The 113,711-nt window shown below is 71.6% G+C and carries 104 protein-coding genes (2 of these 104 running past the window's edge); 42 read left to right on the forward strand and 62 right to left on the reverse strand.

Features of this window, described 5'->3' with window-relative positions; all coding sequences use genetic code 11:
- On the forward strand, positions 1-974 hold the 3' portion of the coding sequence (locus AB0C38_RS16130) for a serine hydrolase domain-containing protein (protein WP_360672991.1). Its footprint begins 187 nt before the window's first position; only the last 974 of its 1,161 coding nucleotides appear in the window; its start codon lies beyond the left edge, outside the window; the stop codon is at positions 972-974.
- Between the two features lie 104 nt (positions 975-1,078).
- Here the strand turns inward: AB0C38_RS16130 and AB0C38_RS16135 are convergent, their stop codons facing one another.
- Together AB0C38_RS16135 and AB0C38_RS16140 are read right to left on the reverse strand one after the other, a co-directional pair.
- Positions 1,079-2,950: an ABC transporter ATP-binding protein gene (locus tag AB0C38_RS16135; protein WP_360672993.1), complete on the reverse strand. Its 1,872-nt coding sequence runs from the start codon at positions 2,948-2,950 to the stop codon at positions 1,079-1,081.
- A 98-nt stretch (positions 2,951-3,048) separates the two neighbouring features.
- Positions 3,049-3,489 carry a MarR family transcriptional regulator gene (locus AB0C38_RS16140; protein WP_360672996.1) on the reverse strand — a complete coding sequence of 147 codons (441 nt, stop codon included), beginning with the start codon at positions 3,487-3,489 and terminating at the stop codon, positions 3,049-3,051.
- Positions 3,490-3,561: 72 nt separating this feature from the next.
- Between AB0C38_RS16140 and AB0C38_RS16145 the strand changes: the two genes are divergently transcribed.
- Positions 3,562-4,416: an LLM class flavin-dependent oxidoreductase gene (locus AB0C38_RS16145; protein ID WP_360673000.1), complete on the forward strand. Its 855-nt coding sequence runs from the start codon at positions 3,562-3,564 to the stop codon at positions 4,414-4,416.
- A gap of 120 nt (positions 4,417-4,536) precedes the next feature.
- Complete coding sequence (locus tag AB0C38_RS16150; RefSeq protein WP_360673407.1) at positions 4,537-5,805, forward strand: glycosyltransferase 87 family protein; 1,269 nt, start codon at positions 4,537-4,539, stop codon at positions 5,803-5,805.
- On the opposite strand, the gene AB0C38_RS16155 is transcribed toward AB0C38_RS16150, so the two are convergent.
- From AB0C38_RS16155 to dgt, 5 genes are all read right to left on the reverse strand, one after another.
- Entirely contained in the window at positions 5,806-6,015 is a 210-nt protein-coding gene (locus AB0C38_RS16155; RefSeq protein WP_003071237.1) for a helix-turn-helix domain-containing protein, read from the reverse strand. It lies immediately after the preceding gene.
- Positions 6,016-6,193: 178 nt separating this feature from the next.
- Positions 6,194-7,822 carry an ABC-F family ATP-binding cassette domain-containing protein gene (locus AB0C38_RS16160; protein WP_360673002.1) on the reverse strand — a complete coding sequence of 543 codons (1,629 nt, stop codon included), beginning with the start codon at positions 7,820-7,822 and terminating at the stop codon, positions 6,194-6,196.
- Between the two features lie 146 nt (positions 7,823-7,968).
- Positions 7,969-8,640 carry an acVLRF1 family peptidyl-tRNA hydrolase gene (locus tag AB0C38_RS16165; RefSeq protein WP_360673005.1) on the reverse strand — a complete coding sequence of 224 codons (672 nt, stop codon included), beginning with the start codon at positions 8,638-8,640 and terminating at the stop codon, positions 7,969-7,971.
- Positions 8,641-8,711: 71 nt separating this feature from the next.
- Positions 8,712-11,588, reverse strand: a complete 2,877-nt coding sequence (locus AB0C38_RS16170; protein ID WP_360673008.1) for a S8 family serine peptidase — start codon at positions 11,586-11,588, stop codon at positions 8,712-8,714.
- A gap of 344 nt (positions 11,589-11,932) precedes the next feature.
- Entirely contained in the window at positions 11,933-13,504 is a 1,572-nt protein-coding gene (dgt, locus tag AB0C38_RS16175; RefSeq protein ID WP_360673011.1) for a dGTP triphosphohydrolase, read from the reverse strand.
- A 60-nt stretch (positions 13,505-13,564) separates the two neighbouring features.
- Here dgt and AB0C38_RS16180 point away from each other — a divergent pair, with 60 nt between their 5' ends.
- Positions 13,565-13,930 (forward strand): PASTA domain-containing protein, encoded by a 366-nt coding sequence (locus AB0C38_RS16180; protein WP_360673014.1) that lies wholly within the window; start codon positions 13,565-13,567, stop codon positions 13,928-13,930.
- Between the two features lie 118 nt (positions 13,931-14,048).
- On the opposite strand, the gene AB0C38_RS16185 is transcribed toward AB0C38_RS16180, so the two are convergent.
- Entirely contained in the window at positions 14,049-14,684 is a 636-nt protein-coding gene (locus tag AB0C38_RS16185; RefSeq protein WP_360673017.1) for an SRPBCC family protein, read from the reverse strand.
- The gene (locus AB0C38_RS16190; protein WP_360673020.1) at positions 14,681-15,040 is read right to left on the reverse strand and encodes a metalloregulator ArsR/SmtB family transcription factor; all 360 of its coding nucleotides are present in this window, start codon (positions 15,038-15,040) and stop codon (positions 14,681-14,683) included. Before AB0C38_RS16190 ends, AB0C38_RS16185 begins: the two co-directional genes overlap by 4 nt.
- A 145-nt stretch (positions 15,041-15,185) precedes the next feature.
- Here AB0C38_RS16190 and AB0C38_RS16195 point away from each other — a divergent pair, with 145 nt between their 5' ends.
- Entirely contained in the window at positions 15,186-16,847 is a 1,662-nt protein-coding gene (locus tag AB0C38_RS16195) for a GGDEF domain-containing protein (protein ID WP_360673023.1), read from the forward strand.
- A 124-nt stretch (positions 16,848-16,971) separates the two neighbouring features.
- Here the strand turns inward: AB0C38_RS16195 and AB0C38_RS16200 are convergent, their stop codons facing one another.
- A complete protein-coding gene (locus AB0C38_RS16200) occupies positions 16,972-17,607 on the reverse strand; it encodes a helix-turn-helix domain-containing protein (protein WP_360673026.1) in 636 nt (211 codons plus the stop codon).
- Between the two features lie 41 nt (positions 17,608-17,648).
- Between AB0C38_RS16200 and AB0C38_RS16205 the strand changes: the two genes are divergently transcribed.
- Together AB0C38_RS16205 and AB0C38_RS16210 are read left to right on the forward strand one after the other, a co-directional pair.
- Positions 17,649-18,824 (forward strand): nucleotide disphospho-sugar-binding domain-containing protein, encoded by a 1,176-nt coding sequence (locus tag AB0C38_RS16205; RefSeq protein WP_360673029.1) that lies wholly within the window; start codon positions 17,649-17,651, stop codon positions 18,822-18,824.
- Positions 18,825-18,833: 9 nt separating this feature from the next.
- Complete coding sequence (locus AB0C38_RS16210) at positions 18,834-19,220, forward strand: nuclear transport factor 2 family protein (RefSeq protein ID WP_360673032.1); 387 nt, start codon at positions 18,834-18,836, stop codon at positions 19,218-19,220.
- Here the strand turns inward: AB0C38_RS16210 and AB0C38_RS16215 are convergent.
- The 4 genes from AB0C38_RS16215 to AB0C38_RS16230 are packed head-to-tail and all read right to left on the reverse strand — an operon-like array spanning position 19,214 to position 22,831.
- A complete protein-coding gene (locus AB0C38_RS16215; RefSeq protein ID WP_360673035.1) occupies positions 19,214-20,371 on the reverse strand; it encodes a sulfotransferase in 1,158 nt (385 codons plus the stop codon). The genes AB0C38_RS16210 and AB0C38_RS16215 overlap by 7 nt on opposite strands.
- Before the next feature lie 8 nt (positions 20,372-20,379).
- On the reverse strand, positions 20,380-21,162 hold the full coding sequence (locus AB0C38_RS16220; RefSeq protein ID WP_360673038.1) for an SDR family oxidoreductase: 783 nt from the start codon (positions 21,160-21,162) through the stop codon (positions 20,380-20,382).
- A 2-nt stretch (positions 21,163-21,164) separates the two neighbouring features.
- Positions 21,165-22,355, reverse strand: a complete 1,191-nt coding sequence (locus AB0C38_RS16225) for a hypothetical protein (protein WP_360673041.1) — start codon at positions 22,353-22,355, stop codon at positions 21,165-21,167.
- Positions 22,352-22,831 (reverse strand): nuclear transport factor 2 family protein, encoded by a 480-nt coding sequence (locus AB0C38_RS16230; protein WP_360673044.1) that lies wholly within the window; start codon positions 22,829-22,831, stop codon positions 22,352-22,354. The genes AB0C38_RS16225 and AB0C38_RS16230 overlap by 4 nt, the downstream gene beginning before the upstream one ends.
- Before the next feature lie 39 nt (positions 22,832-22,870).
- Here AB0C38_RS16230 and cysD point away from each other — a divergent pair, with 39 nt between their 5' ends.
- The 3 genes from cysD to AB0C38_RS16245 all read left to right on the forward strand — a co-directional run bounded on the left by cysD (position 22,871) and on the right by AB0C38_RS16245 (position 26,263).
- Entirely contained in the window at positions 22,871-23,803 is a 933-nt protein-coding gene (gene cysD, locus AB0C38_RS16235) for a sulfate adenylyltransferase subunit CysD (RefSeq protein ID WP_360673410.1), read from the forward strand.
- Positions 23,803-25,611 (forward strand): adenylyl-sulfate kinase, encoded by a 1,809-nt coding sequence (gene cysC / locus AB0C38_RS16240; protein WP_360673047.1) that lies wholly within the window; start codon positions 23,803-23,805, stop codon positions 25,609-25,611. Before cysD ends, cysC begins: the two co-directional genes overlap by 1 nt.
- A gap of 103 nt (positions 25,612-25,714) precedes the next feature.
- Positions 25,715-26,263, forward strand: a complete 549-nt coding sequence (locus AB0C38_RS16245; RefSeq protein ID WP_360673050.1) for a hypothetical protein — start codon at positions 25,715-25,717, stop codon at positions 26,261-26,263.
- A gap of 27 nt (positions 26,264-26,290) precedes the next feature.
- Here AB0C38_RS16245 and AB0C38_RS16250 read toward each other — a convergent pair whose 3' ends face one another.
- The 3 genes from AB0C38_RS16250 to AB0C38_RS16260 form a co-directional block, all read right to left on the reverse strand.
- Positions 26,291-26,944 carry a response regulator transcription factor gene (locus AB0C38_RS16250; protein WP_360673053.1) on the reverse strand — a complete coding sequence of 218 codons (654 nt, stop codon included), beginning with the start codon at positions 26,942-26,944 and terminating at the stop codon, positions 26,291-26,293.
- Positions 26,941-28,167, reverse strand: coding sequence for a histidine kinase (locus tag AB0C38_RS16255; RefSeq protein WP_360673056.1), 1,227 nt, complete (start codon positions 28,165-28,167; stop codon positions 26,941-26,943). The genes AB0C38_RS16250 and AB0C38_RS16255 overlap by 4 nt, the downstream gene beginning before the upstream one ends.
- A gap of 126 nt (positions 28,168-28,293) precedes the next feature.
- Positions 28,294-28,830 (reverse strand): snapalysin family zinc-dependent metalloprotease, encoded by a 537-nt coding sequence (locus tag AB0C38_RS16260; protein ID WP_360673059.1) that lies wholly within the window; start codon positions 28,828-28,830, stop codon positions 28,294-28,296.
- A 169-nt stretch (positions 28,831-28,999) separates the two neighbouring features.
- On the opposite strand from AB0C38_RS16260, the gene AB0C38_RS16265 reads away from it, so the two are divergent.
- Positions 29,000-30,934 carry an AarF/UbiB family protein gene (locus AB0C38_RS16265; RefSeq protein ID WP_360673062.1) on the forward strand — a complete coding sequence of 645 codons (1,935 nt, stop codon included), beginning with the start codon at positions 29,000-29,002 and terminating at the stop codon, positions 30,932-30,934.
- On the opposite strand, the gene lepB is transcribed toward AB0C38_RS16265, so the two are convergent.
- Genes lepB through AB0C38_RS16280 form a run of 3 tightly spaced genes read right to left on the reverse strand, consistent with a single transcriptional unit; the run spans position 30,858 to position 34,674 of the window.
- Complete coding sequence (gene lepB / locus AB0C38_RS16270) at positions 30,858-31,622, reverse strand: signal peptidase I (RefSeq protein WP_360673065.1); 765 nt, start codon at positions 31,620-31,622, stop codon at positions 30,858-30,860. The genes AB0C38_RS16265 and lepB overlap by 77 nt on opposite strands.
- Entirely contained in the window at positions 31,619-34,285 is a 2,667-nt protein-coding gene (locus AB0C38_RS16275) for a hypothetical protein (protein ID WP_360673068.1), read from the reverse strand. The genes lepB and AB0C38_RS16275 overlap by 4 nt, the downstream gene beginning before the upstream one ends.
- A 56-nt stretch (positions 34,286-34,341) precedes the next feature.
- The gene (locus AB0C38_RS16280; RefSeq protein WP_360673071.1) at positions 34,342-34,674 is read right to left on the reverse strand and encodes a YnfA family protein; all 333 of its coding nucleotides are present in this window, start codon (positions 34,672-34,674) and stop codon (positions 34,342-34,344) included.
- Positions 34,675-34,691: 17 nt separating this feature from the next.
- Here AB0C38_RS16280 and AB0C38_RS16285 point away from each other — a divergent pair, with 17 nt between their 5' ends.
- Entirely contained in the window at positions 34,692-35,486 is a 795-nt protein-coding gene (locus AB0C38_RS16285; RefSeq protein WP_360673074.1) for a DUF4184 family protein, read from the forward strand.
- Here the strand turns inward: AB0C38_RS16285 and AB0C38_RS16290 are convergent.
- From AB0C38_RS16290 to AB0C38_RS16320, 7 genes are read right to left on the reverse strand one after another with little or no spacing between them, the layout of a single operon-like run.
- Positions 35,476-35,877 (reverse strand): metal-sulfur cluster assembly factor, encoded by a 402-nt coding sequence (locus AB0C38_RS16290; RefSeq protein ID WP_360673076.1) that lies wholly within the window; start codon positions 35,875-35,877, stop codon positions 35,476-35,478. The two genes, AB0C38_RS16285 and AB0C38_RS16290, sit on opposite strands and share 11 nt — an antisense overlap.
- Positions 35,874-36,323, reverse strand: coding sequence for a Fe-S cluster assembly sulfur transfer protein SufU (gene sufU, locus AB0C38_RS16295; protein WP_360673079.1), 450 nt, complete (start codon positions 36,321-36,323; stop codon positions 35,874-35,876). The genes AB0C38_RS16290 and sufU overlap by 4 nt, the downstream gene beginning before the upstream one ends.
- Positions 36,320-37,609, reverse strand: coding sequence for a cysteine desulfurase (locus tag AB0C38_RS16300; protein WP_360673082.1), 1,290 nt, complete (start codon positions 37,607-37,609; stop codon positions 36,320-36,322). The genes sufU and AB0C38_RS16300 overlap by 4 nt, the downstream gene beginning before the upstream one ends.
- Before the next feature lie 45 nt (positions 37,610-37,654).
- The gene (gene sufC, locus AB0C38_RS16305) at positions 37,655-38,425 is read right to left on the reverse strand and encodes a Fe-S cluster assembly ATPase SufC (protein ID WP_360673085.1); all 771 of its coding nucleotides are present in this window, start codon (positions 38,423-38,425) and stop codon (positions 37,655-37,657) included.
- 33 nt (positions 38,426-38,458) lie between these two features.
- Positions 38,459-39,631, reverse strand: coding sequence for a Fe-S cluster assembly protein SufD (gene sufD / locus AB0C38_RS16310; RefSeq protein ID WP_284747203.1), 1,173 nt, complete (start codon positions 39,629-39,631; stop codon positions 38,459-38,461).
- Between the two features lie 2 nt (positions 39,632-39,633).
- Positions 39,634-41,082, reverse strand: coding sequence for a Fe-S cluster assembly protein SufB (gene sufB / locus AB0C38_RS16315; protein WP_360673089.1), 1,449 nt, complete (start codon positions 41,080-41,082; stop codon positions 39,634-39,636).
- Entirely contained in the window at positions 41,079-41,855 is a 777-nt protein-coding gene (locus AB0C38_RS16320; RefSeq protein WP_360673413.1) for a metalloregulator ArsR/SmtB family transcription factor, read from the reverse strand. The genes sufB and AB0C38_RS16320 overlap by 4 nt, the downstream gene beginning before the upstream one ends.
- Before the next feature lie 172 nt (positions 41,856-42,027).
- On the opposite strand from AB0C38_RS16320, the gene mptB reads away from it, so the two are divergent.
- The 6 genes from mptB to AB0C38_RS16350 all read left to right on the forward strand — a co-directional run bounded on the left by mptB (position 42,028) and on the right by AB0C38_RS16350 (position 48,297).
- Positions 42,028-43,659 carry a polyprenol phosphomannose-dependent alpha 1,6 mannosyltransferase MptB gene (mptB, locus tag AB0C38_RS16325; RefSeq protein WP_360673416.1) on the forward strand — a complete coding sequence of 544 codons (1,632 nt, stop codon included), beginning with the start codon at positions 42,028-42,030 and terminating at the stop codon, positions 43,657-43,659.
- Positions 43,660-43,665: 6 nt separating this feature from the next.
- Positions 43,666-44,592, forward strand: a complete 927-nt coding sequence (locus tag AB0C38_RS16330) for an ABC transporter ATP-binding protein (protein ID WP_360673092.1) — start codon at positions 43,666-43,668, stop codon at positions 44,590-44,592.
- Positions 44,589-45,374, forward strand: a complete 786-nt coding sequence (locus AB0C38_RS16335) for an ABC transporter permease (RefSeq protein WP_360673095.1) — start codon at positions 44,589-44,591, stop codon at positions 45,372-45,374. The genes AB0C38_RS16330 and AB0C38_RS16335 overlap by 4 nt, the downstream gene beginning before the upstream one ends.
- Before the next feature lie 41 nt (positions 45,375-45,415).
- Positions 45,416-46,246, forward strand: a complete 831-nt coding sequence (locus tag AB0C38_RS16340; protein WP_360673098.1) for a septum formation family protein — start codon at positions 45,416-45,418, stop codon at positions 46,244-46,246.
- A 107-nt stretch (positions 46,247-46,353) separates the two neighbouring features.
- Positions 46,354-47,325 (forward strand): COX15/CtaA family protein, encoded by a 972-nt coding sequence (locus AB0C38_RS16345; RefSeq protein WP_360673101.1) that lies wholly within the window; start codon positions 46,354-46,356, stop codon positions 47,323-47,325.
- A gap of 48 nt (positions 47,326-47,373) precedes the next feature.
- Positions 47,374-48,297: an acyl-CoA desaturase gene (locus AB0C38_RS16350; protein WP_360673103.1), complete on the forward strand. Its 924-nt coding sequence runs from the start codon at positions 47,374-47,376 to the stop codon at positions 48,295-48,297.
- 1,580 nt (positions 48,298-49,877) lie between these two features.
- Here the strand turns inward: AB0C38_RS16350 and AB0C38_RS16355 are convergent.
- On the reverse strand, positions 49,878-50,738 hold the full coding sequence (locus tag AB0C38_RS16355; protein WP_360673106.1) for a hypothetical protein: 861 nt from the start codon (positions 50,736-50,738) through the stop codon (positions 49,878-49,880).
- Positions 50,735-51,037 carry a hypothetical protein gene (locus AB0C38_RS16360; RefSeq protein WP_360673109.1) on the reverse strand — a complete coding sequence of 101 codons (303 nt, stop codon included), beginning with the start codon at positions 51,035-51,037 and terminating at the stop codon, positions 50,735-50,737. The genes AB0C38_RS16355 and AB0C38_RS16360 overlap by 4 nt, the downstream gene beginning before the upstream one ends.
- 91 nt (positions 51,038-51,128) lie before the next feature.
- Here AB0C38_RS16360 and AB0C38_RS16365 point away from each other — a divergent pair, with 91 nt between their 5' ends.
- Positions 51,129-52,097, forward strand: a complete 969-nt coding sequence (locus AB0C38_RS16365; RefSeq protein ID WP_360673112.1) for a quinone oxidoreductase — start codon at positions 51,129-51,131, stop codon at positions 52,095-52,097.
- Between the two features lie 48 nt (positions 52,098-52,145).
- Here the strand turns inward: AB0C38_RS16365 and AB0C38_RS16370 are convergent, their stop codons facing one another.
- The 5 genes from AB0C38_RS16370 to AB0C38_RS16390 all read right to left on the reverse strand — a co-directional run bounded on the left by AB0C38_RS16370 (position 52,146) and on the right by AB0C38_RS16390 (position 57,102).
- On the reverse strand, positions 52,146-52,703 hold the full coding sequence (locus tag AB0C38_RS16370; RefSeq protein ID WP_360673115.1) for an FKBP-type peptidyl-prolyl cis-trans isomerase: 558 nt from the start codon (positions 52,701-52,703) through the stop codon (positions 52,146-52,148).
- 10 nt (positions 52,704-52,713) lie between these two features.
- A complete protein-coding gene (locus AB0C38_RS16375) occupies positions 52,714-54,957 on the reverse strand; it encodes an ATP-binding domain-containing protein (protein WP_360673118.1) in 2,244 nt (747 codons plus the stop codon).
- Positions 54,958-55,019: 62 nt separating this feature from the next.
- Positions 55,020-55,634 carry a hypothetical protein gene (locus AB0C38_RS16380; RefSeq protein ID WP_360673121.1) on the reverse strand — a complete coding sequence of 205 codons (615 nt, stop codon included), beginning with the start codon at positions 55,632-55,634 and terminating at the stop codon, positions 55,020-55,022.
- Positions 55,634-56,080: a hypothetical protein gene (locus AB0C38_RS16385; RefSeq protein ID WP_360673124.1), complete on the reverse strand. Its 447-nt coding sequence runs from the start codon at positions 56,078-56,080 to the stop codon at positions 55,634-55,636. The genes AB0C38_RS16380 and AB0C38_RS16385 overlap by 1 nt, the downstream gene beginning before the upstream one ends.
- Positions 56,081-56,121: 41 nt before the next feature.
- Positions 56,122-57,102: a heme o synthase gene (locus AB0C38_RS16390; protein WP_360673128.1), complete on the reverse strand. Its 981-nt coding sequence runs from the start codon at positions 57,100-57,102 to the stop codon at positions 56,122-56,124.
- 294 nt (positions 57,103-57,396) lie between these two features.
- On the opposite strand from AB0C38_RS16390, the gene tkt reads away from it, so the two are divergent.
- The 6 genes from tkt to pgl are packed head-to-tail and all read left to right on the forward strand — an operon-like array spanning position 57,397 to position 65,578.
- A complete protein-coding gene (gene tkt / locus AB0C38_RS16395; RefSeq protein WP_360673131.1) occupies positions 57,397-59,496 on the forward strand; it encodes a transketolase in 2,100 nt (699 codons plus the stop codon).
- Between the two features lie 11 nt (positions 59,497-59,507).
- Complete coding sequence (gene tal / locus AB0C38_RS16400) at positions 59,508-60,620, forward strand: transaldolase (RefSeq protein ID WP_360673134.1); 1,113 nt, start codon at positions 59,508-59,510, stop codon at positions 60,618-60,620.
- A gap of 8 nt (positions 60,621-60,628) precedes the next feature.
- Positions 60,629-62,251 carry a glucose-6-phosphate isomerase gene (locus AB0C38_RS16405; protein WP_360673137.1) on the forward strand — a complete coding sequence of 541 codons (1,623 nt, stop codon included), beginning with the start codon at positions 60,629-60,631 and terminating at the stop codon, positions 62,249-62,251.
- Positions 62,248-63,771 carry a glucose-6-phosphate dehydrogenase gene (gene zwf / locus AB0C38_RS16410; protein WP_360673141.1) on the forward strand — a complete coding sequence of 508 codons (1,524 nt, stop codon included), beginning with the start codon at positions 62,248-62,250 and terminating at the stop codon, positions 63,769-63,771. Before AB0C38_RS16405 ends, zwf begins: the two co-directional genes overlap by 4 nt.
- A complete protein-coding gene (gene opcA, locus AB0C38_RS16415) occupies positions 63,768-64,802 on the forward strand; it encodes a glucose-6-phosphate dehydrogenase assembly protein OpcA (RefSeq protein ID WP_360673144.1) in 1,035 nt (344 codons plus the stop codon). Before zwf ends, opcA begins: the two co-directional genes overlap by 4 nt.
- Positions 64,799-65,578, forward strand: a complete 780-nt coding sequence (pgl, locus tag AB0C38_RS16420) for a 6-phosphogluconolactonase (protein ID WP_360673147.1) — start codon at positions 64,799-64,801, stop codon at positions 65,576-65,578. Before opcA ends, pgl begins: the two co-directional genes overlap by 4 nt.
- Before the next feature lie 46 nt (positions 65,579-65,624).
- Here pgl and AB0C38_RS16425 read toward each other — a convergent pair whose 3' ends face one another.
- A complete protein-coding gene (locus AB0C38_RS16425) occupies positions 65,625-66,200 on the reverse strand; it encodes a CGNR zinc finger domain-containing protein (protein ID WP_360673150.1) in 576 nt (191 codons plus the stop codon).
- A gap of 81 nt (positions 66,201-66,281) precedes the next feature.
- Between AB0C38_RS16425 and AB0C38_RS16430 the strand changes: the two genes are divergently transcribed.
- Positions 66,282-67,436, forward strand: coding sequence for an epoxide hydrolase family protein (locus AB0C38_RS16430; protein ID WP_360673153.1), 1,155 nt, complete (start codon positions 66,282-66,284; stop codon positions 67,434-67,436).
- 131 nt (positions 67,437-67,567) lie between these two features.
- Here the strand turns inward: AB0C38_RS16430 and AB0C38_RS16435 are convergent, their stop codons facing one another.
- Entirely contained in the window at positions 67,568-68,131 is a 564-nt protein-coding gene (locus AB0C38_RS16435; protein WP_360673155.1) for a TetR family transcriptional regulator, read from the reverse strand.
- Between the two features lie 125 nt (positions 68,132-68,256).
- Between AB0C38_RS16435 and AB0C38_RS16440 the strand changes: the two genes are divergently transcribed.
- Positions 68,257-69,345: an NAD(P)/FAD-dependent oxidoreductase gene (locus AB0C38_RS16440; RefSeq protein WP_360673158.1), complete on the forward strand. Its 1,089-nt coding sequence runs from the start codon at positions 68,257-68,259 to the stop codon at positions 69,343-69,345.
- A gap of 291 nt (positions 69,346-69,636) precedes the next feature.
- On the forward strand, positions 69,637-70,836 hold the full coding sequence (locus AB0C38_RS16445; RefSeq protein ID WP_360673161.1) for a histidine kinase: 1,200 nt from the start codon (positions 69,637-69,639) through the stop codon (positions 70,834-70,836).
- Between the two features lie 577 nt (positions 70,837-71,413).
- On the opposite strand, the gene AB0C38_RS16450 is transcribed toward AB0C38_RS16445, so the two are convergent.
- From AB0C38_RS16450 to AB0C38_RS16475, 6 genes are all read right to left on the reverse strand, one after another.
- On the reverse strand, positions 71,414-71,758 hold the full coding sequence (locus AB0C38_RS16450) for an RNA polymerase-binding protein RbpA (protein WP_360673164.1): 345 nt from the start codon (positions 71,756-71,758) through the stop codon (positions 71,414-71,416).
- A gap of 107 nt (positions 71,759-71,865) precedes the next feature.
- Complete coding sequence (gene secG / locus AB0C38_RS16455; protein WP_086845181.1) at positions 71,866-72,096, reverse strand: preprotein translocase subunit SecG; 231 nt, start codon at positions 72,094-72,096, stop codon at positions 71,866-71,868.
- A 127-nt stretch (positions 72,097-72,223) separates the two neighbouring features.
- Positions 72,224-73,009 carry a triose-phosphate isomerase gene (gene tpiA / locus AB0C38_RS16460; protein WP_360673167.1) on the reverse strand — a complete coding sequence of 262 codons (786 nt, stop codon included), beginning with the start codon at positions 73,007-73,009 and terminating at the stop codon, positions 72,224-72,226.
- Entirely contained in the window at positions 73,009-74,223 is a 1,215-nt protein-coding gene (locus AB0C38_RS16465) for a phosphoglycerate kinase (protein WP_360673170.1), read from the reverse strand. The genes tpiA and AB0C38_RS16465 overlap by 1 nt, the downstream gene beginning before the upstream one ends.
- A gap of 5 nt (positions 74,224-74,228) precedes the next feature.
- Positions 74,229-75,230, reverse strand: a complete 1,002-nt coding sequence (gap, locus tag AB0C38_RS16470) for a type I glyceraldehyde-3-phosphate dehydrogenase (RefSeq protein ID WP_360673173.1) — start codon at positions 75,228-75,230, stop codon at positions 74,229-74,231.
- A gap of 523 nt (positions 75,231-75,753) precedes the next feature.
- Positions 75,754-76,935 carry a winged helix DNA-binding domain-containing protein gene (locus AB0C38_RS16475; protein ID WP_360673175.1) on the reverse strand — a complete coding sequence of 394 codons (1,182 nt, stop codon included), beginning with the start codon at positions 76,933-76,935 and terminating at the stop codon, positions 75,754-75,756.
- 71 nt (positions 76,936-77,006) lie between these two features.
- On the opposite strand from AB0C38_RS16475, the gene AB0C38_RS16480 reads away from it, so the two are divergent.
- Positions 77,007-77,651 (forward strand): LysE family translocator, encoded by a 645-nt coding sequence (locus tag AB0C38_RS16480; RefSeq protein WP_360673177.1) that lies wholly within the window; start codon positions 77,007-77,009, stop codon positions 77,649-77,651.
- On the opposite strand, the gene AB0C38_RS16485 is transcribed toward AB0C38_RS16480, so the two are convergent.
- The 5 genes from AB0C38_RS16485 to AB0C38_RS16505 are packed head-to-tail and all read right to left on the reverse strand — an operon-like array spanning position 77,632 to position 85,505.
- Positions 77,632-77,955, reverse strand: coding sequence for a helix-turn-helix domain-containing protein (locus tag AB0C38_RS16485; protein WP_360673180.1), 324 nt, complete (start codon positions 77,953-77,955; stop codon positions 77,632-77,634). The two genes, AB0C38_RS16480 and AB0C38_RS16485, sit on opposite strands and share 20 nt — an antisense overlap.
- On the reverse strand, positions 77,952-78,740 hold the full coding sequence (locus AB0C38_RS16490; protein ID WP_360673182.1) for a TIGR03620 family F420-dependent LLM class oxidoreductase: 789 nt from the start codon (positions 78,738-78,740) through the stop codon (positions 77,952-77,954). The genes AB0C38_RS16485 and AB0C38_RS16490 overlap by 4 nt, the downstream gene beginning before the upstream one ends.
- A gap of 37 nt (positions 78,741-78,777) precedes the next feature.
- Positions 78,778-83,235, reverse strand: a complete 4,458-nt coding sequence (locus tag AB0C38_RS16495) for a hypothetical protein (protein WP_360673185.1) — start codon at positions 83,233-83,235, stop codon at positions 78,778-78,780.
- A gap of 10 nt (positions 83,236-83,245) precedes the next feature.
- Complete coding sequence (locus tag AB0C38_RS16500; RefSeq protein ID WP_360673188.1) at positions 83,246-84,046, reverse strand: hypothetical protein; 801 nt, start codon at positions 84,044-84,046, stop codon at positions 83,246-83,248.
- 1 nt (position 84,047) lies between these two features.
- The gene (locus tag AB0C38_RS16505; protein ID WP_360673419.1) at positions 84,048-85,505 is read right to left on the reverse strand and encodes a hypothetical protein; all 1,458 of its coding nucleotides are present in this window, start codon (positions 85,503-85,505) and stop codon (positions 84,048-84,050) included.
- An 86-nt stretch (positions 85,506-85,591) separates the two neighbouring features.
- Between AB0C38_RS16505 and AB0C38_RS16510 the strand changes: the two genes are divergently transcribed.
- From AB0C38_RS16510 to AB0C38_RS16520, 3 genes are all read left to right on the forward strand, one after another.
- Positions 85,592-86,029: a PPOX class F420-dependent oxidoreductase gene (locus tag AB0C38_RS16510; protein WP_360673191.1), complete on the forward strand. Its 438-nt coding sequence runs from the start codon at positions 85,592-85,594 to the stop codon at positions 86,027-86,029.
- Positions 86,030-86,076: 47 nt separating this feature from the next.
- Positions 86,077-86,895, forward strand: a complete 819-nt coding sequence (locus AB0C38_RS16515) for a coproporphyrinogen III oxidase (protein ID WP_360673193.1) — start codon at positions 86,077-86,079, stop codon at positions 86,893-86,895.
- 222 nt (positions 86,896-87,117) lie between these two features.
- On the forward strand, positions 87,118-89,208 hold the full coding sequence (locus tag AB0C38_RS16520) for a PQQ-dependent sugar dehydrogenase (protein WP_360673196.1): 2,091 nt from the start codon (positions 87,118-87,120) through the stop codon (positions 89,206-89,208).
- Positions 89,209-89,261: 53 nt separating this feature from the next.
- Here AB0C38_RS16520 and AB0C38_RS16525 read toward each other — a convergent pair whose 3' ends face one another.
- Positions 89,262-89,630, reverse strand: coding sequence for a hypothetical protein (locus AB0C38_RS16525; protein WP_360673199.1), 369 nt, complete (start codon positions 89,628-89,630; stop codon positions 89,262-89,264).
- A 156-nt stretch (positions 89,631-89,786) separates the two neighbouring features.
- Between AB0C38_RS16525 and AB0C38_RS16530 the strand changes: the two genes are divergently transcribed.
- Positions 89,787-90,899, forward strand: coding sequence for a hypothetical protein (locus AB0C38_RS16530; protein ID WP_360673202.1), 1,113 nt, complete (start codon positions 89,787-89,789; stop codon positions 90,897-90,899).
- 46 nt (positions 90,900-90,945) lie between these two features.
- Here AB0C38_RS16530 and AB0C38_RS16535 read toward each other — a convergent pair whose 3' ends face one another.
- A complete protein-coding gene (locus AB0C38_RS16535) occupies positions 90,946-91,554 on the reverse strand; it encodes a TetR/AcrR family transcriptional regulator (protein ID WP_360673205.1) in 609 nt (202 codons plus the stop codon).
- Positions 91,555-91,624: 70 nt separating this feature from the next.
- Here AB0C38_RS16535 and AB0C38_RS16540 point away from each other — a divergent pair, with 70 nt between their 5' ends.
- On the forward strand, positions 91,625-92,491 hold the full coding sequence (locus AB0C38_RS16540; RefSeq protein ID WP_360673207.1) for a sterol desaturase family protein: 867 nt from the start codon (positions 91,625-91,627) through the stop codon (positions 92,489-92,491).
- 1 nt (position 92,492) lies between these two features.
- On the opposite strand, the gene AB0C38_RS16545 is transcribed toward AB0C38_RS16540, so the two are convergent.
- The 5 genes from AB0C38_RS16545 to uvrC all read right to left on the reverse strand — a co-directional run bounded on the left by AB0C38_RS16545 (position 92,493) and on the right by uvrC (position 98,727).
- Positions 92,493-93,497, reverse strand: coding sequence for a glucosyl-3-phosphoglycerate synthase (locus AB0C38_RS16545; protein WP_360673210.1), 1,005 nt, complete (start codon positions 93,495-93,497; stop codon positions 92,493-92,495).
- Between the two features lie 379 nt (positions 93,498-93,876).
- Positions 93,877-94,872: a DNA-binding protein WhiA gene (gene whiA, locus AB0C38_RS16550; protein WP_360673213.1), complete on the reverse strand. Its 996-nt coding sequence runs from the start codon at positions 94,870-94,872 to the stop codon at positions 93,877-93,879.
- Positions 94,872-95,864 carry a uridine diphosphate-N-acetylglucosamine-binding protein YvcK gene (yvcK, locus tag AB0C38_RS16555; protein ID WP_360673216.1) on the reverse strand — a complete coding sequence of 331 codons (993 nt, stop codon included), beginning with the start codon at positions 95,862-95,864 and terminating at the stop codon, positions 94,872-94,874. The genes whiA and yvcK overlap by 1 nt, the downstream gene beginning before the upstream one ends.
- Before the next feature lies 1 nt (position 95,865).
- A complete protein-coding gene (rapZ, locus tag AB0C38_RS16560) occupies positions 95,866-96,723 on the reverse strand; it encodes an RNase adapter RapZ (RefSeq protein ID WP_003101350.1) in 858 nt (285 codons plus the stop codon).
- 42 nt (positions 96,724-96,765) lie between these two features.
- A complete protein-coding gene (gene uvrC / locus AB0C38_RS16565; RefSeq protein WP_360673219.1) occupies positions 96,766-98,727 on the reverse strand; it encodes an excinuclease ABC subunit UvrC in 1,962 nt (653 codons plus the stop codon).
- Between the two features lie 164 nt (positions 98,728-98,891).
- Here uvrC and AB0C38_RS16570 point away from each other — a divergent pair, with 164 nt between their 5' ends.
- Positions 98,892-99,614, forward strand: a complete 723-nt coding sequence (locus tag AB0C38_RS16570) for a trypsin-like serine protease (RefSeq protein WP_360673222.1) — start codon at positions 98,892-98,894, stop codon at positions 99,612-99,614.
- 71 nt (positions 99,615-99,685) lie between these two features.
- On the forward strand, positions 99,686-100,465 hold the full coding sequence (locus AB0C38_RS16575; protein WP_360673225.1) for an exodeoxyribonuclease III: 780 nt from the start codon (positions 99,686-99,688) through the stop codon (positions 100,463-100,465).
- Between the two features lie 13 nt (positions 100,466-100,478).
- Here the strand turns inward: AB0C38_RS16575 and AB0C38_RS16580 are convergent, their stop codons facing one another.
- From AB0C38_RS16580 to rpe, 5 genes are all read right to left on the reverse strand, one after another.
- A complete protein-coding gene (locus AB0C38_RS16580; protein ID WP_360673423.1) occupies positions 100,479-100,880 on the reverse strand; it encodes a PH domain-containing protein in 402 nt (133 codons plus the stop codon).
- A gap of 47 nt (positions 100,881-100,927) precedes the next feature.
- On the reverse strand, positions 100,928-101,434 hold the full coding sequence (gene ribH / locus AB0C38_RS16585; RefSeq protein ID WP_360673228.1) for a 6,7-dimethyl-8-ribityllumazine synthase: 507 nt from the start codon (positions 101,432-101,434) through the stop codon (positions 100,928-100,930).
- Complete coding sequence (locus AB0C38_RS16590; RefSeq protein ID WP_360673231.1) at positions 101,431-102,759, reverse strand: bifunctional 3,4-dihydroxy-2-butanone-4-phosphate synthase/GTP cyclohydrolase II; 1,329 nt, start codon at positions 102,757-102,759, stop codon at positions 101,431-101,433. Before AB0C38_RS16590 ends, ribH begins: the two co-directional genes overlap by 4 nt.
- Positions 102,756-103,385: a riboflavin synthase gene (locus AB0C38_RS16595; RefSeq protein WP_360673234.1), complete on the reverse strand. Its 630-nt coding sequence runs from the start codon at positions 103,383-103,385 to the stop codon at positions 102,756-102,758. The genes AB0C38_RS16590 and AB0C38_RS16595 overlap by 4 nt, the downstream gene beginning before the upstream one ends.
- A gap of 79 nt (positions 103,386-103,464) precedes the next feature.
- Positions 103,465-104,151, reverse strand: coding sequence for a ribulose-phosphate 3-epimerase (gene rpe / locus AB0C38_RS16600; protein WP_360673237.1), 687 nt, complete (start codon positions 104,149-104,151; stop codon positions 103,465-103,467).
- A 123-nt stretch (positions 104,152-104,274) separates the two neighbouring features.
- Between rpe and AB0C38_RS16605 the strand changes: the two genes are divergently transcribed.
- The 5 genes from AB0C38_RS16605 to AB0C38_RS16625 all read left to right on the forward strand — a co-directional run bounded on the left by AB0C38_RS16605 (position 104,275) and on the right by AB0C38_RS16625 (position 110,061).
- Positions 104,275-105,474 carry a histidine kinase gene (locus AB0C38_RS16605; RefSeq protein ID WP_360673240.1) on the forward strand — a complete coding sequence of 400 codons (1,200 nt, stop codon included), beginning with the start codon at positions 104,275-104,277 and terminating at the stop codon, positions 105,472-105,474.
- Entirely contained in the window at positions 105,471-106,130 is a 660-nt protein-coding gene (locus tag AB0C38_RS16610; protein WP_360673243.1) for a response regulator transcription factor, read from the forward strand. Before AB0C38_RS16605 ends, AB0C38_RS16610 begins: the two co-directional genes overlap by 4 nt.
- A 156-nt stretch (positions 106,131-106,286) precedes the next feature.
- Positions 106,287-107,690: an alkaline phosphatase gene (phoA, locus tag AB0C38_RS16615; protein ID WP_360673246.1), complete on the forward strand. Its 1,404-nt coding sequence runs from the start codon at positions 106,287-106,289 to the stop codon at positions 107,688-107,690.
- Positions 107,691-107,793: 103 nt separating this feature from the next.
- On the forward strand, positions 107,794-108,900 hold the full coding sequence (locus tag AB0C38_RS16620) for a serine hydrolase domain-containing protein (RefSeq protein WP_360673249.1): 1,107 nt from the start codon (positions 107,794-107,796) through the stop codon (positions 108,898-108,900).
- Between the two features lie 33 nt (positions 108,901-108,933).
- On the forward strand, positions 108,934-110,061 hold the full coding sequence (locus AB0C38_RS16625; RefSeq protein ID WP_360673252.1) for a serine hydrolase domain-containing protein: 1,128 nt from the start codon (positions 108,934-108,936) through the stop codon (positions 110,059-110,061).
- A gap of 71 nt (positions 110,062-110,132) precedes the next feature.
- Here the strand turns inward: AB0C38_RS16625 and AB0C38_RS16630 are convergent, their stop codons facing one another.
- From AB0C38_RS16630 to fmt, 3 genes are read right to left on the reverse strand one after another with little or no spacing between them, the layout of a single operon-like run.
- Entirely contained in the window at positions 110,133-110,630 is a 498-nt protein-coding gene (locus AB0C38_RS16630; RefSeq protein ID WP_360673255.1) for a flavoprotein, read from the reverse strand.
- Positions 110,627-112,051, reverse strand: a complete 1,425-nt coding sequence (locus AB0C38_RS16635) for a transcription antitermination factor NusB (protein ID WP_360673258.1) — start codon at positions 112,049-112,051, stop codon at positions 110,627-110,629. Before AB0C38_RS16635 ends, AB0C38_RS16630 begins: the two co-directional genes overlap by 4 nt.
- Positions 112,048-112,974 (reverse strand): methionyl-tRNA formyltransferase, encoded by a 927-nt coding sequence (gene fmt / locus AB0C38_RS16640; protein WP_360673260.1) that lies wholly within the window; start codon positions 112,972-112,974, stop codon positions 112,048-112,050. Before fmt ends, AB0C38_RS16635 begins: the two co-directional genes overlap by 4 nt.
- Before the next feature lie 142 nt (positions 112,975-113,116).
- Between fmt and AB0C38_RS16645 the strand changes: the two genes are divergently transcribed.
- On the forward strand, positions 113,117-113,711 hold the 5' portion of the coding sequence (locus tag AB0C38_RS16645; RefSeq protein WP_360673263.1) for a GNAT family N-acetyltransferase. It continues 365 nt past the right edge of the window; only the first 595 of its 960 coding nucleotides appear in the window; it begins with the start codon at positions 113,117-113,119; its stop codon lies beyond the right edge, outside the window.

Genomic DNA, 113,711 nt, shown 5'->3' on the forward strand with positions numbered 1-113,711 from the left:
AGGCGGACACCCTCGCCAACGTCTGGTCGACGACCAAGGGCATGACCGCGATCTGCGCGCACAAACTCGCCGACGCCGGCGAGCTGGACGTCGACGCGCCGGTCGCGAAGTACTGGCCGGAGTTCGCCGCGGCGGGCAAGGGCGAGGTCCCGGTGCGCTGGCTGCTCTCGCACCGTTCCGGCGTACCCGGGATCGGCCTCGACCGGCCGGTGGCGGTCGAGGAGCTGTACGACTGGGACCTGATGACGTCCCTGCTGGCGGCGCAGGAACCGTTGTACCCGCCGGGTTCCGCGGGCGGGTACCACGCGCTGGCTTACGGCTGGCTCGTCGGCGAGGTCGTGCGGCGGATCGCCGGGCAGGGCATCCGCGAGTTCTTCGCCGAGCAGGTCGCCGGGCCGCTGGACGCGGACTTCTCGATCGGGCTGGGACCCGACGCCGACCTGGACCGCTGCGCGACCCTCGTCGACCCGGTCATGACCGAGGAGATGGCGAACGCGCTGGCCACGGCGTTCGCCGCGGCCGGCCCCGTCGCGCAGGCCGCGTTGACCAACCCGCGGCTCGCGGGCCACCACGCGAACGAGCCGGCCTTCCGCCACGCCGTCATGCCGGCGCTGAACGGCCACGGCACGGCCCGCGCGATCGCGACGATCTACAACGGCCTGGTGGACGGGACGCTGCTCTCCCCCGCTGGGCTGGCCCGGGCGCGGGAGAGCCAGGGCAAGGAGATCGACGCGGTGCTCGGCCTGCCCAACGAGTGGGGCCTGGGCTTCTACCTCGGCAGCGACGCCCGCGGCTTCGGCCCCAACCCGGTGGCCTTCGGCCACGACGGCCTCGGCGGCTCCACCGGCGGAGCCGACCCCGAGAACGGCATCTCGTTCGGCTACACGCTCAACCAGCTGGGCCCCCTGATCCGCGACGACCCCCGCAAGATGGCCCTGGTCCAGTCCCTCTACAAGTCCCTCCCGAACACGTAACCCACGTGATCAGAGCCGTGACTCGCGTGTTTGGGGCCGGAACTCGCGAGTTCCGGCCCCAAACACGCGAGATACGGGCTCGATCACGCGAGTCCCGTGGCTGATCACGCCACGGCGGGCTCTTCTTCGGCGAACTGGGTTGCGTGGAGGGTTGCGTAGCGGCCGTTTGCCGCCAGGAGTTCGTCGTGCGTGCCGCGCTCGACGATCTCGCCGTGCTCCAGGACCAGGATCTGGTCGGCCGCGCGGACCGTCGACAGCCGGTGCGCGATCACCAGGGCCGTGCGGCCGGCCAGCGCGTGGGTCAGGGCTTCGCCGACCGCCGCTTCGGACTCGGAGTCCAGGTGCGCGGTCGCCTCGTCCAGCACGACGACCTTGGGCTGCGCCAGCAGCAGCCGCGCGATCGTCAGCCGCTGGCGTTCGCCGCCGGAGAGGCGGTAGCCGCGCTCCCCCACCGTCGTGTCGAGGCCGTCGGGCAGGGAGTGGGCCAGCTCGCCGAGCCGCGCCCGCTCCAGCGCCGCCCAGATCTCGTCGTCCGTGACGTCCGGACGCGCGTAGGCCAGGTTCGCGCGGATCGTGTCGTGGAACAGGTGCCCGTCCTGCGTGACGACCCCGACGGTTTCCCGCAGTGAAGCGAAACTCAGGTCCCGGACGTCCACATCGGACAGCCGCACCGAACCGGAGTCGACGTCGTAGAGCCGCGGGAGCAGCGACGCGATCGTCGACTTCCCCGCCCCGGACGACCCGACCAGCGCGACCATCTGCCCCGGCTCCGCGCGGAACGAGATCCCGTGCAGCACTTCGTCTCCGCCCCGGTGATCGAGCGTCGCGACGTCTTCCAGCGACGCCAGCGAGTACCGATCCGCCGCGGGGTAGCCGAAGCGGACGTCGGAGAACTCGACGGCGACACCGGAAGAAGGAGGCAGCGTGCGCGCGGCCGGCTTCTCCTCGATCATCGGCTTCAGGTCGAGGACCTCGAAGACCCGCTCGAACGACACCAGCGCGGTCATGACGTCGACGCGGACGTTGGCCAGCGCGGTCAGCGGCGCGTAGAGCCGGGTCAGCAGCAGGGCCAGCGCGACGACGGTGCCCGGCGCCAGCTGGCCCGTCAGCGCGAGATAGCCGCCGAGGCCGTAGACGAGTGCCTGCGCCAGCGCCGAAACCAGGGTCAGGCTGGTCATGAACCAGCGGGTCAGCATCGCGGTCCGGATGCCGATGTCGCGCACGCGCCCCGCCCGCACCCCGAAGTCCCCTGCTTCCTGCGCCGGCCGGCCGAAGAGCTTCACCAAAGTCGCGCCCGGCGCGGAGAAGCGCTCGGTCATCTGCGTGGTCATGCCGGCGTTGAGGTCCGCGGCCTCCCGCTGCAGCCCGGCCATCCGGCGGCCGAGCCGGCGCGCGGGCAGCACGAAGATCGGCAGCAGCACCAGCGCGAGCAGCGTGACCTGCCACGACAGCGTCAGCATGACGGCCAGCGAAAGCGCCAACTGGATCGTGTTGGTGACCAGGCCGGACAGCGTCGCGGTGAACGTCCGCTGCGCGCCGATGACGTCGTTGTTCAGCCGCGAGACCAGTGCCCCGGTGCGGGTGCGCGTGAAGAACGCGATCGGCATCTTCTGCACGTGCTCGAAGACCGCGCGCCGCAGGTCGTAGATGATGCCTTCGCCGATGCGCGCCGACTGCCACCGCTCGACCAGGCCGAAGCCGGCGTCGGCGACCGCGAGCAGGGCGATGACGATCGCGAGCCAGACGACCAGCGGCAGGTCACCGCCGCCGACGATCGCGTCGACCACCTTGCCCGCCAGCACCGGCGTCGACACCGCCAGGACCGCCGAGATCACGGTCAGCCCGAGGAAGGCCAGCAGCCGCCGCCAGTGTGGCCGGGCGAACCGGGCGACGCGTTTGAGCGTGCCGCGCGTCAGCCCCTTCGGTACGTCGTTGGCGCGCATCGCCGAGCTCAGCAACGCCCAGGTGTTGTCCATGAGGAACCCCCAGTGTCAAAAACCTCTACTATAGCTGAGGTTTTTTCCGGATATGACCTGGACAACGTCACCGTTGCCCGTTTGCTTCCCGCCGCCGTTCACTCCCCGCGAACAACGCGGTGCAGCGCGGCACGCAGCCGTTCCGCCTCCCCCTCGGCCAGGGGTGCCAGCAGCGAGGCCTCAGCCTGCCGCGTCACTTCCTCGCCCGCCGCGCGGACCCGCTCGCCTTCGCCGGTCAACGTCACGAGGCGCTTGCGGCGGTCGCCCGGCGCGACCTCGCGCCGGACCAGCCCGCCGGCTTCCAGCTCGTCGACCAGCGCGACCATCGTCGTCCGGTCGATGCCCAGGCGCGCCGCGCCCTCCTGCTGCGACAGCGCCGGCCCGTCCCCGAACAGCGTGAGCAGCGCGAGCTGCCGGCCGCTGACCCCGAGCTGCGCGTACCGCGGCTCGGCCAGCTCGGCGAGCCGCAGCTGGGCGTGCTTGAGCAGGTAACCGAGCCGGCGGGTGACGGCGGGGGGCACCCCGAGGTCGCTGGACATGCGAGGACCTTACCCCTACGCTGATCGTCAGTCTTACTGATGATTTAGACAACTGATAATCAGGAGAGCGGTATGACCACCGTCGGCCTCAAGCCACCCCAGCAGCACCTCGGCATCGGCGCGCTCCGCGAGATCTGGGCCATCGCCGACGACGCCGGCTTCGACGGCTGCTGGGTCTTCGACCACCTCGCCCCGATGGGCCCGGACCGCACCGGCGACGTCTTCGACGGCTGGTCCCTCCTCGCCGCGATGGCCGAAGCGACGAAGCGGGTGCGCATCGGATGCCTGGTCTCCGGCACCACCAACCGCCACCCGGGTACGTTCGCGAAGATCGCCGCGACCGTCGACCACCTCTCCGGCGGCCGGCTCGACGTCGGCCTCGGCGCCGGCGGCGACGCGTTCACCGACGCGATGATGGGTACACCGACGCCGTCACCGGTCGAACGCGTCGAACGGCTCGCCGAAACCTGCGAAATCCTCAGTCTGCTGTGGACTCGCGAAGAAGAAACCGATTACCGTGGCCACCACTACACCTTGACCGCCGCGCGAAGCGATCCGAAGCCCCGGCAGCCGAAGCCGCCGCTGTGGCTGGGCAGTAGCGGCGAAAAGCTCGGCCTGCGCGTCGTCGCCGAACACGCCGACGTCTGGCTGAACGCGGCCCTGCCGGGCACGGAAATCACCGAGCTGCAACGGCTTTCCCGCGTGCTGGACGACCACTGCGCCGCGGCCGGCCGGGACCCGGCGACGATCCGCCGTGCGGTGCAGTTCCGGCTGCCGTCCGATGCGGACAGTGCCGTGCGGCTCGCGCAGAGCTACGTCGAGGCGGGCTTCACCGAGCTGGTCCTGATGCCGACCGGGCACGACGACGTTGTCACCGCATCGGAAGCGGCCGCGAAGCTGCTCCCCCGCCTGCGAGACGTCGGCTGAACCGGGCGCCGGGCCCGTCGGTAGCCTGGCGAAGTGGAAACGGAGGTGGGCCGGGCGCCCGCATGGCGGCGCGCGGCACGGCTCTTCACCGCACCCGCGGCCACCCTCGAACGAGCCCCGCTGCGCTGGGACCTGGGTTTCTACCTCGTCTGCCTGGCCTTCGCGCTGCCGACGGCGCTCAAGTCCGAGTTCTACGGCTACCGCGTCTGGGGCAACTTCGCGACGGTCGCGTACGCCCTCGGCGCGCTGCACAGCGGCTGGCTGCTGCTGTCCGCACGAACCGGCAGTACGCCACGCGGCGTACTCGCCTCACGCTGGTGCGGGATCGCCGCGGTCGCCCTGTTGGCAATGATCCTTCCGTTGCTGCTCCTGGTGATCCGCCGGCTGACCGGAGTGGACTGGCTGATCACGCCGTTCTCGTGGGCCGCGCAGCCCGAGGTCTGGGTGATCGAGCGGTCCGCGGATCTGCTGCTGCACCACGGAACCCCGTACGTCGACGTCACCGCGCTCGGCCGGGCACCGGAGGTCAACGACTACACCCCCTACGGCCCGGTGATGGCGGTCTTCGGCCTGCCCCGGGCGTTGTTCGGCGGCACCCCGCTGGGCGACGCGCTCACCGACGCCCGCTGGATGTTCGCCCTGGCCGCCTGCGCGTGCGTGCTGGGCACGCTGAAGCTGTTGAGGTGGCCCGAGGTCCCGGTCGGCGCGGCCCAGCTCGCGCTGGCCTGCCCGCTCACCGCGCTCACCTGGGCGGTCGCCGGGCCGGACCTGGCGATCGTCGGGTTGCTGGTGCTCGCCTGCGCGCTCGCCGCGACCGGGCGGGCCGCCTGGTCGGGCCTGGTGCTGGCGCTGGTCGTCAGCGCGAAGCTCATCGTCGCGCCCGCGGCCGCGGTCCTGGCCGTGTTCGTGCTGGTACGCCGAAGCTCGGTCAGCCACGAAACCGGGCTCGACTGGCCCGCGGCCGGGCGGTTCGCGTCAGCGCTGGTGGCCACCACGGCCGCGCTGCACCTGCCCGTGTACCTCGTGGACCCGGCGGCGTTCGTGGAGCACGTCTTCCGGTTCCCCCTCGGGATGGGCGCCGTGCGGTCGCCCGCGGCGAGCCCGTTGCCGGGCCACCTGATCGCCGCGATCGGCCCGGTGGGCCAGGTGATCGCGTTCGTGCTCGTCGGCGCCGCGGCCGTGGCCATGGTGCTCTGGCTGGTGCGCCGGCCCCCCGCGAACGGCTCCGGCGCAGTCCTGCGCATCGCCGTCGGACTCGGCGCGTTGATCCTGCTCACCCCGGCCACCCGGTACGGCTACCTGGTGTACCCGCTGGTCCTGCTCGGGGCCCACCTGACGTTCCGCGTGGCCGAACTTCCCACTGCGCGCCCCCCGCGCAGCAGCTCCTGACTACTTCTTCTTGACCCGCGTCGCCCCGCCGCGCCCCCGCAGCTGGACCCCGGACTCCGACAGCACCCGGTGGACGAACCCGTAGGAACGCCCCGTCGACTCCGCGAGCGCCCGGATGCTCGAGCCCTTCTCGTATTTCTTCTTCAGGTCAGCGGCCAGCTTGTCGCGCGTGTTGCCGGTGATCCGCGCGCCTTTCTTGAGATCAGCCACGTCGATCGCCTTCCCGCCGAGAGTGTTCTGGGCCACATATCGACCCCTGCCGGGGCAATGATCGAACACTGAGCGCCGGAATGCCAGACGACAGACGTAAAACAGCCGAAACTGCGATCACATTGGGCCATTCCAGTGCCCGGCCGTAGCGATCTTGCACCCGAATGGACGCATAGAGTCACGCAAGCTGGACAAGTTCCAGATAGTCGGCCGACCAGTGATCCTCGGTGCCGTCGGGCAGCAGGATGACCCGCTCGGGCTCGAGTGCCTCGACCGCGCCGGGGTCGTGCGTGACCAGGACGACGGCGCCGGCGAAGCTGCGCAATGCGTCCAGGACCTGGGCGCGGCTGGCCGGGTCCAGGTTGTTCGTCGGCTCGTCGAGGAGCAAGACGTTGGCAGCACTGGAGACCAGGCTCGCGAGGGCGAGCCGGGTCTTCTCGCCGCCGGAAAGGGTGCCGGCGGGCTGGTCGAGTTGTTCGCCGGTGAAGAGGAACGAGCCGAGCAGGTTCCGCAACTCCTGAGCACCGGTGTCCGGCGAGAGATGTCGGATGTTTTCCCACACCGACGCATCATGATCAAGAGTTTCGTGTTCCTGTGCGTAATAGCCCAAACGCATTCCGTGACCCGGCACGATCTCGCCGGTGTCCGGAGTTTCCATTCCGCCGAGGAGCCGGAGCAAAGTCGTCTTTCCCGCACCGTTCAGCCCGAGTACGACGACCTTCGAACCGCGGTCGATCGCGAGATCGACCCCGGTGAAGATTTCCAGTGAGCCGTACGACTTCGAGAGGCCCTCGGCGGTGAGCGGGGTCCGGCCGCACGGGGCGGGCTCGGGGAACTTGATCCGGGCGACCTTGTCGGCCACCCGGGTCTCGTCGAGCGCGGACAGCATCTGCTCGGCGCGGCGCGCCATGTTCTTGGCCGCCACGGCCTTCGTCGCCTTCGCGCCGAGCTTCGCGGCCTGCTGCTGCAGCGCCGACGCCTTCTTCTCGGCGTTGGCGCGCTCACGGCGGCGGCGCTTCTCGTCGGTCGCGCGCGCGTCGAGGTAGCGCTGCCAGCCCATGTTGTACAGGTCCAGCTCGCCGCGGGTCGCGTCGAGGAACCACACCTTGTTGACGACGTCGGCCAGCAGCTCGACGTCGTGGCTGATCACGACCAGGCCGCCGTCGTGCTGCTTGAGGAACCCGCGCAGCCAGTTGATGGAGTCGGCGTCGAGGTGGTTGGTCGGCTCGTCGAGCAGCAGGATCGTCTCGGACTTGCCGCCGGCACCCGCTTCGGCCGCGGCGAACAGGATCCGCGCCAGCTCGACGCGGCGGCGCTGCCCACCGGACAGCGTCTGCAGCGTCTGCGCCAGGATCCGGTCGGCCAGGCCGAGGTTCGAGCAGATCCGCGCGGCTTCGCTCTCCGCGGCGTACCCGCCGAGCGACGAGAAGCGCTCTTCGAGCCGGGCGTAGCGGTTGATGGCCTTGTCGCGCGCGGCGTCGTCGACGAGCTCGGCCATCGAGGCCTGCGCCTTCTCCATGTCGCGCATCAGCTTGTCGAGGCCGCGCGCGGAGAGCACGCGGTCCTTCGCGCTGATCGAAAGATCACCTTCGCGCGGGTCCTGCGGCAGGTAGCCGAGCTCGCCGGTGCGGCGGACCTCGCCCGCGTGCGGCTCGCCTTCGCCGGCGAGGACCCTCAGCGACGTGGTCTTGCCCGCGCCGTTGCGGCCGACGAGGCCGATGCGGTCGCCGGACTGGATGCGGATGCTGGCGCCGTCGAGCAGGATGCGCGAACCCGCGCGCAGCTCAAGGCCGGTGGCCGTGATCAAGGGAAACTCCCGTGGAAGGGGGTGAATGGAGGACAGCGTCGGGCGGCCGGTCGGTGGTGACCGGCGCCGGCGTCACTCCAGCTGGATATCCACGGAGACCAGTGTACGGGCCGGGGTCCAGCGGATTTCCTCCGACGTGTGCGGTCTCACCCGTCGCGCAGCGTGACCTGCACCGACAGCGCCCGCACGGCCGCTTCTTCGAGCACCGCGCGGCTCGGTTCGCCGACCTCCAGCACGCGCGGCTCCGCCCGGGCGAACACCGGGGCCAGCCGGCGGTCAAGCCGGAGCTCGTCGAGCGCCCGCCGGTCGCCGCCGAGGACCACGGCGTCCACTTCGGACAGCCGCGGCACCAGCACCTCGAAGACGTCCTGCGCCGCGTCCCGCAGCGCGTGCCGCGCCTGACCCGCGCGACGCCGGGCGAAGCGCTGCTGCGACCAGCCGCCCGCGGCGGACCGGCCTTGCACGAGGTGCCGGTCGGTGCGCGAGAGTTCGACCCGGCCCCCACGCGCGACGCCGAGGCTGTGCCCGCCGAGCCGCACCAGCACGAGCGCGATCCGCCGCGGCACCAGCGCGTGCGCCAGGAGCGCGTCGACGACCAGGCCGTCGAACGTCCCGGACGGCACTTCGAGCGGTCCGAAAGGGACGGTCGCGGTCGCGGTGGCCCCGTCGGCGGCCACCACGCGCACCGCGCGCCCCGAGACCTCGGTCGTGTCGGTCCCTTCGTGGCGGGCGGAGAAGCGGTCGAACCAGCCGGCCAGCCGGTCGGGCGGCACCTCCACCGCGCGGCCGCCGCCCGCGACCTGCCGGGGCTTCGCCATGAGGAAACCGTACGGGGCCGCCGCGTCGCCGCGACGGCCCCGTACGGGTGGTTCACTTCACCGGATGCCGGTTACAGCGGGTGCACCGGGCCGTTGTTCGTGTATCCTCGCACGTTCGACGGCGCTCCGGCCGCCGGCGGCTGCACGAACCCGTTGATGTGCAGCGCCACCGAACGGATCGAGCCGGCGTCGCCGCCCGCCGCGTCGACCACGCCGAACGTCCACGTGCCGTCGACCGCCGCGGCGGTCAGGCCGCCGGTCAGCGACTGCGTCGGCCGCCACGTCCCGGTGAACGGCGCGTTCGCCGAAGTCACCGTGCTGAACGCGGTCGCGGCGGTGTCGGCGAAGACGACCTGGCACAGGTTCTTGCCGGAGCCGCCGTTGCGCTGGAACACCGTCGCCTTCGCCCCGGAGGGCGCGGTCAGCGTGCCGACCAGGTCACCGACGTAGGAGTGGTTGAGCCCCACGGTCGTCGACGTCGGGTCCGTGCTGCAGGTGGCACCGTCCACCGAGAACGCCACCTTGGACGCGCGGCCGACCCCGGTGACCGGGATGGTCACCGACGCGCCGACCGGGCTGTTGTCCGGGATCGCCACCGGCGCGCCGGCGTAGGCGAAGTCCTGCGCGACCGACGACGGGGTGCCGACCGGAAGCGAGAACGTCGACGTCGTCGGCGAGTGCGCACCGGCGAAGCTGACGCGGGCGTTCAGCACCACCGGCGCGCCGAGCTGCTGCGTCGCCGGCACGGTGATGGTGAAGTCGTTGACGCCGGTCTGTCCCGGGCTGATGGTGCCGTAGGACTTGGACCGCGGCGCCACCGTGACACCCGGGGTCGGGCTGGTGAGCACGACGCTGGTCGACACCGCGGTGCCGTCACCGTCGTTGGTCACCGGCAGCGTCACCTTGGCCGTGTCGCCCGGGTCGAGCGCCGAGCCGCCGTCGGCCGGGGTGACCGTCGGCTGCTTCGCAACGGCGAGGGGCTGCGGGCTGGCACCGGTGTAGGCGAGCACCTTGTCCGCGAGGATGACGCCGGACCCGGTGAAGTTGTCACGCCCCGGGGTTTCGATGTCGATCGCGGTGTTGATCAGCGCCTCGCGGACCTCGGACGGCGGCAGGCCGGGGTTGCCGGACAGCACCAGCGAGGCGATGGCGGCCGCGTGCGGTGCGGCGGCCGAGGTGCCGAAGAACGGGTTGAAGCCGGTCACGCTGGTCTTCACGCCGTCGGCCGCGGTGATCTCCGGCTTGTTCCGGACCTCACCACCGGTCGAAGACACGTTGCCCGGGGTGATCGGGGTGCCGTCGGCTTCGTAGAACACGCGCCGCGGACCGTCGGAGGTGAACCGCTCGGCCTTCGACGCGCCGCTGAACGCACCCGGGAACGGGCCGGTCGGGTTGGCCGGGTCACCCGGCTCCAGGGGCCGCCCGAACGCCGCCGCCGCCGGGGTGGCCGCGACGCTGAAGGCGTCCCGCGCGGCCGAGTGGCCGACCGTCACACCCGGGGTGTTGTAGGCCTTGAGGCCGTCCGCCGAGTCCTTGAACCGGCCGCGCAGCGCGGACAGCGACAGGTAGCGGGCCTCACCGGAGAACTTCACGACGGCCAGGCGCAGCCCGGTGCCGCCGAAGGCCGGCGTCTGCAGGATCTCGAACGGGTCCTGGGTACCGTCCTGGACGTCCTGGCTGAAGCTGACCACGGCACCCGCGGAGTTGAGCAGGTAGAGGTCGTAGTCGTTCGCCGAGTGCCCGAGCGGGTCGGACCAGTGCAGCGTCACCGGGACGCCGGCCGAAGAGGCGTCCGAGACGGGCTCGTAGATCTGGTTGCCCGCCGCGCCCGCGAAGTTGTGCGCGGTACCGGCGAACTTGCCGACCGACTTGCCGGAGTCGACGAAGTCGCCCTCCCAGTGACCGGCGGTGCCGTCGGCGACGTTGCCCTCGTTGCCCGCCGACGAGAAGTACAGCGCGCCGTCCGCGGTCACGTCGTTCACGGCCTGGGCGATGATCCAGTCCTGGAACGGGGATTCCTTGAAGTAGATGACGTCGTCGACGATGACGTCGCAGTGCGACTCGAAGCGCAGCTTGCGGATGTTGTCCGCGAAGCTGGCGTCGGAGTTGAACGCCGACGCGAAGCCGAGCGCGGCGTTGGGCGCGAGGTCGTGGATGATCTCGAGCATCGCGGTGCCCTCGTCGCCGTCGCCCTCCTGCCCGGCGATGACGTCGACGTTCGGCGGGAGCTCGCCCTTGGCCTGCGAAGCGGCCAGCGAGTCGACGCCGTCCGACAGCGCGCACGCCTTGACGCCGACGCCGGTGACGCCGAACTGCTGGCGCGCGATGTCGGCGTTGTGGGCGCGGTCGCCCTCACTGGTCAGGGTCGCGGCGGCGGCAGCGCTGCGCTGCGACTTGCTCGCAACCGCTTTCTGCAGCTCGCCGGCGATGCGGTCGGCCTTCTGCTGCTTGGTTTCGGTCTTGGCCGGCGTCGTCGCCGGGGTGGCCAGCTCGCGGGCCGTCATGGCCTGGTCGGCCTGCTCGACGCGCTTGACGTCGCCGCGGGCGGCGATCGCGGCGAGCTGGTTCAGCGGCACCTCGGCGCGGACGCTGCCGTACCGGTCGGATATCGCGCGGATACCCGCCCCGGCCTTGGTCAGCCCGGCGATGAGGTCCGGCGAGACCTTGCTCGCGCGGATGTCGACCAGGACTGTCCCGGCCGAGGAAACTTTGGCCCCAGACTGCAGCGCGTTCAGCTGCTTGGTCACGCCCTTCTGGGCGGCGAGCAGGTTGCTGTCCACTTTGGACTCGGCGGCGGTGCGGCCCGCCTTGACCGCCTGGAGGGCGGCGATCTGCTGTTGGGCGACTTCGGTGAAGGCGTCCGGTGTGGACGCGGTGGCGGCGCCCGCGGCGGGCGGCGACACGAGGCCGAGGGCGGCGAGCAGCGCCGCGGCCCCGGCTGTGAGCACGGTGGATCTCGATCTGGTGGAACGGGTACGACGCACGTGCGCCCTCCGATATCTCCAGGCGCGTGCCCCGACTCACGCTGACCGATCGTCGGTGATCACCGACGAGACCCAGTCAAGTACGGTGAGTTCTCCGTAAAAACCCGCCGTTCGAGTGACAAAGGACGGATAATTTCCCGAACCGGCCGGAGGTCGTAGGCCGGTCGGCGCAACGGTGAATTTCCCACGGGACACTGGCAGGACAACCGGCGTGAGGACGCCCGCCGCAAGGCATTCCGAGGGGTGGGATGTCCACTTGAGGCAGTCGAGACCGTGCAACGTGCGGGGTGGGCGTTACCGCCGGGCGCTCAGAGGACGAAGGAGTCCGACCACGGCTGAGCGGCCCGCCCGGACAGCGCGTCCAGCAGGGTCACCGCCTGCTTGTCCGTCAGCGACGCCACGAAGTCCACCACCGCCCGGCCCCGGGCCAGCCCCCGCACCGCGTCCGGCCCGGACACCGGCTCCCCCGTCGCCCCCACGAGCAGCTCCGGCGCCGTGCGCGCCAGCCCCGTGTACTCCGCGTGCGCCAGCTCCACCAGGTCGTGCAGCCGCCGCGGCAGCCGGGAAACCTCGTCGCGGTCGAGCAGCCACGCGTCGAGCGCGTCGACCAGGCTCGACACCACCCCCGCCTGCCCGCGCTGGTGCAGCGCCAGGTCCGGGCGCAGCAGGACGAACCGGCGGTGCACGAACTTCAGCACCTGGACCTCGTGCCACTGGGCGGGGCGCAGCGAGACGTGGCCTGCGCGGGTCGACGGGGACGCCAGCACGAACACGCCGTCGACCAGGCGCGCGGTCCAGTTCGTCGAGAACGCCGCCGTCGCCTGCTCCGCCTCGATCGAACCGTCGAACTCCGCGGCCAGCAGGCCGTCGACCAGCTCCGCGCGGACCCGGGCCACGGCCGCGGCGAACGCGTCGTCGTCGACGATCCACGCGTCCTTGACGTGCATGCGGCGGCGGACGCGCTCGAGCGAACGGCCCGGGCGGCGCAGCTGGACGTGCAGCGTCTCGTCGTCCAGCGCGGCCAGCTCGTCCGCGTGCTCGAGCCACTCCCCCAGCTCCGCGGCCACCGGCGCGTGCTGCAGGACGCCGATGCGGTGGAAGTCCTGCAGGTCGTGGATGGCGTAGGCGATGTCGTCCGCGGTGTCCATCACGGACGCTTCGACCGTCTGCTGCCAGCCTTCGACGCGCCCCGCGAACGCCGCGCGCGCCTGCTCGAAGTCGTCGAGTTCGGTGGCGTAGGCGGAAAACTTGGCCGCGCCGGTGCCGGGCGCCCCGTCCGGCTCGCCCGCGCCGCGCGGCGGCACGGCCATCGCGGACGGGTGCGGGGCCGGGTGGTGCAGCCGCAGCCACGGGTACTTCAGCACGGCCGCGCGCACCGCCGTGGTCAGGTCGAGCCCGATCGCCGACGGCCCGCGCACGTCGGTCGTCGTGATGATGCGGAACGTCTGCGCGTTGCCCTCGAAGCCGTCGGCCAGGCCGAAGCGGTGCCGGGCGATGCGGTCGAGCGTCTGCTCGCCGAGGTGCCCGAACGGCGGGTGCCCGAGGTCGTGGGCGAGCGCGGCGGCCTCGGCGACGTCGGGGTCGCAGCCGCCCAGCTTGTCGACGAGGACGGCGTCGTCCCCGGTGGTGATCCGCTCGGCGATGGCCCGGGCGACCTGTGCGACCTTCAGGCTGTGGGTGAGCCGGTTGTGCAGCAGCCCGGCACCGCCGGCGCTGACCACCTGCGTGACCCCGCCGAGGCGGGCGAAGAACGGCGACGCGGCGATGCGGTCGCGGTCGATCCGGAACGGGCTGGTCGCCAGGTCGGTGAACCCGCCGGCGTTGGCGACCGGGTCCCGCCGCGCCGCCCTCGGGTCGGTCTGCTCGCTGCCCTGATCCATGCGCCCGACTTTATCCGGCTTCACCCGAACGGCGGGCAGGCCCGTGGGTACCTTCAGATCATGTCCCGAGCGAAGGTCACGACGCTGGCAGCACTCGCTTTCGCCCTGGTCGCGTGCGGCGCCCCGCCCGGCGGCCCTGGCACGACGACCTCGACCTCCACGCTGACCTCGACGTCGACCTCGAAGTCCGAGCCGGCCAAGCGGGTCAAGGTCCCGGACGTCTCCGGGATGGACCACCAGGACGCCCAGAACGCGATGCAGAAGGCCGGGCTCTACAACCTGCGCGAGGTCGACGGCACCGGCCAGGGCCGGATGCTGGTGATCGACCACAACTGGGTCCAGACCGGCCAGGACCCGGCCGCCGGCACCGAGGTCGCGGCCGACGCCGTGATCACGCTGACCGCCGTCAAGAAAACCGACCGCTGAGCCGTGTCGACCTCCTGATCACGCGAGTCGACCCTCCAATCACGCGTGAGGCGTGATCGAAGGGGCATCACTCGTGATCAGAGGGTCGACACGCGTGATTGAACGGACGACACGGCGGTCAGGCCTCCGGCGGGGTCGTGTAGGCCTTGAGTGTGCGGTCCGCCGCCGCCTTCGCCTGGGCCGGGTCCGCGCCCGCGGCGACGTCGGCCTCGTACCAGGCCTCGCTCGAGGCCGTCATGAACCGGATGCCCTCGGGCGACATCATCCAGGCCATCGCCGCCTCGGGGTCGACGGCCGTGCCCGGTGCGGACAAGTGCAGGACCAGGCCGACCAGGGTCCCGTCCCAGCCGATGCCGACCGCGCCCGGGCCGAACTCGTCCCAGCGCTCGTCGATGTGCGCGACGTGCTCCAGCTCGAACCGGGTGCCGTCGCCCTCGGGCGTCAGGCGGACCTCGATCCAGCTGACGTTGCCGCCGAACTCCCAGGTGGCGGCGAAGCTCTTCGGCGGCTCGCAGCGCTCGACCGTGCCGCCGGCGTTGCCCTCCAGCTGGTACTTCCCGCCGAGCTTCAGCTCGCCGCTGACCGGCAGGAACCACCGCGGGATGCGTTCGGCGTTCGTGCAGGCGTCCCAGAGGTCGTCGGCGTCGGTGTCGTAGACCTGGCTGATGGTCAGCACGCGGGCCTCCTTCCCTTCGATCACCCGGTCGCCGAGCGTCCGGCGGACGGCGCTGATCTGGTGGCTGACGTCGATCACGAACGTTCTCCTTCGGTCTTTTCCGCGGCCAGGCGCCGTTCGCGCTTGCCGCGGGCGATTTCGGTGGTCAACGCCTCGAGTGGCGGGGTCCAGAACCGGCGGAACCGGTCGAGCCAGGCGTCGACGTCCCGCAACGGCGCGTGCCCGACCGCGTACAGCCGCCGCGTCCCGTCCCGGCGGACGACCGCGAAGCCGTTCTCGCGCAGCACTTTCAGGTGCTGCGACACCGCCGGCTGCGAGATGCCGAACTCGGCCCGGATCACCTCGGTCACCGAGCCGGCGGCCCGCTCGCCGTCGGCCAGCACTTCGAGGATCCGGCGGCGGACCGGATCACCCAGGACGTCGAACGCGTGCACCCGGCCAAGCTACAAGTATCTACTTATATAAGTCAACCATGAACAAGTGGCGGGCGTCACGCTGCGTTACTCCAATGTGGGTAACGCCGATGAACATCAGTCGACATCGGTTCCGCTTCGCCGCCCGACCCGCGACGATCGGGGCGTGAAGTCGCCACGCGCGGTCCGCTTCGCTTTCCAGCCGCTGTACAGCCTCCAAACCGGAGGCGTCGTGGCTCACGAAGCGCTGGCCAGGCCGGGCCACGGCACCGTCCCCGACCTGCTCACGCAGGCGCGCCGCGAGGGCCGCCTCGCCGAGGCCGACCTCGGGCTCGCGATCGCCGCCGTCCGGCAGGACGAGTCGTCGCTCCCGCTGCACCTCAACCTCTCCGCCCGCACGCTCGCCGCGCCGCCGTCGATGTACGACGACCTCCTGGCCGAGCTCGGCGACACCGGACGCCGCACCCGCGACGTCGTCCTCGAGATCGGCCCGCCCTTCGCTCCGCTGCCGGCCGACCGCGCGCTCGCCGGGATGCGGACGCTCACCGAGCTCGGTTTCCGGCTCGCGCTCGACGGCCTCGGCCGCGGCGACCTGCCGCTCGGCCTGCTCGTCGAGGCGCCGGTCGACCTGGTCAAGCTCGACCGCACGGTGCTGCGCGGGCTGCCGGACGACCCGGCGTCGGCCGCCATCGTCGAGGCGCTGCTGCTTTACACCCACCGCACCGGCACCCGGCTCGTCGCGACCGGCGTGGAGACCGACGCCCAGCTCGACGCCGTCCGCGGCATCGGCATCCGGATCGCGCAGGGGAACCTGCTGGCCCCGCCCACCGCGGCCGGGCCGGCCCCGGCGCTGCTCACGCGCCCCCAAGCCACTCGCGCTCCGGGTCCGGCGCAGTGCGTCGGCGACTTCCTCCGCCCGGCCACGACCCTGCCGGACACCGCGACCTGCAACGACGTCCGGGAAGTACTGGCGGCGGCGGACGCGCCGAGCGGCGTCATCGGGGTCGACGAGCTGAACCGGCCGCGCTGGTCGATCGACCGGACGCGGTTCCTCGTCGCGGTCACCGGCCCGTACGGGCACGCGCTGCACGCCAAGCGCCCGGCGGCGCGGCTCGCGGACACCCCGCACACGATCGAGGCCCGCGCGGGTGCGATGGAGTTCCTCGAGCTGGTCACCGACGCCGACTGGGGCCGCACCGGCGACGACGTCGTCGTGGTCGACGAGGTCGGCCGCTGCCTCGGCGTGGTGCTGGTGACCGAGGTGGTGCGCGGCGTGGCCGAGGCGAAGGTCGAGGCCGCGGCGGCGCTCAACCCGCTGACCCGGCTGCCGGGCAGCGACACGGTGGCGCGCGACGTCGCCCGCCGGATCACGATCGGCGAGCCGTTCGTGGCGGCGTGGCTGGACATCGACGCGTTCAAGGCGGTCAACGACACGGCCGGGTTCGCCGCGGGCGACGACCTGATCCGCGAGCTGGGCGGCGCGCTCACGGAGCTGGCCGGCGGCCTGCGCCGGATGCGGGTGAGCCACGTCGGCGGCGACGACTTCCTGGTGGTCTGCGACGTCGACGAGATCGCGACGGTGGCGGGCGCGCTGCTGGACCGCCACTGGACGGCGGACGGCCTGCCGGTGACGGTTTCCCTGGCGACGCTGGTCTGTGCGAGCGGCTCGATCCCGTCGTACCAGGAGGCCTCGCGGCTGCTGGCGCCGTTGAAGAAGCGCGCGAAGGCGGTGCCCGGGTCGAGCTGGGTGCTCGGCCGCCCGGGCGCGGACCGGGTGGAAGTGCTGCGCGGCATCGGGACGCGCGGTCTGCAAGCCGCCGCCGGCTAGCAAGCGTGACCGAAGCCGGAACCGGCGTGACTGGAGCCGGAACTGGCGTGACTGGAGCCGTGACTCGCGATACCGGACCGAATCACGCGAGTTCCGGACCTGAACACGCGAGTTCCGGCGCCGATCACGCGGGTTCTGGCTTCCCCCGCCAGTCGAGAGTGAGCTGGGCCCCGATCGCGGCGGCGGTCCAAGCGACGTAGTCCTCGTGCGGCCAGCCGCACACGGTCGTCAGGTGGTCGTACGCCTCGTGGGAGGTGAGCAGCCCGATCGCGTCCGCCAGCCGAGCCGAAGCAGCGAAGCCCGCCGCTTCCAACCTCGCCACGGTCTCCGTGCGGCGGGCCACCGCCAGCTCCGCGCGGACCGCCGCCACCGCCGGGTCGGCCGCCGCCGCGGTCGTGAACGCGCGCCAGATCGGCAAGGACCCGCGCACCCCTTCGGCCAGCCGCGAGACCACCGCCGGCAGATCCGCCGGTCCGGCCGGCCCCACCAGCGCGTCCAGGTCGACCGCGTCCGGATCGCCCGCGAACCCGGCCCGGAACGCGGCCAGCAGCAGGTCCGCCTTGCGCCCCGCCTGCGTCACCGTCTCCAGGCTCACCCCGGCCGCGGCGGCGATCTGCCGCACGCTCGTGCCCGCGTAGCCGCGCTCGGCGAACAGCCGCCCGGCGGTCGCGACCACGTGTTCCCGGGTGCGGCGGGCGCGGGCCTCGCGCACCGGTGACTCGTAGCGGCGCCGCGCGCCGCCGGATTCCGGTATCGTCATCAATTGGATAGTACAGCGTATCGGTCAACCAAGGGGGAGCCATGGCCCGCGTACTCGTCTGCGTGCAACCCGCTCGCGGCCACGTCGGCCCGACCAAGCCGATCGTCGCGGCCCTGCTCGCCGCCGGGCACGACGTCGCCGTCGTCACCGGGGCGCGCTACCGGGAAACCTTCGAGAAGCTCGGCGCCAGCGTGAATGTCCTGCCGCCGGCGGCCGACTTCGACGAAACCGACCTCGACGGCTCGATCCCCGGCCGCGCCGGTCTCAAGGGACTGAAGCTCGCCCGGTTCGACCTCACGAACTTCGTCAGCGCGATGCCCGCCCAGCTCGGTTCTATGGACCTCGACGTCGACGTCGTCCTGTGCGACCCGCTCTTCATGGCGGGCCTGGCCCTGGTGCGCCGCGAACCCCGGCCGCGCGTGCTCGTGCTGGGCTTCCTGCCGTTCCTGCCCCCGGTGCCGAGCGGCCCGAACAGCGCGGTCCTGAAGACGTTCGCCCGCTGGGTGCTCGGACCGGCGCAGCGGCGAGCCCGCGACCTGCTGGGCGAAGACCCGGGCATGCTGTTCGCGGACTGGCCGCTGCACAGCGACGGCGTCTTGCAGATGACCTGCCCAGGCTTCGAATACCCGCGCACCGGCGCACCGCTGCACTTCATCGGCCCGACGACGGTCAGCGCCGCGACCGAGTACCCGCTGCCGCCGTGGTGGGGCGACCTCGACGGCTCCCGGCCGGTCGTGCACATCACCCAGGGGACGATCGCGAACGACGACCTGAGCCGCCTCGTCGAACCGGCCATCGACGCCCTCGCCGACGAAGACGTGCTGGTCGTCGTGACAACGTGCGGCGGCGAGCTGAGCCGGGGACCGCTGCCCGCCAACGTTCGCGTGGCCGACTTCCTGCCCTACGACGAACTGCTCCCCCGCTGCGCCGCGATGGTCGGCAACGGCGGGTACGGCGGCGTCAACCACGCCCTCCGCCACGGGGTGCCGCTGGTCGTGGTCGGGGCGAGCCAGGACAAGCGCGAAGTGGCGGCCCGGGTCACGTGGTCCGGCGCCGGCATCGGCCGCGCCCGGGCGTCGGTCTCGCCACGAACGATCAAGCGTGACGTCCGCGCCGTCCTGACCGAGCCGCGCTACCGGGACCGGGCGAAGGAGCTGGCCGCCGAGATGGCCGCCGGCCCGTCGATGGCCGAGGTGGTCGAGCTGATCACGGCGTAGGGTTCCGGCATGGACGCCGAGATCCACGCAGCGATCGCCGAGCACTGGACCGCTTCGGAACGCGGAGACGTCGAGCGCGAGCACGCGATCTACGCCGACGACGCGATCCTGGACTACCCGCAGTCCGGCGAACGCTTCCGGGGCCGCGCGAAGATCCAGGCGCAACGCGGCGGCCACCCGGCCGAGCGCCATTTCACGATCCGCCGCATCCAGGGCGGCGGTGACCTCTGGGTCAGCGAGTGCGTGATCACCTACGACGGCGCGCCGACCCGCACGGTGAGCATCATGGAGTTCTCCGGCGATCTCGTCACGCACGAAACGCAGTACTTCGCCGACCCGTTCCCGGCTGCTTCCTCACGAGCGGCGCTGGCGGAGCCGATCCCGGCCGATCAGTAGTACGCGCGCAGGTAGCCCGCGAACCGCTCGTCGACCTCCTCGGGCGTCAGACCGAAGTCCTCCAGGCTGTAGCGGTGGACCGGTTTCCGCTCCCCTGACCGGCTTTCCCCGTGCAGCGCGGTCATCGCCGCCCGCGCGTCCTCGGTGAACGTCAGTCCGAAGTGGTCGTACACAGTGGACACCGTGCCGATCGGGTCGGCGACGAAGTCCTCGTACGCCACATCGCAGAACTGCGTCGAGTCGTACCGGGCGCGGGCCGCGTGGAACTCGTCGGCGCCGCGGGCCCACAGGTCGAGCTGGGACTTGCCGATCACCTCGCCGCGGAACTTCGTCGACCAGCCGTCGGCGGCCTTCTCCGCCAGGCTGCACATCGAGCCCATGATCGTCCGCGGCGCCCGGTGAGTCTGGATCACGAGCGCGTCCGGGTAGGCCGCCATCAGCGCGTCCAGCGCGAAGAGGTGGCTCGGGTTCTTGAGCACCCACCGCTTGCCCGCGTCCGGTAGCCCGATCAGCTGCAGGTTGCGCCGGTGCCGGGCGTAGGCGTCCGTCCAGTCCTGTTTCGCGAGCCAGCGCGAGTAGCGCGGCACGTGCGCGAGGCACTCGAACGACAGCGACCGCATCGACTGGCGCAGCAGCTGCCAGCACTCCTCCACCTGGTCCGCGGACATGTGGTGCACGCCCATGAACTCCGGGTGTTCGACGTGGTGGCGTTCGTAGCCGGCCTGGATCCCCTGGTAGACGGGGTTGTCCGCCCACGTCTCCCGCGGCGGCCGCGGCTGCGGGACCTCGGCGAGCCAGACTTCCAGGCCCTGGTGCCCCGGGTCCTCGGCGAGCAGCCGGTGCAGCGCGGTGGTGCCGGTGCGCGGCAGGCCGGTGACGAAGATCGGCCGCTCGATCGCCACGGAAGCCGACGCCGGGTGCTGCTTCCAGCCGGCCTCACTGAGCAACCTCGCCACGAGCGCGCCGCGCAGCATCGCCCGGTGCACCTTGTTGCCGAACGGCGTCAGGTCCTCGTCGGCCTCGTACGACTCCAGCAGCACACGCAGGCCTTCGCCGTACTCGTCACCGCCGAAGTCGTCGAGCCCGGTGAGTTTCGACGCCGAGGCGTGCAGGTCGTCGAACGTGCCCAGGTCGGCCCGGCCGGGGAGCATGGATCCTCCTAGTGGTGGTACTCGCCGCCGTTGACGTCGAGGCACTGCCCGGTGATCGCGCGCGCCATCGGCGAGGCGAGGAACACCACGGCGTCGGCGATCTCGTCGGGCTCCGGCAGCTTCCGCAGGTCGATGGTCGACGCCGTCTCCGCGTAGACCTCTTCCGCGGTGATGCCGCGTTCCTTGGCCAGATAATTGAAGTACCACTTGAGGTTCGGCGCCCAGATGTACCCGGGCGCGACCGTGTTGACGCGGATGCCGTCCGGCCCGAGTTCGCTGGCGAGGCTCTGCGACAGCGACAGCAGCGCCGACTTCGCCATCTTGTACGCGCCGAACGTGCGCCGCGAATGCCGCAGCACCGCCGAGTTGATCATCACCAGCGAGCCCTTGCTCTCCTTGAGCGCGGGCAGGAACAGCCGCGTCAGCCGGAGCACGGAGATCCCCGCGGTCTCGAAGCCCTTGCGGACGGCGTCGAGGTCCACAGTGGCCAGGTCGGTCAGCGGCGGGACGGCGAAGGCGTTGTGCACCACCGCGTCGACCCGGCCGAACGCCTCGACGGCCTCGCTCACCAAGTGCGCGGCGGACTCTTCGTCGTCGATGTCGGTCCGGACCGCGACCGCCCGGCGGCCGAGGTCGGTGACCTCCTTGGCGACCTCGGTGAGCCGCGACTCGGTGCGCGCGGCGAGCACGACGTCCGCTCCCGCCATGGCGCTGCGCACGGCGATCGACCGGCCGAGCCCCGGGCCGATGCCCGAGACCACGACCACCTTGCCCTGCAACAGGTTCTCCATGCTCACCCCAGCATCCGGGCGGCGACGGCGTCCTGCCGGGCCGCGATCCTCGCCGACCATTCCTCGGGCGTCACCCGCGCCTCGCCGTAGAACGGCAGCCGGTCGGGCAGCTCGTCCACCTTGACGATCTCGACGACCGGGCCGTCGTCCGGGCCGAGGTCCCGCGCGAGCCGCTGCCAGCGGATCTGGACGTACCCGCGCTCGTGCCCGGTGCGCTCCAGCCAGTTCGCGACGCCGGGGTCGCGCTCGCTGATCACGAACCGGATCTTCCCGTCCGGGTCGACGCGGGCCTGGTCGGCGGTGAGGCTCGTCTGGTGGTTGATGTAGTCGAGCGAGACGTACCAGAGGCTGCCGAGCTGGATGCCCTGGTACGGCGCGTCGGCGCAGCGGGGCACGGTGACGACCATCGCCTCTTCGTCGCCGAGCTCGTAGTGCCCGGCCGAGGAGAACTGCGTGGTCAGCCCGCCCGGCGTCGAGCGCGGCTCGGTCATCGTGTTCACCGGCAGGTCGTCGTAGAACCACTTCGGGAAGGCCAGGAACGTCTTGAGCCGGCTCAGCAGGATCTTGCCGGTGACGCCGTAGCGCTTCGCGAGCGCGGAGCGGTCCGGCACCGGCGGCGACTGGCCCGCCGTGTCGACGCACCGGATGCGGATCTCGCCGCGCTTCTCGGTCGCCCAGTCGCTGTGGACCTCGCGGACGACGAGCATCGACGAGCCCTCGCCGAGGACGAAGTAGTTCGGCCCCGGGTTCTCGCGCGCCGGGCCGAAGCGCAGCTCGAACCGGCCGTCGGCCCCGATCTCGATCGCGCGGTCGTCGAACGCGGCGAGGCTGTCGGGCACCACGACCGGCGAGTAGTCGCCGTTGAGGATCTGGAAGCTCAGGTCGGCGGTGGTCCCCCGGACGCCGGTGACGAGGTACTCGCGGTCGGCGCGGATGTTCGCGTTGAAGTAGAGCGTGTCCGGGTTGTCCAGGCCCATCTTGGTGTAGGGCCCGGTGGACGCGGTGAAGTACGGGAAGTCGCGCTGGTAGGCCCAGGCCATCTGCAGCGACGCGCGGATGCTCCCGGCGAGGTAGTCGTAGCCCTCGAGGAGGTCCTGCTCGGTCTTCACGTGCGGCGCCCCGGCGAGCAGCTTCTCGGCCTCGACGATCGCGTCGGCGAACGGCCGGGTCAACGAGAACTCGTTCTCGATCATGCCGGCACGGCCCAGCGGTTCGCGAGCAGCCGGAAGCCCGGGTTGTCCGCCCACGAGAGCATCGACTCGTAGGTCCGGACGTACCCGATGTGCGACATCCGCCAGGCGCCGTCGGCCTCCCGGCGGTAGGTGTCCTCGTAGAACGCGGCGCCCTCGATGATCACCTTGTGGTCGGGCACGATGACCTTGTCGGTGAACGCCCAGCGTCCGGTCGCGGTGTCGCCGTCGACCTCGATCTCGGGCTGACCTGCGTGATGGACGGTGATGATGCCGTTGCCGAGACTCTTGGTGAGGAACTCGACGATCGCGTCGCGACCCTCGAACTTCTTCCCGTCGCCGCCCACGGCGTGCGTCCCGTAGTCGGCCGTGGCGTCGACAGTGAAGGTGTCGGCCACCTCGTCCCACTGCTTCAGGTCGACCGCGCGGAGGTAGCGGTACTTCAGCCGGCGGATCTCTTCGAGTACGACCAGGTCCATGCCCCCAGGGTCCCGCACCGCTTGACCGATGACAAGAACATGTTCTACTTTTTTCCGGTGTCCGTGACCTCGTACGAGCTGTCGCACCTCGCCGCGCTCGAAGCGGAGGCCGTGCACGTCTTCCGCGAGGTCGCGGCGACCTTCGAACGCCCGGTCCTGCTCTTCTCCGGCGGCAAGGACTCGGTGGTGATGCTGCACGCCGCCGCGAAGGCGTTCTGGCCGGCGCCGCTGCCCTTCCCCGTGCTGCACGTCGACACCGGCCACAACTTCGACGAGGTGCTGCGCTTCCGCGACGAGACGGTCGAGGCGCTGGGCCTGCGGCTGCACGTCGCGAGCGTGCAGGACGACCTCGACGCCGGCCGGGTCGTCGAGGAGACCGGGCCGGGAGCCAGCCGCAACCGGCTGCAGACGGTCACGCTGCTGCGGGCGATCCGCGAAGGCGGCTTCGACGCCGTGTTCGGCGGCGCCCGCCGCGACGAGGAGAAGGCGCGGGCGAAGGAGCGCGTGTTCAGCTTCCGCGACGAGCACGGCCAGTGGGACCCGCGGGCGCAGCGCCCGGAGCTGTGGAACCTCTACAACGGGCGGCACCGGCGCGGTGAGCACATCCGCGTCTTCCCGCTCTCGAACTGGACCGAGCTCGACATCTGGCAGTACATCCGCGACGAGCGGATCGCCCTGCCGCCGCTTTATTACGCGCATCGCCGAGAGGTCGTCCAGCGCGACGGCATGCTGCTGGCCGCCACGCGATTCCTGTCCCTTGTGGACGGCGAGACGCCGTACGAGACGACCGTGCGATTCCGGACCGTCGGCGACGCCACGTGCACCGGCTGCGTCGAATCGTCGGCGGCGACCCCGTCCGAAGTGGTCGCCGAGGTCGCCGCCACCCGCGTCACCGAACGGGGTGCGACCCGGGCGGACGACCGGATTTCCGAAGCAGGCATGGAAGACCGCAAGCGGGAAGGCTACTTCTGATGCAGCTGCTGCGGATCGCCACGGCGGGCAGCGTGGACGACGGCAAGTCCACGTTGATCGGCCGGCTGCTGTTCGACTCGAAGGCGATCTTCACCGACCAGCTCGCCGCCGTCGAACGCGCCAGCCGCGAGCGCGGCGAGGACTACCCGGACCTCGCGCTGCTCACCGACGGCCTGCGCGCCGAGCGCGAGCAGGGCATCACCATCGACGTCGCGCACCGCTACTTCGCCACGCCCAAGCGGAAGTTCATCATCGCGGACACCCCGGGGCACCTGCAGTACACGCGGAACATGGTGACCGGCGCGTCGACGGCCGACCTCGCGCTGGTCCTCGTCGACGCGCGCAAAGGTGTCCTCGAGCAGTCGCGGCGGCACGCGTTCCTCGCGTCGCTTCTCGGGATCGGGCATCTCGTGGTGTGCGTGAACAAGATGGACCTCGTCGACTGGTCGCAGGAGCGGTTCGACGAGATCCGCGAGGACTTCCGGCGGTTCGCGATGAAGCTGGACGTCGCCGACCTGACGTTCGTGCCGGTTTCGGCGCTGCACGGCGACAACGTCGTCCACCGCAGCGCGAGCATGCCCTGGTACGAAGGGACGTCGCTGCTGCACCAGCTCGAAGAGGTGCACGTCGCGTCCGACCGCAACCTGATCGACGCCCGGTTCCCGGTGCAGTACGTGATCCGCCGGTCCGACTTCCGCGGCTACGCGGGCACCATCGCCGGCGGCGTGTTCAAGCCGGGCGACGAGGTCGTGGCGCTGCCGTCGGGGTTCACCTCGAAGGTGCGCGCGGTGTGGGGTCCCGGCGGCAAGCCCCTGGCCGAGGCGTTCACCGGGCAGGCGGTGGCGGTCGAGCTGGCCGACGACCTCGACCTCGGCCGCGGCGCGATGCTGTGCCGCCCGGGCAACCGCGCCGAGTCGGCCCGCGAGGTCGACGCGCTGGTGTGCTGGTTCTCCTCGCGGTCTTCCTTGACGCCGGGTTCTTCGTACGTCGTCCGGCACACGACGACCGAGACGCGCGGGACGGTGGAGCGGCTGGAGTACCGCCTCGACGTGACGACCCTGCACCGCGACTCCGCGGAGTCGTTGTCCTTGAACGACATCGGCCGGATCCGGCTGCGCACCCGCGCGCCGCTGCTGTTCGACCCGTACCGCCGCAACCGCGCCACGGGCGGGTTCCTGCTGGTGGACGAGCACACCGGCGACACGGTCGCGGCGGGCATGATCACCGGCGCTCCTCTGTCCCCGGTCGTCTGGCACACGGCGGCGGTCCGGCGCGAGGACCGCCCGACCCGCGGCGCGACGGTGTGGCTGACCGGGCTGTCGGCGTCGGGCAAGTCGTCGGTGGCGGTGGAGCTGGAACGCCGCCTGGTCGCGGCGGGCCGCCCGGCGTACCTCCTGGACGGCGACAACCTGCGCCACGGGTTGAACAAGGGCCTGGGCTTCAGCCCGGCGGACCGCGCGGAGAACGTCCGGCGGGTGGCGGAGGTGGCCCGCCTGTTCGCGGACGCGGGCGTGGTGGCGATCGCGTCGCTGATCAGTCCTTACGCGTCGGATCGCGCGTCGGCACGGGCGGTCTCCGGGGACCTGCCGTTCGTGGAGGTGTTCGTGGACACACCTCTGGAGGTGTGCGAGGCGCGCGACCCGAAGGGGATGTACGCGAAGGCGCGCGCCGGCGAGATCCAGGGGTTCACTGGGATCGACGCGCCGTACGAGCGGCCTACCTCGCCCGACCTGGTGCTGCGCCCGGCCGACGGCGACCCGGCGGCGATGGCGGCGGCCATCCAGGCCCTGATCGACGACCTCGGCTAGGACGGTGTCCTAAAGCGGCCAGTGACGCCGGATGCGTGTGCGTCACAGTCCGGTTCGTGGTCTGATATGTCCGCAAACCGGGGTGTTGTCGAGGGGAAACGCAGTGAAAAGCGTGGTGTGGTGGTCGATCGGCCTGCTGTTCGGGCTGAGCCTGGTGGCGCTCGGCCTGTTCGGTTCGGGGGAACCCAGCGGCAAGGTGCTGTGCGGCAGCGAAGAGATGCGGCCGGGGCAGACCTGCGACCGGACCCAGTACGGCCAGACGACCAGCGAGACCTACGAAGAGAAGCGCCAGGAATCGATCGACAGCGCGAGCACCTTCAAGAACGGCGGCCGGTGGGTCACGTTCGGGATCGGCGCGGGGATCGGGGCCTTGTGCGGCTGGCGGCTGGTCGTCGCGATCCGGCGCCGGGCCGGTCAGGGCTCCGGCCCGGTCGCGCAGGCCGTGCCCGCGGCGCAGCAGCCCGGCTTCGCCCCGCCGCCGGGATACCCGGTGCAGCAGGGCTTTCCGCAGCAGCCGGGATACCAGCAGCAGGCGGGGTTCCAGCAGCAGCAGCCGGGATACCAGCAGCAGCCGGGATTCCCGCCGCCGCAGGGGTTCCAGCAACCCCCGCCGCCGGGGTACCAGCCGCCGAGCGGGCCGTATCAGCAGTAGCGGCCCGGAGTGCGTCCGTAGCCGCCGCTAGCCGCCGGGGGTCACGAAGCCGGAGTCGTACGCCCGGATCACCGCCTGGGTCCGGTCGCGCGCGCCCAGCTTGGCCAGCACGTTGCCCACGTGGGTCTTCACCGTCTGGATCCCGAGGTACAGCTCCCCGGCGATCTCCACATTGGACAACCCGCCGGCCATCAGCCGCAGCACTTCGCGCTCGCGTTCGGTCAGCCCCGCGCCGGTCAGGCCGTCACCGGAGGGGGCCGGCGCGTGCTGGGCCGCCAGGCGGCGGATCGCCGCCGGGAACAGCAGGGACTCGCCCGCCAGCACCGTCCGGATCGCCGCGACGATCTCCTCCGGCCGGGCCCGCTTCAGCAGGAACCCGCTGGCGCCGGCGACCAGGGCGTCGTACACGTAGTCGTCGTTCTCGAAGGTGGTCACCACGATCACCTTCGGCGGGCTGTCCATGGTGGACATCAGGTGCGTGGTGGCGCGGATCCCGTCCACCGCGGGCATCCGCACGTCCATCAGCACGACGTCCGGGCGCAGCCGGGTCACCAGGCCGGGCACCTCGGCGCCGTCGGCGGCTTCGCCCAGCACCGAAAGGTCTTCCTCGCTGTCGATGATCGCCCGCAGCCCGGCGCGGATCAGCGGCTCGTCGTCGACCAGCAGCACCCCGGCGCTCATCGCCCGCTCCCCCACGGCACCCGCACCACGACCTCCCACCGCTCGTCCACCCGCCCGGCCGACAGTTCGCCGCCGAGCACTTCCACCCGTTCGGTCATCCCGCGCAGGCCGCGGCCGCCGCCGGTGCGGCCCGAACCGGTCCCCAGCGGGTTGGCGACCCGGGCGACCAGGCCGTGCGCCGTGACGTCGACGACCACCGTCACCGGGACCCTACCGGCGTGCCGCACGGCGTTGGTCAGGCATTCCTGCAGGATCCGGTACACCTCGCGCGACACCACCGCGGGCACGCCGGCCAGGTCGCCCTCGATTTCGGCGGTGACGTCGGTGCCGGCCAGCCGCGTCGTTTCGAGCAGGGTCGCGAGCTCGGTCAGCGCCGGCTGCGGTGCCCGGCCCGCCGCCTCCTCCCGCAGCAGCCCGAGGACGTGGTCGAGGTCATCGAGGGCCGTGCGGGCGGACTCCTCGATCGCGCCCAGTGCGCGTTCGGTGAAGTCCGGGTCGGTGCGCAGCGTCCGCCGGGCGGCACCCGCCTGGACGGTGACGACGCTCAGCGCGTGCCCGACCGAGTCGTGCAGCTCCCGGGCCAGGCGGTTGCGTTCGGCGAGCTGCCCGGTCCGCCGTTCCAGCTGGGCGATCCGGTCGGCCGCGGTCATCCCGAGCAGCCGGACGGCGACCCGCCGCAGCCCGCCGCCGATCGCCCGGACGAGGTGGATCAGCACGACCACGCCGAAGACGAACACGACGGGCAGCCACACCGAAGGCCAGCCCTTCGGCACCGTGACCTCGGCTCCCTCGGCGGTCTGGAAGAGGTGCCCGGTGAACACGGCGCTGACCGAGACCCCGACCGCGACCGGTGCGGCGAGGCTGAAGAGGCTGACCACGAACCCGGCGACGACGTGCAGCACGAACATCGCGGCGGCGCGCCGCCGGCCCGGCCGGGTGCGGGGTTTCGCGGGTGCGTCCGGCACGGGGTCGTCGAGCAGCTCGCGGACCGCGGTGGACTCCAGCACGTGCACCGCGGGCAGGAAGGCGGTCCCGGCGAGCACGACCAGGGTGAGCAGGCCCCCGATGACGGTGGCGCGTTCCACCGTGGTGACGAACGGCAGCAGCGACGGCACGGCGACCGCGGAGAACAGCAGGTAGGGCACGCTGATGGCCCCGCCGAGGACGAGGTACACCCAGCGGCGGTAGGTCGCCTTGCTCGTCAGGGGGCGGAGTACGCGCACCGGTCGATCTTCGCAGGCAGCGGGTTCGGGCGCCTCCCTCTCGAGGTGGAGCGCACGCGCCGGCGGTCTCGGCAACCCTGGTTGCCCACAACTCGGCCGAGCTGTGGGCAACCGGGCGTCAAACGGCTAGTAAGCCACTTTGCGCAGCTCCGAAGCCGCGAAGCCGTTCACCCACAAGGACTGCACCTTCGCCGCCTCGGCCGACGAAGGCTTCGCGTTCTTGCACGCCGTGCCGGGGCCGTGGCCGGACATCAGCTCCGTGCACGGCCCGGTGTAGTGGTCGGGCAGGCCGAGGTTGTGGCCCAGCTCGTGCGCCGCGATGCGGGTCGGGTCGAAGCCCTCGGCCACCTGGCTCGTGTCCAGGTAGATGTCGCCGCGGCCGTGGCCGTCCGTGTTCGTGTACGAGCCGCCGCTGTGGATCTCGTGGAACTTGATCGTCGCCCCCGAGGTCCGCTTGACCAGCTTCACGTCGGTGACGACGGCGTTCCAGTTGGCCGCGCCCTGGTCGATCTGGGCAAGGTAGTCCGACGCGCCCGAAGAGCTGTAGTACAGCGTCGTGACGGCGGCCGCTTCGGCGCCGGGGGCGACCGCGAGCCCCAGGCCCAGCGGGGCCGCGACGGCCGTGGCGAGCGCCAGGACCCGGCCGATCAGGCGTCCGTTCATCGTGTCTCCTTCGTCCGGTTTAGAGAACACTTCACCGTGGTGCGCGCGATCAGGTTAGAAGTCCACGAACGATCCGGGCCACGGCCGAAAGTAGCTCCCTCGCGAGAGGGAGCCCGGTCCCGCCGCCGCATGAGCCGTCCGGGCCGGCCACCGTGGTCTGCTCTGCGGCATGGACATCCTGCTGGGGCTGCTGACCCTCCCCCTCTACGCGCTCGTGCTGTGGCCGCTGGTGGTCGCGTCGCGGCGGGTGCTCGGGGTGCGGATCGGCGCTGTCCGCGCGCTGTGCGGCGCCGGGTTCGGCTGGCTCGTCGCGGGCGGCATCGGCCAGGCGTTCCCGCTTTCCCTGCGGCACAACGGCGGCGCGGCCGTCGGCCTGCTGATCCCGTTGGCGGGCAGCGCTTTCCTCGCGACGCTGATCTTCCTCCTGGTCGCGGAAATGGCCCTGCCGGGCGGGTTCCGGCTACGCGCGGTGCGCACCAAGATCCTGCGCGCCCGGCGGTACTCGCAGATCAGCCGGATCGCCATCAAGCACGGCCTCGGCCGCTACCTCGCCGGCCGCCGCGACCCCGATCTCGCGCCGGGACGGCACGCCAAGCTCGCCCGGTCCCTGCGCCGCGCGCTGGAGGAAGGCGGCGTGACGTTCGTGAAGCTCGGCCAGCTGCTTTCGACCCGCGCGGACGTGCTGCCCCCGGTGTTCGTCGACGAGCTCGGCAAGCTTCAGGACCAGGTGGCGCCCGCGAAGGCCGACGCCGTCTGGGCCGTGCTGACCGAGGAGCTGGGCGGCTCCCCCGACGACGTCTTCGCCGAGTTCGACCCGGAACCGCTGGCCACCGCGTCGGTCGCGCAGGTCTACCGGGCGAAGCTGCGCGGCGGCGAGGACGTCGTGGTCAAGGTCCAGCGCCCGGGCGTGCGGGAGCAGGCCGAACGCGACATCGACATCGTCCGCCGCGTCGCCGCGGCGCTGGAGGACCGCGCGGACTGGGCGCGCTCGCTCGGGGTCGCCGAACTCGCCGACGGGTTCGCCGAAGCGCTGGCCGAGGAGCTCGACTTCACCATCGAAGCCCGCAACATCGCCGCCGTGACCGCGACTTCGTGCCCGGACGTCGCCCTGCCGACCGTCCACAAAGAACTGTCCACCGAGCGCGTCCTCGTCATGTCCCGACTGGACGGCAAGCCCCTGGAGACGGCACCGGCGGCCGACCGCAAGCGGCTCGCGCGGTCCCTCCTGCGGTGCCTGCTCGACCAGGTGATGGTCGGCGGCGTCTTCCACGCCGACCCGCATCCCGGCAACCTCATGCTGCTGGCCGACGGCCGCCTGGGCCTGCTCGACTTCGGTTCGGTCGGCCGGCTCGACGCCGGGCTGCGCGGCGGCCTGCAGAACCTGGTGCTGGCTCTGGACCGCGGCGACCCGGCCGCCCTGCGCGACGGGCTGCTGGAGATCGTCGACCGCACGGACGACATCGACGAGCAGCGCCTCGAACGCGCCCTCGGCGCCCTGGTCGCCCGGCACTTCGGGCCCGGCCGCACCGCCGGTCTCGACCTGTTCACCGGCCTCTTCCGGGTGGTCGCGGACTTCCGGCTGAGCGTGCCGCCGCCGGTCGCCGCGGTGTTCCGGGCGCTCGCCACGGTGGAGGGCACCCTGGCCGCGCTGGATCCCGCGTTCGACGTCGTGGCCGAGTCCCGCGCGTTCGCCGTCGAGCAGGTCGGCGCCCGGCTGCGGCCGGACTCGCTGCGCCACACCGCGCTCACCGAGGTGCTGGCGCTGCTGCCGGTGCTGCGCCGCATCCCCCGCCGCGTCGACCGCATCGGCGCGGCCCTGGAGGAGGGCCGGCTGTCGGTGAACGTCCGCCTGTTCTCCGACGGGCGCGACCGCGACGTCGTCACGAGCCTGGTGCACGAGGTCCTGCTGGCCTTCGTCGGCGCGGCGACCGGCCTGATGGCGGTGCTCCTCCTGACGGGCACGGGTGGGCCCCGCATCGCGGCCGACCTGACGCTGCACCAGGTGTTCGGCTACAACCTCCTGGTGATCAGCGCGCTGGTGGGGCTACGGCTGCTCTTCGTCGTCTTCCGGCGCTCCGGACGGCGGTCACGATCAGCCCGATGACGGCGCCGGCGAACAGCACGAACCCGCCGAGGATCCACCACCGCAGGCCGGTCAGAGTGCCGTCGGAGTACGGCGTTCCGGGCAGGCCCGCGTCGGTGAACGCGGTGACCGGGGCCAGTGGCTTCGGGGTGACGACCGTGCCGGTGGCGACCACGACCCCGATGACGCCGGACAACCGCACCGGGCCGCTGAACCGTGAGTCGTCGGAATTGCCCCGGTTGTCGCCCTCGACGAAGATCGCGCCCTCGGGCACCTTCGCGGAGAACTCGAAGAGACCTTCGTAGCCGGGCGTGATGTAGGGCTCGGTGATCGGCTTGCCGTCGACCGAGAGGTGCTCGTCGGTGCAGCAGGCGACCGTGTCCCCGGCGACCCCGACCACGCGGACGACACTGACTCCGTCGCGGCTCGATTCGGCGTACGCACTCAGGTCGATGGCGACGAGATCCCCACGGCGCACCTCGGCGTCGTCGGCCTTGCGCACGACGAGCCGGTCGCCGGGCGCCAGGGTCGGGCTCATGTTCTCGCTCTGCATCGCGTAAGCCTCGTACCCCAGCACCATCCGGCCGAAGCCGTACCCGCCGGCGCCGGCGCCGAGCACCGCCACGGCGATCAGCACCAGCACCACGCGCAGGCTCGAGCGCGGTTCGACCGGCTCGGGCGGTGCCGGGGGAAAGGAAAACTCGGTCACGAAGAGGCGCCTTCCCGGACGAAGAACGAGTAGTAGCGCTCGGTCTTGTACCCGCCGGTGCCGTAAAGGTGCGAAACCGTCAGCGAGTAGTACCCGGGCTCGCGCGGCGTCCACGTCAGCGTCGCCCGGCCGTCCGGACCGGCCGCGACCGTGCCGCTCTCGTCCTCCGACGGGCCCGAGAAGGTGTAGTCGTAGCTCGCCGCCGAGTCCGACGCCGTCGAGAAGTGGAACGTCCCGGGCACGCCCGGTCCCCCACCGAACTCCCCTTCGGGGTAGTCGCCGGAGCTGATGACCGGCTGGGTGAACACGTCGAAGTCGTACGTCTGCTGCGTCGAAGACGTCCCGGCGGCATCCCGCGTCCGCGCGGTGAGCCGGTAGTCGTCGTAGCCCGGCGGCGTCCAGTCGAAGGAGGCCCGGCCGTCCGGGCCGACCGGCAGGGTCACTTCGCCGCCGCCCAGTGTGTAGACGAACTCGACGGCGCCCGGCTGGTGGGCCACCAGGGTGAACCGGCCCGGGTGCCCGGCCGTGGTGCCGTCCTCCGGGAACTCCGCCGAGGTGATCCCCGGCTCGTCGTGGACGTAGACGGAACCCCAGCCCGGGTCGGTGGTGATCCCGTCCGCCGTGACCGCCTGGGCCCGGACCGTCTGCCAGCCGCCGGTGACCGGGACCCAGGTGACCGCGGCGGTGCCGTCGGCACGAGCCGCGATGGTGCGCGGAACTTCGGAGCCGATCGAGTACTGGTACTTCGCGACCCCCGGCACCTTGCTGCTGAACACGGCTTCGGCGGTCTCACCGGGGTGCGCGCCCCCGGTCACCGTCACCGTGGGCGCGGCGCCGTCGATGGTCAGGCCGACGGACCGTTCGAGGGTCGGCTCGGCCGTCCCGCTGTGGCTGCGGATCCGGAGCTGGATGTAGTCGGTGCGGTCGGGCGTCCAGGTGATGGTGGCCGTGCCGTCCAGGCCGGCCGGCACCGACTTGACCGTGCCCGGCGAACCCCCGTTGAGGATGAACGCGTAGTCGTAGGACGTGACACCGGCCGCGCGCGGCGCGAAAGTCATGGTTCGCGGCGCGCCGAGCAGGATCAGGCCGTCCGCGCCGGTGACGGTCGGCATGTCGTCGACCTGGAAGTGGTACCCGCGCTCCGCCCCGACGTAGCCCGACGCGGTCTTGCTCCGCACGTACACGTCGTGGAACCCACCGGTCTGCGGGGTGATGGTCGCGGCACCCTTGTGGTCGTCGCCCGCGGGCACGCTCAGGGTCGGGCCGTCGTCGAGCCGGTACTGGTACTCGACGACGTCCTCCAGCGTCATCGGCGAGAACGTGAAGACGCCGGGGATCCCGACGCCGCCCTCGAGGGTGGTCCAGCCCTGCGGGTACTGCACCGACCAGATGTCGGGCCGCGACTCGCTGACGTAAAAGCCCGTCGACAGCGACTGCGAGCGGTTGCCAGCCCGGTCAATCGCGAAGGCGTAGACGTACGTCCAGCCCGAGTCCTTGGGGGCCCAGGTGACCGTCACCGGGCCGCCCGGGTGCTCCGGGGTCACGGTCTGCGGGTCGGTCCAGCCGCCCGTCGCGATGGAGTACTCGTAGGAGACGACGTCGCCGGAACCGTTGGCGCTGAAGGTGAAGTGCCCCGGCACGCCGACGTCACCCTGCTCGCCGCCCACGTCGGTCCGGTAGACGTCGGAGGTGACGGCAGGCGCGTTCGGCACGACGCGGTCGACGGTGAAGTAGCAGGTGGTGCCCCACGGCGAGACGTCCGTGCCGTCGTCGCCGCGAGCGTGCCAGGCGTAGGTGGTGCCTTCGGTGAGTTCCTCGCTCTTCACCAGCACCGAGCCGGACCCGCCCTCGTACACGGGTGCGTCGAGCTGCCGCTTCGCCGCGGGCTGGTCCGCCGGCCACAGTTCGTAGCGCGCGGTCAGCTCGTCACCCGCGTCGGGATCGGTGAAGTTCCCGCTCATGACGACCGACGGGGTGAAGTCGCGGTGGTTCGGGTTGAGGTAGGTGCCCGGCGCGGCGGGCGTGCAGGCGACGTCGTTGTTCTCGAGGGCCGTGGGCGCGGCGGGCGCGGCGTCGTAGCCGACCTGCAGCGCGACGTTGTCGGCGAAGTCCCGGGCGTAGCGCGGGTCGAACTCCTGCCCGGCCGGGACTCGCAGCTCGAGCGTCACCTGGGCGTCCCCCCGCGCGGCCGCCGCGGCCAGCGCGGCGGTGACGTCGAACCGGGCGTCCGCGACGACGCAGCCCGACGCGGGCTTTCCCGCGGTGGCCAGGCGTTCCAGCTCCGCGGGCGGCTTCACCCACGACGAGCGCGAGGTGAACGGCGCGGTGCGCCACAGCTCCAGGGAGCGCTTACCGCAGTCCGCGGCGCGGGTTTCCTTCGCCGTCAACGCGGCCGAGACGACGTGCGTCCCCTTGAACCGGGTGACGTCGAAGGTGAAGAACGACCGGGCCGCCGTCGCGCCGCGCAGTGTGGTGCCGACCGGGGCGGTTCCGGTGCCACCCGCGTGGGCGGTCGTCGGCGTCGCCGCTTCGACGTACCCCCAGGACGCCCGTGCGACGGTGGCGGACGGCACGAACCCGTCCGCGGCCGAAGCCGCGGGAGCCGTGAGGACGGAGATCGACCCGGCGACCAGGACAGCCGGGAGCAGGACAAGTTTGCGCATACGTTCCCCCTGACGATTGCACCGGTGTATCGGCGGCGGCCGGGGAACGTTACGGCTCAAACCGGGCGAGGCGCGTACATGATCACCGCGACCCCGGCCAGGCACAGGAGCGCGCCGAGCACGTCGTAGCGGTCCGGGCGGTAACCGTCCGCGACCATCCCCCAGACCAGCGAACCCGCCACGAACACCCCGCCGTACGCCGCCAGGATGCGGCCGAAGTGGGCGTCCGGCTGAAGAGTCGCCACGAAGCCGTACACGCCGAGCGCCAGCAGCCCGCCGCCGATCCAGAGCCAGCCACGGTTTTCGCGGACGCCCTGCCACACCAGCCACGCGCCGCCGATCTCGCAGACCGCCGCCGCGAGGAACAGGAGGATCGACCGCAGGACCACCCCGGGATACTAGCTCCGTGCCGTTCACGCTGAGTCATCCCGCCGCCGTGCTGCCGCTGGCGAGACGACCGCTGGTGCCCTCCGCGCTCGTCGCCGGGTCGATCGCGCCGGACGTCTACTGGTTCGTGCCACGGCTTCCCGGCGTCGGGCTGACCAAGACCCACGAGCTCGCGTCGGTCCTCTGGCTCGACCCGCTGCTCGCGCTGGCGATCCTCGCGCTCTTCCAGCTCCTCCTGAAACGACCGCTGCTGGCCCTGGCCCCGAAACCCCTGGCCGAACGGCTCCCCCGCGACTTCGGCTGGAAGCGGCCGGGCTGGATCGCCCTGTCCCTGGTCCTCGGCGCCGCGACCCACGTCGGCTGGGACGCCTTCACCCACGAGAACGACGGGTTCTCGTTCCTGCGGACCCCGCTCGTCACCGGGGTCGACGTCGGCCGGCTGATCCAGCTGGTCAGCACGATCGCCGGGGCCGCGATCCTCGCGTGGTGGCTCGTGCGCTGGTACCGCACGGCGCCCACCGAGCCGGCGCCTAGAGCCACCCGCCACCGCAAGCCGGTGCTGGCGTTGCTGGCCGGAGGCACGCTGGCCGGCGTGCTAGTGCAGGTGCTGCCCTTCCTGGCCCACCACGACCCGATGACCGGCGCCGGGGTCGTCGGCAACGCGACTTACCTCGCGGTCACCGGCGCCGGCAGCGGGTTCCTCACCGCGCTCGTCCTGTACGCGCTGGCCTGGCACGCGCGGTATAGGTCGTTATACACAAAGCGGGCCACCTCGGAAGGTGACCCGCTCGGTGCGAAAGAAGTCAGACGGTGAAGCCGAGGGCGCGCAGCTGCTCGCGGCCGTCCTCGGTGATCTTCTCCGGGCCCCACGGCGGCATCCAGACCCAGTTGATCCGGAAGTCCTTGACCAGGCCGCCGGACGTGAGTGCCGCCGACGTCTGGTCCTCGATGACGTCGGTCAGCGGGCAGGCCGCCGACGTGAGCGTCATGTCGATGGTGGCCGTGTTGTCCTGCTCGACGCGGATGTCGTAGACCAGGCCCAGGTCGACGACGTTGATGCCGAGCTCCGGGTCGACGACGTCGCGCATGGCTTCCTCGACGTCCTCGAGCTTGGCGAGGTCGAGGTCCTGCGTGGCGGTGGTCTCGGCGTCGAGGTCGGCGGCGGTCCGGCCCTCGCGAGCGTCGGTGGCGGTGTCTTCACTCATGCGTTCTCAGCTCCACTGGTGGTCCGGGCGACCGCGTCCTTGAAAGCCATCCAGCCGAGGAGGGCGCACTTGACGCGGGCGGGGTACTTGGCGACGCCCGCGAAGGCGATCCCGTCCTCCAGCACGTCCTCGTCCGGCTCGATCTTTCCTTTGCCCTGCATCAGTTCCACGAAGGCGTCCATGGTGGTGAACGCCTCCTCAAGGGTGTGGCCGACGACGAGATCCGTCAAGACCGACGTCGAGGCCTGGCTGATCGAGCAGCCCTGGCCGTCGTAGGAGACGTCGGTGACCTTCCCGTCGTCGAGTTTGACCCGCAGCGTCACCTCGTCGCCGCAGGTCGGGTTGACCTGGAACGACTCGGCGTCGAACGGGTCGCGCAGGCCGCGGCCGTGCGGGCGCTTGTAGTGGTCCAGGATGATCTCCTGGTACATGTTCTCGAGGTTCACTGGGCCACCCCGAAGAACTTCTGCGCCTCGCGAACACCCGCTACCAGCTCGTCCACTTCGGACAGCGTGTTGTACAGGTAGAACGACGCGCGCACGGTCGCCTGGGCGTTGCACGCCCGGTGCAGCGGCCACGCGCAGTGGTGGCCGACGCGGACGGCGATGCCGAGGCTGTCGAGGACCTGGCCGGCGTCGTGCGGGTGCACGCCGTCGATCACGAACGACACGGTCGCGCCGCGGTCCTTCAGGTCCGTCGGCCCGACGATCCGGACACCCGGGATCGCGCCGATGCCTTCGAGGGCCGCCGCGGCGAGCTCGTGCTCGTGCGCCGCGATGCGGTCCATGCCGATGGCCGAGAGGTAGTCGACGGCCGCGCCGAGGCCGATGGCCTGCGACGTCATCGGCACGCCCGCCTCGAACCGCTGCGGCGGCGGCGCGAAGGTCGAGCCCTCCATGCGGACCATCTCGATCATCGACCCGCCGGTGAGGAACGGCGGCATGGCCGAGAGCAGCTCGGTGCGCCCGTAGAGCACGCCGATGCCGGACGGGCCGAGCATCTTGTGGCCGGAGAACACCGCGAAGTCGACGCCCAGCGCGTGGAAGTCGACCGCGAAGTGCGGCACCGACTGACAGGCGTCGAGGACGGTCAGCGCACCGACGGCCTTCGCCTTCTCGACGAGCAGCGAGACGGGGTTGACCGTGCCGAGCACGTTCGACTGGTGCGCGAACGCGACGACCTTGGTCTTCGGGGTGATGAGCTCGTCCACATCGGACAGGTCGAGCCTGCCGTCCGCAGTCACCTTGAACCACTTCAGCGTGGCCCCGGTGCGCTGGCACAACTGCTGCCAGGGCACGAGGTTCGCGTGGTGCTCCATCTCGGTGATGACGATTTCGTCACCCGGGCCGACCCGGAAGCGCTCGGCTTCCGGACCGGCCGTGGCGGCGTTGCTCATCGAGTACGCGACGAGGTTGATGCCCTCGGTCGCGTTCTTGGTGAACACCAGTTCCTCGGGGTCGGCGCCGACGAACTCCGCGACCTTCGCGCGCGCGGACTCGTAGGCGTCGGTGGCCTCTTCGGACAGCTGGTGCGCACCGCGGTGGACGGCGGAGTTCGACGTGAAGACGTAGTCGCGTTCGGCGTCGAACACCGCGGTCGGGCGTTGCGACGTCGCCCCGGAGTCCAGGTACACCAAGGGTTTCCCGTCACGCACGGTGCGCGACAGGATCGGGAAGTCGGCGCGCAGGGCGGCGACGTCCAAAGGAACAGAGCTAGCCGAGGTGGTGGTCATCGGGCCGGCTCCTCTCTTTCTCGGTGTAGTTCTGGGTGGGGAACGTCAGAGCGCGGCCGGCTCGGGCTTGCCGACGTACTTGACGTAGCCGTGCTCCTCCAGCTCGTCGGCCAGCTCCTTGCCGCCCGACTCGACGATCTTGCCGCCGGCGAAGACGTGCACGAAGTCCGGCGTGATGTGCCGCAGGATCCGGGTGTAGTGCGTGATCAGCATGACGCCGACCTCGCTCGAAGCCTTGTAGGCGTTGACACCCTCGGACACGACGCGCAGGGCGTCGACGTCGAGACCGGAGTCGGTCTCGTCGAGGATGGCGAACTTCGGCTTGAGCAGCGCCAGCTGCAGGATCTCGTGGCGCTTCTTCTCGCCGCCGGAGAAGCCTTCGTTGACCGAGCGCTCGGCGAACTCCTGCGAGATCTCGAGCTTGCCCATCTCCTCCTTGACCTCCTTGACCCACTGGCGCAGCTTGGGGGCCTCGCCACGGACCGCGGTGGCCGCGGTGCGGAGGAAGTTGGACATGGACACGCCCGGCACCTCGACGGGGTACTGCATGGCCAAGAACAGCCCGGCCCGCGCGCGCTCGTCGACGCTCATCTCGAGGACGTTCTCGCCGTCGAGCAGCACCTCACCGGAGGTCACCTGGTACTTCGGGTGACCGGCGATCGCGTAGGACAGGGTGGACTTGCCGGAGCCGTTGGGGCCCATGATCGCGTGCGTCTCGCCCGACTTGATCGTCAGGTTGACGCCCTTGAGGATCTCCTTGGCGCCTTCGTCGGTGTTGACCGAGGCGTGCAGGTCCTTGATTTCCAGGGTAGCCATTCTTCGTTTCCTAAAAGTCTGCGGTGGACGGCGTCAGGCGCCAACGGCTTCGAGCTCGGCCTCGATCGCGGCTTCGAGGCGCTCGCGCACCTCGGGGACGTCGATCTTCACCAGGATCTCGTGGAAGAACCCGCGCACGACCAAGCGTCGAGCGGCTTCTTCGGCGATCCCGCGCGACTGGAGGTAGAACAACTGCTCGTCGTCGAACCTTCCCGTCGCGCTCGCGTGGCCGGCGCCTTCGATCTCGCCGGTCTCGATCTCGAGGTTCGGCACGGAGTCCGCGCGGGCACCGGGTGTGAGCACCAGGTTGCGGTTGAACTCGTAGGTGTCGGTGGCCTCGGCCGCGGCGCGGATCAGCACGTCGCCGATCCAGACCGTGTGCGCGCCCTCGCCCTGCAGCGCGCCCTTGTAGCCCACGCGCGACTTGCAGTTCGGCACCGCGTGGTCGACGAAGAGGCGGTGTTCCTGGTGCTGGCCGCCGTCGGCGAAGTAGACGCCGAGCATGTCGACGTCGCCGCCCTTGTCGGCGAAGGTCGCCGTCGGCGAGACGCGGACCAGGTCACCGCCGAGGGTGATCACGGTGTGCCGCAGCGCGGCGTCGCGGCCCAGCTTCAGGTGCTGCTCGGAGACGTGCACCGCGTCGTCGGCCCAGTCCTGGACGCTGACCACGGTGACCTTGGCGCCGTCGCCGATGACGAACTCGACGTTGTCGGCGTAGGTGCCGGAGCCGACGTGGTCGAGCACGACGACGGCTTCGGCGAACGCCTCGGCGCGGACCTGCAGGTGCCCGTAGGCGACCTTGTCCACCCCCGGGCCGTGGATGCGCAGGACGGACGGCTTGGACGCCTTCGTCTCCTTGGGCACCGTGACGACGGTGGCCTTGGTGAACGAGGAGTAGGCCTGCGCGGCGATGCGGTCGCTCGGCACGCCGGCCTGGCCCAGCCGCGAGTCGTCGCGGCCGACGGTCTCGATGGTGAGTTCGGGGGCGGCGTCGGCTTCCAGCGTGATCTCGCCGGTGGCGGGCGCGCTGCCGTCGTGCAGGCCGCGCAGCCGCTTCATCGGCGTGAAGCGCCAGTTCTCCTCACGGCCGCCCGGGACCTCGAAGGCCTCGACGTCGTAGGAGGTGAAGCGCTCCGCGCGGGAGGCCGCCGGAATGACGGCCCCCTCGCGAAGAGCTTCGGAAACGTTGTTCTCGGTAACCGACATGACTAGCCGACGGACCCTTCCATCTGGAGCTCGATCAGGCGGTTCAGCTCGAGCGCGTACTCCATCGGCAGCTCACGCGCGATGGGCTCGACGAACCCGCGCACGATCATCGCCATCGCCTCGGCCTCGTCGAGGCCGCGCGACATCAGGTAGAACAGCTGCTCTTCGCTGACCTTGGACACCGTGGCCTCGTGGCCCATGGACACCTCGTCGTTGCGGATGTCCACGTACGGGTAAGTGTCCGAGCGCGAGATCGTGTCGACCAGCAGGGCGTCGCACACGACGCTGGAGCGCGAGTGGTGCGCCCGCTTCGCGACGCGGACCAGGCCGCGGTACGAGGTGCGGCCGCCGCCGCGCGCCACCGACTTCGACACGATCGTCGAGGAGGTGTACGGCGCGAGGTGCTCCATCTTGGCGCCCGCGTCCTGGTGCTGGCCCTCGCCCGCGAACGCGACCGACAAGACCTCGCCCTTGGCGTGCTCGCCCATGAGGAACACCGACGGGTACTTCATCGTCACCTTGGAACCGATGTTGCCGTCGATCCATTCCATGGTCGCGCCCTCTTCGCACTTGGCGCGCTTGGTGACCAGGTTGTAGACGTTGTTCGACCAGTTCTGGATGGTCGTGTAACGGCAGCGGGCGCCCTTCTTGACGATGATCTCCACGACCGCCGAGTGCAGCGAGTCGGACTGGTAGATCGGCGCCGTGCAACCCTCGACGTAGTGCACGTAGGCGTCTTCGTCGACGATGATCAGGGTGCGCTCGAACTGGCCCATGTTCTCGGTGTTGATCCGGAAGTAGGCCTGCAGCGGGATGTCCACCTTGACGCCCTTGGGCACGTAGATGAACGAGCCGCCGGACCACACCGCCGTGTTCAGCGCGGAGAACTTGTTGTCGCCGGCCGGGATGACCGAGCCGAAGTACTCCTCGAACAGCTCCGGGTGCGTCTTGAGCGCGGTGTCCGTGTCCAGGAACAGGACGCCCTGCTTCTCGAGGTCCTCGCGGATCGAGTGGTAGACGACCTCGGACTCGTACTGGGCCGCGACACCGGCGACGAGGCGCTGCTTCTCCGCCTCGGGGATGCCGAGCCTGTCGTACGTGTTCTTGATGTCCTCGGGCAGGTCTTCCCAGCTCGCAGCCTGCTTCTCGCTGGAGCGGACGAAGTACTTGATGTTGTCGAAGTCGATCCCGGAGAGGTCCGCGCCCCAGTTGGGCATCGGCTTCTTCTCGAAGAGCTTGAGCGCCTTCAGTCGCGCTTCGCGCATCCACTCCGGCTCGGACTTCTTCCCGGAGATGTCGGTGACGACATCTTCGTTCAGCCCGCGACGGGCGCTGGCGCCCGCTTCGTCGGAGTCGGCCCAGCCGAACGCGTACTTGCCAAGGGACTCGATGGTCTCTTCCTGGCTCAGTGGCGCGGTGGTGGGAGTGCGCTGCTCGGCAGCGGCAGTCATGCGGGTTTCCCTCCATTCGGGATCCGTGCTGTGCGCCCAGAGGGCACCGTGCTGACCGGCTCGGGATGGGCCGGCTGACCCGCCGAAGCGGGTACGTGGGTGGTGCACGCGGAGTCACCGCGCGCGATGGTCGCCAGCCGCTGGACGTGGGTGCCCAGCAGCTGCGCGAACGCCTCCGTCTCGGCCTCGCACAGCTGCGGGAACTCCGCGGCCACGTGGGCGACCGGACAGTGGTGCTGACAGAGCTGCGCACCGACGTTCTGACCCGGGGCCGGCGCACCGACCTGACGGGTCGACGCAGCGTAGCCCTCCCTGGTCAGGGCGGTCGCCAAGGCCTCCGCGCGCGTCGCGGGATCACTCGAACCGGTGATCGCCGCGCGGTGCGGCTCGACCAGCGAAGCCACGCGACGCTCGGCGAAGGCGCGTACGGCGTCTTCACCGGCGTGCTCGGCGAGGAAGCGGATGGCGGAGACGGCCAGGTCATCGTAGGCGTGCCCGAAGCGGGCGCGGCCGGACTCGGTAAGCAGGAAAAGCTTCGCCGGACGACCCCGACCTCGGGGTCCGCGCCGCGGCGCGTCCCTCGTCGCGGCTTCGCCGTCCGCGAGAAGCGCGTCGAGGTGCCGGCGGACGGCCGTCGGGCTGATCCCGAGCTGCTCGGCGACCACGACGGCGGTCATGGGACCCTGTTCCAGGAGCACGCGGGCGACCTCGTGGCGGGTCTTGCCCTCGGCGCTGACCTGCGACGGAACCACGGGAAGCCCGGCACGCGGCATGTCGCCGCCCACCTGGTCACCCGCCTCCGTCTTTTTCACAACACAAGTGTGTCTTATTTCCCGGCGGTCGGCAAAGGCGGGGTGTCCGGCAGTGACCCGACTCACTCGGCGGCGGCCCCGATACCCTGCACGCGTGGCAGTGGGTGAACATCCTGGGCAGCAGGAACAGCAGGTGGCACAGCTCGACACCGAGAGTGCGCACCCCGTGACGCTTTCGCCCGTCCTCCCGCTGGAGCCGCTGCCCCTGGAGGCCGACGAGCGGCGCGGCCTGAACGTGGTCCGCCGCTTCGGCACGGTCGGGTCGCTCTTCCTCGCGCTCGGCTCCCTCGGGGCCGGCGCCGCTCCGGTGATCAACCCGGTGCAGGAGATCCCGGTGCTGCGGCTGTTCACCCGGATCCCGACGGTCTCGCTGGCCATCGCCATCTCCGGGATGGGCATCCTGGTGCTGAGCTGGCTGATGCTCGGCAAGTTCGCCCGGCCGGACCGCGCCCACCTGGCGTCGCAGGGCCAGCTGGCGCGCACCATCGCGCTGTGGGTGCTGCCGCTGCTGGTCATCCCGCCGCTGTTCTCCCGCGACGTCTACAGCTACCTCGCGCAGAGCGAGATCGTGCACCGCGGGATGGACCCGTACACGCTCGGCCCGGCGCAGGCCCTCGGCGTCGCCGACAAGTTCACGGCGGGCGTGTCGAACATGTGGCGCGAGACGCCGGCGCCGTACGGGCCGCTGGTGCTGCGCCTCGGCGGCTGGCTGGCCCCGCTCGCCGGGAACAGCATCGCGGTGGGTGTGCTGCTGCAGCGCGTGCTCGCGCTGGCCGGCGTGGTCCTCATCGTCTGGGCCCTGCCGCGGCTGGCGCGCCGGTTCGGCGTCCAGCCCGCGACCGCGCTCTGGCTCGGCGCCCTGAACCCGCTGCTGATCTTCCACTTCATCGCGGGCGCCCACAACGACGCGCTCGCCATCGGCCTGATGCTCGCCGGGCTGGAGGTGGGCATCCGGCGGCTGCCGATCCGGGTGAAGGGCGACACGCCACCACCGCTGGCGCGCGGCGAGCTGCTCTACATCGGGCTCGGGGTGGCGATCATCACCCTGGGCGTCGCGGTGAAGCTGCCCGCGCTGTTCGCCTTGCCCTTCTTCGCCGTGATGGTCGCGCGGCGCTGGCACGGCCGGCTCAAGGACCTCTTCTTCGCCGGGGCGCCGATGGCGCTGTGGTTCGGCGTCGTGCTGGTCGCGGTCTGCTTCGGCACCGGGCTCGGCTTCGGCTGGGTCGGTGCGACGTTCGACACCCCCGGCCTGGTCCGCGCCTGGATCTCCCCCACCGCCGAGCTGGCCAACCTCTCCGGCGTCCTCGGCATCGCGCTCGGGCTCGGCAACCACACCAACGGCCTGGTGCCGATCCTCGGCACGCTGGGCTACCTGGTCGCCGTCGCGATCACGTTCAAGTTCCTGTGGGACAGCTTCAAGTGGCGCTACCGGCCGATCATCGGCCTCGGCGTCTCCCTCGGCGCGGTGATGATCCTGCAGATCAACCTGCAGCCCTGGTACGTGCTGTGGGCGGTGATCCCGCTGGCCGCCGCGGCCGGGACGTCCCGGTTCCGGGTGGCCGCGGCGGTGCTGTCCGCCGCCCTGCCGTTCCTGCTGCCGCCCACCGGCAGCACCTTCGACGGCCGCCCGTACGTGCTCCCGTTCGCCTACGTCGCGGCGATCGTCGTGTGCGGCGCCGGGATGCTCATCGTGCGGCGGCTCGCTCCCGTCTTGCTCTCCAGGCCGTCCCCGCGGGTGCCCGCGGGGGCTGACGCCGTATCGTGACCCGATGTGAGTGCCCCCGCCGTCGAGATCACCGGGCTGGTGAAAAGCTACGGCTCCACCCGCGCGGTCGACGGTCTCGACCTGCGGATGGAGCGCGGCAGCCTGCTCGCCCTGCTCGGCCCGAACGGGGCCGGCAAGACCACCACCGTCGAGATCTGCGAAGGCTTCCTGAAGCCTGACGCCGGCACGGTGCGCGTGCTCGGCCTCGACCCGGTGCGCGAGTCGGCCGCGCTGCGCCCCCGCGTCGGGATCATGCCCCAGGGCGGCGGTGCCTACCCCGGCGTCCGCGCCGACGAGATGCTCGGGCTGGTGGCGTCCTGCGCGGCCTCCCCGCTGGACCCGGCCTGGCTGCTGGACGTCCTCGGGCTGGCTTCGGTGCGGCGGACGCCGTTCAAGCGGCTTTCCGGTGGCCAGCAGCAGCGGCTTTCGCTCGCGTGCGCGCTGATCGGACGGCCGGAGCTGGTGTTCCTCGACGAGCCGACGGCGGGCATGGACCCGCAGGCCCGGCGGCTGGTGTGGGACCTGCTCGGCGCGTTGCGCCGTGACGGCGTCTCGGTGCTGCTCACCACACACTTGATGGAGGAGGCCGAAGCGCTGGCCGACACCGTGGTGATCACGGACCACGGCAAGGTCGTCGTCTCCGGCGCGCCGCACACCCTGACGATCGACGAGAGCGGCACCGCGGGCCTGCGCTTCAAGGCCCGCACCCGGCTCGACACCAAGCTGCTGACGGCCGCCCTGCCGGAGGGCTACGACGTGCGCGAGTCGGCGCCGGGGACCTACGTCGTGGTCGGCTCGGTCGACCCGCAGGTCGTGTCGACGGTCACGTCCTGGTGCGCCCAGCAGGGCGTGCTGCCGGAGGAGCTGCAGGTCGGCCGCCGGACGCTCGAAGAGGTCTTCCTGGAGCTGACCGGACGGGAGCTGCGGGCATGACGGACTTCCCGGCGGGCACGTTCACCCCGGCGCCCGGACGCGGCTCGCTGGGCCGGATGCTGCGGACCCACGCGCGCGTCGAGGCGAGCCTGACGCTGCGCCACGGCGAGCAGGTGCTGCTGACGCTGCTGATCCCGCTGGCGCTGCTGATCGGCTTGTCCCTGCTGGACATCCTGCCCGCGACCCAGCTCGGCTCGACGTCCAAAGTGGACTGGATCACGCCGCGGATCCTGGCGCTGGCGGTGATGTCGTCGGCGTTCACCGGCCAGGCCATCGCCCTCGGTTTCGATCGGCGCTACGGAGTGCTGAAGCGCCTTTCGGCGACGGCGTTGCCGCGCTGGCTGCTGGTGACGGGCCGGCTCGCGGCGGCCGTCGTGGTGGTGGCGCTGCAGTCGGTGATCATCGGCGTGGTGGCGGCGTTCCTCGGCTGGTCGCCTTCGCTGTCGGGACTGGCTTCGGCGGTCCTGCTGCTGGTGGCCGGGACCTTGGCGTTCGGGGCGCTCGGCGTGCTGCTCGGTGGCGCGCTGCGCGCGGAAGCCGTGCTGGCGCTGGCGAACATCGTCTGGTTCGTGCTGCTGCTGGCGGGCGGGATCCTGCTGGCCCCGTCGGCGTTGCCGCCGGGGCTGGCGCACGTGGTGGAGCTGCTGCCGTCGGGAGCGCTGGCCGAGGGGCTGCGGTCCGCTTTGGTCGACGGCGCGTTCGCGCCCGGGCCGCTCGTGGTGCTGGCGGTGTGGGCGGTCCTCGCGGGAGCGCTGGCTTCCCGCACGACGAAGCTCACCTGACGCCGGGACCGGTCCCCGGGCGCCCGCCCTAAGTTCCTCCCATGCGTCGCGTCCTGGTGCTGCTGGCCCTGCCGTTGGTGCTCGCCGGCTGCACGACGATCACGGGCGGCCGGGCGGCGCCCGCGACCGTCGTCCCGACGACGCCGGGAGTCCCGCGGCCGGGCACCGGCGTGGGGCCGTACCGCAGCGGTGACTGCCTGGAGCTCCCGGCCGGCGACCGCGAGATCACGAAGGTGGCCTGCGACCGGCCGCACGAGTACGAGGTGATGACGTCGGCGAGCTTCGCCCCGGACGTCCCGCCCGCCTACCCGCCGGACGTGAAGCGGTTCGCCCGCCCGGCCTGCCGCACGGCGCTGCCGGCGTACCTGGGCAGCCCGGATGCGGACGCGAGCACGCTGGAGACGATCGCGTTGTGGCCGTCCGAGCAGAAGTGGGACGCGGGCGAGCGCTGGTACGCGTGCCTGATGACGGCCCGGGGCAGCGACAACAAGCCCGTGAAGCAGCCGGGCGCGCTCGCCGCGGCGCTCGCGCACGGCCTCGGCCGGTTCCAGGAGTGCCGGGCGGGCGAGCCGCTGAAGGAGAGCCCGGTCCACGTCGTGCCCTGCGGCGGCCCGCACCGCTCGGAGGCGGTGCCGGGGGTGCTGGCGCTGGGCAAGGCGACCGACCCGCCGATCGACCTGAACGGCCCCGTGGTGGGCCAGGCGATCGAGCACTGTGAGCAGAAGGTGATCGCCTACCTGGGCGGCCGCCGCCCCGGGATCACCTCGACGGCGATCCTCCCGCTCCCGGAGGACTGGCCCACGGGCGACACGACCGCGGTGTGCTGGGCGATCGCGGATCACGACGTGACCGGCCCGCTGGGGCACGCCTGACGCGGGTCCCGGAACCCGCGTGACCTAGGTCCCTTGTGGCCGCGCCGGTGTTCTGGGCGCCGGGACCTGCCGAATGCCGCGTTTCCGCGCGCTCTACCATCGATGTCGTGCCGTTCACCAGCCTCGTCGCCCGCCTGCCGTTTCCGTCCGCCGCCGTGCAGCGGGCCGTCGGGATCGCCGCGGTCCTCGCGCAGGCGCTGATCGGCGTCACCGGCTCCATCGTGCGCGTCACCGGCTCCGGCCTCGGCTGCCCGACCTGGCCCCAGTGCGTCGCGGGCAGCCTGGTGCCGGTGAACCACCCCGGCATCCACGCGCTCAACCAGTGGATCGAGTTCAGCAACCGGATGCTCACCGGCGTCGTCATCGCCGTCGCCGCGATCGCCGTCCTCACCGCGTGGCGCGTCCAGATCGACCACCCGTCCCGCAAGCGCCTGGTGAAGCTGGCCTGGACGATGCCCGGCGGCGTCGTGCTGCAGGCCGTCGTCGGCGGCATGACCGTGCTCGCCAAGCTCGAGTGGTGGACCGTCGCGATCCACTTCCTCGCCACCACTCCCCTCGTCTGGCTCGCGGTCCTGCTGCTGCGCGCGTTCCGCGAAGGCGACGAGCCCGCGCGCCCGCTCGTCCCCGCCGCCGGCCGCGGGATCCTGGTCGCGCTGGCCGTCGTGATGTGGCTGGTGCTCGCGGCGGGCACGACGGTGACCGGCGCCGGCCCGCACAGCGGTGACCTCAACACGCACCGCCTGGCCCTCCCGGTCGAGACGCTCGCCCAGGTCCACGGCGGACTGCTGGTGCTGTACATGCTGCTGCTCGCGGTGTTCGGCCTCCAGCTGCTGCGCGTCGGTGCGCCGAAGGGGCTGTGGCAGCGCTACACGGCGGTCTGGGTGGTCGCGCTCGCGCAGGGCGGGCTCGGCTCGCTGCAGTACGCGCTGGGCGTGCCGGAGGCGATGGTGTCGTTCCACGTGCTCGGCGCGATGACGGTGATCATCGCGACGGCGACACTGTGGACGGGCAGCCGCGACCGCGGCCCGGTCGTCTCGCTGACGGCGGCGCCGAAGGAACCGGCACTCGCCACCGCCTGAGCAACCCGCGGTCACACCTCCGTAACTCGTACCGCTTAGGGTCTGGGCATGACGACGCGCTCCGCGCCCAAGCCGCTCATCTCGCACCGTCGGAAGACCGGCGAGATGCTCGTGCTCAAGACGTTCCTGCTGGTGCCGTTCGCGGCGCTCCTCATCGCGGTCCCGCTGGTGTGGGGCTGGGGCATGAGCTGGATCGACCTGATCCTCGCGGCGGTGTTCTACGTGTTCGCGACGCTCGGCGTGACGGTGGGCTACCACCGCTACTTCACCCACGGCGCGTTCAAGGCATCGCGTCCCCTGCGGGTGGTGCTGGCGATCGCGGGCAGCATGGCGGTCCAGGGCTCGGTGATCTTCTGGGTGGCGAGCCACCGGCGTCACCACGCGTTCGCCGACCGCGAAGGCGACCCGCACTCGCCGTGGCTGTTCGGCACATCACCATCGGCGCTGCTGCGCGGTTTCTGGCACTCGCACATGGGGTGGATGTTTTCCCGCGAGGTGACGAACGCCGATCGCTTCGCCCCGGACCTGGTGGCTGACGGCGATCTTCAGGTGGTGAACCGGTTCTTCTGGCTGTGGATCACTTTGAGTCTGGCTCTGCCTGCTGCATTGGGCGGGTTGCTTTCGTGGTCGTGGTGGGGTGTCGTGACGGCGTTCTTCTGGGCCGGCTTGGTGCGGATCGCTTTCCTGCACCATGTGACGTGGTCGGTGAACTCGGTTTGTCACTTGATCGGCGAGAGGCCGTTCGCGAGCCGCGACAAGGCGGCGAACTTCTGGCCGTTGGCTTTGCTTTCGATGGGCGAGTCTTGGCACAACTCGCACCACGCCGATCCGACCTGCGCGCGGCACGGGGTGCTGCGGGGGCAGGTGGACATCTCGGCTCGGGTGATCTGGGGCTTCGAGCGTCTGGGCTGGGCGACGGATGTGCGGTGGCCGAAGGCAGAGCGGCTGGCCGCCAAGCGGGTAAGCGCATGAGCCCAATATGCCGACGCTGACACGATAAGGATGGACCTCTCGTGACCGATGCGACTCACATCGGTCATGAGGACTTCCACCTAAAGGCAATACCGTAACCCTCCCGCGGATGGCACCCGTCGGCGAAGGTGTGCCGGACGAAACCGTCCCCGACCGGGAGCAGGTGTGGGTCACCGACGGTTGCCTAGTCCGCTCGAATTCGAGTTGTTCCGAATACCACCAGCACGCCTCGGGAAGCTGTCTCGAATCGAAGTTCAGCTGGATCGTCAGGCCGCCGGGCGCGATGCCGTGGTGGTCCACGTCGACGTTGAGCCACTCGCGTTCTTCGTCGAGCCGCCCGTCGAACGCCTCGGACACGAACGCGTAGCGCTCGCCCTTGCGCAGCGTCCGGCGAAAGCGCAGACGCACCAAACCCGGGGCGCCCGGGTGCACCCTGGGTGAAGCGACCACCCGGCACGCCCACAGTGCCGTCACCGGTACTTCCGCCGCGTCGTGCGTCCAGCCGATCAGCGCATGCGCGTCATAGCCGTCGACGCCGTCCTCGCAGGCGATGACGTCGCGTTCGGTGATGCGGCGCCGCACCGTCCGGCGATGCATGACCGCCGTTATGAGCATGCGCTCCACGAACACCGGCTGCGCCCCTCTCGACGCCGCCCGAGCCCGCCAGGCGACGCACTCGTTCACGACTTCCACTGCCGCCCGGCCGATGTCGATGTAGGGCCGCCAGTCCGCCCCCTCCAGCGAGTCCAGTTTCTCCACCAAGCGGCCCGTCAGGTTCTCGAGCGCGCGCCGCCATGCTTGGTGCATCGGCGTCGTGGTGGTGGGCGGCGGATCGCCGAAGACACCCGGCAGCAGCATCAACTGCCGGAAACGATCACCCAACGTGCCCTTCCAATCGGTCCCGCCCGGCGCCGGCAGCAGTCGAAACGCCGCCATCAGCGTGCTGTCGCGACGGGAATCTCCGGCTGTGCCGATCTCGTCGAGCATCAGGCCCCACACAGCGAACGCGCGCGACTCCGCCGTCGCCTCGGGCAGCGACTCTGTCGACGTGACCAATGAGCGGAGCGCAGCCGCCGCCTCGCTCGCCGGTTTTCGATAGCATCACGAAGGAACCGAAGTGGCACACCGTCCTTGCGGGTCGCCAGCCAGCGCAGCGCGGCGCCGACTTCCGCGCGCGAAGCCACCTCGTCGACCGGTTCGCTGCCCATCTCCATGGTCATGGCGTCCTCTGCTACCCCGACGAAGATCGACAATCCCCGACCAGTCCGGACAACGGCGAAATCTGCGGCAACAACGCGCCGACGACGAGAAATCCGAACCGGAAACCGAAGACCATGTCCGGAACGGCTCACCACCCTTCACCATTGACCGATGCGTACTAGTACACCGATAAAGGGGTAGCACAGTGACCAAGGGAAGGACAAGTAAGCCTGCGCGGGGCGGTGGCTTGCGGGAATTGATCAAGGTCGGCCTGACCGGGATCGGCGGCCTCTATTTGATCACCGGCTCGCTGGCCGTGACCCGTGATCGGGGCGGTCGTCGCCCTCGTGTTCGCCGCGGTACAGCAGGCCGTCCGGTGACTACGCCAGTTGCTGCCGCACCGCCGAGGCGAACCGCGTCGCCGCGGCCGGGTCCGCCTGGCGGAAGCCCAGCGATGGCTCCGTCAGCTCCAGCTCCAGCAGCAACGGCTTGCCGTCCGCACCACGTACCAGGTCCACCCGCGCGTACAACAGCTCGGCCCGCAGGATCCCCAGCAACGCCGACGCCGCGTCCAGCACGTCCTCGGCCAACGCCACCGCATCCGCCGGCGGCGAGGCCGCCGCCAGCTTCTCCGACAGGTACAGCCCCGAGTCGTCCATTGTGGACCCCAGCATCGCGCCCTTGGTGAACGCGTGGGAGTACATTCCGCCCAGATACACCAGCGCCAGCTCGCCGTCGGTGTCCACACTGGACTGGTACGGCTGGATCAGCGCCGTGTGGCCCTCGGCGTGCAAAGCCGCCACGTGGGAAGAAGCGTCCGCGCCGCCGTCGAACCGGGCCGCCCCGCGGGAACCGGCGCCCACCGATGGCTTTACCACGAAGTCCGATGAAGGGAAACGGGCAGTGTCACCCGGTGAGACCAAGACCGTCGGGACCACCGCGAGACCCGCGTCGAGCAGCTCGGCCAGGTACGACTTGTCCGTGTTCCACCGGACGACCCCAGCCGGGTTGTACAGCGCCGGCACCGACTCGCACCACGAGAGAAACTCCGAAAGCCGCGAAGGGTAGTCCCACGTCGCGCGCAGGATCACCGCGTCGGCGTCCTCGAACGAGGCACCCGAGTCCCATGCCGCCCACGACACCGAGAAACCCAGTGACTCCAACGCGGGCACCACAGCGTCGTCGTCGCCGTCACCCGTGGGGAGCTCCGCGCAGCTGACCAGGATCGCCGTGCGGCTCATCGGCCGGCCATCTTGCGCCGGTGCTCCGCGCCGATCTTCGTGGCCTTCACCGTCTCCGCGTCCCACGACGCCGCTTCGATGCCCTCGACCGCCTCGACCAGTGCCTCGCCGGTCGCCACCGAGGGCACCACCACGTCGCCCAGGGCGCCGTCCGCGCCCACGAGCACGACGCGGGCGCCGGCCCGGCCGATGTTCTCCACCACCGCACGGGACGGCTTGCCGTGCGCCTTCACGAACTTGCGCGCCGCGCCCAGCTGAGCGCCGGACGGCGAGACGACGTCCTCAGAAGTTTCAGCCACGTCCGAACCGTACCCAACCGGCGGCCGGAACGCGGAACAGCGTGGCCTCGGCCATAGTTGTGCCTGGGAGAACCCGATCCGAGGAGGACCCATGCCCACGGCAGTACAGGTGACGAAGACCGGCGGCCCGGAAGTGCTCGAAGCGGCCGAAGTGGACGTCCGCGCCCCGGAGGCCGGCGAACTGCTGGTCGACGTCGCCGCGGCCGGCGTCAACTTCATCGACACCTACCAGCGCCAGGGCATCTACCCGATCGACCTGCCGTTCGTGCTCGGCCTCGAGGGCGCCGGCACGGTCGTCGAAGCGGCCCCCGGGACCGGGTTCGAGGCCGGCGACCGCGTCGCCTGGCAGGGCTCCCTCGGCAGCTACGCGGCGCGCAAGGTCCTCCCCGCGTCGATGGCCGTGAAGGTGCCCGAAGGCGTCTCGCTGGAGACGGCGGCCGCGACCATGCTGCAGGGCATGACGGCGCACTACCTGGTCGCGTCGACGTTCGAGGTCAAGCCCGGCCACGACGTGCTGGTGCACGCGGCCGCGGGCGGCGTCGGCCTGCTGCTGGTGCAGCTGGCGAAGGCGCGTGGCGCCCGCGTCATCGGCACGGTGTCGACCGAGGAGAAGGAGAAGCTCGCCCGCGAAGCCGGCGCCGACGAGGTGATCCGCTACGACCGCGACGACTTCGCGAAGATCACCCGCGACCTGACCGACGGCAACGGCGTCGACGTCGTATACGACGGCGTCGGCAAGGACACGGTCGACGGCAGCCTCGCGAGCCTCAAGATCCGCGGCCTGCTGGCGCTGTTCGGCGCTTCCAGCGGCGCGGTGCCCCCGATCGACCCGCAGCGCCTCAACTCCGGCGGCTCCCTGTACCTGACGCGCCCGACCTCGGCGCACTACACGCGCACCCGCGAGGAGATCGACTGGCGGTCGAAGGAGCTGTTCGACGCGGTCCTGGCGGGCGACCTCACCGTCCGCATCGGCGGCAAGTACCCCCTGGCCGACGCCCGCCGCGCCCACGAAGACCTGCAGGCCCGGCGCACCACCGGCAAGCTCCTGCTCATCCCCTGACGTCGTGAGGGCCGCCCCGCGGCGGCCCTCACCCCGGTCGGATCAGCCCTAGGCGGCGGGGACCGCCACCGCGTCCGTCACGAAGACCAGCGTCTCGTTCGGCTTGATGCCGCGCCCGCCCTCGCCGTACGCGAGGTCCGGCGGGATGATCAGCAGGCGGCGGCCGCCCTGCTTGATGCCGGTCAGGCCCTGGTCCCAGCCCGGGATGACCTCGCCCGCGCCGAGGGTCAGGTCGAACGGCTTCTGGCCGAACGAGCTGTCCAGCACCTGCTTGTCCGACCACGTCACCAGGTGGTAGTTCATCTGGAGCTTCTGGCCGGCCTTCGCGGGTTCGCCGGTGCCCTCGGACAGGTCCTTGGTGATCAGCTTCTTCGGCGGGTCGCAGTCGTCCGGGATGGTGATGTCGGGCTTCTCGCCGAACTTCCCCGTCGTCTTGATGTCGTCCGCGGTGCACTCGCGGCCCTTGCTCTGGGTCGCCTGGGCGGCGCCGGACGACGGAACGGCCGGCCCCGCCGGAGCGGCCGTCTGGGGCTTGGCGTCCTGGCCGCACGCGGCCAGCGACAGCGCCGCCGCGGCGACGACCACGATCTTCCCGATCTTCTGCATGCCCGGCACCCTAGCCAAGCACGGAGAGTGCCGGAACTTCGTCACCGGTCCGGACCACGCCGAGCCGCCGGGTCGCCCGCGTCAGGGCCACGTACAGGTCGTTGAGCCCCCGCGGCGACCCGGCCACGACCTCGTCCGGCGCGACCAGCACCACCGAGTCGAACTCCAGGCCCTTCGATCGCTCGACCGTCAGCACGCTCAGCCGCTCGTCGTGGTCCGAAAGCCACGAAGACACCTCGTCGAACCGCTGAACGGGCACCAGGACCGCCACCGTGCCACCGTCCACTTCGGACAGCTCGCGCGTGACCAGCCCGGGCAGCTCGACGGCCAGGGAAGCCGGCCGCGCCGACCACGGCGGCACCCCGGTCTCCCGCACCGAAGACGGCGCCGACAACGCCGGATCGACCTCGGCGAGCACCCGCGCGGCGACCGCCATGATCTCCGCGGGCGTGCGGTAGTTCACGGTCAGCTGCTCGAGCCGCCACCGGTCTTCGACGTACGGCGAGAGCACCTCGCCCCACGACCGCGCGCCCCCGGCCGCGCCGGTCTGCGCGACGTCGCCGACCAGCGTCATCGACCGGTTCGGCGAGCGGCGCATGAGCAGCCGCCAGTCCATCGCCGACAGCTCCTGCGCCTCGTCGACGATGACGTGCCCGAACGTCCAGGTGCGGTCCTGCGCCGCGCGCTGGGCGGCGGTCAGCTCACTGCGCTCCACCTGGCGCTCGGCGAACAGCTCGGCGTCGAGGACGTCGGAGACGCGCAGCAGCTCTTCGTCGATGATCTCTTCGTCCTGTTCGAGGATGTCGAGCACGCCCTCGGCGTACGCGCGGTCCTCGCGCTCACGGCGTTTGCGCTCGACGCGGGCCTCGGTGTCGTCGACGCCGATCAGCTCGGCCAGCTCGTCGAGCAGCGGCACGTCGGCCGGCGTCCACTTCGTGTCGCGGCCGCTCTCGAGCAGCGCGCGGTCCTCCTCCGAGAGCAGCTTCCGGGCGGCGCTGGCGAGCCGTTCGCGGTCGGCGAACAGGTCGTCGAGCACGCCTTCCGGGGTCAGTACCGGCCACAACGAGTTCAGCGCCGCCGCGATGTTCTCGTCCGCCGCCAGCTCGGCCCGGATGTCGGCCAGGTCCTGCCCGTCGAGGAGGTCCTCCCCCAGCTTCCGGGCGGCCTGGCGGGTCAGCGCGTCGAGGACGTCGGAGACGAACAGGCGCCGCGCCGGGTTGTGCGGGCGGCGCGAGCGGCGGGCGCGGGTCCGGGCGTCCGTGCACGTCTTGCGGTCCAGCTTGAGGACGTCGTGCTCGTACTCGATCTCCAAGACGGGCTCGGGCACGCGCTGGCGGTCGCGGACGGCGTTGGCGAGCACCTCGGCCAGCACCAGCCGGCCCTTGATCTCGGTCGTCTCGCGCGGCTCGGCGCCGTCGGCGTCCAGGCCCGGGTAGAGCTGGCCGATCGTGGCGAGCAGCACGCCGGTCTCGCCGAGTGACGGCAGCACCTGGCCGATGTAGCGCAGGAACGTGCTGTTCGGCCCGACGACGAGCACGCCGCGGGTCGTGAGCTGCTGGCGGTGCGTGTAGAGCAGGTAGGCCGCGCGGTGCAGCGCGACGGCGGTCTTGCCCGTGCCCGGGCCACCCTGCACGACCATGACGCCGCCCAGCGGGGCGCGGATGATGCGGTCCTGCTCGGCCTGGATCGTGGCGACGATGTCGCTCATCTCGCCGGTGCGCCGCTGCTCGAGCGCGGCCAGCAGCGCCGCCTCGCCGGCCAGCCCCAGGTCCTGGCCCTGGTCGGCGGCGGTGAGGTCGAGGATCTCGTCGTCGAAGCCGGTGACCTTGCGGGTCAGCGACCGCAGGTGCCGGCGCCGCCGCACGCCGTCGGGCGACGCGGCGGTGGCGAGGTAGAAGGGCCGCGCGACGGGCGCCCGCCAGTCGACGAGCAGCGGCCGGTAGTCGTCGTCTTCGTCGAACAGCCCGAGCCGGCCGATGTAGGTGGTCTCCTCGGCGTTGCCGGGGACGAAGTCGAGCCGCCCGAAGGCCAGCCCCTGCTCGACGGAGCCGAGCTGGGCGAGCCGGTCGGTGTAGAGGGTGGTGGCGACATCGCGCTCGGTGCGGGCCTGCGGGGTGCCGCCGGTCTGCCGGAGGGTGTCGTCGAGGCGCCGCTGGGCCTCGACGCGTTCGGCGTCGAGCTTCGCGTAGAGGGTGGTGACGTACGCCTGCTCGCGGGCGAGCTCGGCGGAGAAGCCGTCCGAGGACACGGACAAGAGGATCCTGCTTTCGCCTCAAGGAAAAGAGCCGGTCAAGTCTAACGGCTCCGGCGGCCGGATCATTCCGCCCCGAGGGCGCAGTACGGGGAGACCTCGGTGCCGGGCGCGAGCGCGGCCGGCAGCTCCTTCTCCCCCATCGCACACGACACGCTCGCCGCCGGCAGTTGCTCGCCGCCGGTGATGCGGCCGGTGGCGTCGCGGTGGACGACGGCGGCTCCGCGGCTGGTCAGCGGCCGGCAGTTCGCCGAGCGGTACCGGATGCCGCCCGGGACGACCGTGGCGGTCACGGGCGTGAAGCCGCCCAGCGACTCGGGCGCGAGCCAGACCGCCGAGCCGGGTGTGGGCCGGTCCAGTGCGACGCCGACGCGCTGGCCGGGGGTGAGCAGCGGCACCTCGACGGTCCGCGAACCGGACGTCACCACGATCCGGTAAGCGGCCAAGGCGCTCGTGTTCTCCAGCACCGCGACCCCCGGGCCTTGTTCGGCGACCCGCACCACGCCGCCGTCCGGGGCCGTACCCGGCAGGGCCGTGATGCGGGCCGGGATCGCGCACCCGCTGCCGAGGAGCGCGTTGGTGTCGAGGGACACCTTGCCGCGGGCGATGAAGGCCAGGAGGCCGAGGACCACGACGGCCGCCAGCACCACGACCACCCGGTCCTTGCCCAGGCGCGGCATCACGGCGTGCCCGGGCTCTGCACCCGGTAGAGGTCGCCGGCCTGGCCGTAGTAGGTCCCCGCCACGACGTAGACCAAGGTCCGCGAGCCCGGCTGCCAGTACGTGCGCATCTCGTCCGGGTCCGCCGGGTAGGGCACCTCCGCCAAGGGCACGCCCCGCTCGGCGAGCAGCGCGCTGACCTCGGCGAACGTCACCGGATCGGGGAAATCTCCGTAGCGCTCGCGGAGCACGCCGTTGACCGTCGAAGGGTCGTGGTACCGGAGCCGGTGCGCCTGCACCGAGAAATGCGTCCCGGCCCACGGCTGCCCCGAACCGGAACGCTGCCAGAAGAACTCGACCAGGCCGTGGTCGCGCCCCAGGGAGTGCTTCGACGGGTTGTCGCCGTAGTCGTCGCCGAACAGTTCCGCCACCCGCTCGGGTGACCAGGTGTGGCCGGCGCCGAGCACGGTGCCCGACTCGATGACGTCCGCGAAGAACGCCGCGGGGCTCAGAACGGCAGGCCGAGAGTGGGCAGTCCGATCGCCGAGTCGACCGCCAGCGCCACGAACACGATCATCAGGTACGTGTTGGACCGGTGGAAGAGCGCCATCGGCTTCGTCTCTTCCCCGCGCCGCACCGCGGCCTGCAGGCTGTGCGCGTAGAAGAGGAACCAGCCGCCCGCCAGGATGGCGAACGTGCCGTACAGCCAGGACGTCACCGGGAGCAGCAGCAGCGTCCACGCCACCATCACCCACGAGTAGATGACGATCTGCTTGGCGACGTGCTGGGCGGTGGCCACCACCGGGAGCATCGGGACGCCCGCGCGCTCGTAGTCGTCGCGGTACTTCATGCCCAGCGCCCACGTGTGGGGCGGCGTCCAGAAGAAGATGACGCCGAACATCACGAACGCCGGCCACTGCACGGTGCCGGTGACGGCCGCCCAGCCGATGACGACCGGCATGCAGCCCGCGGCACCGCCCCAGACCACGTTCTGTGACGTGCGCCGCTTGAGGCCGAGCGTGTAGACGAAGATGTAGAAGAGGATCGTCGCGACCGCGAGGATCGCCGACAGCAGGTTGACCGTGAAATAGAGCACCACGGCCGAGGCGACGCCCATCACCAAGCCGAAGATCAGCGCGCCGCGGCGGGGCACCGAGTCCTTCACCAGCGGACGGCGCTTCGTGCGGTTCATCACCTTGTCGATGTCCGCGTCGATCACGCAGTTGAGCGCGTTCGCGCTGCCCGCGGCCATCGTCCCGCCGACCAGTGTGGCCAGGACCAGCCACGGCGACGGGATTTCCCGCCCGGCCAGGAACATCGCCGGGATGGTGGTCACCAGGAGGAGCTCGATCACCCGCGGCTTCGCCAGTGCGGCGTAGGCGCCGACGACCTGGCGGATGCTTCGCCGGTCACCGTGCGGTCGATCACCGGTCGGGTGCACGGCGCTGGTGTCGTCACTGCGTCCGTGCGCAGCGTTCACCAACGACATTTCACTCCCTGCGTCAGGTTCGGGTGGGCCTGCCCCGGCGGACGTGGTGGAGCCGCTGAAAACCGCCGGGCTGAACCCTCGAACGATGTTAGACGTGGTGAATCCCGTGGGTGATCGCGGGTCTGGAACGGGTCCAAGCACTAGGCTGGCCGGGTCGGGCCGCGATTGCCCCTGCGCAGGGTCGCGAGCAGGAATATCGTCCCTTCGGGATCGATTGAGATAGATGACCCCGCGCACGGGTAACCGGTACGAGGAAGACCAGCCGCAACCATCATGACCGGGAGTTGGAGTTCAGTGTCCGATACCACCCCTACCAGCGAGAACAACCCACTCCTGCGGCGCAACGTGCCCGCCGACTGGACCGACACCGACACCCGCGCCGTGGACACCGTCCGGGTGCTCGCCGCGGACGCGGTCGAGAACTGTGGCAGCGGCCACCCCGGTACCGCGATGAGCCTGGCGCCGCTGGCCTACACCCTCTTCCAGCGCACCCTGCGGCACGACCCGAACGACCAGAACTGGCCGGGCCGCGACCGGTTCGTGCTGTCGGCCGGGCACAGCAGCCTGACGCTCTACATCCAGCTGTTCCTCGCCGGCTACGGCCTCGAGCTCGAGGACCTCAAGCAGCTGCGCAAGTGGGGCTCCAAGACCCCGGGCCACCCGGAGTACCGGCACACCGACGGCGTCGAGACCACCACCGGCCCGCTGGGGCAGGGCCTGGCGAACGCCGTGGGCATGGCGATGGCCGCCCGCCGCGAGCGCGGCCTGCTGGACCCGGACGCGGCACCCGGTGAGAGCATTTTCGACCACCACATCTACGCGATCGCGTCCGACGGCGACATCGAAGAGGGCGTCACCGCCGAGGCGTCGTCCATCGCGGGCCGCCAGGAACTGGGCAACCTGATCGTCTTCTGGGACGACAACAAGATCTCCATCGAGGACGACACGAACATCGCCCTTTCGGAGGACACGGTCGCGCGGTACGAGGCCTACGGCTGGCACACCCAGTTCGTCGAAGGCGGCGAAGACGTCGTCGCGCTCGAAGAGGCCATCAAGAACGCGAAGGCCGAAACCGGCAAACCGTCGTTCATCGCGGTGCGGACCGTCATCGGTTACCCGGCCCCGAAAAAGATGGGCACCGGCAAGGCGCACGGCGCCGCGCTGGGCGCCGACGAGGTCGCCGAGGTCAAGAAGATCCTCGGCTTCGACCCGGAGCAGTCGTTCCAGGTCGAGGACGACGTCATCAAGCACACCCGCCAAGCCCTGGACCGCGGCAAGGCCGCCCACGCCGAGTGGGCCGAGAAGTTCGCCGCGTGGGGCGAGGCCAACCCGGAGCGCAAGAAGATCGCGGACCGGATGTCCACCCGCACGCTGCCGGAGGGCTTCGCCGACAACCTCCCGAAGTGGGAGCCGGACGCGAAGGGCATCGCCACCCGCAAGGCCTCGGGCGAGGTGCTCAACGCGCTCGCCGGGCCGCTGCCGGAGCTGTGGGGCGGGTCCGCGGACCTCGCCGAGAGCAACAACACCACGATGAAGGGCGCCGACTCGTTCGGCCCGGAGAAGGCTTCCACGGACATGTGGAAGACCAGCCCGTACGGCCGGACGCTGCACTTCGGCATCCGCGAGCACGCCATGGGCTCGATCCTCAACGGGATCGCGCTGCACGGCGGCACCCGCCCGTACGGCGCGACGTTCCTCATCTTCTCCGACTACATGCGCCCGCCGGTCCGGCTGGCCGCGCTGATGAAGGCGCCGGTCACCTACGTCTGGACGCACGACTCGATCGGCCTCGGCGAGGACGGGCCGACGCACCAGCCGATCGAGCAGCTTTCCGCGCTGCGCGCGATCCCGGGCCTCAACGTCGTCCGCCCGGCGGACGCCAACGAGACCGCCTACGCGTGGAAGGCCGTGCTGGAGGACATCCACCACCCGTCCGGCCTGGCGCTCACCCGCCAGAACGTGCCGGTGCTCGAGGGCACCAGCGCCGAGGGTGTCGCCAAGGGCGGGTACGTCCTGGCGGACTCGGACGGCACCCCGGACGTGGTGCTCATCGGCACCGGTTCCGAGGTCCAGCTCGCCGTCGAGGCGAAGAAGGTCCTCGAGGCCGACGGCGTCCAGGCGCGCGTCGTCTCGATGCCGTGCGTCGAGTGGTTCGACGCGCAGGACGCGGCCTACCGCGAATCCGTCATCCCGGCCGGTGTGAAGGCCCGCGTGTCCGTCGAGGCGGGCATCGCCCAGTCGTGGCACCGCTTCACCGGTGACGCCGGGGTGAACGTTTCGATCGAGCACTTCGGCGCCTCCGCCGATGCCGGCACCCTGTTCCGTGAGTTCGGGTTCACCACGGAAGCAGTCGTCGACGCCGCCCGCCGCTCGATCGCCAACACCAAGAACTGAAGGGGACATTGATGAGCAACGACAAGCTCGCGCAGCTGTCCGAGGCCGGTGTATCGATCTGGCTGGACGACCTTTCGCGCGAACGCCTGAACACCGGCAACCTCGCCGCGCTGGTCCGCGACAAGCACGTCGTCGGCGTGACGACCAACCCGACGATCTTCGCCAACGCGATGTCGAAGGGTGACGCCTACAACGAGCGGACGAAGGAACTCGCCGCCCAGGGCGCCGACGTCGAAGCGACCATCCGGGACCTGACGACGACCGACGTGCGCAACGCCGCCGACCTGTTCCGCGACGTCTACAACGCCACGAACGGCGTCGACGGCCGCGTCTCGATCGAGGTCGACCCGCGCCTGGCCAAGGACACCGACAAGACGGTGGCCGAGGCGAAGGACCTCTGGAAGACCGTCGACCGGCCGAACGTGCTGATCAAGATCCCGGCCACCGAAGAGGGCCTGCCGGCGATCACCGCCACGCTCGCCGAGGGCATCAGCGTCAACGTCACGCTGATCTTCTCCGTCGAGCGCTACAAGAAGGTCATCGAGGCCCACTTCGCCGGCCTGGAGCAGGCGAAGGCCAACGGCCACGACCTCCGCGGCATCCACTCGGTCGCGTCGTTCTTCGTGTCCCGTGTGGACACCGAGATCGACAAGCGGCTCGACGCGATCGGCACCGACGAGGCCAAGGCCCTGCGCGGCAAGGCGGCCGTCGCCAACGCCCGGCTCGCCTACGCGGCCTTCGAAGAGTTGTCGGCCACGGACCGCTGGAAGGCCCTCGCGGCCGACGGCGCCCACGCACAGCGCCCCCTGTGGGCCTCCACCGGCGTCAAGAACCCGGACTACTCCCCCACCCTCTACGTCGACGACCTGGTGGTGAAGGACACCGTGAACACCATGCCGGAGAAGACTCTCGACGCAGTCGCCGAGGGCTCCGAGCTCAAGGGTGATCAGGTGAGCGGGCGCGGCGCCGAGGCTCAGGAGGTCTTCGACAAGCTCGAAGCCGTCGGCATCGACATCACGGACGTGTTCCTCACGCTGGAGAACGAAGGCGTCGAGAAGTTCGAGAAGTCCTGGACCGAACTGCTCGAGACCGTCGACGGCCAGCTCAAGAACGCGAAGGGCTGAAGCACGACATGACGACAGGGGAAAAGACCGGCGTCGAGATCGTCGACGCCGAACTGGCGGAGCGCGCCGCGCCGCTGGCCGACCGGCTGGTCGCCGACCAAGCCGCGTCGAAGCTGGCCGCGAAGGACGCCACGCTCTGGGGAGCGGACGCCGAATCCGAGGCGTCGATCCGGCTGTCCTGGACGACACTGCACAAGTCGTCCCGGCCGCTGATCGGCGAGATCGAGGCGCTGCGGACCGAACTGCGGTCCGAGGGCGTCGACCGGGTCGTCCTCGCCGGCATGGGCGGCTCGTCGCTGGCACCGGAGGTGATCACCGGAACCGACGGCGTCGCGCTGACCGTGCTCGACACCACCGACCCCGGCCAGGTCGCCGACGCGCTCGCCGGCGACCTCGAGCGCACCGTGATCGTGGTGTCGTCGAAGTCGGGCGGCACCGTCGAGACCGACAGCCACCGGCGGATCTTCGCGAAGGCATTCACCGACGCGGGGATCGACGCGGCGCGGCGGATCGTGGTCGTCACCGACCCGGGCTCGCCGTTCCAGGAACTGTCCGAAAAGGAGGGTTACCGCAAGACCTTCCTCGCCGACCCGCACGTCGGCGGCCGCTACTCGGCGCTGACCGCGTTCGGGCTCGTCCCGGCCGGCCTCGCCGGCGCGGACGTCGCCCGCCTGCTCGACCAGGCCGCTTCGGTGGCCGAAGAGCTCGGCACGGACTCGGCCGGCAACCCGGCGGTCAAGCTGGCCGCCGCGTGGGCCGCCGCGCATGAGGCCGGCGCGGAGAAGGTCGTGCTGGCTGACTCGGGTTCCGGCATCAAGGGCTTCCCCGACTGGGCGGAACAGCTGATCGCGGAGTCCACCGGCAAGCAGGGCACCGGCCTGCTGCCGGTCGCCGTCGAAGGCACCGAGGCGCCCGGCTTCGCCGACGCGAAGGCCGACGCCACCGCGGTCGCCGTCGGCGCCCCGAAGGGCGCGGCGAAGATCGCCGTCACCGGCTCGCTCGGCGCGCAGCTCCTGCTCTGGGAGTTCGCCACGGCGCTGGCCGGCCGGCTGCTCGGGATCAACCCGTTCGACCAGCCCGACGTCGAGACCGCGAAGAAGGCGGCCCGCGCGCTGCTGGACGACCCGGAGAAGCTCAAGGGCGGCGAGACGGCGTCCACTGTGGACGGACCGGTCGAGATCTTCGGCAGCGACGGGGTTTCCACGGACGGCAGCCTGACCGACGTGCTCCGCGCGTTCTTCGGCTCCGCGCCGGAAGCCGGCTACATCGCGGTGCAGGCCTACCTGGACCGCCTCGACGACGCGTCGACCGAGCTGCTGCGCGGCGAGATCGCCAAGGGCACCGGCCTGCAGACGACGTTCGGCTGGGGCCCGCGGTTCCTGCACTCCACCGGCCAGTACCACAAGGGCGGGCACCAGAACGGCGTGTTCCTGCAGCTCACCGGCGCCGTCGAGCAGGACCTCGACGTGCCGGAACGGCCGTACACGCTGGGTCAGCTGCAGCACGCCCAGGCCCTGGGTGACGGGCAGGTGCTCGCCGAGCACGGCCGCCCGGTGCTGCGCCTGCACCTGACCGACCGGGCCGCGGGGCTCGCGGCCGTCGTCCGCGCGGTACAGGAGGTCGGCGCATGACCTGGAGCAACCCGCTGCGCGACGAGCGGGACAAGCGGCTTCCGCGCATCGCCGGGCCGTCCAGCCTGGTGATCTTCGGGGTCACCGGCGACCTGGCCCGCAAGAAGCTGATGCCCGCCATCTACGACCTGGCCAACCGCGGGCTCCTGCCCGCCGGCTTCTCGCTCGTCGGGTTCGCCCGCCGCGACTGGGAGCACCAGGACTTCGGCGAGCTCGTGCACGACTCGGTCAAGGCGCACGCGCGCACGCCGTTCAAGGAGTCGGTCTGGAACCGGCTCGCCGAGGGCATCCGGTTCGTGCAGGGCACCTTCGACGACGACGACGCCTTCGACCGGCTCGCGCAGACGGTCCAGGACCTCGACAAGGAACGCGGCACCGGCGGCAACACGGCGTTCTACCTGTCGATCCCGCCCGGCGCGTTCCCGGTGGTGACCAAGCAGCTGGCCCGCTCCGGGCTGGCCAACGCGGACGCGAACACCTGGCGCCGCGTGGTCATCGAGAAGCCGTTCGGCCACGACCTCAAGAGCGCCGAAGAGCTGAACGCGATCGTCAACGACGTCTTCCCCGAGGAGTCGGTGTTCCGCATCGACCACTACCTCGGCAAGGAGACGGTGCAGAACATCCTGGCGCTGCGCTTCGCGAACCAGCTGTTCGAGCCGATCTGGAACGCCAACTACGTCGACCACGTGCAGATCACCATGGCCGAGGACATCGGCCTCGGCGGCCGCGCGGGGTACTACGACGGCATCGGCGCCGCTCGCGACGTCATCCAGAACCACCTGCTGCAGCTGCTCGCCTTCACCGCGATGGAGGAACCGCTCTCGTTCGAACCGCGGGCCCTGCGCGCGGAGAAGATCAAGGTGCTCTCGGGCACCAGCGCGATCGGGCCGCTGAGCAAGACCACCGCGCGCGGCCAGTACGCGGGCGGCTGGCAGGGCGGCACGAAGGTGCCCGGCCTGCTGCAGGAAGAGGGCTTCGCGAAGGACTCGAAGACCGAGACCTACGCCGCCGTGACCCTGGAAGTGCAGAGCCGCCGATGGGCCGGGGTGCCGTTCTACCTGCGCACCGGCAAGCGGCTCGGCCGCCGCGTCACCGAGATCGCCGTGGTGTTCAAGCGGGCGCCGCACCTGCCGTTCGACTCGACGTCGACCGAGGAGCTGGGGCAGAACGCCCTGGTCATCCGGGTGCAGCCGGACGAGGGCATCACGCTGCGGTTCGGCTCGAAGGTGCCGGGGACCACGATGGAGGTCCGCGACGTCACCATGGACTTCGGCTACGGGCACGCGTTCACCGAGTCCTCCCCCGAGGCCTACGAGCGCCTGATCCTCGACGTCCTGCTCGGCGAGCCGTCGCTGTTCCCGGTCAACGAAGAGGTCGAGCTCTCCTGGAAGATCCTCGACCCGGTCATCGAGCACTGGGCCAAGGAGGGTTCGCCGGAGCAGTACCCGCCGGGCACCTGGGGCCCGCCGTCCGCCGACGAAATGCTGGAGCGCACCGGCCGCAAATGGAGGCGCCCGTGATCATCGACCTGCCGTCCACCACGACTTCGGCGCTCAACAAGAAGCTGGTGGAGATCCGCGAACAGGGCGGGCAAGTCGCGCTCGGCCGGGTGCTGACGCTGGTCATCGTGGCCGACGACGACAGCCACCTCGAAGCGGCGATCGAAGCGGCCAACGGCGCGAGCCGCGAGCACCCGTCGCGGGTGATCGTGGTCGCCAAGGGCGCGCGCACCGCGTCCCCGCGCATCGACGGCCAGATCCGGGTCGGCGGCGACGCCGGCGCGAGCGAGGTCATCGTGCTGCGGCTCTACGGCCCGCTGGCCGCCCAGGGCCAGAGCGCGGTCGTCCCGCTGCTGCTGCCGGACGCGCCGATCGTCTGCTGGTGGCCCGGTGCCGGCCCGAAGGACCCGGACAAGGACCCGCTCGGTGAGCTGGCCCAGCGCCGGATCACCGACTCGGCCGCGGAGAAGAGCCCGGTCAAGGCGCTGACCACGCGGGCGAAGGCCTACACGGCCGGCGACACCGACCTGGCCTGGACGCGGCTGACGCACTGGCGGGCCCAGCTCGTCTCGGCGCTGGACCTGCCGCCGTACGAGAAGATCACCGCCGCGACGGTGACCGGTGAGGCCGACTCGCCGTCGACCGAGCTGCTGGCCGCGTGGCTGGCCGAGTACCTGAAGGTGCCGGTCAAGCGGGTCAAGAGCTCGGGGGCGGCCGGCATCATCTCGGTCAACCTGGAGCGGCGTTCGGGCGCGGTGGAGCTGCACCGTCCCGACGGGCGCGTCGGCACGCTGACCCAGCCGGGCCAGCCGACCCGGCGGATCGCCCTGCAGCGGCGCAGCACGCAGGACTGCCTGGTCGAGGAGCTGCGGCGGCTCGACCCGGACGAGGTCTACGAGGCGGCGCTGCACGGCCTGGGCAAGATCACGTCCGGGACGAACGGCAAGAGCGGGGCGCCGGCCAAGGCCGACGTCACGTCTCCCGCCGCCGCGGCGGCGGCCAAGACACCCGCTCCGGCCAAGGCGGGCAACGGCAAGAAGAGCGCTTCATGAGCAAGACCGAGGTCGTCGTCTACGCGAACCAGGACCTGCTGGCGGCCGCGGCGGCCGCCCGGCTGGTCACGCGGCTGGTGGACGTCCAGGCGGCCAAGGGCTCGGCGTCGCTGGTGCTCACCGGCGGCGGCACCGGCATCGCGGTGCTGTCCGAGCTGCGGGCGTCGTCGGCCCGGGACGCGATCGACTGGTCGCGCCTGGACATCTACTGGGGCGACGAGCGGTTCGTGCCGGCGGACTCGGACGAGCGGAACGAGAAGCAGGCCCGCGAGGCCCTCCTCGACCACGTCCCGCTCGACCCGAAGCGGATCCACGTGATGGCGCCGTCGGACGGCGAGTTCGGCGACGACGTGGATGCGGCAGCCGAGGCCTACGCCTCGGTGCTCGCCTCGAACGCGGGCCCGGAGGACCACGGCGACGTGCCGTCGTTCGACATCATGCTGCTGGGCCTGGGCGGCGAAGGGCACACGGCATCGGTGTTCCCGGAGTCCCCGGCGGTCTACGAGACCGAACGGTCGGTGGTGGCGGTGCGCAACTGCCCGAAGCCCCCGCCGACCCGGGTTTCGCTGACGCTGCCGGCGATCCGCCGGGCCCGTGACGTGTGGCTGATGACGGCTGGTTCGGCGAAGGCGGACGCGGTGGCACTGGCGTTGGCCGGGGCCGGCGAAGTCCAGTTGCCGGTGGCGGGGGCCCGCGGGCACCGCCGGACGCTGTGGCTCCTGGACCGCGCCGCGGCCGGGAAGCTGACAAAGGTGTACCAGCCGCCCACGGCGTGAATGCTTTTTGATGAAGGCCCTCTCGGCGATTGCCGAGGGGGCCTTCTCATTCCCCTGAGCCGGGGTCTCTGCGCCGGTTGGCGTTGAAGCGCGCCTTCTTCTGACGGTTCCCGCACGTGTTCATGTCACACCATCTGCGGGTGCGGCTCTGGCTGGTGTCGAAGAAGGCGGCTTGGCAGGTCGGCGATGCGCACAACGCCAATTTTCCGTCGCGTTCGCCCGCGATGACGCTGATCGCGTCGGCGGCGATCACGCCGAGGGCATCTTCCACCGAGGAACCCGAGCTGAGCTGCCATCGCCGCTCGCCCTCGGGCGTCAGGACGGCCGCGGCCCGGCCCTGCGCGCTGCGGTCGTTGATGACCCGGACCGCGGACGCGGGGAGTGCGTCCTGGACCGCGGCCGCGGTCGCGGCGGCGTGGATCGACTCCCTCAGCTCCCGGGCGAGGTCGAGCTGGGCGGTGGTGCAGGAATCCACGGCGAGGCCGCTCACCACCAGCCAGTCGACGAGCCGGCGCGGCGTCGGAATGCGCTCCACGGGCTCGCCGTGACGCTCCGACAGCGTGCCCGTGAAGCTGGTCGCCAGCACGCTACCGAGGCGGAATTCAGGGAACTCGACACGCATGGAACCACCTTAGCAGGTTGCGCATAGGCATGGACTCCTGTTAGAACTGTCTTAGCCGGTTCCACTTTGACAGGAGGACTCATGACCAGCGACGTACAAGCATTCGAAGCCCACGCGACCGACGCCGACCTCGACGATCTGCGTGCGCGACTGGCCGCCGCGCGGCTGCCGGAGGCCGAGACGGTCCGTGGCGGCGCGCGCCGATGGGACCAGGGCGTTCCGCTCGCCGACCTCGTCGACGTCGTGGACTACTGGCGCACGGAATACGACTGGCGGGCGTTCGAAGCGCGCCTCGAGGGCATCGGCCAGTTCCGCACGACCATCGACGGTCTGGGAATCCACTTCCTGCACCGCCGATCCGCGCGTGCGGACGCCACTCCCCTGGTCCTGACGCACGGCTGGCCGGGCAGCGTCGCCGAGTTCGTCGACGTGGTGGACGAGCTGGCCGATCCGGACGACGCCGACGCGCCGGCGTTCCACGTCGTGGTTCCCTCGCTGCCGGGCTTCGGTTACAGCGACAAGCCGGCCACCACCGGCTGGGGAACGGAAAAGATCGCGGCCGCATGGGTGGAACTGATGGGCCGGCTCGGCTACGACAGGTTCGCCGCCCACGGCGGCGACTGGGGCGGCAACATCACGACGGTTCTCGGCGGCCGGTTCCCGGAGCACGTCCTCGGCATCCACACGACGTTCGCGGAGGGCCTGCCCGGGTCGACGACGGACGGCCTGACGGCGACCGAGCGCAGGTGGACCGAGGAAACGCACCATTTCTGGCGCCACCGCGCGGCGTACGCGAAGCAGCAGGCGACCCGGCCGCAGACCATCGGCTACTCGCTCGTCGACTCACCGGTCGGGCTGCTGGCCTGGATCCTGGACAAGTTCGCCGAGTGGTCGGACACCGAGGACAGCCCGTTCGAGACGATCTCCCGGGACCGCATCCTGGACGACGTCACCTTGTACTGGCTGACGCGCAGCGGTGCGTCGGCGGCCCGCATCTACTACGAAAGCCACAACTCGCTGGACCCCGACCTCCGGGTCGACGTCCCGTCGGCGATCACCATGTACCCCCGCGACATCGAGAAGTATCCGCGCCCCTGGGCGCAGGAGCGGTACCGGCGGATCGTCCGCTGGAACTCGCCCGAAGCCGGGGGACATTTCCCGTCGCTGGAGGTTCCGGGGTACTTCGTCGAGGATCTGCGAGCGGGCCTTGCGGCCGTGCTGGCCGCCCATCAGTGAACGGGGCCGGGAGCTGGCAGCTGCCGACCCCGCGGCCGGGTCGAACCGAGGCCTCGCGACCGTGTGCGGCCACCCATCGGTGATCCGGCTGCTCAGGCGACTTCCGCCCTCGCGGCCGGGTCGAACCGGCCTTACTTCACCCGCCAGCCGCGGCCCAGGTTGCCGAAGATCTCCTCCGCCGCGCGGCGGGGGTTCTCGTGGCCCACGATCAGCTCCCGCGACGCCAGCGCGAACCGCGCCAGCGCCGCGCACGACACGTCGCCCTCCGGGGCGCCCGTCTCCTCGGCGATCGCGCGGGCGAGCGCCGTCTCGTGCCGCATCCACATGCGGCGGCCGTAGTCGCGCAGGGCCGGCGTGCTCTCGATCAGCCGGATGAACTCCTCGCTCGGGCCGCCGTCGGCGCTGTCGCGCAGCATGTGCTCCCGCAGCGCGTCCACGATCGTGTGCCCCGGCGGCCGGCCGCGCACCGCGAGGTCCAGCGCCGCCTCGATGTCGTCGTCCTGGTCGAACAGCAGCGCTTCCTTACCGGGGAAGTACTTGAACAGCGTCGTCACCGAGACGTCGGCGGCATCGGCGACGTCCTTCACCCCGACCTCGTCGTAGCCGCGTTCGAGGAACAGCTCCAGCGCGGCGTCGGCCAGCGCCTGCCGGGTCTGCGCCTTCTTGCGCTCGCGGCGCCCGATCACTTCGGTCATGCCCCCAGCCTACGTGATGGTGAACTCACTTCAAAAGTTGAGTCGTTGCACTTTTTGAGTCGTTGTGCTTTTCTGGGCTCAGGCCACCGGACCAGCCGGTGGCACCGAACTTCCAGGGGGAAGTCATGAACTCCATCGCGATCGTCGGCGCCGGCTTGGGCGGCCTCGCCTGTGCCCGCGTCCTGCAGCTCCACGGCCTCGACGTCACCGTCTTCGAACAGGAACCCTCGGCCGACGCCCGAGGCCAGGGCGGCACCCTCGACCTGCACGGCGACACCGGCCAGGTCGCCCTCCACACCGCCGGCCTGCACGACGGGTTCCGCGCCCTCGCCCGCCCCGAAGGCCAGCAGATGCGCGCACTCGACCCGCTCAGCGGCGAGGTCGTCATGGACGAGGTCCCCGCCGAAGACGACGACTTCCGTCCCGAGATCGACCGCGGCCAGCTCCGCGGCCTGCTCCTCGACTCGCTCTCCCCCGGCACCGTCCGGTGGGGACGGCCGGTCGCGGAGGTCGCCCCCGACGCCCTGACCTTCCCCGACGGCACCACCGCGGACTTCGACCTGGTCGTCGGCGCGGACGGCGCGTGGTCGCGCGTCCGCCAGGCCCTCACCGGCGTCCGGCCCGAGTACAGCGGGGTCACGTTCGTCGAGCTCGGCCTCGACGACGCCGACCGCCGCCACCCGGACCTGGCCGCGCTGACCGGCCAAGGGACGATGATGACGAAGATCGACGGGAAGGCGCTCTTCGCGCAGCGCAACAGCAACAGTCACATCCGCTGCTACGCCGTCTTCTACGCACCCGAAGACTGGGCCGCCGGCCTCGACTTCGCCGACACCGCGAAGGTGCGCGCGAACCTGCTGGAGCGCTTCGCCGGCTGGCACCCGAGCCTGCTCGGGTTCCTGCGCGACCTCGACGGCGGGTTCACGCACCGGCCGCTGCACGTCCTCCCGGTGCCGCACGCCTGGACCCACACGCCCGGGCTCACACTGCTCGGCGACGCGGCGCACCTGATGCCGCCACTGGGCGTCGGCGCGAACCTGGCCCTGCTGGACGGCACCGAGCTCGCCACCGCCCTCGCCACCGCGCCCAGCGTCGACGAAGCCGTCCGGACGTACGAGACCGGGATGCTGCCGCGGTCGAGCGAGACGGCGAAGGCCTGCGCCACCGGCCTGCACGACCTGCTCAGCGACGACCTCAGGTCCATGGCGGCCTGACGACCTATCGCCGGGCGGCCACACGTGGGTAACATGATTCCCACGATGTGGTCGTTCCGGTGCACAGCGGGAAGCAGCTCTGCTGCGCTCGGTAGCACCCCTCCGTGGCTATCCCCCGGACGGAGCAGTCGACTACGGAATTCGGACGCCGGAACTCCGACAACGGGTGAAACTTACCGTCTTCGTATGCGACCTCGTTAGCATCCGCACATTTGTCCGTTGCTGCGCGTCCCGATCGGGCCCTGAGCACCTCTCACCATCAAGTCCACAAGACGAATGGGGTCGCCAGCGATGAGTACAGAGGGACTCTCGATTCCAGGCATCTCGATCGCCGGCTCGGGGCCATCGGCCGCCGAGCGGGTGCGCAAGCGCGGGCTGAGCCTGTTCGGCTCGGTGCCCCGGCCCGCTGTGGTCACGTTCGCCATCGAGGCGGCCGCGGTCATCCTGGCCGTCCTCGACGTCTGGCTGGTGATCCCCGAGAAGGCCCAGCCCTATTCGATCTGGCTCTCCGGCGCCGCCTGCCTCGCGGTGGTGTTCCGCCGGAAGTTCCCGTTCCTCGCCGTGCTCATCGCGGTCCCCGGCTTCCTGGCCGGCTGGGCGCAGCTCGCGTCGATGATCACGCTCGGCATGCTCGCCACCCGCCGCCAGCTGCACTGGCAGGTCTGGGTCGGTGCGGCGCTCGTGTGGTGCTGCCGGTTCGTGCAGTGGCCCCTGGAGGACTTCGCCGAGCTCAGCTGGCGCGAACACATCCTCGACGGCATCTACGGCGTCCTCGTCGCCGGCATGCCGATCGCGATCGGCCTGCTCATCGGGGCGCGGTCCGAGGTTTCGAACAAGCTCGCCGAGCTGGCCACGAGCCGCGACCGCGAGCGCCGCTTCCACGCCGATGCCGTCCGCGCCGAGGAGCGCGCCCGGCTGGCGCGCGAGATGCACGACGTCGTCTCGCACCAGATCACGCTGATCGCGATGCAGGCCGGCGCGCTGCAGGCCCAGACCACCGACAACCACGCGCAGGAGACCGCGCAGGTCATCCGGACGCTGAGCAAGCGGACGCTGGAGGAGCTGCGCACCCTGCTGAGCGTGCTGCGCGCGGGCGCGGACGACGACGGCCCGCGGCCCGGCATCAACGACCTCGACCGGCTGATCCGGACGTCGGAGGTCCCGGTGCACCTGTCCGTGGAGCACCTGCCGGAGGCCCTGCCGAACCAGGTGTCGGCGGCGGCCTACCGGACGGTGCAGGAGTGCCTGACGAACGTCCACAAGCACGCCCCGGGCGCGACGGCGACGATCCGCATCCAGGGTGAGCACGGGGCGCTCAAGATCGAGGTCCGCAACGAGCGCGCGAACCGGCCGTCGGAGATGCTGCCGTCGGGCGGGCACGGGCTGACGGGGCTGGCCGAGCGGGCGCGCCTGCTGGGCGGGAGCTTCGAGACGTCGGGCATGGAGGACGGCGGCTTCCGGGTGCGGGCCCGGTACCCGCTGGATCGCTGAGGGCGGCCGTCCGGCCCCCGGTATCCATTTTACCGGCGGGGGCTGACGATTTCGGATTCGCAGGAGCCGCGAGCGGCGGATTCCGGGCTGTAATGGCCGGAATCCGCCGCTCGCGGCTTTCCGGCGCGGAACCTGTCGGTGCCCGCCGGTAGCGTGGAAATCGGGGGCTGCTCAGCGCCCGGAAGGCGCGATCGCCCGCTGGAAAGGTCAGCGCGCGTCGGTCCGCGTACTCAAATCGGCTCGCGCATCCAGACGGTCGGCTCACGTACCCGAAGAGTCGGCTCGCGCATCCAGACGGTCGGCTCACGTACCCGAAGAGTCGGCTCGCGCCCTCAGACGGTCGGCTCACGTACCCGAAGAGTCGGCTCGCGCCCTCAGACGGTCGGCTCGCGTGCCTGGAGGGTCGACACGGGTGATGGGGAGGTCGACACGGGTGATTGGAGGGTCGACACGGTACCGGGGGCTGCGTGTCGACCCTCGGATCACGCCTGTTGGTGCCTCGATCACTCCGGTCGACCGGCCTGGAGCGCGAAAAGCCACCCCGAGGTCTCCCGGGGTGGCTTTCGGCCGGCAACGCTTAGATGATCTCCCGGCGCTGGCGCAGGCGCTCGAGGGCTTCGGCCAGGATGGCCTCGCCGTCGGCGTCGCTGCGCCGCTCCTTCACGTACGCCAGGTGAGTCTTGTACGGCTCGGTCCGTGGGGCGGCCGGCGGGTTCTTCTCGTCCTGCCCGCCCGGGAGCCCGCAGCGGGGGCAGTCCCACTCGTCGGGGATCTCCGCGTCGAGTGAGAACGACGGCCGGGCTTCGTGCCCGTTGGCGCACCAGTAGCCGACCCGGCGCCGTGGCGCCGATTCACCTCGTTCGGATTCGCCCGTAGGACCGGCACCCACCCGGGTGCCTCGAATCGCGTTACCGCCAACCATGAATCCTCACACCTAGGAATCGGCGGCGCGCCCCCCAATAGGCACGCCGAATCGCTGCGCCCTGCCGTCGTGACCCGGTCGCGATCGACGGTGGGGCGCCGGACGCCTCACACCTTGAGCAGCAGACCCAGGCCCACGATGCTGATCAGCCAGACCGCGCCCAGAAGCAGGGTGATCCGGTCGAGGTTCTTCTCGGCCACGCTCGACCCGGCCAGGCTCGACTGCATCCCGCCGCCGAACAGCGACGACAGGCCACCGCCCCGGCCCCGGTGCAGCAGCACCGCGACCACCAGGAAGACGCTGGTGACGATCAACAGGATTTGCAGGAACAGCTTCATGTCATCCCTTGGGCTCTAGGAGAATGCAGGGGTACGGCATGGTCGTTTCCGACCACCACCGTACCCCTGGACTCGTCCACTGCTGTGTGACGGACCGGATACACAGGCTACCCGGTCGTGGCCTCGATCAGGGCAGCGGCCCGCCTGCGGCGAGTGCGCAGAGTTTCGTGAACTCGTCGCCGTCGAGGCTCGCTCCGCCGACCAGGGCACCGTCGACGTTCTCGCAGGCCACCAGGTCACTGATGTTGTTCGCCTTCGCCGAGCCGCCGTAAAGCACCCGGACGGACGAAGCGACCTCGTCGCCGTACTTCTCCTGGAGGGTGGCGCGGATGGCCTTGCAGACCTCTTCGGCGTCCGCGGGGGTGGCGACCTTGCCGGTGCCGATCGCCCAGACGGGCTCGTACGCGACGACCACGCCGACGACCTGCTCGGCCTTGAGCCCCTTGAGGCCCTCGACCAGCTGCGTCGTGGTGTGGTGGATGTGCTCGCCGGCCTCGCGGACCTCGAGCTTCTCCCCGACGCAGAGGATCGGCGTGATGCCGTGCTTGAGCGCGGCCTTGACCTTCTTGTTGACCAGCTCGTCGGTCTCGGCGTGGTACTCACGCCGCTCCGAGTGCCCGACGGCGACGAACTTGCAGCCCAGCTTCGCCAGCATCAGGCCCGAGATGTCGCCGGTGTACGCGCCGGAGTCCTGCGGCGCGATGTCCTGGGCGCCGTAGGTGAGCGACAGCTTGTCGCCGTCGACCAGGGTCTGCACGCTGCGGATGTCGGTGAACGGCGGCAGCACCGCCACGTCGACCTTCGCGTAGTACTTCTCCGGCAGCGCGAAGGCGATCTTCTGCACCAGCGCGATCGCCTCGAGGTGGTTCTGGTTCATCTTCCAGTTGCCGGCGATGAACGGCTTGCGTGCCACTAGTTCTTCTCCTCCAGGGCGGTCACGCCCGGCAGTTCCTTGCCTTCGAGGTACTCGAGCGAGGCCCCGCCTCCGGTGGAGATGTGCGAGAAGCCGTCCTCGGGCAGCCCGAGCTGGCGCACCGCGGCCGCGGAGTCGCCGCCGCCGACGACGGTGAACGCGTCGCTCTTGACCAGGGCTTCGGCGACGGCACGGGTGCCGCCGGAGAACGCCTCGAACTCGAACACGCCCATCGGGCCGTTCCAGAACACGGTCTTGGCGTCGGCCAGCTTGCCGGCGAACAGCTCACGCGTCTTCGGGCCGATGTCCAGGCCTTCGCGGTCTGCCGGGATGGCCGTGGCCTCGACGACCTCGTGCTCGGCGTCGGCCGAGAACCCGGTCGCGGCGAGGACGTCGACCGGCAGCACCAGTTCGACACCCCGCTTCTCGGCCTCGGCGAGGAAGCCCTTCACCTGGTCGAGCTGGTCGGCCTGGAGCAGCGACCTGCCGACCTCGTAGCCCTGGGCCTTGAGGAAGGTGTACGCCATGCCGCCGCCGACGAGCAGCCGGTCGACCTTGGTCAGCAGGTTCGCGATGACGCCGAGCTTGTCGGACACCTTCGCGCCGCCGAGCACGACCACGTAGGGCCGCTGCACGTCGTCGGTGAGCTTCTTCAGCACGTCCAGCTCGGCCAGCACCAGGCCACCGGCGTACGCCGGGAGCACCGACGCGACCTCGTAGACCGAGGCCTGCTTGCGGTGGACGACGCCGAAGCCGTCGGAGACGAACGCGCCGCCCGGGACGAGCGCGCCCAGCTCGGCGGCCAGCTCGGAGCGGTCCACGGCGTCCTTGCTGGTCTCGCGCGCGTCGAAGCGCACGTTCTCCAGCAGGACGACGCCGCCGTCGGCCAGGCCGCCGGTCAGCGCCTTGGCGGACTCGCCGACCAGGTCACCGGCGAGGGTGACCTCGGCGCCGAGCAGTTCGGTGAGCCGCGCGGCGACGGGTGCGAGGGTGTACTTCGGGTCCGGCTCGCCCTTGGGGCGGCCGAGGTGCGCGGTGACGACGACCTTCGCGCCCGCGTCGGCGAGCTTCTTGATCGTCGGCAGCGCGGCGCGGACCCGGCCGTCGTCGGTGATGCGGGACCCGTCGAGCGGGACATTCAGGTCACTGCGCACCAGCACGTAGCGACCCTGAACGCCCTCGCCCAGCAGGTCGTCGAGGTTCTTGACGGTCATCCGGCTCAGAGCTTCGAACCGACGAGCTTGATCAGGTCGGCGAGGCGGTTGGAGTAGCCCCACTCGTTGTCGTACCAGCCGACGACCTTGACCTGGTTGCCGATGACCTTGGTCAGCGGCGAGTCGTAGATGCAGGACGCCGGGTCGGTGACGATGTCCGAGGACACGATGGGGTCGACCGAGTAGCGCAGGATGCCGGCCAGCGGGCCGTCGGCAGCGGCCTTGTACGCGGCGTTGATCTCCTCGAGGGTGGCGGCCTTCTTCAGGGTCACCGTGAGGTCGGTCGCCGAGCCTGTCGGCACCGGGACGCGCAGCGCGTAACCGTCCAGCTTGCCCAGCAGCTCCGGCAGCACCAGGCCGATCGCCTTCGCGGCGCCGGTCGAGGCGGGGACCACGTTCAGCGCGGCGGCGCGGGCGCGGCGGAGGTCCTTGTGCGGGCCGTCCTGCAGGTTCTGGTCCTGCGTGTACGCGTGGATCGTGGTCATCAGGCCCTGCTCGATGCCGAACGAGTCGTTGAGGACCTTCGCCAGCGGGCCGAGGCAGTTGGTGGTGCACGAGGCGTTGGAGATGATGTTCTGCGAGCCGTCGTACTTGTCGTCGTTGACGCCGAGGACGACGGTCAGGTCCTCGCCCTTGGCGGGCGCGGAGATGATGACCTTCTTGGCGCCACCGGCGATGTGCGCCTTGGCGGCGTCGGCGTTGGTGAAGAAGCCGGTGGACTCGACCACGACGTCCACGCCCAGGTCGCCCCAGGGCAGGTTGGCCGGGTCGCGCTCGGCGAGGGCCTTGATGGTCTTGCCGTCCACGACGATGCCCTCGTCGCTGACGCTGACCTCACCCGGGTAGCGACCCAGGATCGAGTCGTACTTCAGCAGGTGGGCCATGGTGGCGACGTCGCCGAGGTCGTTGAAGGCGACGACCTCGATGTCGTGGCCGCTGGCCTGCACGGCGCGGAAGAAGTTGCGGCCGATGCGGCCGAAGCCGTTGACACCTACGCGAACGGTCACTGCTGCCACTCCTCTGAGGATCGGCCGGGAACGCCGGCCGTGACTTGCGGGCTCGCGGCAACCCTAGCGTGCGGGCATGCGCGTCCCTGACTGCCCTGACGAGACTTCCACCACTTGGCGAACGGGTCAAGAATCGATTAAGAAGCCGGGTGGTCCAGCAGGGGGTTTACGGGGTGGACCAGTCCGGGCCGGCGGTTCGGGGCGTGAAACCGGTTCCGGCTGGCTACGCGGGGTTTGGGCGGGTCGGCGGCGGTGGGCCGGATGGACGAGTTGAACGATTCAGTCACGGGGGTGCTTCCGGACCGGGAAAGGCGGTTTGGGAGAAGGCCGAGGCCGGCCTCCGGGGCGGGCGTGAGGTCGATGACTCGACCGATCCAGGGCCACCGGGATGGGCACGGCCGGGGGCGAACCTCCTCGGCGCACACCCGCCCTCGGCAACGGCCCTCCGGTACCACCGCGGGGGCACCCGATCCCGGCAGCCGCTCTTCGACGCTCCGGCTCGGCGCACACCCCAGTCCCCTCCCTACCCCGCCAGCTCGCGTTCGAGCGGTGTCCGGAACCGGGGGGTCGCCCGGACCTCGCCGAACCACTTCGCGCACCGGTCCGTCTCCGCCTCGACCATCGCGCGGCCGTCGGCACCCACGTCCTCCAGCAGGCGGACCGCGATCTCGCCCGACCGGCGCTGGGCCCACCCGCCGACCACCCGGCCGTCCAGCCAGATCGTCGGGCCGATGTTCCCGCTGCGGTCGAACAGCGCCGCCCGGTGCGCACCCAGGTACCAGTCGCGCTCCTGCCAGCCCATCGGCGTCGGGTCCAGCGCCGGGAGGAACGCCGCCCACGGCGGTGGCTCGGGCACCGGCTCGAGGTCGTCCGCCAAGACGATGCCGGGCACGCCGCCGAGGTCGACCTCCACTGGTGACAACGCCGCCAATGCCTTCTTCGTCTGTCCCGCCGTCCAGCCCGTCCACCAGCGCAGGTCGGTCACCGGCGCCGGGCCGTACGCGTGCAGCCAGCGCCGGGCCAGCTCCACCCGCGCCTCCTCCGCGCCCCACACCGGCAGCCCGGGGACCCACTCGTCCAGGGGATGCCACACGTACTGGGTGCTGATCCAGCTCCCGCGCGGGCGGCCGCGCGCGATCCGGCCGCCGGCCGCCAGGAGGAACAGCACCCGGCTGGTGACGTTGCCGATCGCCTCGTACGGCTTCCCCGCCGCCATCAGCAGCTGCTGCCGCAGCCGGGGCTCGTCCTCGCTCAGCTGCTGCGCCGTCGCCGAGCCGCGGGCCCGCAGCGCCGCCTCGACCGACGCCTCGACCTCGAGCAGCCACTTCCCCGGCTCCGGCACGTTCTCCGGGTGCCCCTGCTGCCCGAGGTGCTGTTCCAGGAGCTTCCGCTGCTTGACCTCGATGTCCGCGGAACACCCCGCCTGCACGAGCGCCGCGGTGTCCAGCCCGGTGACGAACACCGTGCGGCGCATGCCCAGCAGCCGCAACAGGGTGCGGTCTTCGTACAACGCCCGTTCCACCGCGGCGATCGCGGGTGAAGCGAGCCGGGCGCACGCCGAAAGGTGGACGGTCGCCGGGTCGGTGGCGTGCAGGGCCACCACCCCGGCCACGGCGTCGGAAACCGTGGCCGCGGGCGCGGCCAGGTGGTGCCGGACCGCGAGGCGGGCCCGGCGCTGCTCGGTGCTGATCGTCGGAGGAGGCACCCGCTGTTGATACCACCCGGCACCGACAAAAACGCCTGGTCGTCCGGCCAGGACACCTTTACGCTCGCGCCATGGTCTCCGGTGCGCACTTCGCGGCCTTCGCCGCTCTGACGTTCCTCATGGTCGTCGTCCCCGGTCCGAGCGTGCTCTTCACCATCAGCCGCGCGCTCACGGTCGGGCGGCGCGACGCGCTGCTCACCGTCGTGGGCAACTCCGTCGGCGTCTACACCCAGGTCGTCGCGGTCGCGTTCGGCCTCGGCGTGCTCGTGACGACGTCGGCCGCGGCGTTCACCGCGATCAAGATCGCCGGCGCGCTCTACCTGGTGTACCTGGGCATCCAGGCTCTGCGGCACCGGCGGAAGCTCACCGACGCGATGGCCGCGAAGGTGCGCGCCACGCCCGGCCGCGTCCTGACCGTGCTGCGCGACGGGTTCGTCGTCGGCTTCGCGAACCCGAAGTCGATCGTGTTCCTCGCGGCGCTGCTGCCCCAGTTCGTCGAGCCGGCCGCCGGCTCCGTCGCGGTCCAGATGCTGCTGCTCGGCCTGTGCCTGCCGGCGATCGCGCTCGCCACCGACACCGCCTGGGCGCTGGTGGCGGGCACCGCCCGCGCGTGGTTCGCCCGCTCACCGAAACGCCTCGAAATGGTCGGCGGCACCGGCGGCCTCGTCATGATCGGCCTCGGCACCACCCTCGCCTTCACCGGCCGGGGTGACTGAGCACCAGGTCCAGCAGCCCCGGGAAGGCCGCGTCGAACTCCGGGCGCCGCAAGCGGTTCAGCCGGCGCGGGCCCGCGTCGCGCTGCTCGATCAGACCTGCCGCGCGCAGCACCGAGAAGTGGTGGCTGAGCGTCGCCTTCGCCACCGGCAGGTCGAACGTGCCGCACGCCTTCGTCCACTCCGGGACCTCCGCGAGCTCACGCAAGATGCTGCGGCGCACCGGATCGGCGACCGCGGCGAGGGCGTCCTGCAGGGCCACCTCCGCCGGGAGCGCGTGCGTGAGCCCGCGGGCCCGGGCGGTCACCGCAGAGCCTCCGCCAGCGCCGGCCACCACTCGCGGGGCAGGTCACCGGCCGGGACGACGACCTGGTCGGCCCCCGCGGCCCGGTACTCGCGCAGCCGGGCCACGACCGTGTCGAGGTCGCCGCGCACCGTGAGCCCGTCGACGAGCCGGTCGGAGAGGTCCGTGATGTCGGCGTCGGTGAAGCCCATGCGACGGAAGTTGTTCGCGTAGCCGGGCATCCCGGCCAGGAACCGCAGCGAACCGGACCGGGCCTGCTCGCGCGCGGTGGCGGCGTCGCGCTCCGGGACGACGCTCAGCAGCACGATCAGCTGCTTGCCCGCGCCGAGGATCTCCCGGGCCGACGCGACGTAGTCCGTCGTCACCAGGAACGGGTACGCGCCCGACGCGCGGTCCCGCGACAGCTCCAGCATCTTCGGGCCCAGCGCCGAAAGGATGCGCTCGGACGCGGGGACGGTGTCGTCGAGCTCGTCGAGGTAGTCGTTCAGCGTGGCCAGCGGCCGCGGGCCGTGGGCGCCGCCCAGGCCGACGACGAACCGGCCGGCCGGCAGGTCCGCGTACGCCCGGGCCACCTCCGCGGGAGGTACCCGGTCGACCGGCAGGATGCCGCTGGCCACCGGGATCTTCGCGGTCCCGTGGATCACGTCGGTGATCAGCGGCAGGTTGTTGCCCTGCCCGCCGGCCAGCCACAGCGTGGCGTAGCCCAGCTCGTCCAGTTCGGCGGCGGCCGCGACGGTCTCCGGCCCGGTCGTGCCCAATGTGGCGCCCAGCGCCCCCAGGTTCGTCATGCGCCGGGCAACCACGGAACCGCGGGAGATGTTCCCGTCAGGCCGTTTGTTCGTCCTCGGCGGAATCCGCGGACTCGGCCGGCCGGCTGAACATCCGCGTCGCCGACAGCCGCGCGACACCGTCCGGGTCGCCCAGGTCGTCCAGGGAGTTGCGGACCGTCGAGTCCACCGACAGGTACTTGCGCCCGGCTCGCAGGTCGGCGTCGTTGCGCAGCCGCACGATCAGCGGGAACTCCGACAGCGCGCCCGCGTCGAACAGGCCCGTCGTGTAGATGAGCTGGACGCCCAGCGCCTCGGCCACCGCCCGCTGCAGCTCCAGGAGGTACCCGGCGGACGCGCGGCCGATCGGGTTGTCCAGGAACAGCACGCCGGAGTGCCGGTTGCGGACCTTGCCGCGGTTGTTGGCGCGCAGCGCGGCCAGGGTGCAGTACAGGATGATCGCCGCGGTCAGCTGCTGGCCGCCGGAGAACACGTCCCGGATCTCCGAGACGCGCTGGCGTTCGGTCCGCAGCACCGAGTCCGGCTTGAGCATGTCGACGCGGAAGCCCTTGGGCGCCGCGGCCCGGACCCCGCGCAGCACCAGGGAAAGGCCGTCACGCTTGACGTCGCGGCCGTCGGCGGTCTTGCCCACCGCGGCCTCGTCGACGACCTCGCCGAGCTTCTCGATGAGCGCGTTGTCCTCCAGCTCCGTGAAGCGGATGCGGAGGAACTCCTGGCCGGACCAGTCGCCGAGACCGTCGGGCAGCCGGGAGACGCGCTGGGCGGAGCGCAACGTCCGGAGCGCGCCGTCGACCATGCCCTGCAGCCGCGTGATGATGCCGCCGCGGTGCCGGTCGATCTGCGCGAGGTCGTCGGTCAGTGACCGCAGCCGCGGCCGCAGCGCCTCCGCCCACTCGGCGGCGTGCGCCGGGAGCTGGTCGCGTTTGACCGAGATGACCTGCTGGCGCACCGGCGTGCTCAGCTTCTCGAACCGCTTCTCCGTCGCGTACTGCGCGAGCTGGTCGGCGGCCGCGCGCACCCGGCGGTCGCCCGTGTCGGCGGCTTCCTGGGCCTCGCCGAACGTGGCGTTCAGGCGGCCGTGCTGGGCTCGCGCGGTCTCGACGTCGCCGTCGTAGGCGGCGGCATCCGTGTCGGTCACCAGGTGGGCCATCGACTCGGCGAGCAGCGAGAACCCGGACGCCGAACTGCGCGCCGACTCCAGCGTCGCCTCGGCTGCCGCCCGGCGTTCCTGCAGCTCTTCCCACTTCCGCGCGGCTGCGGACGCCTCCAGGCCGGCGGCGTCGATCAGCTCCAGGCCGTGCTCGATGTCCCGCGGCTTCTCACCGTTGACGCCGTTCTGCAGCGGCAGCGCGTCCAGCTCGGCCCGCCGCGTCGAGACGAGCCCGATGGCTTCGGTGCGCTCGTCCTCCAGGCCGTCGACGACCCGGCGGGCACGCGCCAACGCGGCCGCGCGGGCCGAAGCGTCGGAGCCATCCGGCGTCTCGAGCAGCTCGGCGGCGCGGACGCGGACGGCTTCGTCGAGGGATTCCACGGCCGATCCCGCGGCGGCTTCGGCGGACTCGGCCTGCTCCAGCTCGGCCCGCAGGTCGCTGCCGACCTCGACCTTCGCGTACGACTCGGACGCCGACAAGTACGTCCGCCGCAGCGCGTCGACGGGCTCGGCCGGCACCGGGCCGTCCGCCGCTTCGGCCGCGCCCGGGACCTCGGCCAGCTCGGCGCGCGCGGTCGTCGCGGTCCGGCGGTGCCCGTCGGCGGTGCGCTGCTCCTCCCCCGCCTGCTCGCGCAGCCGTGCGGCCTTGCCCGCGGCGTCGGCGGCTTGCAGGTCGGCGCGTTCGGCGACCTCGGTGGCGCGCTCGACCTCTTCGGTCCATTCGGTGATCCGCGCGCTGCGGGCGCCCAGCTCCCCGAGCCGGCGCGCCTTCTCTTCGGCCTCGGTCGCGGCCGCCCGCAGCTCCGGGACGCGCTCCCGCAGCGCCACGGCTTTTTCGCTCAACCGCGCGAACTCCGCGTCGGCCTGCTGCAGCGCCGTGCGCGCGGTCTCGCGCGCGGTCCGGGCCGCCTGGGCCTGCTCGGCCAGGGTCGCGACGGCGCCGGGCGGGTAGTCCTCGCGCCAGGTGGTGAGCTTCCAGGTCAAGGCGCCGTCCGCGGACAGCTTGGCGGACAAGGCTTCCAGCCGTCGCTGCCGCTCGGTGTTCCGCCGTGCCACGGCTTCGCGCTCGGCGTCGGCGGCCTCTTCGTCGTACATCGCGGGGTTCGGCGGCACGAGGAACTCGACGCCGGGCGCGGCGGGCGCCTCGGCCAGCAGCGCTTCGGTCGTCCCGACGGCGATGATCGCGCTCGGCAGCAGCCGCCGCTTCGTCAGGACTTCGCGGGCGCGATCGGCGTGGGCGGTGTCGTTGAGCAGCACGCCGGAAACCAGCTGCGGCAGGCTTTCCAGGACTTCGTCCCGGCGCGTTGAGTCCAGTTTGGACAGATAGCGCCAGCCGGACCACGCGGTGATCCCGGCCTCTTCCAAAGCGTCCAGGGCGGCCTGGACGTCTTGCGGCGGCGGCAGCAGGCCACCGGAGCCGAGCGCCGTGAGGGCCCGCTCGTCGGCGGACTCCTCCATCCGCAGCGCGGTCTGCTCCTTCTCGACGGACGCGCTCGCTTCACGCAGCCGTTCCAGGAGCACCGGCAGGTCGCTCTCCAACGCGACGTCGTCGGCGCCGAGCAGCTCGACCAGGCGGCCCTCGGCGGCGAGCGCGTCCGTGCGGCGGTGCGCCCGGTCGAGGTCCTCGGTGGCGCGCTCGAAGCGGTCCTGGGTGGTGCCGGCCAGCTGGTGCGCCTCGTTCACGGCCCGTTGCGCCGCTTGCAGATCCGTCGCGACGCGGTCGAGCTCCTGCTCGCGCCGGGTCAGCTCGGCGGTGGCGGACTCGGCCGCGGCCCGCGAAGCCCGGGACGCCTCCGCGACGTCGGCCCCCGACGGCAGCAGCCCCGCGCGGACGGCGTTCTGGACCTCTTCGCGCAGCTCGGTGATCCGCGTGGTCAGCCCGCGGGCTTCGGCCCGGCGCCCGGCCGCGAGGTTGGCGGCCTCGTCGCGTTCGGTCTGGGCCTTCTCCGCCTCGGCGCGCAACGCGCCCGCGTGCGCCTCGGCCTTGTCGGCCTGTCGCTGGGCGTCCTGCGCCAGCGACTGGAGCCCGCGGGCCAGCGCACCCGCCGCGTCGTTGCGCGCCTGCAGCGCGGGACGCGCTTTCTCCTCACGGCTGCCGACGAGCTCACGCAGGTCCTTCGCCTTGCGCGCCGCGTTGAGCTGGTTGAGCACGGTCGCGGTCTCGCGCCAGGCTTCGGCCGCGGTCTTGGCGTCCGCGAGTTCGGCGTCGACGCGCTTGCGGGCCTCCTGAGCCTCGTCGAGGCGCAGCACGGCGACGAGCCGACGCAGCTCCGTGACCCCCGCGGCGAGCCGCCGGTGGTCGCCCTCGGCGAGCTTCTCCGCGGACTTGACCTCGGTGACGTGCTCCTCCAGCCCGGACAGCCGCGCGTTCTCCAGCTCGTCGCGCGCGACGACGCGCCCGGCCAGCTCGGCCATCGCGGCCTTGGCCGACTCGGCGATCTTCCGCGACTCGGCGGCGACGCCTTCTTCGTCGGCCAGCGGACCCAGCAGGTCCAGCGCGCCCGCCACGAAGTCGCGCTCGGACAGCAGATCCCCGCGCTGGGCCAGGTTGTGCGAGTAGGTCGAGACGACCTCGGCGAGGTCCTTCGGCTCGTCCTCGGAGATCACCGCTTTCAACAGGAAGTCGACGAACGCGTCGTCGGTGCCGAACGCGAACGCGTCCGCCGCTTCACCTTCTCCGGCGTTCATCGCGCGCTGGTAGCGGAACAGCTCGGTGTCGAGGCCGAGGCTGTCGAGCCGGCCGGTCCACTCGTGGTGGCGGCGGGTCCAGGACAGCTCCAGCTCGGGCTCGGCCAACTGCGCGGCGGCGAGCTTGTCGTGGAAGCCGGACATGGTGAGCAGCCGGCTGTCCTGGGTCATCGGCAGGGAATCGAGCCCGAGCGCGGCGGTCGGGCGGAAGCAGTACCAGGAGTCGGCGAGGTTCTCCGAGTCCGAGGAGACGACGTGCCCGCGCCATTCGGAGACCTTGCCGGTGATGATCCGGTGCCCGCTCTCGACGTGCAGCCACTCCAGCACGACGTGCGAGACGTCCTTGGCGGCGACGAACTTCTCGAGGACCTTGGTGCTCGTGGTGCCGACGACCTGGCGGCGGCCGGGCAGCATGACCGAGAAGATCAGCTTGATCAGGACGGACTTGCCGCCGCCGTTCTCGAGGAACAGCACGCTCGCCGGTGAGGGGCGGCGCAGCTCGGCCGGGCCGGTCGCGTGGATGCCGGCGCTGAACAGCGCGTCCTGCTGGGGCGCGGTGATCTTGGCGCCGACGCCGCTGAAGTCGAGCACGACGTCCTGGTAGCGGGCACCCGCCGGGCCCACCGAGTGCAGGCGGACCCGCGAAAGCTCGTACATCGATTCCCCTCTAGAGCGTGTCGGAGGACGCCGCGCGCAGCGTGCCCCCGGCGTTCGCGACGGCCACGACGTCCAGGGCGAGCAGGTCGTCGAAGGCGGCGTCGGCGGCGAGTTCGCGCACCTGGATCTGGTAGCGCGGCGTGGTCCGGTAGGTGCCGCCCTGCTCGTCGCTCACCGGGACCAGGAAACCCTGGTCGGCGAGGAAACGCAGGGCGCGCGAGACCATGCCGCGGGTGGTGTCGGCGGCGAGGCGGCCGTCCTTGGTGGCCGCCGCCGCGGGACGGCGGGTGTAGGCGCGCCAGGCCTGTTCGAGCTCGGGCGCGTCGGCCAGGGGGTCGTTGTTGCCCTCGGCCTGGGCGGCGCGTTCGTCGAGCATCCGGGCGGCTTCGCGGACCATCGCGTCGACCTGTTCGACGCTGACGCGGCCGATGTAGGTGTCGTTGGCGAGGTCGTCGGGACGCGGGTAACCCAGCGCGGCGGTGGCGAGGTGGATCAGGCCGTGCAGCACCTTCTCCGTCTCGCGGCGCTCGCGGATCTTGGCCTGGCGGGCGTAGGAGTCCATCTTGATCTCGAAGACGGACTCGTCGGTGGCCGCCAGGACCGCGCCGGCCTGCTGGTTGACCTCCAGCACCATCAGCCCGAGCCCGGCGGCGACGGCGTGCGTGAGCGCCTTGAACGCGTTGTCCTCGCCGTAGCGGCGCACGAGGTCGCCGTACACGACGTCACGCGCCGGCAGCTGCTTCGGCCGCATGCCGAAGGCGACCAGCCGGGCCGCGGCCTCGGCGTCCACACTGCTGTGGGACAGCGCCATGTCAGGCGACCTCCTCGTTCTCTTCTTCGTCGGCGCGCTCGACGGCGGCCGTGGACAGCAGCAGGTCGGCGCCGCCGAAGTCCGGGTCGTCGAGCAGCGTGCCGTCGTCGACGGCGAGCAGGACCTGGCGGTCGCCCTGGCGCCGGGCGGCGCCGACCCCGGGACTGTAGGCGTGGACCGCGCGCAGCGCGACCAGGGCGGCGAGGCCGGGCTGGCGGCTGCGGCGGGCGTCTTCGAGCAGGCCGGAGAGCCGGCGCGGCACCTCGGGCAGGTCGAGCAGCTCGTCGGCCGCGCGCCAGACGTCGTCGCCGAACTTGTCGGTGATGTCGGCGGGCATCAGCTCCGGCTCGGGGATCTCGCCGACGAGCTGGTCACGTTCCGGCGCGGGCCGCAGCAGCAGCGACACCAGGGCCGACAGCGACGGCACGACCGGCGCGGTGATGCCGGCCGCGGCGTGGAAGAAGTGCTCGACCGGCGCGACGGCGTCGGCCAGCGGCAGCCCGAGCGTCGGCACGAGGAGCTGGCCGAACAGGTCGAGGGTGGCGCGCTGGGGCGGCCCGGAGAACTGCTGACGGTCCTGCTCGGCGCGGAACACCGCACCCGCGTCCGCCAGCCGGGACTGCAGCCGGGTGTGCCGCCGGATGCAGTCGCCGACGATGTCGACGAGCTCGGCGGCGCGGCGCTTGCGGTCGAGGTCCTCGGTCTCGTCGCGGGCGGTGGTGATGTTCTTGAGGATGGCGTTCTCGGCGCGGAAGCGGGCTTCGATGTGGCTCAGCGCGCTGTCGAGCAGCTCCGGGACCTCACGCTCCCAGTCCACCGAGCGGACGTCGCGGCGGGTGGCGTCGAGCTTCGCGCGCAGCGTCTCGCCGTACTGGACGGTCCGGTAGCGGGCCTGCTCGGCGGCCAGCTTGGCGTCGGCCAGCCGGCCGCGCGCGATCAGGTTCTCGAGCTTGACCTCGGCGGCGATCTGCGCCGACTCGACGTCGGTGTCGAGGGCGCCGACGAGGACGTTGATCGCCTCGTCGGTGGCCCGCAGGTAGACCTCGCCGTCCCGGGCGGCCAGCTCGACGAGCAGCTTGAAGTCGAACTGGCGCCGCTGGTAGCCGCCGGGCCCGACCGAGCCGTAGACGCGCCGGAAGCCGCGGTCGGTGGTGCCGACGTTGATCAGGTTGTCGAGGACCCACTTGGCCACCCGGACGTGTTCTTCGGGCATCCGCGACGGCGCCTGCTGCGCGATGAACGGCAGCAGCCGGTCGATGACCTCGTCGTGACCGGCGCCGGTGTCGAAGTCCATGGCGATGGTGACCTGGTCGATCGTGTGCAGCGCGATCTCGGCCATCTGGTAGATCGTGGCGTCGGCCCAGTCGAGCTTCGCCTTCCGCGCGTCGAGGTCGTGCAGCGGCGCGGTGCAGGCGAGCGCCTTCAGCCGGCGGGTCAGCCCCTCGTCGGCCAGTCCCATCGCGGCCCTGTCGTCGTCTCGCACAGCAGGCCAGGCTAGTCGGCCACCCTCTGCACACGCGCGGGTGACAGGTTAACGTCCCCCTCATGCGTGAGATGAGCCGCGAAGAGTGGTGGAAGTTCGCTTCGGAGGGGACCCGGACGGGCAAGCTCGGCCTGGTCCGGGCGAACGGCGCCGCGATCGTCACCCCGATCTGGTTCCTGCTGGACGAGGGCCCCGACGGCGACGAGCTGGTCTTCACCACGGGCACCGACACCCTCAAGGGCAAGGCGATCGCCCGCGACCCGCGGATCTCCCTCGTCGTCGACGACCAGGAGCCGCCGTACTCGTACGTCCAGTTCACCGCCGAGGCGCGGCTGACCCACGACTACGACGAGATGCTCGCCTGGGCGACCAAGCTGGGTGGCCGGTACATGGGCGCCGAGCGGGCCGAGGAGTACGGGAAGCGCAACGCCGTCCCCGAGGAGTCGCTCGTCCGGGCGAAGATCACCAAGGTGATCGCGCGGGCCGAGATCGCCGGCTGACCTCGGTTCGCGCGGTTTCGCGGTACCCTGCCCGCGGGGGTGGGGCCATGCTTTCGGGTGAGGACAGCAGACGCGACGCCGTCAAGGCGATCATGAGCTCGGGCCAGCGGGAGCTGGTCGCGGAGCTGGAACGCCTGGACGGCGGGGCCAGGTTCGGCCGGTTCGGCAGTGCCCGGTTGCTGGAGAACGGGGACGTCTTCGAGCGCGCCTGCGTCGTTTCGGTGAACCGCGGCGGGACCCTCGGGCTGACCGTCGCGATCCACCCGCGCAACCCGTACGTCCCGGCGTTCCAGGCCGCGTTCCGGTACTGCGAACACGCGGGCTCCTGGTGGTTCGGCGGCGCGGCGGACCTCCTGCCCTGCTACGGCTTCGCCGAGGACGCGGCCCACTTCCACCGGACGCTCAAGAACCACTGCGACACCCTCGACCCGGCGTTCCACGCGCAGGCGAAACGGGCGTGCGACGACCACTTCCGGCTGCCCTGCGACGAGCCGCGCGGCGTCGGCGGCATCGTCTTCGACCACCTGTGCCCGCCCGGCCCGCACGGCTGGCGGCGGGCGGCCGCGTTCACCGCGGCGGGGATCGCCACCGTCGCGCCCGCGTACTTCCCGATCGTGCGGCGCCGGAAGGACCTGCCGCACGGCGACCGCGAACGGCAGTGGCAGCTGCACCGCCGCGGCCGGCACGTGGAGTTCGCCCTCGCCCACGGGGCTGCGGCCGACGCCGAGACCGTCCGCATGACGCTGCCGCCGCTGGCGCGCTGGGAATCCGGCTTCACCCCCGAGCCCGGAAGCGCGGAGGCCGAACTGGCTTCCTTCGTCGTTCCGCGCGACTGGGCGAGCGAAACCGCCGCCGCGGTCGGCTGACGCTCGAGCGACCCGTTCGCCGGGCACGCGCACCGCTCAGCGGGAAACCCTTCTTCACCAAGGGTGAGCGCCCGTGTCGAGTATTGACACGACCCGTTCGAAGGGTGTGAGATCTGTCCCATAGATAGGAAACTTTCCTAACTATTTACTCCATTCCGGTGGTCCGCCGACCAGTTCCGCCCCGGTCTCCCCCTGTCCCCCGACCCACGCAGGAGGCTCCCAGTGGCACCCCGTCCACCGTGGCGCGTGGTACTGGCCGGTACCGCCGTCGCGGCGCTCGGCCTCACCGCGCTCAGCCCGGTAAGCGCTTTCGCCGCCGCGGCAACGGATTACGAGTCCGAGAACGCCGTCATCGCCCAAGGCGTCGTCGAGTCGAACCACGCCGGCTACTCCGGCACCGGGTTCGTCAACTTCGACAACGTCGCCGGCAGCTACGTCGAATACTCCGTGAACGCCGCGCAGGCGGGCACGCACACGCTGACCTTCCGCTACGCCAACGGAACCGCCGACAACCGGCCGGTGAAGCTCGTCGTCGACGGCGGGGACAAGGGCACCGTCGACTTCCCCGGCACCGGCGCGTGGACGACGTGGAAGACCGTCACCGCGACCGTGCAGCTGACCGCCGGGGTCAACAAGGTCCGGACCACGGCGACCACCGCCAACGGCGGCCCGAACGCGGACAAGCTCACCGACACCTTCACCGCGCCGAGCGACAGCGAACCGCCGTCGCCGCCGTCGAACCTCGCGGCGAGCACCATCCTCCCGACCGCGGCCACCTTCGGCTGGACCGCCGCGACCGACAACGTCGGCGTCGTGCGCTACGAGATCAACCGCGGCGGCAACATCCTCAAGACCGTCGACGGGAACACGACCTCGGCGACCGTGACCAACCTGACCCCGAACACCGCCTACGACATCTCGATCGGCGCGTTCGACGCCGCGGGCAACCCGTCGCAGCAGAGCAACGTGGTCACCTTCACCACGCCACCGAGCGACGACACCACCCCGCCCACCGTGCCGGGCAACCTGCGCTCCACCGGCGTCACCGCGAACAGCGTTACCCTGGCGTGGAACGCTTCCACGGACAACGGCGGCACGGTCGCCGGGTACGACGTCTTCCAGGGCGCCACGAAGGTCGCGACCACGACGTCGCTCGGGACGACCGTCACGAACCTGAACCCGAGCACCTCGTACACCTTCACGGTCAAGGCGCGCGACCCCGACGGCAACAGCTCCGCGGCGAGCAACGCGGTCACCGCCAAGACGAGCGCTCCGGGCGGCGCGGGCGGCATCCCGGAGTACGACAAGGACATCGCGAAGGTCGACCTCGGCTGGGCGGTGGGCTTCCTGCCGAACGGCAACGCGCTGGTGACCGAGCGGGACCGGTTCGAGATCCTGCTGGTGACGCCGTCCGGCCAGAAGACCACGCTGGGCAAGGTGCCGGGCGCGGTCGGCACCAACGGCGAAGGCGGCCTGCTCGGCCTGGCGATCTCGCCGAACTGGGCGTCCGACCACGCGGTCTACCTGTACCACACTGCTTCCGGGGACAACCGGATCGTGAAGATGACCTACGACGGCACCACGCTGTCCTCGACGTCGACGCCGGTGCTGACCGGGATCGCGAAGAACCGCTACCACAACGGCGGGCGGATCAAGTTCGGCCCGGACGGCAAGCTGTACGCCACCGTCGGCGACGCGAAGAACAGTGACAACGCGCAGAACAAGAGCTCGCTCAACGGGAAGATCCTGCGACTGAACCCGGACGGCTCGGCTCCGTCCGACAACCCGTTCTACGCCACCGGCGGCAACGCCCGGTACGTCTGGAGCTACGGCCACCGCAACCCGCAGGGCCTGGCCTGGGACTCCCGCGGGCAGCTGTGGGCGGCGGAGTTCGGCGAGAGCAGCCAGGACGAGCTCAACCTGATCCAGAAGGGCGGCAACTTCGGCTGGCCGAGCTGCGAAGGCACGCAGGGCAGCTGCAGCGGCTTCATCGCGCCGAAGAAGACGTGGTCGACGGCGCAGGCCGGGCCGTCCGGGCTGGAGATCGTCAACGACTGGATCTACATCGCCGGCGTCACCGGCGAGCAGATGTTCGCCACGCAGATCACCTCGGCGGGCACCGGCGTCGGCACGGTGTCGACGCTGTTCTCCGGCCGCTGGGGCCGGTTGCGCTCGGTCACGAAGACCCCGGACGGCGGGCTGTGGCTGACGTCGACGAACAACGACAAGAACGGCGGCACGCCGTCGGTCCTGGACAACGTGATCGTGCGGCTGAAGTTCCCGGGCGGCGCGAGGGCCGGCGGGACGGCCTAGAAGCCGCGGCAGGGGTGACCGGAGCGGCGCCGGTCACCCCTGCCGCACTCACCTCACCTCGGCTCGGCGAGGCCGCGCAGGTGGGCGTCGACGTCGAAGCCGTGCTCCTCCAGCCGCCGCCGGGCCAGCAGGAGCTCGTCGGGGGTGAACAGGTCGATGTACTCCTCCCGGAGCATCGTCGCCTCGGAGCTGCGGCCGAGCTGGTTCTTCTCCCACAGGACGGTGAACCCGCCCGCGGTGCCCTCGCCGCGCAGCAGCAGGCGGGCCGCTTCGACGCCGCCGTGCTCGCGCACCATCCGCTCGAACTGGGCCGGCCGGTAGCCGTAGTCCTTCGCCAGGACGCGGCAGCCGTCGAGCAGGTCCTCGGTGAACCGCGCGGCGAGGCGGGGATCGACCGGGACGGGGGCGACGGACTCGGGCATGGGACACCTCTCGACACGATGGCTTCCCTGATTAATCGCGAACGGTACCGGTTTCGCTACGCCATTCGGGAAAAGTTTCGCCGGGAGGCACTCTCCGTGGTCTTGAACGCCGGTCAACGGCCGGAACTGTCGGTGCTCGCTGCCAGGATGGCCGGCATGCGAACCGTGGTGCACGGCGACATCCACGTCCACTATGGACAGCTCTACGTCCACAGCGAGGGCGGTGAGCCCTTCGAAGGCGACCTCTCGGCGTGCTTCGCCGGTCAGCGGAACGGGCTGTGCGGCGCGGCGGTGGCGGGGACGCTCTTCCTGCTCACCGGCCTGCACACCGGCGAGGTCGGGTTCACCGCCGAGGTGCACGAGACCGAGCCGCCCGGCGCCGGCGGGGAGGACGTCGTCGAGGCGCCGTTCCGGGCGGAGGGCCGCGCGATGCTCGTGACCTGGGGCGGCGGGGACTGGTGGGACCTCGAGCTGGCCCCGGGCGACTACCGCGTCCGCTACAGCGCCACCGCGATGGACGCCGGCCGAGAGCAGGACACCCGGCTCGACGGCGAGCCCGCGCGGGACAGCTACCTGCTGCAGTTCTGGCCCGCGCCGCCGGCACCCGACGCGGTCGTCCGGCAGCACAGCGCGGTCGCCGCGTACTGGCACGACTTCGCACGGAAGCTGCCTCCGCCGCCGACGCCCGAAGAGCTCGCCGAGGCCCGGGAGGCACAGCAGCGGGCCGAGGAAGAGGCGCGGACGAAGGCCGCACACGAGCGCCTGCTCCGAGAGTGGGGTGGCACCCTGCCGAACGAGCGGATTCTGGCTCTGCGGCCGGGGTTTCTCCGGGAGTTCGCGAAGCGGGAGCGTGGTTTGGCCGGTGACGTGGTGGTGGCGTCGCCCGAGGCTCAGCGCGCGCTGGCCCGCTGGGTGGCCCGGCGGACGTTCGAGCGGGCAGGGCTGGACCGGGTCGGCTGGATCGCGGACGGGCTGCGCGCGCTCGAGGAGGGGCGGCCGCTGCCGCCGCCGTTCGACGACGGGAAGGCCGCGTGGGATCGGCTGCTGTCGGATCCCGAGGTACCGCGGACGCTGGTGCGGACGCCGGACGGCCGGCACGACAACGCCTTGCAGCAGGCCATGGCCTTTCCGGCGGTCTTCGGCGCGGCGCAGGAAGATCCGCTCGAAGCGCTGGGCCACACGCTGTCGGCGGCGGCGGTGACGTACGGCGACGAGGGGGCGGCGTTCTTCGCGGAGGCGCGTGGGGTGCTGGCCGAGCTGCGGGCTTGAGGCAGCACGCGGCGGGCCCTCCCCCGGCCCGCGAGCCACACCGGCGTCACCAGCCGAACAGGCCCTCCATGATCCGCGCGCACCGGGCCGTCATCGCCACCGCGTCTTCGTCCGGGCGGTCGATCCACCAGCTGATCAGCGAGTCGACCACGCCCGTCCACACCTGCGCGATGGCCTCGATGTCGACCGGGTCGGCCAGCCCCCGTGCCGTCATCAGCTGGGTCGCGCCCAGCAGGGCGAACGCGGCCAGACGGCGCCGGTAGTCGGCCGCCGCGGCCGCGATTTCACCGGTCGCCGGGACCGTCTCGTCGCGCAGGAGGCGCCACGCGTAGCGGTCGTGGTCGAACGTCGTGAAGATCGCCGAGAGCACCTTCAGCGGCATCCGCTCGGGCTCGCCGCCGGCCGCCATGGTCGTCGCGACGCCCTCGGTGAGGCGGTCGCCCGCGCGGTGCAGGCAGGCCAGGTAGAGGCCGTCCTTCGAGCCGAAGTACTGGTACAGCAACGGCTTCGTGACGCCGACCCGGCGCGCGATCTCGACCATCGACGCGCCCGCGTAGCCCGCCCGGCCGAACTCCTCCGTGCCGGCCACGACGAGCTGGGCTTCGCGCTCTTCGCGCGGCATGCCCTTGGTCCCGACCGCCCTTGACTCCGTCACGCCGGAGACCCTACCGTGCGTAAAGTGACCCGAGGGTAAGTTACCGTCAGGTCAGATCAGAGGAGGCGACGTGGCCGAGTTCCTGGCGCACCTGCGCGACCCCGTGCTGTTCGCGATCCCGGTGTTCGTGCTGTTCGTGGCGATCGAGATCGTCGCGGTGCACGTGCTCGGGCACGACGACAACGTCATCGGCTACAGCCCGGCCGACACCCGCACGAGCATGCTGATGGGCACCGTCGCGGTCGGCGTCAACGCACTGTTCCGGCTGGTGATGCTCTTCGTGTTCGCCGCGCTGTTCGAGCTGGCGCCGGTCAAGCTCGACCCGCGCGACTGGTGGACGTGGGTGCTCATGCTGCTCGGCCAGGAACTGGTCTTCTACGCCTACCACCGCGCCAGCCACCGGGTGCGGCTGCTGTGGGCCGGTCACCAGGTGCACCACTCCAGCGAGCACTACAACTTCTCGACGGCGCTGCGCCAGAAGTGGACGCCCTACTTCCAGCTGCCGTTCTGGTCGGTGCTCGCGCTGTGCGGGATCCCGCCGTGGATGATCCTGACCGGCCTCTCGATCGACCTCGTCTACCAGTTCTTCGTGCACACCGAGAAGGTCGGCAAGCTGCCGCGCTGGTTCGAGTACGTCTTCAACACCCCGTCCCACCACCGCGTCCACCACGGCAGCGACGCCGAGTACCTGGACGCCAACTACGGCGGCATCCTCATCATCTGGGACCGGATGTTCTCGAGCTTCGTGCCGGAGGGCAAGCGGCCGACGTACGGGCTGACGAAGAACATCGAGACGTACAACCTGCTCAGGGTCGGCTTCCACGAGTACGGCTCGATCCTGCGCGACGTCCGCGCAGCCCGGACGTGGCGCGAGCGCGCGGGCTTCGTGCTCGGCCCGCCCGGGTGGCAGCCGTCGGAAGCCCGCGTGCCCGCCTGACCTACGCCGTCTCCTGCAGCGCGTTCTCCGGCCGGATCGACGACGGCAGGCCGGCCAGCGGCGGGCGCTGCGCGGACGTCAGGTCGGTCAGCACCAGTTCGCGCTCGACGCCGTCCGCCGAGCTGCCCCGCTGGAACTGGGCGAGGATCGTCGCGGGCGGGACCGCGGTGACCAGGCGGTCGTAGCGCTCCAGGCGGTCGAAGAGCGTCTGCATGATCTGCCCGGACATCCGGCCCAGCGCCTGCGTGCTCTGGTGCCGGTGCACGCGGTGGCCGAGGTCGACCTGGGCGAGCGCGTCGAGGCCGCGCAGCTCCAGCAGGTCGATGAGGTGCCCGACCTCGACGCCGTAGTTGACGACGAACGGGATGCTCTCCAGCACCTCGCGCCGCCCCGCGTATTCACCGGCCAGCGGCTGGACGAACCCGGCCAGCTCCGGCCAGAACATGTTGAGCAGCGGCCGGGCGACGAGCTCGGTGACGCGGCCGCCGCCGTCCGCCTCGGTCCCGAGCGGGCGGTGGTAGAAGCCCTTGACGTAGGCGACCGACGGGTCGGTGAGCAGCGGGCCGAGCAACCCGGTGACGTAGTCCGTGGTGAAGTCGTGGAGGTCGCCGTCGACGAAGACGACGAGGTCGCCGGTCGTCGCGGCGACGCCCTTCCAGAGCGCTTCGCCCTTGCCCTGCTGCCTCCCGAGGGCGGGATAGACGGCATCCTGGGCGACGACGCGCGCGCCGGCCGCGGCGGCCACCTCGGCGGTGGCGTCGGTGGACCCGCTGTCGACGACGAGGATCTCGTCGACGAGCACACCCTGGAGCTCCTCGCGGATGGCGGTGACGATCGCGCCGACGGTCGTTTCCTCGTTCCGGGCCGGGATGACCACGGAGACCGTGGTGCCGCGTTTGGCCGCGACCAGCTCGCCGGTCGTCCGGTCGCCGGCCTTGCTGCTGCGCCGGGCGAGCCAGGTGCCGACCTCCGGCGTCACCTGCAGCCGCGCGTTGCTCTTGCGCATGCTTTCCCCTTCCCTCGTTCGGCCTATCCCTTCCCGAGGTTCGAGGTCCCGCGTTTCGGTGGTCGCTCCCCGGTGCTACCGCGGTGTTACGAGATCGCCCCGGCGGCACCGATCCCGTTAACCGCACCGCCGGAAAACCCCGCGCGCCTGGCGGAGGCGCTGGTCCTGCCGGGCCCGGCGCGGGCATAGGATCCCGGCACCGAGGTGGAACCGGGGCACGCATGACGGACGCGTCAAAGCAGGACGACGAGGAACGGCGGTTCCGAGGTCACCGGCAGCGGCAACGACTACGCGCCCGATCAGCTGCTCGTCACCCGCTGCGCGGCCGGCTGCCCGAACCACGGCGACCAGGCTCCCGAAGAACAGTGAGCCGGCCCCGCTACGCCTCGTCTTCTTCTTCGAGCATCTCCGGGGTGACCGCGGACTCGGTGTCCGGGATGTTCAGGTCCTTGGCCCGCTTGTCCGCCATCGCCAGCAGGCGGCGGATGCGCCCGGCCACCGCGTCCTTCGTCATCTGCGGCTCCGACAGCTGGCCCAGCTCCTCCAGCGACGCCTGCCGGTTGGACAGCCGGAGCTTGCCCGCCGCCAGCAGGTGGTCCGGGGCCGTGTCGCCGAGGATCTCCAGCGCCCGCTCGACCCGGGCCGCCGCCGCGACGGCCGCGCGGGCCGAGCGGCGCAGGTTCGCGTCGTCGAAGTTCGCCAGGCGGTTCGCCGTCGCGCGGACCTCGCGGCGCATGCGGCGTTCTTCCCACTGCAGCACGCTCGTGTGCGCGCCCAGGCGGGTCAGCAGCGCGCCGATCGCGTCGCCGTCGCGGACCACCACCCGGTCGGCGCCGCGGACCTCGCGGGACTTCGCCTGGATGCCCATCCGGCGGGCCGCGCCGACGAGCGCGAGCGCCGCCTCCGGACCCGGGCAGGTCACCTCGAGCGACGACGAGCGGCCCGGCTCGGTCAGCGAACCGTGCGCGAGGAACGCGCCCCGCCACGCCGCTTCCGCGTCGGCCACCCCACCGGACACCACGGCCGCGGGCAGCCCGCGCACCGGACGGCCGCGCTGGTCGATCAGCCCGGTCTGCCGGGCGAGGCCCTCACCGTCCTTGACCACGCGCACGACGTACCGGGTGCCCTTGCGCAGGCCGCCGCTGGCGGTGATGACGTGGACGTCCGAATGGTGGCCGTACAGCTCGTGGATCTCCTTGCGCAGCCGTCGCGCGACCGAGCCCGTGTCCAGCTCCGCCTCCACGACCACCCGGCCGGCCACGATGTGCAGGCCGCCGGCGAAGCGAAGCAACGACGCGACCTCCGCCCGGCGCGGCCCGATCTTCGTGATCTCCAGCCGGCTCAGCTCGTCCTTCACCGCGGCGGTCATCGCCATTACTGCCCCTCCCTGCCTTTCGCTCCTCCCCCGTGCTCCCCGCCCCTGCCGAGACCGAGAGCCTCCCGCATACATCGCGCGAGCGCATCAGGATCATGCCGTCCCGCCACTTCCGGGTCGCCCACCGCCCCCAGGTGCGCGTGCCCGCCGAGCCGTTCGGCCGCGCGCCGGAGATTCGCCGGGTCGGGCACGGAATCGCGGTCCGCGATCACCGCGTCGACCCGCAGATCGGGCGCGTGCTCGAAGAGTACGTCCAGGTGCCGCTCCGGCGAGAACCCCGCGGTTTCCCCCGGCTGGGGGACAAGGTTGAGCACGAGCACCTTCGTCGCGGTGGTTTTCACGAGGGCGTCGTGCAGGCCGGGCACCAGGAGATGAGGTAAAACGCTCGTGAACCAGGAGCCCGGCCCGAGGAAGACGACGTCGGCGCTCAGCACCGCCTCCACCGCTTCCTCGCACGCCAGCGGCGGCCGCCCCGAGCCGCCTGGCGCGTGCAGGCTGACGCGCTGCACCTGACCCGGCGTCGACGCCACCGCGACCTGCCCGCGGATGGTGCGCAGCGCCGCCGGATCCTCGCTGTCGAGACCGCTGACCTGGCCCACGATCTCCAGGGGCTCCGGTGACATCGGCAACACCCGGCCCGAGACGCCCATCAGGCGGCAGGCCTCGTCGAGCGCGGCGACCGGGTCGCCGAGCACCTCGAACAGGCCGGCCAGCAGCAGGTTCCCCACCGCGTGCCCGGCCAAAGCGCCGTCGCCGCCGAAGCGGTGCTGGAACACCTCGGCCCACAGCGTGCCGCCGTCTTCCGCGGCGAACGCGGCGAAGGCCTGCCGGAGGTCGCCCGGCGGCAGCAGCCCGAGCTCGCGCCGCAGCCGGCCGGACGACCCGCCGTCGTCGGCCACGGTGACGATCGCGGTGACGTCGGGGGTCACCCGCCGCACCGCGGACAACGTGGCGTGCAGCCCGTGGCCGCCCCCGAGGGCGACCGCCCGCACGTTATTCACGACCAAGGTCGCGGTGCACCACCTTCACGGCCATTCCGTCCTCTTTGGACAGACGCTGGGCGAGCTCCACCGACAGCGCCACGCTGCGGTGCTTGCCGCCGGTGCAGCCGACGGCCAGCGTCAGGTACCGCTTGCCCTCGCGCTTGTACCCGGCGCCGATCAGCCGCAGCAGCTGGTGGTAGCGGTCGAGGAACTCCTCGGCGCCTTCCTGCGAGAGGACGTAGTTGCGGACCTCGCCGTCGAGGCCCGTGTGCTCGCGCAGCTCCGGGATCCAGAACGGGTTCGGCAGGAACCGGACGTCCATCACCAGGTCGGCGTCCATCGGCAGGCCGTACTTGTAGCCGAACGACAGCACCGTGACCCGGGTCTGCGTGCTCGCCTCCGAACCGAACGCGTCCTCGATCTTGGCGCGCAGGTCGTGCACCGACAGCGACGACGTGTCGAGCACCAGGTCGGCCTCTTCGCGCAGCGGCTCCAGCAGCGTCCGCTCCGCCGTGATGCCGTCGGCGAGCCGGCCGTCACCCTGCATCGGGTGGCCGCGCCGGACCGCCTCGAAGCGCCGCACCAGCACCGCGTCGGTCGCCTCCAGGAACAGCACCCGCGGCTTGTAGCCCCGGGCGTCCAGGTCCTTGATGACCGAGGCGAGGTCGTCGGTGAACGCGCGCGAGCGCACGTCCATGACGACGGCCACCTTCGTGATCGCGCCGCGCGCCTGCGCGCCCAGCTCGACCATGGTGGCGATCAGCTCCGGGGGCAGGTTGTCGACGACGAACCAGCCCAGGTCCTCCAGGCACTTGGCCGCGGTGCTGCGGCCCGCCCCGGACAGACCGGACACGACCGCGACCTCCATGCCGGACCCGCGGATCTCCTCTTGCGCACTCACTGTGTTTCCCTACTCCCCTGCTTTCGGACCCGCACCGGACTCCCCGGCCAGCGCGGCGACCACGGCCTCCGCGGTGCGCCTGCCGAAGCCGGGCACCGCCTCGATCTCTTCGATCCTGGCCTGCTTGAGCTTCTTCACCGAGCCGAAGTGCTTGATCAGCGCGGTGCGGCGAGCCTGCCCCAGCCCGGGCACACTGTCCAATTCGGACGTCTGCAGCCGCTTGGAGCGCTTCTCGCGGTGGTAGGTGATGGCGAACCGGTGAGCCTCGTCGCGCAGCCGCTGCAGCAGGTACAGCCCCTCCGACGTCCGCGGGAGGATCACCGGGTCGGGGTCGGCGGGCAGCCACACCTCTTCGAGCCGCTTCGCCAGCCCGATCACGGAGATGTCGGTGATGCCGAGCTCGGCCAGCACGTCCGCGGCCGCGGTGGCCTGCGGTCCCGCGCCGTCGACGACCAGCAGGTTCGGCGGGTAGGCGAACTTCTTCGGCCGGCCGGTCTCCGGGTCGAGACCCGGCTTCGACGAGTCCTCCGCCGCGCTCTCAGCCGTCTCCTTGAGATAGCGGTGGAACCGCCTTCGCACGACCTCGGCGATCGACGCGACGTCGCCTTCTTCGGCCGCCTCGCGCAGCGCGAAGCGCCGGTACTCGGACTTGCGGGCGAGGCCGTCCTCGAACACGACGAGCGACGCCACGACGTCGCTGCCCTGGATGTGGCTGATGTCGATGCACTCGATGCGCAGCGGCGCGGTGTCCAGCGCCAGGAACTCCTGCAGCTCGTTGAGCGCCGCCGAGCGCGCGGTCAGATCGCCCGCGCGGCGCAGCTTGTGCTGGGTGAAGGCCTCCCCCGCGTTGCGCTGCACGGTCTCGGCGAGGGCCTTCTTGTCGCCGCGCTGCGGCACCCGCACCTGGACCCGCGACCCGCGCAGCCCGGTGAGCCACTCGGCGAGCGCGTCCGCGTCCGCCGGGAGCTCCGGCACCAGGACCTCGCGCGGGACCACCGGCCCCGCGTCGACGTCGTCGCGGGCGTCGAGCTCGGCCTCGTCGCCGTAGAACTGGGTGATGAAGTGGTCGACCAGCGCCGGGACGTCCATCTCCTCGGCCTTGTCGATCACCCAGCCGCGCTGGCCGCGGACCCGGCCGCCGCGCACGTGGAAGACCTGGACGGCGGCTTCGAGGTCGTCGTGGGCGAACGCCACGACGTCGGCGTCCGTGCCGTCGCCGAACACGACGGCCTGCTTCTCCATGGCCCGCCGGAGCGCGCCGAGGTCGTCGCGCAGCCGGGCCGCGCGCTCGAACTCGAGGTCTTCGGACGCGGCCGCCATCTCGGATTCCAGGCGCTTGATCATGACGTCGGTCTTGCCGGCCAGGAAGTCGCAGAAGTCCTCGACGATGTCGCGGTGCTCGTCGGCCGAGACGCGCCCGACGCACGGCGCCGAGCACTTGTCGATGTAGCCGAGCAGGCACGGGCGGCCGATCTGGCCGTGGCGCCGGAAGACGCCGGCGGAGCAGGTGCGCGCCGGGAACACGCGCAGCAGCAGGTCGAGCGTCTCGCGGATGGCCCAGGCGTGCGAGTACGGCCCGAAGTACCGGACGCCCTTCTTGCGCGCGCCGCGGTAGACGTGCAGGCGCGGGAACTCCTCGTTCAGCGTCACCGCGAGCACCGGGTAGCTCTTGTCGTCGCGGTAGCGGACGTTGAACCGCGGGTCGAACTCCTTGATCCAGTTGTACTCGAGCTGGAGCGCCTCGACCTCGGTGGTGACGACGGTCCACTCGACGCTCGCGGCCGTGGTGACCATCTGGCGCGTGCGCGGGTGCAGGCCGGCCAGGTCGGCGAAGTAGGAGTTCAGCCTGCTGCGCAGGCTTTTCGCCTTGCCGACGTAGATGACCCGCCTGGTCGTGTCGCGGAACTTGTACACGCCAGGGGCCTCCGGGATGCTCCCCGGCGAGGGACGGTAGGTGGTCGGGTCAGCCACTCCCTCAGCCTATGGTCCGGCACCGACAGTTCTCGCACGCCCCCGGCCGCCCCGCCGGAAGTAGGGTGTTCGCCCGGTTCCGACTTCGGTAGGTGTCGCCCCGGGTGACGCGGTGGTTACTTTCCGACCGGCCGATCCGGCCCCCGTCCGAAAGGATCACCTCCGTGAGCTCTCTCCGTGTCTTAGGTGCCGCCTCGGCGGCCGCCGTCGCGCTGACCCTCGCGGGTGGCGCCGCCGCTTCCGCCGGCGTCCAGCCGAACATCGTCGGCGGCACGACCGCCCCCACGGTCTCCTGGGGCGCCCAGGTGTACGTGAACACGCCCGGGCGCGACTTCCAGGGCTTCAACTGCTCCGGCACGGTGGTCGCCGCGCGCTGGGTGATGACCGCGGTGCACTGCCTCGACGAGGACGGCTCGGGCATGCACGTCAAGGTCGGCAGCAACACGCTGTTCTCCGGCACGGACATCGCCGTCGACGGCAAGTACGAGTCCCCCAACGGCGACATCGCGCTGCTGCACCTGGCCTCGGCGACCAACGCGGCGCCGATCGGGCTGGGCAGCGCCGACCCGTCGACGGGCAGCACCAACCAGCTCTACGGCTGGGGCCGCACCACCCCGACCGGCCCGCCCGCGTCGGCCCTGAAGACGGCGAACGTCCAGGTGACCGGCCGGTCGTCGGACGCCTACGGCGGCCGCGCGATCCAGAGCCGCGGGATCAACGGCTCGGCGTGGAAGGGCGACTCGGGCGGCCCTCAGGTCTCCGGCGGCGTCCAGGTCGGCGTCGCGTCGACGGTCCAGAACCAGACCGGGACGAACACGCGCGGCACGAACAACTACGCGAGCGTGGCTTCGAGCCGGTCCTGGATCCGGACGACCGCGGGCGTCTGAGGTTCTGTTCGACGGGGCGGCGCTTCGGCGCCGCCCCGTTCTTGTCGGTGGCGTGTGGGATGCTCGCGGGCATGCGGATCGCCACCTGGAACGTGAACTCCATCGTCCCCCGCCTGCCGCGCGTGCTGGAGTTCCTGGAGCAGACGGCGCCGGACGTGCTGTGCCTGCAGGAGCTGAAGAACGCGACGGAGAAGTTCCCGTTCGCCGAGGTCGAGGCGCTCGGCTACGAGGTGGCGGCGTACGGGCTCGGGCGCTGGAACGGCGTCGGGATCGTGTCCCGGGTGGGCGTGTCCGACGTGGTGCGCGGGCTCCCGGGCGAGCCCGAGTTCGACGGGGCCGCCGAGGCGCGCGCGATCGGGGCGACGTGTGGCGGAGTGCGGGTGTGGTCGGTGTACGTGCCGAACGGGCGCGAGCCGGACACCCCGCACTACGCGTACAAACTGGAGTGGCTGGAGGCGTTGCGGTCGCTGGTGTCGTCGGAGCTGTCTTCGTCCGGGCCGTTCGCGGTGCTGGGTGACTTCAACGTCGCCCCGACGGACGCGGACGTGTGGGACATCGCGGTGTTCGCGGAGTCGACGCACGTGACGAAGCCGGAGCGCGACGCCTTGGCCCGGCTGCGGGACCTGGGGTTGTCGGACGTCTTCCCGCGGCCGCTGAAGTACGACCACCCGTTCACGTACTGGGACTACCGGGCGGGGAACTTCCCGAACAACAAGGGAATGCGGATCGACCTGGTGTACGGGAACGCGCCTTTCGCCGGCGCGGTGACGGATTCCTATGTGGACCGCAACGCGCGCAAGGGCAAGGGTCCGTCGGACCACGCACCGATCGTGGTGGACCTGGACCTCTGACGTTCGCCGGTCGCTAGCCGCCGGTGGCTGCGCGGTGCAGCTTTCGCAGTGCCCGGACCGCTTCCACCGCCCGGCCCCGGTCCACCGCCTGCACCGCCATCACCGCCTGGTACTCGTCGTCGGGCAGTTCCAGCCGCGCCCACGACGCGCCGTCCGGGAAGCTCACCGACAGCACGTCGCTCCACGCGAAGCGCCGCGTGATCAGCACGTTGCGGATCTCGATGCCCTCCGCGTCCGCTCGCACCCGGGCGATCGCGAACAGCATCACGCCGCCCGCCAGCAGGATGCCGATGCCGATCATCGCCGCCTGGTCGGAGCGCTGGAAGTGCACCCCGGTGTTGCCGTTGCGCAGCAGCACCGCCACCACCACGAACACCGCCAGCAGCGCCACCGCCAGCACGCTGCACATGATCATCGCCCGCCGCGGGCGGATCACCAAAGTCGCTTCGGAAGTGGCCACGCTCACACGAAACCCCGCTCGGTCCACGGCTGACGCAGGCTCCGCAGCACGTGCGCGCTGTCCAGCGCGGCCACCGTCGCCTCGTAGCCCTTGTCCTCCTTGGCACCCGGGCGACCCGACCGGTCGACGGCCTGCTCGTGCGTGTCGCACGTCAGGACGCCGTTGCCGACCGGGGTGCTCTCGTCGAGCGCCACCCGGGTCAACCCCGCCGTCACCGCGTCGCACACGTACTCGAAGTGCGGGGTGCCGCCGCGGATGACCACGCCCAGCGCGACCACCGCGTCGTGGTTGCGGGCCAGCGCCTGCACCACCACCGGGAGCTCGATCGCGCCCGCGACGTGGACGACCGTCGGGTCCTCCTCGAGTTCCGCCTCTTTCGCCGCGGCCAGCGCGCGCTCCAGCAGGACGTCGGTGATGTCCGCGTTCCACCGCGTCGCCACGATGCCGAGCTTCAACGACTTGCAGCCGGTCAGGTCCAGCGAAACGTCGGGACGGCCGTCGCCGCTCACAGTGCTCCTCCGTCGGGGTGCTCGGTGCCGGCGCCGACCTGGTCGTAGTGCTCGAGCTGGGCCAGGTCGTGCCCCATCCGGTCGCGCTTGGTCCGCAGGTAGCGCAGGTTCTCCGGGTTCGGCGAGATCGGCAGCGGCACCCGCCCGGTGACGCGCAGGCCGTAGCCCTCCAGGCCGATCCGCTTGGCCGGGTTGTTCGACAGCAGCCGCATGGTGCGGACGCCGAGGTCGCACAGGATCTGCGCACCCGTGCCGTAGTCGCGGGCGTCGGCCGGGACGCCCAGCGCGAGGTTGGCGTCCACCGTGTCGGCGCCGTCGTCCTGCAGCTGGTAGGCCTGCAGCTTGTGCAGCAGGCCGATGCCGCGGCCTTCGTGGCCGCGGATGTAGAGCACGACGCCGCGGCCTTCGGCGGCCACCGCTTCCAGGGCCGCTTCCAGCTGCGGGCCGCAGTCGCAGCGCAGCGAGCCGAAGACGTCGCCGGTCAGGCACTCGGAGTGGACGCGCACGAGGATGTCCTGGCCGTCGCCGATCTCGCCGTAGACGAACGCGACGTGCTCGATGCCGTCCAGGAGCGAGTCGTAGCCGACCGCGCGGAACGTGCCCGCGGCCAGCGGGATGCGCGCCTCGGCGACGCGCTCGACCTGCTTCTCGGTGCGACGGCGGTAGGCGATGAGGTCGGCGATGGTGATGATCGCGAGGTCGTGGTCGGCGGCGAACACCTCGAGCTCGTCGCGGCGCGCCATGTCGCCTTCGTCCTTCTGCGACACGATCTCGCAGAGCACGCCCGCCGGCGCGAGGCCGGCCATCCGGGCCAGGTCGACCGACGCCTCGGTGTGCCCGGGCCGGCGCAGCACGCCGCCGCCCTTGGCCCGCAGCGGCACGACGTGCCCGGGACGGCGGAAGTCCTTCGCGGTGGACGCCGGGTCGCCCAGTAGCCGGATCGTGTGCGCGCGGTCGGCGGCGGAGATGCCGGTGCTGATGCCGTCCGCGGCGTCGACCGTGACGCTGTACGCAGTGCCCCGCGCGTCCTGGTTCGTGTGGTACATCGGCGGCAGGTCCAGCCGGTCGGCCTCGGCCTCGGTCAGCGCCACGCAGACGTAGCCCGAGGTGTAGCGGACCATGAACGCCAGCAGCTCCGGCGTCGCCTTCTCCGCCGCGAAGATGAGGTCGCCCTCGTTCTCGCGGTCTTCGTCGTCGACCACGACGACCGGGCGGCCCGCCGCGACGTCCGCGATCGCCCGCTCGATGGCGTCGGCGTCGAACACCGCCCCGGTGCCGCAGGGGGTCCAGCCCGCTTCGGGCTCTGCCGCACTCATCTCGCTCATGACCGCTCCTCCGTGCCGCCGTCCCGATTGTGCACCTGGTCGCGGATATGTGCCTCGGCCAGCTTCTCCACGTACTTCGCGACCACGTCGACCTCGAGGTTCACCAGGTCGCCGGCCTCCCGGCCGCCGAGGGTGGTCACCTCGAGGGTGGTCGGGATCAGCGCGACCTTGAACTGGTCGCCGGTGACCGCCGCGACGGTCAGCGAGATCCCGTCGACCGCGATCGAGCCCTTCTCGACCACGTACCGGGACAGGTGCTCCGGCAGCGCGAACGTCGTGACGCCGTTCTCGTCGCGGCCGAGGAACACGCCGGTCCCGTCCACGTGGCCCTGCATGATGTGCCCGCCGAGCCGGCCGCCGGCCGGGGTGGCGCGTTCCAGGTTGACCCGGTCGCCGGTCGCGACCTTGGCCAGGCTCGAGCGCTGCAGCGTCTCGTTCACGACGTCGACGGTGAACTCGCCGCCGGCCACCTCGACGACCGTCAGGCACACCCCGCTGACCGCGATCGAGTCACCGTGCCCGGCGTCGCTGGTGACGAGCGGGCCGCGTACGCGCAGCCGTGCCGCGTTGGTCAGCTGCTCGACCGCGGTGACCTCGCCGATCTCCTCGACTATGCCGGTGAACACGTCCGCTGCCTCCTTGTGAGCCGGTTCTTCCATCCAACACCCGCCGCGGCCCCGGGGCTTCCCCGGTGCCGTCGCGGGGTCAGCCGGCCCGGCCGCGGGCCGCCTGCTCGCGCAGCGCGGCGACCGCCTTGCCCGGATCGCCGGCGCCGTAGACGGCGGACCCGGCGACGAAGCAGTCGACGCCCGCCTCGGCGGCCTGCTCGATGGTCTCGGCGTTGATCCCGCCGTCGATCTCGACGACCAGCTTCAGGTGCCCGGTGTCGACGAGCCGCCGCGCGGTGCGGACCTTCTCCAGGACCTCGGTGATGAACGACTGCCCGCCGAAGCCCGGCTCGACCGACATCACCAGCAGCGTGTCGTAGTGCTTGAGCGCGTCGAGCCATGGCTCGAGCGCGGTGCCCGGCTTGACCGAGAGGCCGGCCTTGGCGCCCGCCGCGCGCAGGTTCTTGGCCAGCGCGATCGGGTCCTTCGCGGCTTCGGCGTGCACGGTGACGTTGTAGGCGCCGGCCTCGGCGTACCCGATCGCCCACCGGTCCGGGTCGTCGATCATGAGATGGCAGTCGATCGGCACGTCGGTGCTCGCGAGCAGCGCCTTGACCACGGGCAGGCCCAGGGTCAGGTTGGGCACGAAGTGCGCGTCCATGACGTCTACGTGCACCCAGTCGGCTCGGTTGTCGCCGGTGCCGGCCACGGCGGCGATCTCCTCGCCGAGCCGGGCGAAGTCCGCGGACAGGATGCTGGGGGCGATGAGGGGTCGGTCTGCCACGTCCCGAGTGTAGGAGGCCGGTGCTAACGGTTGCTAACCGGTTGTGACGAGGATCTGGCTTGCGACCAGGATCTGGCTCCGGAGAGGGAGGTCACCCGGGACCGGCCGCCCTACGCTCGGCGCATGCCCGGATTCCTCCTGTCCCTGACCCGGATCGGCAGCTACCGCAGCCTGCTCCACGCGGCCGCGGGGGCCGCCGTCGCGCTGCCGGTGACCCCTTTCGCCCTCGCCGCGGCGGTGTCCGTCGAAGCCGATTCCCGGGTACGCGCGCTCATCGCCCTGCTCGCCCTGGCGGTGCTGATGGGGCTGCTGGGCCTGCTGGGACCGGTGCGCCGCCTCGGTATCGGCCTGGCGAACACCCTGCTCGGCACCGGCGTCCCCGCGCCCGAGGGCCGGCCGGACGCCGCGTCACGGCTGCGGTCCGGGCTGTGGCTCGCGCTGCACACGGCGGCCAGCGGCGTGCTGTTCACCGTGCTCGCCGTCCTGGGCCTGGGGTTGCTCGTGCCCGCGGTGTGGCTCGTGGGCGGCCAGGACCGGATCTCGCTGGTCTGGGACGACGTCCCGCTCGGGGCGTGGACGGTCCCGTTCGGGCTGGCGGTGGCCGTCGCGGCGCTGGCGCTGGCCGCAGCCGCCACCTTCGGCCTCCGCGCCGGCGCGACCGCGCTGCTGGGCCCGTCGGCCGCCGAGCGCGCGGCCCTGGCCGAACGCCGCGCCGCCGTGCTCGCCCAGCGCAACCGGCTGGCCCGCGAGCTGCACGACTCGATCGGGCACACGCTGACGACGTCGACCATCCAGGCGGCCGCCGCGGCCGATCTGGTCGAGACCGACCCCGGCCAGGTGCGGCACGCGCTCGGCACGATCGAAGAAGCGTCTCGAAGCGCCCTCGAGGACCTCGACCACGTCCTCGGCCTGCTGCGCGAAGAACCCGCGACCAAAGAGCCGGAGCGCACGCTGACCGAGGTGGACGTCCTCGCCGTGCGCGCCCGCGACGCCGGGCTCGACGTCCGGCTGACCGTCACCGGGCCGGTCGCCGCGCTGCCCGCCGCGGTGTCGCGCGAGGGCTACCGGATCGTCCAGGAGGGCCTGACCAACGCGCTGCGCCACGCCGGCCCGGGCGCGGTCGACGTCCGCGTCGAAGCCGGGCCCGAGCGCCTGGCGATCGCCGTCGTCAACGCCCTGCCCGGCGTGGACCCGCGGCCTGGGCGGCGCGGGCTGGCCGGGCTCGCCGAGCGCGTCGAAGCCCTGCGCGGCGAGCTCGACGCGGGTCCGGACGGCGAGCGGTGGCGGCTGAGCGCGACTATCCCCCTGCGGACGGGCGCATGACGCCCACCGTGCTCCTGGCCGACGACGAGCCGCTGGTCCGCACCGGCCTGCGGGCGCTGCTGGAGCAGCAGGGCATCACCGTGGTCGGCGAGGCGGCCGACGGCGCCGAGGTGCTGCCCGCGGTACGCCGCACCCGGCCGGACGTCGTGCTGATGGACGTCCGGATGCCCGGCACGGACGGCATCGAGGCCACCCGGCGGCTGCTCGCCGAGACCACCGAACCACCGAAGGTCCTCGTGGTCACGACCTTCGACAACGACGACTACGTGCACGAGGCCCTGCTGGCGGGGGCGAGCGGGTTCCTGCTGAAGCGGGCGCGCAAGGAGGAGATCGCGCACGCCGTCCGGACCGTCGCCGCCGGCGAGTCGCTGCTGTTCCCCGAGGCGATCCGGCGCCTGGTGAGCGCCCGGCTGCCGGGCGCGAAGTTCACCCGGGTCGCGAAGACGCTCACCCGGCGCGAGGCCGAGGTGCTGCGGCTGATCGCCACCGGACTGTCCAACTCCGACATCGCGGCCGCGCTCGTGATCAGCCTGGAGACCGTGAAGACCCACGTGGGCAACATCTTCGGCAAGCTCGGCGCGGCCAACCGCAGCCAGGCGGTGGTCATAGCGTACGAATCGGGCATCGTCGCGCCCGGTCACCTCGCCGGTTGGTAACCGACGTGCTCCCGGTCACCTCCGTGAAGCCAGGTGTTCGGTCAGCCGCCACCCGCTGCTCACCCGGCGGCCGCCGACGGCACACATGCGGCAGGACTAATAGCCCGTGTCCGGAATCCGGGCTCTTACCTCCCGAAGTCCCCGAAGAGGAGAAACATGGCTTCGCTGCTCACCGGCCGCCGCCGGTGGCTGGTCGCGGGCGCGCTCGGCGCCGCGCTGGTCGCCGCCGCCCCGGTCGCCCTGGCCACCAGCGGTCCCGACAGTGCCGACAGCGACAACGCGCGCTCGTCGGCCGGCACCGGTGACCGCACCAACGACGTCCGCTCCGCGATCCAGGGCGGCAGTGCCCGCAACGTCATCCTGTTCCTCGGTGACGGCATGGGCCAGTCGGAGATCACGTCCGCGCGCAACTACGAGCGTGGCGCCGCCGGCCGGCTCGCGATGGACGAGCTGCCGCTGACCGGTGACTACACCACCTACGCGGTCGAGCAGAACAACCCCGGCAAGCCGAACTACGTGACCGACTCGGCCGCGTCCGGCACCGGCTGGGCCACCGGCGTCAAGACCTACAACGGCGCGATCTCGGTCGACGCGTACGGCAACCCCGTGCCGACGATCCTCGAGCTGGCCAAGCGCGGCGGGCTGCGCACCGGCGACGTCACCACCGCCGAGGTCCAGGACGCGACGCCGGCGGTGCTCGGCTCGCACGTCGTCAGCCGCGACTGCAAGGGCCCGGTCGAGACGACCGCCAAGTGCGCGGTCAACGCCAAGGAGAAGGGCGGCGCCGGCTCGATCTCCGAGCAACTCGTCCAGACCCGCCCCGACGTCCTGCTGGGCGGCGGTTCGGCGTACTTCGACCAGACGGTCACGGCCGGCAAGTTCAAGGGCAAGACCGTGCTGGAGCAGGCCAAGGCGGCCGGCTACAACGTCGTGAACACCGCGGCCGACCTGGCGAAGGCGAAGAAGGGCAAGCCGGTCCTCGGCCTGTTCGCCAAGAACAACATGCCGGTGAACTGGACCGGCCCGGCCGCGGTCCACGGCGGCACCGCGCCGTCGCGCTGCACCCCCAACCCGGCGCTGCCGAAGACCCAGCCGAAGCTGGCCGACCAGACCCGCAAGGCGCTGGAGCTGCTCGACGACCGGCACTCGGACAAGGGCTTCTTCCTGCAGGTCGAGGGCGCGAGCATCGACAAGCAGGACCACTCCGCCGACCCGTGCGGCCAGATCGGCGAGACGATCGACTTCGACGCGGCGATCGCGGCGGGCACGGCGTTCGCCCGCAGCCACCCCGACACGCTGGTGCTGGTGACCGCCGACCACGGCCACAGCAGCCAGATCGTCGAGCCCACGGCCACCCCGGGCCTGACCGCGACGCTCGTCACCAACGAGGGCGCGAACATGACCCTGGCCTACGGCACCGCCGAGACGGGTGGCTCGCAGTCGCACACGGGCACCCAGGTCCGCATCGCGGCCATGGGCCCGCAGGCGGCGAACGTCGTCGGCCTGACCAACCAGACGGACCTGTTCGGCACGCTGAAGCGGGCCCTGCGCCTGCGCTGACCGTGGTAGGGCAGGCCCCCGGATCGTTCGGGCGGCCTGCCCCATGCCCCCTGGCGTCTCGGCTCCCTAGGTTGGGAACACCAAGACACCAGGGGGTTCTTTCATGCGGAAGTCCTTGCCCGGCAAGCGGATCGTCGCCTGTGGCACGCTCGTCGCGCTCCTCGCGGCGACCACCGCGGCGCCGGCGTTCGCCACCACCACGAGCCCGGTCCAGGCGAGCCTGGACGCGCTGACCGCGCAGGACGGCGTTCCCGGCGCCGAGGCGGTGATCCAGGATCACGGCCGGACACGTGTGCTGCGCAGCGGCCGCGGTGACGTCGCCACCGGGAAACCGTTCCCGCGCAACGGCTCCTTCCGCGCGGGCAGCGTCACCAAGTCGTTCGTGGCCACCGTCGTGCTGCAGCTCGTCGCCGAGGGCCGCGTGAAGCTGGACGCGCCGGTCGAGCGCTACCTGCCGGGTTTGCTGCCGGACCAGCGGATCACCGTGCGACAGCTGCTACAGCACACGAGCGGCCTGTACAACTACACCGACGACCTCCCGCTGAACGACCCGGAGTCGCTGCGCCACCTCGGCGCGGACCCGGCCGAACTGGTGGCGATGGCGCTGAAGCACCCCGCGCTGTTCCCGCCCGGCACGAGCTGGTCGTACTCCAACACCAACTACATCGTCGCCGGGATGCTCGCCGAACGCGTCACCGGGCACGCGCTGAGCGACGAGATCACCCGCCGGATCACCCGGCCGCTGGGCCTTCGTGACACCTATCTCCCGCGCCGCGGCGACGAGAAGCTGCCCGCGCCGCACGCCGTCGGCTACGTGCCGGTCGGCGGAAACCTGGCCGACTTCAGCGACTACGAGACGACGATGGCGTGGGCGGCGGGCGGGCTCGTGTCCACCCCGGCCGACCTCGACCGGTTCTACGGCGCCCTGCTCAGCGGGCAGCTGCTGCGCCCGGCCCAGCTCGCCGAGATGCGGCGCACGGTCCCGGCCGACCTCGGCATCCCGGGCGCGCGCTACGGCCTGGGCCTGGGCAGCATTCCGTTGTCCTGCGGCGAGTTCTGGGGCCACGAAGGCGGGGTCCTCGGCTTCACCAACCTCGCCGGAGTGGGCCCGCACGGCCGCCGCGTGACGGTGGTGCTGAACCAGAACCCGACGCCCGCCGCGGCGAACCAGCACATGCTCGCCGCCACCGACGCGGCGCTCTGCGCGTAGGTCCAGGGAACACCGAGACCAAGGAGGGTTCTCATGCGGAAGTCCTTGCGCGGCAAGCAGATCGTCGCCTGCGGCACGCTCGTCGCGCTCCTCGCGGCGACCACCGCGGCACCGGCGCTCGCCGTCACCACGAACCCGCTGCAGCGGGCGCTCGACCGGATCACCATCCAGGGCGGCGCGCCCGGTGCCGAAGCCGTCGTCACCGACCACGGCCGCGTCACCGAGACGCGCAGCGGGACCGGCGACGTGACGACCGGGACGCCGTACCCGCGGGACGCGAAGTTCCGCGCGGGGAGCATCACGAAGACGTTCGTCGCGACCGTGGTGCTCCAGCTCGTCGCCGAAGAGAAGGTCGACCTCGACGCGCCGATCGAGCGGTACCTGCCCGGACTGATCACCGGGAACGGCAACGACGGCCGCAAGATCACCGTGCGGAATCTGTTGCAGCACACCAGCGGGCTCTACAGCTACACCGACGACGTGCTGGCGACGGGCGACCTCGAGTCGCTGCGTCACCGCGGGGCCGAACCTGGTGAGCTCGTCGCCCTGGCGATGAAGCACCCGCCGTTGTTCGCCTCCGGCAGCTCCTGGTCCTACTCGAACACCAACTACATCGTCGCCGGGATGCTCGTCGAGAAGGTCACGCGGCACAGCGTCGCCACCGAGATCGCCCACCGGATCACCCGGCCGCTCGGCCTGCGCGGCACCTCCCTGCCGGGGCGCGGCGAGGAGCTGCTGCCCGCGCCGCACGCGCGCGGATACGTGCCGGGTGAGGAGAAGCTGGTCGACTTCACCGAGTTCGACCCGTCGATCGCCGGGGCCGCGGGCGCGCTCGTGTCGACCGGCCGGGACCTCGACGTGTTCTACACGGCGCTGCTCGGCGGCCGGCTGCTGCCCGCCGCCCAGCTCGCGCAGATGCAACGCACGGTCCCGGTGCCGGACGACCCTGGCACGGACTACGGCCTGGGCCTCTTCCACCGGACCCTGCCGGACGGCACGCGCTACTGGGGCCACGGCGGCGACATCTTCGGCTTCGCCACCCTGGCCGGGGCACTCGACGGCGGCCGGGCCGCCGCCGTGTCGGCCAACGAGGATCCCTTGCCCGACACGGTGCGGGCGGACACCGAAGCGGCTTTCGAGGTCGCGCTGGCCCGCAGGTAGGCCGGAAGTCAGCCGAAACTGTCGGTGCTGCCCGGTAACGTGGAAAACGGGGGGGCGCCCCCGCGGGCGGCTCAGGGAAGCAGGTCGAGAGCCTCGGTCCACGGGCGGCCGATGTCCAGCCGGTGCAGCGTCACCCCGGCGCCCGCGAGGGTGTCGAGGTGGCGCTGCCACGCCGGGTGGTGCACCCGGGTGTCCTGGATCTGGTACGCGACGACGACCGTGATCCCGGGTGCGCCGAGGACGTCGCCGAGCACGGTCAGCGCCTGGTTGTCCGCGATGCCCAGCGCCAGCTTCGCCACGGAGTTGGCCGACGCCGGCGCGAAGAGGAACACCGCCGGGTCCGGGTGCGGCCGCGGCTCCCCCGGCAGCCGCGAGACGCTGCGGACCGGCAGGTCCGTGGCCGCCGCGACGTCGTCGAGCCCGCCGGTGGACTCCAGCCAGCGCATCGCGGTCGGCGTCAGCGTGATCGCCGGCCGCCAGCCGCGCTCGGCGGCGGGCCGGACCAGCTCGGCGGCGAACCGGGTCTCCAGCCCGCCGCACGAGCCGGCGACCAGCCCGAGATCTCTCACGGTTTGCGCAGCACGGCGCAGAACATCGCGTCCGTGCCGTGGCGGTGCGGCCACAGCTGCACGTACGGCCCGTCACCGAGCTCCGGCACACCCGGGAAGAACTCCCGCGAGTCCACCACTTCGGCCTTCAGCCGGCGCGCGGTCTCCGTCAGCACGCCCTCGGTTTCGGCGAGGTGCGGCGAGCAGACGACGTAGGTCAGCGCGCCGCCCGGCCGCAGCAGCGCGTAGGCCGCGGTGATCAGCTCGCCCTGCAGCTTCGTCAGGTCCGCGACGTCCGACGGCTGCCGCCGCCAGCGCGCCTCCGGCCGCCGCCGCAGCGCACCGAGCCCGCTGCACGGCGCGTCGACGAGGATCCGGTCGTAACCCGGCTCCAGGCCACTTTCGCGGCCATCGGCGACGTACACCTTCACCGGCAGGTTGATCGTGGCCTTCTCGACCAGCTTCGCGCGGTGGGGCGCCTTCTCGACGGCGTCCACCCTCGCCCCGCTCAGCGCCGCGAGGGAGCCGAGCAGCGCCGCCTTGCCGCCGGGACCGGCGCAGAGGTCGAGCCAGCGCTCGTCCGAGCCCTCGACCGGCACCTTCGTCGCGGCGATCGCGCAGAGCTGGCTGCCTTCGTCCTGCACTGCGGCCAGCCGCTCGCGGATCGGCTCGGCGTCGGCCGGGTCACCGGAACCCGCGGGCAGCCGGACGCCGTAGGGCGAGTACGGCGCGGGGTCTCCGCCGGTGATCGCGGCCAGCTCGTCGGCGCTGATCTCGCCCGGCCGGGCGACCAGGTGCACCTCGGGCCGCGCGTCGTCGGCTTCGAGGGCGGCCTTGAGGCCGGCACCCTTGTCCCCCAGCGCTTCGGCGAACGACCGGGCGATCCAGCGCGGGTGCGCGGTGCGCAGTGCGTAGGCCCCGATCGGGTCGGTGGCCTCGTCCGGCGCCACCTCGTCGAGCCAGGTCTGTTCGTCCTTTTCGGACACCTTGCGCATGACCGCGTTCGCGAACCCGGTGGCCCACGAACCACCTTCGGACCGCACGAGGTCCACAGTGGACGTGACGGCGGCGTGCTCCGGGATGCGCGTGCGCAGCAGCTGGTAGACACCGAGGCGCAGCGCGTCCAGCACCGCGGGGTCCGTCTTGGCCAGCGGCCGCTCGGCGCACGACTGGATGATCGCGTCGAGCAGGCCCTGCGCCCGCGCCGTGCCGTACGTCAGTTCGGTGGCCAGCGCCGCGTCCCGGCCGCTGATCCGCCGCTCGCGCAGCAGGTCCGGCAGGACGAGGTTGGCGTAGGCGTCCTTCTCCCGCACGGCGCGCAGGACGTCGAACGCGGCCTGCCGGGCCGGGTCCACCTCCGGCGGGCGGCGCGGGCCTTCCTTGCGCGGCGCCGGGCGGCCCCGCTCCGGCCGCGACGGCCGTCGTTCCCTGTTGTCGTTCACCGGAGGCGTTCTCCCTGGTCGATCCTGGTTCCGCGGGCCCAGTCGGTGGCCGCCATCCGTTTCTTGCCGGGTGCCTGGACGTCGCCGAGCCGCAGCGGCTTCGTCGCCGTCCCGACCAGCACCCGCTTGCGTTCGACCACGATCTCGCCCGGCGGCGGGCCGGGTTCGTCGAGCACCGTGACCGGGCCGAGCTTGAAGCGTTCCCCGCGGAATTCCGCCCACGCGCCCGGCTCAGGCGTGACCGACCGGATCTGCCGGTCGACCGCCGAGGCGGGGTCGGCGAAGGACACTCGCGCGTCCTCGACCGTCACCTTCGGCGCGTAGCTGAGCCCTTCGGCGGGTTGCTCGCGCGCGACCAGGCTGCCGTCGGCCAGACCGTCCATGGTGGACAGCAGCAGCTTGGCGCCGGACTCCGAGAGCCGCCCGAGCAGGCCGCCCGCCGTGTCGGTCGCGCCGATCGTCTCGGTGACGACGCCGTAGACCGGGCCCGCGTCCAGCTCCTTGACGATCCGGAAGGTCGACGCGCCGGTGATCTCGTCGCCGGCGCGGATCGCGGCCTGCACCGGCGCCGCGCCCCGCCACGCGGGCAGCAGCGAGAAGTGCAGGTTCACCCAGCCGAGGCGGGGGATGTCGAGGGCGGCCTGCGGTAGCAACGCACCGTAGGCGACGACCGGGCAGGCGTCGGGCGCCAGCTCGGACAGCCGGGCGAGGAAGGCCGGGTCTCCGGCGCGCGCGGGCGTCAGGACCTCGATGCCGTGCTCGTCGGCGAGGGCGCCGACCGGGGAGCGGACGACCCGGCGGCCGCGCCCGGCCTGCGCGTCGGGACGGGTGACGACGGCGACGACCTCGTGGCGGCCCGAGTCGAGCAGGGCGCGCAGCGCGGGGACGGCCGGGTCGGGGGTGCCGGCGAAGACGAGCTTCATCGGCCCACCCCTGGCGGGAGCAGGGAGGATTCACGTGGCTGGAACATCGCGCCTGAGTCTAGAAGGCCCCGATGATCACTGCGCGTCGCGCCCGCCGGGAAACCAGGCGACAGCCCGCGCGGGCGCGGTTAGCGTCGCCGGCATGCCCGGACGATCTTCTTCCCCGACGTGGCGGCCGCTCACCCGCGAGGACGCCCAGGCGTCGGCCGACCTCCTGAACGCCATCGAAACCGTGGACCGGATCGGCGAGAACTACACCGCGGAGGACACCCTCACGGAGCTGGTCGACCCCTACGCGGACCTGGCGCGCGGCAGCCTCGCGGCCTTCGACGGCGACGCGATGATCGGCTACATGAAGATCCGCTACAAGCCGTCCGCCGAGGAGGTCCACCGGGTCTTCCTGGACGGCGGGGTCCACCCGGCCCACCGCCGCCGGGGTGTCGGCACCACGCTCGTGGAGGCCGGGGTGGCGGCCGCGAAGGTCCTGCACGAACTGCACCACCCGGGCGCGAAGCTCGTGGTCGACGTCAACCGGCCGGAGCACATCGCCGGCCTCGCCGAGCTGATGCGGTCCCAGGGTTTCGCGCCGGTCCGGTACTTCTTGCGCATGGAACACCCGCTCGGGGACCTGGCACCGGTGGACGAGCCGCGGATCGAGCCGTGGTCGGCGGAGACCGACGAGGAGTTCCGGCGCGTCCGGAACGAGGCGTTCGAGGATCACTGGGGTGCGGTGCCGA

Source organism: Amycolatopsis sp. NPDC048633, assembly GCF_040650695.1.
In the GTDB taxonomy this organism is placed as follows: Bacteria; Actinomycetota; Actinomycetes; order Mycobacteriales; family Pseudonocardiaceae; genus Amycolatopsis.

Bases quoted from the DNA above. Each gene is read 5' to 3' on its own strand.
- AB0C38_RS16135 (WP_360672993.1), bottom strand. From the start codon at position 2,950: ATGGACAACACCTGGGCGTTGCTGAGCTCGGCGATGCGCGCCAACGAC.
- AB0C38_RS16140 (WP_360672996.1), bottom strand. From the start codon at position 3,489: ATGTCCAGCGACCTCGGGGTGCCCCCCGCCGTCACCCGCCGGCTCGGT.
- AB0C38_RS16145 (WP_360673000.1), top strand. From the start codon at position 3,562: ATGACCACCGTCGGCCTCAAGCCACCCCAGCAGCACCTCGGCATCGGC.
- AB0C38_RS16165 (WP_360673005.1), bottom strand. From the start codon at position 8,640: ATGGCGAAGCCCCGGCAGGTCGCGGGCGGCGGCCGCGCGGTGGAGGTG.
- dgt (WP_360673011.1), bottom strand. From the start codon at position 13,504: ATGGATCAGGGCAGCGAGCAGACCGACCCGAGGGCGGCGCGGCGGGAC.
- AB0C38_RS16180 (WP_360673014.1), top strand. From the start codon at position 13,565: ATGTCCCGAGCGAAGGTCACGACGCTGGCAGCACTCGCTTTCGCCCTG.
- AB0C38_RS16200 (WP_360673026.1), bottom strand. From the start codon at position 17,607: ATGACGATACCGGAATCCGGCGGCGCGCGGCGCCGCTACGAGTCACCG.
- AB0C38_RS16205 (WP_360673029.1), top strand. From the start codon at position 17,649: ATGGCCCGCGTACTCGTCTGCGTGCAACCCGCTCGCGGCCACGTCGGC.
- AB0C38_RS16210 (WP_360673032.1), top strand. From the start codon at position 18,834: ATGGACGCCGAGATCCACGCAGCGATCGCCGAGCACTGGACCGCTTCG.
- AB0C38_RS16215 (WP_360673035.1), bottom strand. From the start codon at position 20,371: ATGCTCCCCGGCCGGGCCGACCTGGGCACGTTCGACGACCTGCACGCC.
- AB0C38_RS16220 (WP_360673038.1), bottom strand. From the start codon at position 21,162: ATGGAGAACCTGTTGCAGGGCAAGGTGGTCGTGGTCTCGGGCATCGGC.
- AB0C38_RS16225 (WP_360673041.1), bottom strand. From the start codon at position 22,355: ATGATCGAGAACGAGTTCTCGTTGACCCGGCCGTTCGCCGACGCGATC.
- AB0C38_RS16230 (WP_360673044.1), bottom strand. From the start codon at position 22,831: ATGGACCTGGTCGTACTCGAAGAGATCCGCCGGCTGAAGTACCGCTAC.
- cysD (WP_360673410.1), top strand. From the start codon at position 22,871: ATGTTCTACTTTTTTCCGGTGTCCGTGACCTCGTACGAGCTGTCGCAC.
- cysC (WP_360673047.1), top strand. From the start codon at position 23,803: ATGCAGCTGCTGCGGATCGCCACGGCGGGCAGCGTGGACGACGGCAAG.
- AB0C38_RS16250 (WP_360673053.1), bottom strand. From the start codon at position 26,944: ATGAGCGCCGGGGTGCTGCTGGTCGACGACGAGCCGCTGATCCGCGCC.
- AB0C38_RS16260 (WP_360673059.1), bottom strand. From the start codon at position 28,830: ATGAACGGACGCCTGATCGGCCGGGTCCTGGCGCTCGCCACGGCCGTC.
- AB0C38_RS16265 (WP_360673062.1), top strand. From the start codon at position 29,000: ATGGACATCCTGCTGGGGCTGCTGACCCTCCCCCTCTACGCGCTCGTG.
- AB0C38_RS16275 (WP_360673068.1), bottom strand. From the start codon at position 34,285: ATGCGCAAACTTGTCCTGCTCCCGGCTGTCCTGGTCGCCGGGTCGATC.
- AB0C38_RS16290 (WP_360673076.1), bottom strand. From the start codon at position 35,877: ATGAGTGAAGACACCGCCACCGACGCTCGCGAGGGCCGGACCGCCGCC.
- AB0C38_RS16300 (WP_360673082.1), bottom strand. From the start codon at position 37,609: ATGACCACCACCTCGGCTAGCTCTGTTCCTTTGGACGTCGCCGCCCTG.
- sufC (WP_360673085.1), bottom strand. From the start codon at position 38,425: ATGGCTACCCTGGAAATCAAGGACCTGCACGCCTCGGTCAACACCGAC.
- sufD (WP_284747203.1), bottom strand. From the start codon at position 39,631: ATGTCGGTTACCGAGAACAACGTTTCCGAAGCTCTTCGCGAGGGGGCC.
- sufB (WP_360673089.1), bottom strand. From the start codon at position 41,082: ATGACTGCCGCTGCCGAGCAGCGCACTCCCACCACCGCGCCACTGAGC.
- AB0C38_RS16320 (WP_360673413.1), bottom strand. From the start codon at position 41,855: ATGCCGCGTGCCGGGCTTCCCGTGGTTCCGTCGCAGGTCAGCGCCGAG.
- AB0C38_RS16335 (WP_360673095.1), top strand. From the start codon at position 44,589: ATGACGGACTTCCCGGCGGGCACGTTCACCCCGGCGCCCGGACGCGGC.
- AB0C38_RS16340 (WP_360673098.1), top strand. From the start codon at position 45,416: ATGCGTCGCGTCCTGGTGCTGCTGGCCCTGCCGTTGGTGCTCGCCGGC.
- AB0C38_RS16350 (WP_360673103.1), top strand. From the start codon at position 47,374: ATGACGACGCGCTCCGCGCCCAAGCCGCTCATCTCGCACCGTCGGAAG.
- AB0C38_RS16355 (WP_360673106.1), bottom strand. From the start codon at position 50,738: ATGAGCCGCACGGCGATCCTGGTCAGCTGCGCGGAGCTCCCCACGGGT.
- AB0C38_RS16365 (WP_360673112.1), top strand. From the start codon at position 51,129: ATGCCCACGGCAGTACAGGTGACGAAGACCGGCGGCCCGGAAGTGCTC.
- AB0C38_RS16370 (WP_360673115.1), bottom strand. From the start codon at position 52,703: ATGCAGAAGATCGGGAAGATCGTGGTCGTCGCCGCGGCGGCGCTGTCG.
- AB0C38_RS16380 (WP_360673121.1), bottom strand. From the start codon at position 55,634: ATGCCGCGCCTGGGCAAGGACCGGGTGGTCGTGGTGCTGGCGGCCGTC.
- AB0C38_RS16390 (WP_360673128.1), bottom strand. From the start codon at position 57,102: ATGTCGTTGGTGAACGCTGCGCACGGACGCAGTGACGACACCAGCGCC.
- tal (WP_360673134.1), top strand. From the start codon at position 59,508: ATGAGCAACGACAAGCTCGCGCAGCTGTCCGAGGCCGGTGTATCGATC.
- AB0C38_RS16405 (WP_360673137.1), top strand. From the start codon at position 60,629: ATGACGACAGGGGAAAAGACCGGCGTCGAGATCGTCGACGCCGAACTG.
- zwf (WP_360673141.1), top strand. From the start codon at position 62,248: ATGACCTGGAGCAACCCGCTGCGCGACGAGCGGGACAAGCGGCTTCCG.
- pgl (WP_360673147.1), top strand. From the start codon at position 64,799: ATGAGCAAGACCGAGGTCGTCGTCTACGCGAACCAGGACCTGCTGGCG.
- AB0C38_RS16425 (WP_360673150.1), bottom strand. From the start codon at position 66,200: ATGCGTGTCGAGTTCCCTGAATTCCGCCTCGGTAGCGTGCTGGCGACC.
- AB0C38_RS16430 (WP_360673153.1), top strand. From the start codon at position 66,282: ATGACCAGCGACGTACAAGCATTCGAAGCCCACGCGACCGACGCCGAC.
- AB0C38_RS16435 (WP_360673155.1), bottom strand. From the start codon at position 68,131: ATGACCGAAGTGATCGGGCGCCGCGAGCGCAAGAAGGCGCAGACCCGG.
- AB0C38_RS16440 (WP_360673158.1), top strand. From the start codon at position 68,257: ATGAACTCCATCGCGATCGTCGGCGCCGGCTTGGGCGGCCTCGCCTGT.
- AB0C38_RS16445 (WP_360673161.1), top strand. From the start codon at position 69,637: ATGAGTACAGAGGGACTCTCGATTCCAGGCATCTCGATCGCCGGCTCG.
- AB0C38_RS16450 (WP_360673164.1), bottom strand. From the start codon at position 71,758: ATGGTTGGCGGTAACGCGATTCGAGGCACCCGGGTGGGTGCCGGTCCT.
- secG (WP_086845181.1), bottom strand. From the start codon at position 72,096: ATGAAGCTGTTCCTGCAAATCCTGTTGATCGTCACCAGCGTCTTCCTG.
- AB0C38_RS16465 (WP_360673170.1), bottom strand. From the start codon at position 74,223: ATGACCGTCAAGAACCTCGACGACCTGCTGGGCGAGGGCGTTCAGGGT.
- AB0C38_RS16480 (WP_360673177.1), top strand. From the start codon at position 77,007: ATGGTCTCCGGTGCGCACTTCGCGGCCTTCGCCGCTCTGACGTTCCTC.
- AB0C38_RS16490 (WP_360673182.1), bottom strand. From the start codon at position 78,740: ATGACGAACCTGGGGGCGCTGGGCGCCACATTGGGCACGACCGGGCCG.
- AB0C38_RS16495 (WP_360673185.1), bottom strand. From the start codon at position 83,235: ATGTACGAGCTTTCGCGGGTCCGCCTGCACTCGGTGGGCCCGGCGGGT.
- AB0C38_RS16500 (WP_360673188.1), bottom strand. From the start codon at position 84,046: ATGGCGCTGTCCCACAGCAGTGTGGACGCCGAGGCCGCGGCCCGGCTG.
- AB0C38_RS16505 (WP_360673419.1), bottom strand. From the start codon at position 85,505: ATGGGACTGGCCGACGAGGGGCTGACCCGCCGGCTGAAGGCGCTCGCC.
- AB0C38_RS16510 (WP_360673191.1), top strand. From the start codon at position 85,592: ATGCGTGAGATGAGCCGCGAAGAGTGGTGGAAGTTCGCTTCGGAGGGG.
- AB0C38_RS16515 (WP_360673193.1), top strand. From the start codon at position 86,077: ATGCTTTCGGGTGAGGACAGCAGACGCGACGCCGTCAAGGCGATCATG.
- AB0C38_RS16525 (WP_360673199.1), bottom strand. From the start codon at position 89,630: ATGCCCGAGTCCGTCGCCCCCGTCCCGGTCGATCCCCGCCTCGCCGCG.
- AB0C38_RS16530 (WP_360673202.1), top strand. From the start codon at position 89,787: ATGCGAACCGTGGTGCACGGCGACATCCACGTCCACTATGGACAGCTC.
- AB0C38_RS16545 (WP_360673210.1), bottom strand. From the start codon at position 93,497: ATGCGCAAGAGCAACGCGCGGCTGCAGGTGACGCCGGAGGTCGGCACC.
- whiA (WP_360673213.1), bottom strand. From the start codon at position 94,872: ATGGCGATGACCGCCGCGGTGAAGGACGAGCTGAGCCGGCTGGAGATC.
- rapZ (WP_003101350.1), bottom strand. From the start codon at position 96,723: ATGGAGGTCGCGGTCGTGTCCGGTCTGTCCGGGGCGGGCCGCAGCACC.
- AB0C38_RS16575 (WP_360673225.1), top strand. From the start codon at position 99,686: ATGCGGATCGCCACCTGGAACGTGAACTCCATCGTCCCCCGCCTGCCG.
- AB0C38_RS16580 (WP_360673423.1), bottom strand. From the start codon at position 100,880: ATGATCATGTGCAGCGTGCTGGCGGTGGCGCTGCTGGCGGTGTTCGTG.
- AB0C38_RS16590 (WP_360673231.1), bottom strand. From the start codon at position 102,759: ATGAGCGAGATGAGTGCGGCAGAGCCCGAAGCGGGCTGGACCCCCTGC.
- AB0C38_RS16605 (WP_360673240.1), top strand. From the start codon at position 104,275: ATGCCCGGATTCCTCCTGTCCCTGACCCGGATCGGCAGCTACCGCAGC.
- AB0C38_RS16610 (WP_360673243.1), top strand. From the start codon at position 105,471: ATGACGCCCACCGTGCTCCTGGCCGACGACGAGCCGCTGGTCCGCACC.
- phoA (WP_360673246.1), top strand. From the start codon at position 106,287: ATGGCTTCGCTGCTCACCGGCCGCCGCCGGTGGCTGGTCGCGGGCGCG.
- AB0C38_RS16620 (WP_360673249.1), top strand. From the start codon at position 107,794: ATGCGGAAGTCCTTGCCCGGCAAGCGGATCGTCGCCTGTGGCACGCTC.
- AB0C38_RS16625 (WP_360673252.1), top strand. From the start codon at position 108,934: ATGCGGAAGTCCTTGCGCGGCAAGCAGATCGTCGCCTGCGGCACGCTC.
- fmt (WP_360673260.1), bottom strand. From the start codon at position 112,974: ATGAAGCTCGTCTTCGCCGGCACCCCCGACCCGGCCGTCCCCGCGCTG.